This is a genomic window from Paenibacillus sp. WLX2291 (genome assembly GCF_046603665.1).
Classification (GTDB): domain Bacteria; phylum Bacillota; class Bacilli; order Paenibacillales; family Paenibacillaceae; genus Saccharibacillus.
On the sequence record NZ_CP176755.1, the window covers coordinates 1,428,870 to 1,544,212 of the forward strand.

Genomic DNA, 115,343 nt, shown 5'->3' on the forward strand with positions numbered 1-115,343 from the left:
TTGCTGAACAATCTGCTGGCAAATGCGATTGAGGCACTGGATCATTCTGGTGCGATTGAATTGCGAATGGAGCAGGAAGGCAAGTGGACAGTATTTCATGTGTCCGATTCAGGCAAGGGAGTTCCAGAGAAGATTCGGGAAACGATCTTCGAGCCGGGCTTTACGACCAAATTTGGTGAGGGCGGTAGTGCTGCGACTGGCATCGGGCTATCGCATGTGCACGATATCGTAATCTCATTAGGTGGCAGTATTGCGCTACAATCTGGCGAGCAGCAGGATCATTGGAATACGGTATTCGTAGTTAAGCTGCCGACAGAAGCATTGAAAAAGGGGGAGTAGTATGGGTTTGACGTTTTGTATTGTGGACGATGATCCGGCAACACGCGCGATGCTGGAAAATATTATTTTGGACAGTCAGCTCGGTGAAGTGACGGGTACGGCACGCGGTGGTGAGGAAGGGATGCGTATTATTTTGGAGACGCAGCCGGATGTAGTGCTGATCGACTGGCTGATGCCGGATCAGGATGGACTGGAAACGATTGTGCAGCTCAAGCGACAAGGCTTTGGCGGCAAATATGTGATGATTTCGCAGATCGAGAATCAAGAGATGGTCGGTGAAGCGTACCAGTCGGGTATTGAATTTTTCATTCGTAAGCCGATTAATCGGATTGAAGTGGAATCGGTGCTATCGCGGGTGAGCGAACATTCGGAGATTCGTCAGTATTTGCATGAGTTGAAATCGTCGCTGTCCAAACTCGATACTCTCAATCTGCTATCCGCTGATCGTCAGAGTGCGGTTCCGGTCAAGCCACGTAGTGTGAACGAAGTAATTCGACCGATCTATATGAATCTCGGTATTGTCGGTGAAGCAGGCTGCAACGATATTACTGCGATTATGGAAATGCTGCTGCATCGTGGGCAGGCTGGACCATTTCCGCCGCTGAAGCAATTGTATGAAGGTGTAGCGGGAGCGTACAAAACAACATCGCGGGAAGTGGACAAAGAAGCGAAGGCGATTGAGCAGCGTATTCGTCGTACCGTTACGACAGCGCTCACGCATCTTGCTTCCATCGGACTGACCGATTATGGCAATCCCAAGTTTGAGCATTATGCACCGTTGTACTTTGACTTTGAGGACATTCGTGCCAAGATGAAGGAGATCGACGAAGAGCGTGATGATGGCAAAAGCAAAGTCAGCATCAAAAAGTTTTTGCAGGTATTGTATTTGGAAGCACTGGATCAGATGCAGACTGTATAGTGTGTAAAACAAAGCGATATGTACTCTTTTGTTCAATCTGGGCTGAAGTTTGCGCCTATATATCGCTATCTGGAGCAGCTGCACTAGATCAATCCAACAGACCATTCAGAACAACCGACTTTATGGAGAACGCCCATGAACCATTGCAACAGACCGGTAGAGTAGTTGCAATACAAAATAAAGAAGCACCTTGCGGTGAGTATAGGATTATCGGGTATCGATGACAGATACGGATGATCCTATACTCTCTGGCAAGGTGCTTTTTGGTCATTGCATTCGTTCCTTTTGAAGCCTCAGATGTGAACGGTGTACTGCAAACATCAAGCGAGAATTATACCTGTGCTTCTGCATTCAGGATGAATTTCTCAATGACCTGTGTAATGCCTTCTTCGTTGTTGCTGGCTGTGATATAGTCTGCGATGTCTTTGAGCGGTTGGATCGCATTGCCCATCGCTACGCCCAGGCCGGCAGCTTCCAGCATTTCATGGTCGTTCCACGAATCGCCAATTGCAATCGTTTCTTTTAGATCGCAACCGAAGTGGTCGGCGAGGAACGTAAGCGCTGCGCCTTTGGTGCCTTCCTTGTGCATAATTTCCAGAAATTCCGGTTTGGATTTGGTAATATGCACGCCGTCACCAAGCAGCTCGCGCAAAATCGGTTGCAGCTCATCCAGAAATGCTGGATCGTCGATGATCAGCATTTTTGGAGTTGGCAATTCCATCAGCTTGGCAAAATCCGGCTCGACATAGTACTGTGTACGGTTGAGCGTTGTGTAGTCGATCAGATGCTGATTCAGCTCACGCGCATACAGCTTATCATCGATATACGTTTGCAGATGAAGATTGTGCTGGATGCAGTAGTCATAAAGCTTACGAGCGGCTTCGACCGGTACATAACGTTCGTACAATACTTGCTCATCCAGCAAGTTTTTGACCAGTGCGCCTTGATACGTAATGATCGGTACATTCAGACCAGTTTGACGGGCGATTGCTTGTGCGGATGCATACGCGCGACCGGTTGCTAGTGTGACTACCGTGCCTTTGGCTACAGCCTGCTCCAGCGCTTGCTGGGTTGCGGGAGTTACTTCTTTGTCGTCATTGATCAGAGTATCGTCGATATCGATTGCAATCAGTTTATACATATGGTTTCTCTCCTCTGTATTCGGTCAGCCCTGCAAAGGGTGCCGATGATCTCTCTACCTATAGTATTCAATTCTAGTATTTAATTCATCGCGTCATTAATCTTCCAGCAGCACTAGCCCAACAAAGTCATCCAGCTCGATATTACCAAAATAATGCTTGATGTCCACGCCGCTCATCGCTTCGCGTACGCTAATCTCCTCATAGCGCTTGCCACGCAGACGGTCTTCGATATCTGCTACATCGCCGATGCCAAAGAAATCGCCGTAGATTTTGATTTCTTCGATCAGCCCATCTTTGAGATCCATGCGGATATCGATGATACCGACCGGGAATTTGCGCGCATGCTTGATGTTGGATGCCGGAGACTGACCATAGTTCCAATCCCAGTTGCGATAACGCTCGGCGGAGATTTCGTGGATTTTGTTCCAGTCTTCTTCGGTCAGTACATATTGCGGTACGTCAGAAGGCTCCACTCCAAAGATATGGCGCAGAATCTCGGCGCGGAATTGCTCCATGCTGAGCGGTTCTTTGAGAAATTCAGAAATGTTAGCAACGCGACTGCGTACCGACTTGGTGCTCTTGGATTTGAATTTCTCTGGGTTTACCTTGAGCGCCGACTGTACATTGTCCAGCTCCGAGTCCACCATCAGGGTGCCATGACTGAACATACGACCACGAGTGGAGAACTGTGCATTACCGGAAATTTTACGCTCACCGATTTGCAGATCGTTGCGCCCAGACAATTCAGCATCGACGCCAAGCTGTTGTAGCGCTTCAACGACAGGCTGGGTGAATTTGCGGAAATTGTGGAACGATTGACCGTCGTCTTTGGTGAGGAAGCTAAAATTCAGATTGCCGTGATCATGATACACCGCACCGCCGCCGGATAGACGACGTACGACATGAATATGATTCGCTTTTACATATTCACTGTTAATCTCTTCGATCGTATTCTGATGCTTGCCGATAATGATGGATGGTTCGTTAATATAAAACAGCAGATAGCTGTCATCCATCGGCAGATGCTTGAGTACAAATTCTTCAATCGCCAGATTGATGGTCGGGTCGTTAATACCCTGGTTATCAATAAAGAGCATGGGACGTTCCTCCAGTGTCATTTACCTTACCGGTCAGTTCCGCCTGGCTGCTGCCTGTTGTCATCATCTATCGGTATAGGAGAAAAGGGAAGTGCGTTCTTCTCCATGGTATGTCAAACGGAAGCATACAGGGCATACTGCCTGCCTACTTATTGTAAACGAAACGAGCGGTAAAACCAATTGAATGTTGCAAAATGACAGTATTGTTCAACCTGTATCTTATATCGTAATTCCAGTAAAATCCAGAATATACGTTTATGCAAAAGGTGCAGGGGTAATATAATGATAACGCTTGCAATAAGGAGGCACATTCATGATGAATGATCAAGCCAAACAATTGCTAAAAAGTAAACAGGAGAAGGACAGTCACAATCAGGATATGAAAAGGTTCGTCGAAGGCAAGAATCATGCTCCCGATCCGGAGCAAAGCGCATCACATCAAGGTCGTCAGTTGGATCAACAAAACCGGATGAAAGATCAGGAGAATCGACTAGGCTGATTGTTATTGCATAGGGAATAGGTTCGTACTTGGAATGGTACATGTTGAGGACGCTGGATAGATCAATGACAGATCGATCGCCCAATACAAATACAGATCGATCGCCCAATACAAATAATGAAATGGCATGATAATAGCTCTGTCCCGGCAATCAATGGGATAGAGCTTTTTGTATGTGTATGTAGAGCAGCATTTGCATTGTGACAGTAGCGGATTTGCCCTATAATCAGAGGGATTGGTTGTCCAATACAGAACGTAACCAATACAGAACTTGAATAGATTAAAGGAGAATCCATAATGAACCCAACACGTTACAACAAACGCTGGTTGTCCTCTGTCATGATGACGATGGCGCTGGCTTTGCTGCTGGCAGCCTGCGCTCCGACACAGGAAGCGCCTTCCAGTCAGCCAGCGACGGACAGTACAACTCAGCAGCAGACTACAGACTCATCTGCAACGACAAGCGGTGAGCAGACGACTTATCCGCTGACGATCAAGGATGCAACCGGTCAATCGTTTACATTCAAAGAAGCACCGAAACGCATTGTATCCATTTCCCCAGCGGAAACGGAAGCACTGTTCGCGATCGGTCTGGATCAGCAAATTGTCGGTGTATCGGAGTATGACGATTACCCGCAGCAGGTGAGCACCAAAGCCAAAATTGGTGGCATTAGCGAGCCGGATGTGGAAGCGATTGTAGCGCTGAACCCGGATATCGTATTTACCGGCATCTCCTCCAGTGAGGAATTGGTGAAGAAGCTGCGCGCCTCGGGTATTACTATTTTCAAAACAACGCCCAAAACGGTTGACGATGTGATCAGCAATATTCAACTGTACGGTCAAATTACGAATCATCAGGCACAGGCGAAGCAGGTAACTGACCATATGCAGGAGCAGGTGCAAATGGTGAAGAATGCTGTCTCTTCAGTGAAAGCTGCCGACAAGAAAAACGTATATATTGAGTTCTCCCCAGGCTGGACCGTAGGCAAAGGCGAATTCATGGACGAGCTAATCACATTGGCAGGCGGCATCAATATCGCTGGCGACAATGAAGGCTGGTACGAGATCAATGAGGAAAATATCGTCGCTGCCGATCCAGATGTCATTCTGTATTCCAAAGAATCGGTCGATTCCAAAACGAATCAAAGTCTGGATCAGATCATCCGCGCACGTAGCGGTTGGGACAAAATCAAAGCCATCAAAACTGATCAAGTGTTCGGACTGGACGACGATCTGGTTAGCCGCCCCGGTCCGCGTGTAACGGACGGACTCGTAGAGATTGCTCATGCGCTCTACCCTGATCTGGTCAAACAATGAGTCGTCAAGCAGGGTTGCCGCTGCTGCTATTTGTAGTCCTGCTTGTGCTTAGCGTTATTCTGACTGCCGGTATCGGTTCTGTGCATATTCCGGCAGGGCAGATTACACGCATTCTGCTCTATCATGTACCGTGGCTGCATCATTGGATTACGCCGGACTGGAATGAGGCAGCTCAGCAGATCATGTTGAAAATTCGGCTGCCACGCGTGCTGTTGGCATTGCTTGTGGGCGCGGCACTTGGGGTGGCGGGCGCTGCCTTTCAAGGTGTGCTGCGCAATCCGCTTGCCGATCCGTTTACACTGGGCGTATCATCTGGCTCGTCAGTCGGCGCGGCAGTATTAATTTTTACCGGATATCAGTATGCGCTGTTTGGTAATGGGACACTGCCGCTTGTTGCTTTTGTGACCGGATCGGTGACGTTGTATGCGGTGCTGGCGCTGGCAAGAGAAGAAGGACGGATTCCGACAGCCAGTCTTATTTTGGCGGGCGTAGTGATGCAGTCGTTTCTTGGAGCAATTGTATCGTTTCTGGCGTCGATGTCGGAAGGCAGTGTCAACGAGATTATATTCTGGACGATGGGCAGTCTCAGTTTGCGTGGCTGGTCGTATGTGACAGTTATGCTGCCTTATGTGCTGATCGGTATCCTTTTTCTATGGAGTCAGAGCCGAGCCATGAATATACTGGCACTTGGTGAAAAGGAAGCAGCGCATCTCGGGCTTGCCGTAGATCGGACAAAGCTGATCGTGCTGATCGTTGCCACACTGGTGACGGCGGCGGCTGTGTCGGTATCGGGTGTGATTGCGTTTGTTGGGCTGGTTGTGCCGCATATGATTCGTTTGCTGTTTGGCTCGGATTATCGCCTGCTCATTCCGATGTCCGCACTGGGCGGGGGGATTTTCCTAATATGGGCGGATACGGTTGCGCGTACAGTGCTAGCACCGACCGAGATTCCGCTCGGCGTGGTGACCGCGTTCGTAGGTGCGCCGTTTTTTGCTTATTTGCTGCATCGGAACAAAAAGCAGCGTAATATGATCTAAAGTGTAGATGAGACGAAGCGAAGCTGAGAGATAGAGTTCTTGATAAAAGGATATCTTTCAGTGATTGTAAATGATATTGAGATATGTAGTTGCCAAGTCGGGCGATCCATATCAAAATTGCTACGGAACACGGAACACGGAACACGGAACACGGAACACGGAACACGGAACACGGAACACGGAACACGGAACACGCGCAGGAGCGAGGAGGTGAGCGGATGCGGAATATCAAGCATGCACGATGGGCTATGTGGCAGCATGATGACGGAATCAATGGCATATCATCATCTACAGCATCACATGCTTCATTTACAAATGCCGATGCGAATACTGGAGATACAACAGCACCTTCCATAGCTACACCCGTCGTTCAACTTGAGCAGGTCAGCAAGCGTTACGGCAACCGAGAGGTACTACATAGTATCGATTGGTCGATACAATCCGGTGAATGTTGGGGTGTGATCGGACCGAATGGTAGTGGCAAAACGACATTGATGCAGCTGATCGCTGGGACGGAGCATGTTCACACTGGTCAAGTATCGTTACAGGGTCAGGCGTTGTCGAGCTACCGCCGGCGCGATATTGCCCGATTCATGGCGGTGCTGCGTCAGGATGGATTGGCTCCGCTGCATGATCCGGTGCGCGAAGTGGTAGCGATGGGGAGATACCCGTATCAGAACTGGCTCGGTCGTGACGAAGACCCAGATGTAGAGAAATTGCTGCATACCATCATGGAGCGACTTGATTTGCTATCGTTGGCGGACAAGCCACTGGATCAATTGAGTGGTGGGCAGCGGCAGCGGGTAGCTTTTGCCAAAGTAATGGCGCAGCAGCCACAATTGCTGCTGTTGGATGAACCGACGACGTATCTGGATATTGCATACCAGGTGCATTTTATGGAATGGCTGGATCAATGGCGCAAAGAAACTGGTATTACGGTCGTTGCTGTGCTGCACGATCTGAATCTGGCAGCGCGATATTGTGATCGCTTGCTCGCACTGGATAACGGGCAGGTACTTATGAACGGTACGCCACAGCAATTGATGCAGGAAGATGTCATTCGTCAGCTATTTCATATTCAGCCTGCTATCGTGCATCATGATGAGATTGATGTGCCACAGCTGCTGTTAAAACGCGGAAAAGGAATGGAAGCTCGCAAAGCGGCGGAATAGAATGATAGAATCATATGCACGATGAACGACTTTTGCATGATGCCCTTACGTAGATGAACGATAATATTGGTTGGTGTCAGGGTAAATATACAATCTACAATCACACAATGCCATAATCACAAACAGTATGCGCAGCGAATCTACGCGGCATACTGTCTTTTATTTTCAAATGGCTATGCAGTAAGCCATCCTATACGCCAAGTAGCAACAGCTACACAAAGGAGTGATCCAATGGACAAGCAAGCAGCTGTTATTATGTTACAGGGCACAGCCTCGGATGTCGGCAAAAGTATGATCGCTACCGCATTATGCCGATTGTTCAGTCAGGACGGCTGGCGCACCGCGCCGTTCAAGTCGCAAAATATGGCAAACAACTCCTACGTTACGTTGGATGGCAAAGAGATTGGACGCGCGCAAGGGGTACAGGCAGAAGCATGCGGTCTGGCAGCGACCACAGATATGAATCCCATTCTGATCAAACCGACTGGCGATATGCACTCTCAGATCGTTGTGCATGGCAAACCGTATGCACAGATGAGTGCTTGGACATACCGGGAAGACTTTTTGCCACAGGCACAGCAGCTTGTGATGGATGCACTTAACCGACTGCGAGCACAGCAGGATATCGTTGTGATCGAAGGTGCAGGCAGCCCGGCAGAGATCAATTTGAAAAGTCGCGATATCGTCAACATGAATCTCGCAGGCTGGGCAGATGCGCCCGTGCTATTGATTGCGGATATTGATCGCGGCGGTGTATTTGCTTCACTCGTCGGCACCCTACAATTGCTGGAACCACACGAACGAGAGCAAGTCAAAGGGTTGATTATTAACAAATTTCGCGGTGATCCGGCATTGCTACAACCGGGCATCGACTGGCTGGAACAATATACGGGCATTCCTGTGCTGGGCGTACTGCCGCATGATACTGACTTACAGTTGGATGCGGAAGATTCCCTTGCACTGGAAACGCGGCGGTATCACCATGATCCGGCAAAAGAATTGGATATCGCTGTTATTCGCTATCCGCGCATCTCTAATTTTACCGATTTTGACATGCTGGAAGCGGAGCCGGATGTGTCGGTTCGCTATGTCGAGCATGCTGGACAGCTTGGTGTACCGGATGTTGTCATTTTACCGGGGAGCAAGGATACGTTGTCCGATCTGCAATATATGCGCGAACGCGGTCTGGATGTAGCTTTGCAGCAATTACGCGATTATAAACCTGTGCCATTGATCGGCATTTGCGGTGGGTATCAGATGCTCGGTTATACACTGACCGATCCGGGTGGATACGATTCGCCGCATATTCGCACGGAGCCGGGGTTAAACTGGTTGCCGGTGACGACGGTATTTGCTTCGGAAAAGAAAACGGTTGTGGTGGAAGGTCATTTGCGGAGTGAGGCACTGCGTATGTTGGAGCCGATTTCTTCTGAGGAAACAACGCCTGCGCTGATTCCTGTGACTGGCTACGAGATTCATATGGGAGAAACGATATGTGCGGAGATGGAGCATCATCAGCCGCTGTTTACGCTCAATCATGTCGCAGAAGTGGTCAACGATGAGGAAGTCGAAGAGTCAGATACTGCAAGCATCATAACAAGCACATCAGAAAGAAGTACAGTAGAGGACAGCAAAGTCGAAACGGATTGGCAAAATGCAGGCGTTGATGGCTGTATATCACCAGATGGCTCGGTATGGGGGACGTATTTGCATGGAATCTTTGACAATGATCTGTTCCGTCGTCACTGGCTGAATATGTTACGACAGCAGAAGGGGCTGGAACCGTATCCTGTAACGGTACAAACGGAACCGTATCGTCAGCAAGCGTTTGATCATATGGCAGAGCTGGTTCGCGAGCACTTGGATATGGAGCAGATTTGCGAGATTGTCCGAGCTTCTATTGAACGGGATGAATAGTAAAGCATGAGTACGTCGTCATAATACAAAAAAGCAGAAGTCGCTAGATGGACTTCTGCTTTTACATATTCATAATTGATCAGCATCAGCATCAGCATCAGCATCAGCATCAGCATCAGCATCAGCATCAGCATCAGCATCAGCATCAGCATCAGCATCAGCATCAGCATCAGCATCAGCATCAGCATTGCTGGATTACTTCAGTTTAAACTTGCTAACCGCAGCTTGTAACGAGAGGGCTTGTTCATTCAGCTCTTCCATTACCGCAGCATAAGCGAGCATTTCGGACGATTGACGCTGGGTGTTTTTGGCGATGCCTTTGATGTTATCAAGTGCTTTTTGCGTAATCTCGGCGGTTTCATCTACCGATGCGCTCACCTGTTCAGAACCGGCGGAGATTTCTTGCGTAGCCGCGGATGCCGATTGGACAGTCATATTGACCTGTTGCACCAGCTCCACCAACTGATCAAAGGATTGACCTGCTTGCTGCACAAGACGTGTACCAGATTGCACCTCTTCGCTGACACGATTCATCGACTCGGTCGATTTGAGTGATTCTTCGCGAATGGATTGCAATGCGGATTCGATCTGCTGAGCAGCACCGCGCGATTGGTCTGCCAGATTACGAACCTCAGCAGCAACAACGGCAAAGCCGCGTCCATGCTCCCCTGCGCGTGCTGCTTCGATGGAAGCGTTCAGCGATAGCATTTGAATCTGTTTCGTAATCTCGCCAATCGATAGCAAAATCTGACTGATTGCTTCGGAGCGATTAATAAGCATTTGTACAGATTGACGAGTATCGGATACAACCAGCTCGACCGAATTCATTTGATCGACTGCATTTTGTGCCATACCATTACCAGCTACGGCGTGATCGGATGCTTCACCCAGTTGCTCTGAAATGTCGGATGTCGAAGTTGCAATATGCTGAATACCATTGGTGATCTCTTCCATCGCGCGTGCATTTTCGGTAGAGGAGGTAGCAATCGTTGTACTGCCGTCCTTAATCGTATTGATGGACGTTACCGATTGATCGACCATGCCCTGCATTTTGTTAATACGCGTTGTCAGAGCTTCGGTACCAAGCGATACTTTTTCCGAGCTATCCAGCACTTGATTAACCATCGTGCGCAGATTTTCGGTCATCAGACGAAAACCGCGTGCTAGCTGGGCGATCTCATCGCTGCCCGTCATTTTAATATCCTGCTGCAAATTACCTTCGGCAACGAGACGGGTATGACGAACGAGGCGCGCTAGTGGCAACGTAATTTTACGGCTGAATCGGTACGCTACGATCATGCAGACAATCGCCGCCAAAAGCGCAACGACGAGTGTTGTCCAGATCAGGTTGGCGGTAATTCCATCGACAAAGCTTGCGTCCATACTGGCGGCAACAAGCACCGAGCTTCCCGGAATATGATAATAGTACGTAACATGCGAACCGGTGTCTGTGCTGTACAGATCAGTTAGCAGCTTACCTTTGTCCATCGCGGTATTGATGTTTTCATTCAATTCCACTTCTTGCCCTTCTTTGAAGTTCTTCGATTTGCTGGCAAGAGCGGCAACGACTGCTTTATCTTTTTCTACACGCAATACATATAGATTATCTAGCTCATACGTAGTCAATTGATCGCCCAGATAAGATTCCAGCTTCATGATTTCACCGCTGTTACCTTGAGCTGCCTGCATGACCTGTGTATTGTCGAGATCTTTTAAAATACCATCCATCGCGATATTCAGTACCTGACGGAACTGAGGCACCACATTTTTGTCAACAATCCCTCTAGTCATCATATAGAAAAAGATACTCATGACCAGACAAACCGCGATAATCAGCAGGGCAAACGTCACCATGATTTTGCGGCTGATCGATTGATTGATAAAACGAAACATATGAATTCCCCTTCCTCTACTTGACGCATGTACAGTCTAAGATGTTAAAAATCGCGTCTATCCATTCTTATTTCCAGTGCAATTTCTCTCGGCGTAATATTAGCTAACACGAATCATTCCAATATTAGAACGGTACTCGTCTACATGGAGCAGGTTGTAAAGTTTTGATGTATGTAGTAATGAGCATCCAGCACCCAATGAGCGCATCGTCTCCCTTCCAGCTTTCGTCAATTCATAATCTGTTAGTATCAGTATGAACACAAGACCAGGCTACTTATATGCTAAAGGTACTAAGCAAAAAGACACAAATGATTTCTTATTTTATATCAATTGACCGTCGTTTGAATAGTTCTTTTTACATGTAAAATGTCAAAAAAATAAAAAAAACCGCAAAAATAATAAAAATTTGGCAAAAAAATCGAAAAATATATCATATGATTAACACTACTTGTTTACTGGGCATTATGATACAATGGTTCATGCATTCGTTGTTTATACACAAAATGTAGAAGAAAAGGGGAGAATTAACGAATGAACGTAGGATTGGTTATTTTGAATGTGCTTCTGCTCGTTGTATTGATCGGCGTGCTATTCTGGATGCAGCGTAAGCATGTTTCGTTTACGAAGCGCGTATTTACAGGGCTGCTGCTCGGTATTGTGCTAGGGGCATTGATTCAATGGATATATCCGGCAGATTCGAAGATCGTCTCGGATTCAATGGAATGGTATAGTCTGATCGGTAACGGTTATGTCGGGTTGCTGCAAATGGTCGTGATTCCACTTATTATGGTATCGATTATTATGGCAATCCTGAAGCTAAGTGGCGGTCAGAATCTCGGCAAAATCAGTACATCGATTCTGCTCGTATTGCTGCTCACGACAGCGGTAGCTTCGGCGGTCGGCATCGCTGCCGCGCTAGGCTTCGGCTTGTCGGCAGAAGGAATGCCAGTCGGTGAAACCGAGCAGCAGCGTGGTACTGTACTGGAAGAACGATTAGGCGAAGTAGAGGACAAGTCATTACCTGCGCAGTTGCTTGAATTTATTCCGACGAATCCGTTTGAAGATATGACGGGTGCACGTCCATCGTCCACGCTCGCTGTGGTGATCTTTTCCGCATTTGTCGGCGTGGCAGCGCTTGGATTTATGCGTAAACATCCTGAGCAGGGTGAAGTGTTCCGCAATCTGATGGAATCCATCTATGGTGTGGTCATGCGACTCGTCACGATTATTTTGCGCCTGACGCCTTACGGCATTCTGGCACTTATCGCCAAAATGGTCGCGACTACGAGCGGACAGGACATTATGAATCTGTTCAAGTTCGTCATCGCTTCGTATGTAGCGCTCATCGCCATGTTTATCATTCATCTGGTGATTCTGGCATTTAGTGGACTCAACCCGTTCCAATATGTGAAAAAGATTATCCCAACGCTTACCTTTGCCTTTACATCACGTTCCAGTGCGGCAACGATTCCGCTGAATGTGGAAACACAAACGCATAAGCTGGGCGTATCGGAAGGTATTGCCAATCTGTCAGCAAGCTTTGGCGCAACGATTGGGCAAAATGGCTGTGCTGGTATTTATCCATCCATGCTGGCGATTATGATTGCGCCAACTGTAGGCATCAATCCGCTGGACTGGCAGTTTATTTTGACCCTGATCGCCGTTGTGACGATCAGCTCGCTCGGTGTGGCAGGGGTTGGTGGTGGAGCTACGTTTGCCGCATTGATCGTATTGTCGACGATGAATATGCCGGTTGCACTCGCTGGTCTGCTGATCTCGATAGAGCCATTGATCGATATGGGGCGTACAGCGCTTAATGTGAGCGGCTCGCTGACAGCGGGTGTCGTTAGCAGTCGTGTGCTCAAAGAGCATGACCGTGAGAAGTACGATGAACCAGATCGCGGTCTGGATACGGTAGAAGCGTAAACAATCAGTAACAAGAGCAATACACTTGTAGCATAAGAGAAAGCATGCAGAACCGAATTTTTTTCGGGATTTGCATGCTTTTTTGATTGTGTTCATCTATACTATTTCCGAGTAATCATATGATATTGCAGAAATAACGGAAATATATCATAAGTATACGGAAGAAGGTGTCGCTCGTTATTCCGTTAGAATCATACTTATAGAATCCATACCCAATCTAGTATTTGACGCCATATACGATCAGCATCAGTGGAAACGGAGGAGGCTGTGTATGCGCAATTCTGCATCATCCCGTCATCATACGGATTTTCGTGAGCAGTATCGTAGTCAGCATGAGCATCTAGTGATCGGGCAAATGTCCGGTACATCGCTGGATGGGCTGGATACCGCGCTTGTGCACATTACGGAACATGAGCATGGAGTACCTTCGGTGGAGCTGTGTGCCTTTCACTTTATTCCCTATCCACCAGAGCTGCGCGATTGGCTGCAAGCATTATGCTCACCACAAACGGCGCGTATTGATTGGCTAGTTCAGGCACATGCTGGAATTAGCGAATGGCATGCGTATGCAGTGCAGCAATTGCTGACAGAACAGCAGCTAACCAGTGATGATGTGGATCTTATTGCTATGCATGGGCAAACGGTATGGCATGCACCAGAGCCGCAGCCTTTTCCGGGACCGGAAGGATCACCGTTTGCTGTTCGTGCGACATTGCAGATTGGCGAATTGGCAGTTGTGCAGGAGCGTACGGGCATTCCGGTTGTCGGTAATTTTCGGGCAGCGGATATGGCGGCAGGTGGAGAAGGGGCGCCGTTAACGCCTTATGTGGATGGATTGCTGTTTGGCAGTGAGCAGGAAGGTCGGATTATTCAAAATATCGGCGGCATCGGTAATGCTACCGTTCTGCCTGCTGGAGGGCGACAACAGGATATCTGGGCATTCGATACCGGACCGGGCAATATGATTATGGATGAGCTGGTACGATTGGACACGAATGGAAGGCTACACTACGATCCACAGGGAGAAATTGCAAGTTCTGGACAGGTAAATGAGGCACTGTTGTCTTTATATATAGATGATCCGTATTATGACCGCAAGCCACCGAAAAGCACCGGGCGCGAAGTGTACGGCGCTGCCTTTGCGCATCAGTTTTGGGAGCAGGGAAGGCAGCAATCGCTCTCTTTTCCCGATATATTGGCGACGGCAACTGCATTGACCGCGGCTACAATTGCACAGGCGGTAGAACGTTGGATTATTCCGCAGCATGACATACACACTCTGCTGACGTGTGGCGGTGGCTCGTTCAATCTGACCTTGATGCGAATGCTGGAGCAGCGCTTGCCGACAGGCATAACACTAGGGCGTACCGCCGATCTGGGTGTGCCGGATGAAGCGCGCGAAGCGATGGCTTTTGCACTTCTGGGGCATGAGGCATTGATGGGTAGAACGGCTAATTTGCCCGCTGTAACCGGAGCATCGCATCATACGATTCTTGGCATGATGGGGTTGTAGAGACTACATTCCTGTGATAAAGTTAAACAGGTTTTCAGCAAATTTTCACCATTTTCGCGGTTCGTAACCATCCCGCGTTATCAAAACTAGGGGGAAACTGGATTGTTCAACATAGGTTGGGGTATTTTATTCGTGCTTGTGATTTATACATTATTTGTACTCAGTTATCGTTTGTTTGGGATTAAAGGGATGTATGGCTGGATTGCCATCGCCGCTATTCTCGCCAATATTCAAGTGATCAAAACGATTGAACTCGCAGGTGTAGTGACGACGCTTGGCAATACGCTATATGTCAGTATGTATCTGGCAAGCGATTTGCTGAACGAGCGCTTCGGTCCCAAGGTGGCACGTCGCGCCGTCTGGTTTGGCTTTTTTACCTTGATTGTAACGACGATTGTTATGCAGATGGCATTAAAATTTGAAGTTGCACCGGGTGTGGATATTTCCTCGGATGCGCAGGCAGCGCTGGAATTGATTTTTGGAAATATTTCCATTCTGCTGATTGCGAGCCTGACTGCATATCTGGTCAGTCAGCTGTTGGACGTGCGATTGTATCGCTGGCTGCGTCGCTCATTCCCGGCACCGAATCAGTTGTGGATTCGCAACAACGGCAGTACGATGATCAGTTCATTTGTTGATACGCTGATCTTCTGTACTATCGCATTTATGGGGATGTATGAATGGTCGGTCTGGCTGGAAATTCTATTTACGACGTATATTTTAAAATTCATTCTGACTGCTGTCGGTACGCCATTTCTGTATCTGGCACGCAGCTTCAAGGTGCCAGCTGAAGATCAGCCACTGCTGATTCGCCCGGCTGCTGCCAAAGGCGAAGCGGAATAAAGGTTATGCCTAATGCGTAAGCAATACTCGCATATACAAACAAAACACGCCATTCTCTACTTGAGTACGTAAGAGAAATGGCGTGTTTGCTTTTGCATTCATCCAAAATGATGAATGACTGTCGAACAACTCAGTTGCCGATGACGGTTAATTCTTTCGGAAACGAGGATAGTACATCAACACCTGTGTCGGTTACGATCACATCGTCTTCAATGCGCACACCACAATGTCCGGGGATATAAATGCCCGGCTCGACCGTAAACAGAACACCGGATTCCAGCAGCGTTTCGTTGCTGCCGTGTACTGACGGATATTCGTGCGTATCCATTCCAAGCCCATGACCAAGGCGATGGATAAAGCGATCTCCATAGCCCGCTTCGGTAATTACATCGCGTGCCGCTTTGTCAATTGAGGCAAAGGTAACACCCGGTCGCGTAGCTGCAATCGCTGCTTCGTTGGCAGCAAGAACTGTATGATACACGTTTGCCGTCTCATCATCTACATCACCTAGCGCAAAGGTGCGGGTAATGTCGGAAGCATATCCATTGTAAAACAGACCAAGATCGAACATCACCAGCTCGCCGGATTGCAGCTTGCGGCTACCCGGTACGCCGTGCGGCAACGCAGTATTCGGACCGGACAATACCATCGTGTCAAAAGCGGCTTTTTCGGCGCCGACTTTTTTCATTTGGTATTCCAGCTCGGCAACGAGATCAATCTCAGTTATACCGACGCGTACGCTGGACAGACCACGGCGCAGCACTTCTTCGATTTTCTGAATCGAAACGATCATGCGCTGCACTTCGTCCGGCGATTTACGCGAACGCATGCCGTTCAGCAGACTGCCGATATCGCTATAGCTCTCAGCGCCAAGTTCGGCGGACAGCTGTTCAAAGCGCGCTACGGATAGATGCTCTTTTTCCACGCCCAGTTTGCCGATTTTGCCTTTGACGCAATGCTTCAGGCGTACATATGGGTTGTCGGTATCGGTATGCGTTTCGATGCGTTCTACAGTAGACACGCTGCGTGCCTTGTCTTCATCCAGAGCGGGCAGCAGAATAAACGGCTCGTCTCCGTCTGGAATAAATAAGCCGAGAAACCGCTCATGCGGATCGCTCGCGAATCCGGTCAAATAATATACATGCTTCGGATCGGTGATCAGCAGGCTATCCAAACTTGCCTGTTTCATCAATCCGCGCAGAGTAGCAATTCTATCGTCCATCGGTTAGCAGCTCCTTTGATTGCTGGATCGTTATCTAGATTCTGAATCAATATCAACATCTTCTATTGTAGCGTGTTCCCCGAGTGAACGAAAGCAGTCGACTCTGCAATCAGCTGGCAGCTGCCAGTGCGGATTGGATATCTTTGATCTGTTCCAGATGGCGCTGCTCGTGCAGACCGATAAATTCCAACCATTCTTCTAGCGTTAGCGGTCCAAATACTGGATGGTTCATCGTTTTTTGCTTCAATTGCTCTGGATCAGCAGTTTCCACCACTTGCTCCAGACGATTGCGTGAGCGATCCAGACGCGTATGCAGCTCTTGTAAAGTGGCATGCTTATCAGCAGGCACCAGATTGGATGGCGCCGGGATTTTGCGTGAACGATCCAGCGTCAGGTAAAATGTAGGCGTCGCGCCATCTGCACGCGACAATGGCGGCGGAGTCGGTTCGGTTTGCTGTAATGTAGCATTCAAGCGTTCAGTAATCGCTTGTTCCATTAAATACATATGCTCCAATACCTGTGCAATACTCCACTGGTCAGGTTGCGCGTGTTCATTCAGTATCGTCTCATCCAGAGTATCGACAAAGCTCCAGACTTGTTCACGAACAGAAATAGTATGAGGATGGATCATAACAATACCTCCTTGGGTTGGTGTTGCGGATTAGGTGGAACATTCGGTACTGTCTATCTACCTTGAGCAGAACCGATTATAATTGCAGAGTACCCGGTTCAGCGGAGCGTTGAAACGCGAGTCTGCCTTTCCAGCCTGTTATAGAGGATTATACACCATCTGTCACGAATATGACTGTGACCGCTGTTATCGCTGTTATGTACATATTTTATTAAGGATAAGGATATACCCATACCTTTGTCATATCACCTTGTTGCTGAATAATTCAATACTGCCGCAATCAGGGTAATAAAGAGCAGCAGACCCCAATACCCGCAAAACGAAAAGCGAAGGGAGCATCATCATGACATCAATGGACTCCGGTCAGCCGGAACCGCAGCAACAACGAGAAATGGAAGAAGATTACGGCTATGCCGCTATCTATACTGCACAATTGCTTTATAAGGAAAAGCCGGTCATCGACCGGGAAGCATTGTACGCCAAAGTGCTGGAATATACAGGGCCCGTACGTACTGCCGAAGATCTGGCAGAAGATGCGGAAGAGACACTCGCCGTGTGGGAAGCGCGTAGTGAAGCAAGCAATAGTGAAGAAGAGGATCAGGAAGATCATTATCACTTTTTTCATCTGAATCATACGCTGGAATATCAGGAAGGCTCTATGCCGGTACAGACGGCGTTGATGCCAGCAACCACCGCTCCATTGCCATCGATGTATGAGACGGCGATTCAGCAGTCTTGGCATTGGCCAGAAGCAGGCGCTGTGCTGGAACAATGCAGCTATGAACTGTTGCTGACGGATATGATGGCAAGAGGCATGCCGCCGCAAGAGAGATTGTCTTTGTTCAATAAAGTGATGCGTGCCGTCCTAGAGGTCGCTCCATGTGATGCAGTCTATTACAATGCAAGCGACAAACTAGTATCGGCGGAAGCGTTATTACAGGCGCTGGAGCAGGATCAGCAGCTATATGGTGCGCTGAATATTCGCTTGTACAGCATTCCGTCTGATGAAGAACGACGCGAGATGGTGATGGACAGCTGCGGCTTGTCGGCGCTTGGTGTGCCGGATGTGCAGTGTCATTTTTACGATATGGAACCGGCGGAAGTGGCGCAGTTTTTGATGAATGTAGCGGATTATATTTACCATCAGGGAGACATTATTACCGACGGAGAGACAATCGGGATGCAGGAGGATCAGCGCTGGAAGGTAGAGCACCAATATTCGCTTGTTGCTCCGCGCCGAGTAGTACTTGATCTGGACCCGGGGCAAACGTATTATGCCGGTCATCAGCAAACCGGACATTCCGATGGTGGACAGGAACAGGTTTAATTCATGGACTATTATCGATTACGATTTGAAGAAAGTGATGAAAATTATTATTTTGAGGTGGATAGTGAGCGAACCGTATTGCGTCAAGTGATTGAAGACGAAGGACGCTGGATCGTATCCTGCCGCTCAGATGAGGAACTGCATTTCTGCTTATATGATCAGGAGTTTGATCAGAGTATGGATGATGCAGAAGGCGAAGATATTACCCGTGAGCAGTTTGAACAGGTATGGAGCCAAGCGACTGCACCGCACCGCCGGGAATGGGAGCAGACCAAAGCCAAATTCCAGTTTGGCGATGTGGTGAGTGGGATTATCGAAGTCTTTTATCCACAGGGTGTTATTCTCAGTCTGCCTAATGATGCGTATGGTATTATCGACGACGGGGAATGCAATGCAGCCGTGCCGCCAGAAACACGATATCCGGGCTATATGGTCAAAGCGGTCGTGACCGGGCTGGATGAAGTGAATATGTGGCTACGTCTATCGTGTAGTTAATCGTAAATAATGAAACAGGAGATTGATAAAGTGAAAACACTGATCTCAATCATTCAACCCCGTTTGGAGCAAGCACAACTGCTGCCGGACGGATTGTGGGAACTGCTGGATGAACAGGCTTATTTGGACTACCGGGACAGTGCTGATTTTGACGCTGCCTGGATTGCAGCGTATCAGAAGCTACACCGAGATGGGCTGAAGCCAGTAGAGCAAGAACAGATGCAGGAATGGAGTCGGTTGGCTTTTGATCAGGTGATTCGTGCTTCTGGTAGCGGTGATCTGGCTGCCTATATCGCCGATGATATCGATCTGATCTTCTGTGCGCATCTGTTAGGAGTGGAGGACGAATTTGTCCACTGGCTGGCAGAATGTTATGCCGAGCAGCGTCTACCTGCCTGATCATTCCAAAAGAATATAGGAAGAAGACAGTCAACTGCATATGCGCTTCAATTATGAGCGCCTTTATACTTGATACGCCGTGCACCCATTATCGGGCAGCACGGCGTATCATTTGGTTGAACACTTCTGATAGAACGAGACCGAGTGCAATCGACCCGGATAACATGGCAGCCTGAGCAGCCAGTGCAGTAGCTTCAGCATAATTATTTTCCACAAAATGACGCATGGAATTGTACGCCAATCCACCAGGAACGAGCGGAATCACACCGGCAACGCTGAAGATGATCACCGGCGTTTTATAAATGCGTGCGAAGATCTGGCTGATACCGCCTACAATAAAAGTAGCAAACAGCGTCGCTGCAATCGGATCAATATGCTCATACAGCAAAATATACACCATCCACCCCAGCATACCGGAGATTCCACATTGCAGCAGCGAACGTCGCGGCGCGTTGAACAGAATACCGAAACCGGCGGAAGCGATAAAGCTGGTCGCAAGCTGAGCCAGCATGTACATAATAACCTGCCTTTCTGTCCAGACCTGCTGGAGCTACACAAATGTCAAAATAATCGCGACGCCCGCACCGATCGCAAAGGCGGTCAATAGCGCATCCGCGCCTTTGGAGATACCGGAGACGAGATGACCCGCCATCAGATCGCGGATAGCATTCGTAATGAGCAAACCCGGCACCAGCGGCATAACGGAGCCGATGATGATTTTGTCCAATTCGCGTCCGATATGAAACTCGACAAAGATCGAAGCCAGCAGTCCAATCGCAAAGGCAGCAGACAATTCAGCAAAAAACTTCACTTGTACCCATTTATGCAAATACAGTGCTGCTGTATAGCCGACAAATCCGGCAATGACCGACGGGATAAAATCTGCCCAGCCGCCCTGAAACATAATTGTAAAACAGCCACTGGCAATAGCAGCAGCCAGCATTTTCAGCCAGGTCGGATATTCCGGCGGGCCTGCCTCAATCACTTTTAGCAGGGTATATGCATCGACAGCGCTCAATTCGCCGCTGCTGATGCGGCGTGAAATATCGTTGACCTGCGCGATTTTGTGCAAATCGGTGGTGCGTTCATCGATACGTACCAGTCGTGCGCTCTCAGCGCCCGTTGTAGAAAACATGATCGCTGTCGGCGTAACATAGCTGTGCGCGCCGGGCATGCCGGACGCCTCAGCGATTCGGGTCATCGTATCCTCTACCCGATACGTTTCCGCGCCGCTTTGCAGCATAATTTGCCCAGCCAGCATACATGTATCCATAATCTCATTAATCGCCCGGCTGAACGTTGACGGTTGATCCAAGCCCATTCTCCATCCTCTCCTGAACATTCATCTATCACATTATGCGTGATCTTTCACAATCATTCAATCCTTAGCATACACAATCCTGCGCAAACTATTGCAAAAAGAACTGGATTGCTGAAAACGTCTGCAAATCCTTGAGAACCATCATGTGCTACATGGGATGTAAACAATTGCCATGATATTCCCCAACTTTTCTCACATTTCGTGTCTAAATTCAAAAATTTGTATGATTTTTTTGGGAATATCCAATAAAAAATCTTTCTTCTTGGAGCGGGAGGGGTATAATGTTATGTAATCCACATCATCCAGCGAACAAGGGAGGAAAGAAAGATGGACAAGGTGTTACATGAGAGTAAGGTACTGGAGGAAGTGTTCAAAAGAGGGTTTCACCTGGAGCAGGTCAAATTCCGCAGAGGCCAGAGACGCAATCTTGCTTTTTATACCGAGTCTATCGGGGAACTGCGCGTGACCACAGGTAAAATCGTGGCCGATGATCCGTACAGCCTGATACAATCCACTCCATTTGTGCAGGAATTCCCTAAAGGATCTTTCCCGGTAGAGCTGTCGATTGCTTGCATTACCGATCCGGCGGAGCAGCGTGAGAATCGCCAGATTCCTGTGGACGAACGGGTTGCTTTTGCCCGTGTTATATTCAGTGATGCGCCAGTCGCACGCTGGGAAGGTGCAGAGCGCGAATTTAGCCCTGAAGCCGATCCGTACAATTTGTATGAGCAGGCGCGCTGGGGATTTGCTGTCGATTCTGGCACTGGTAGTTATCTGGATGCTCGCGCTTATCGTTGGTTGGCTGAGCAGCAGGAGCTGGACAATCCAGAATTGGCACAGGAATTGATGGATGCTTGGGAGGCGGCAGCGATCGAAACCTTCCGTCCTGTCCGCAGCTGGTTAGTGACTGAACTGGATACCGGCGATAATATGGCGCTATTTTCCAGTGGTTTTGGCAATGGTGTGTATCACAGCTATATTGGCTATGCTGCTGATGGTAGCTGCGCCCAGTTAGTGACTGATTTTAACGTATATCCTGATTAATGACATGTAGAGAGACAACAATATAATAGCACGATCAACAGGCACCGTCGGAGAAGTGATTCATCCGGCGGTGCCTGTTGTAATAACTAGCATAGCCACTTACAATACATTGAGATGTTAGGGAAAGGGGAGTTGGAGATGAGTAATCTGGATAGAGCCATTATCGTTGCAACACGCGCCCATTCTGGTCAAACGGATCGCGCTGGACAGCCGTACATTTTGCATCCATTGCGGGTGATGCTGAAAATGAGTTCCGAGGAGGCTCGAATCGTCGCCGTCCTGCATGATGTGCTGGAAGACACGGACGTAACCGCCCATGACCTTGCTGCCGAAGGCTTTTCCGAGGAGATTGTGGATGCCGTTCAGGCGATGAGCCGTCGTGAGGGAGAGGATTATCACGATTTCGTCCGACGTGCCAAACAGAATTCGATTGCCCGTACGGTCAAGATCGCGGATATTGAAGATAATATGGACCCGTCGCGTAACACCGAGCCGTCTGTAAAAGATATGGAACGACTGAGCAAGTACGGACGTGCACTAGATGAATTGATGACAGAGACGCAAGCGGCGCATTGAGCTGATTGTATCATCATTCGCATTGGATAATAGAGACTACGCAATAACATGCGTGGTCTCTTTATTTTGTCTTTAAAAATATATTTCCAATTCATGTATAATTTTGATGATATTTCGACTTTTTACGACAAAAAACAGCTAATTAAAGTCATTTGTCCGACCGATAAGTAATTAAACAGTTGTTTAGTTAATTATTTATATTTCATCGGTCAAAGGGGCTGCCAGCAGCATGAAGAAAAATAAAGAAAATCTAACAGCCAAAAAGGTTATACACCTCGCCAGCACGTCTATTCTGGCTACCGGTCTCGCAGCTGCGCCAGGCGTAACACAGGCACAGAGTGTAACGACATCGTCTGCAACCTCTACTTCTTCCTACAGCGTCAGTACCGATCAGCCAACCGTCTACACTGGTGATTCCATTGCCTATTTCAAACAGCAGTTTTTTAAAAGTTCTTCCAAGCTGACGCATGGTGAGAGCGGGTCGGTTCCGATTGCTCGTGCAATGAGCTTTGCTGTGAAAAAATCGGCAGTGCTGACGGCTCAATTGCAAGCGAGTGATGAAGATAGCGACGATCAATTGACGTACCATATCGGTAGTCAGCCTGCTTCGGGAACGCTAACACTGAATGCGAATACCGGCAATTTTACTTACAATGGCGCTAGCGCAGGCACGTATACCTTTACCTATTATGTGACCGATTTGCAAAATCATACATCCGATCCGGCAACGGTAACGATTGAAGTGAAAAAGGACAAAGACAAAGATACGACATCGTCCAGCTCTTCATCAACACCATCAACTCAGCCGCAAACGACTACACCATCCAGCCCATCCACAACAACTACGACTTCAACTGCAAGCGGCACGACAACGATTGATGCAGTACATTCTGGCACCAGCACCGATAGCGCACGTACACGAGGAGCAGCGGTTCTGGCTCCACAATCTAGTGAGCAGCAGGCAGTATTACAGGTACTGACCGATCAGATTCGTCAATCGGTCAGCGATTCTCAAGTCAACAAAACCGTAACGATCGACGCCTCCGCTGTCAAAGGTAAACAACAATACCAGATCAACTTTAGCGGTGCTGTTGTGCAAAGTCTGTTATCCAAGCAAAATGGCTTTGCTGTTAAAACGGGCGATGTGAGCATCTATATTCCATCCTCGGCTTTGAACAAGCTAGTACAAAATGAAAAGCTGAACACCTCGGATCAGGCAAACTGGGTGATCAGTGCACAGAAAGTAGCCGCTCCTGCTAACGTGGCTGGCGCAGTAAATGGCACCGCATATCAGGTGAGTGTACAGGTTGCTAGTGGTGACCAACAAACAATGGTAAATGATTATGCTAACCGGTATATCCAGCTCGGCGTAGCCGTACCAGATGCCGCAGGTAGTGGCAATGATTATGTAGGCATGGCGACCGATACCAATGGCAATTCCTACGTTGTGCCCGTTACGTTTGACGAGAATGGGAATGCTTCTGTGCATGCACTGGAAGGCGCAACTTTACAAATTGTCAAAGTAACAGCACCAATTGCTAACAGTAGCGATTCCTCACAACTGCAATTACTGAAACAAAAGCAGATCGTGCCACAGGTACAACAGACTGATGTCAGCGGCAATTCTGCAATGACACGCGGCGAATTGGCGCAATATCTCGCATCGGCGCTGGGCATCAATACAAGTCAATCTACGGGCACATCATCGTTTACCGATCTGGCATCGGATACACCGGAAACGCGCGCGATTCAAGCTCTGTCTACAACGGGTATTCTGAAAGGCATATCCGGCACGGAATTTGCACCGGATCGCGTAATCAGCCGTGAGCAGCTTGCTGTGATTCTGACGCGTGCCGCCAATGTATATGGATTGGGTGAAGGTGCGGCAACAAGTATAACCACACCAACGACGAACTCAGCTGCTAGTCAATGGGCAAAAGCCGAGCTTCAACAGGCGCTGAGCGATGGCAATGCTTCCGGTATTGTATCTTCCGGCGATTCCGCGCTGACAGCCAACCCGGTTGTCACGCAAAATGAAGGAGCCGCTACACTTGTAAAATGGCTGCAAAACAATCAATTGCTGAATTCCTGATCGAACCTTGTACACTGTACATTTCGTACGGATTTGGCAACAGCAATAGACAACACTGAACTGCACAATGTGCATAACCAAAAGAGCCTCTGCTACGTTGAATACTTTCAACAGCAGAGGCTCTTTGTAATGATTGTATTTTGTAATGGTAGTATGTTGTATCGGTGGTATAGAGTAAGCGTACATGTTCCATCTGAATTGAAGATATATCAGATCGTAATATTCAGAATCGCATCTGACTCATACGGCGATTATGACTTCGGAAGTAGCGACAGGGCATACGGCACAGCATACTTTGCAACTTCAAACGAATGGAAGGAGTTACCGATCCGGTTGAAATTTGCTTCAAATAACCAGATGTTGCGTTCGCGATCAATGCCAATATCAATGGCTACTTCGGGGAACCGACGTTTGAGTAGCGGCTCCAGATAGGCGGCAACACCGGTAGCCAGCTCGCGAATGCGTTGATCCATCGTACCGCCTTGCTTCTCGCCATATTCCAGATTGAGAAACCAATCCCATTTGGTCGCTACCCGTAACGTCTGCTCATGATTGGTCACCTTGCGATATGCAGATACCGCGACATAAGGCTGTACAAACGCCACATCCCACTGACCATCCGCTACTTTCATCACATGGGTTCGCAGATGAAACGGATAATACTGCCCGGTCGAACTATCGACAAACCGCTGTAAAATATAACCCTGTCCAATCGTCATCGATACAAATTGCTGTAATTGCTCGGTATCCAGCTGGTGTAAATACGACTGATCATACACTTCGTAGCCATCTTCCAGCTGCCGAATATTGAAAATATGCTGTCCATGCGACCCGGTATCCGGCTTCAGCACGGTATATTGATGCTTCTGGATGAACCGGACGATGCTTTTCGGATGTACAGATTCATGAAACGGGATCAACAGAGATTGCAACGGTTCTGGTGCTTGTTGCAGCAAGCGATAAATATGCATTTTGCTCATGGAGCCACTTTTCAGTTCATGGGTAGCAGGAATATGTGCCAATTCACTGTACATGCGCGAATAAGCGGCAATGCCGCGCTTTTTCAAGCGGTCGAATAATACGTCAGGATACGGACAATCGTATGCCACCCAGCGAGAATGCTCCCATACATAGCCGAGCAATCGTTGTTGTGGATAGAAAATATCACCAGCATATATACGCACCAGTATAGCGTCATGCAATCGGGCAACCGCTGAACAGGCTTCGATAAACAGATATTCTGTATCGTCCGCTTGTTGCAGAGAAAGCAAGCCGATCACCTGAGGATTCGTCGGCAACTTAGGTAGAGCATCCAGCAACAGATGACGCTGAGATAAATGGACAGCATAAGCGACCGCATGTTCAGCACGTTCTGCTTCATGCTCTCGTGTCTGCGGCGCAGTGTTAGCTTCGTAAAACCACCATTTGCCCTGCTGATCCAGCGCTACATCCAGCCCCAGCTCATCCAGCGGATAATCATACAATCCATCGATATCCTGTGCCAGCTGCAAGCCCAGTTCTGGCAAACGGGCGATATAATCGTCGGCATGCTGTGGATAGTGTTGCTTGATCCATGCTGTCCAATCGGCTGTTGCCCCGCCCTGTTCCAGATTGCTTGTTACTGCGCCGGGCTGTCCATAACGTACATATAATCGTGTCAACTGCATCGTACCATCCTGCCCGCGCTGCACATGAATGCGAAAATCAAATGGACGTCCATCCTCAGTGACACTTTGAATATACGGCTGCATCAGATACGTTTGGCGCTCCAATAGCGGCTCGGCAAGTCGGCGCAATCCGTCCATTTCCAATAGCAATGCTGTATTGCCTGTTTTCCAGCTATACTGGTCATTGTCCGTCAATCGTACTCGAACGATATGCTGTCCTTGCCGTCCCTGATCTGGCTTTAAGATCAGATCGCGCTGCTGCTGCAACAATTGCAGCATACTGTCGATGCCCGTGCAGACAGTGGTTGGCACAATCCAGTCTCTCCATTGCGGTAACTCGCTCAGCATGTCCTGCACCTTTTGCTTAGTATGAATAGGATGGGAAGTGAACGTGACTAGTCGATTCAAACGCTGTTCCACTGGAGAACGTTCAGCAGGTAGACGCGCCATTTCGTTCATCACAATCTCCGGCAGTGGACACTCGCGCAGAAGCCAATTGCCAGCTTGCTCTGGATCAGGAATCATCGCTTGCACGGTTCGCTGCTCCAGATCAATTCCATCTTCGTCAAAAAAGAGTAGCTGCACATGTTGCCGCTGCGCTGCTTGTACAAGTGCTTCTACACGCCCGGCAGGTAGTAGATGTAAAGGATGTACCGCATGATAAACCCCGATATCCGTCATAATCATTCTCCTCGATTAAAAATAAAACGTTGTACAGCAGGCAGGTGTTGCCACACAATCAGCAAGCACAGACTGTGAATCATTGAGAGTATCCCATCTATCCTGTCATCCATGATCGTTGGATACAGGAAAGGAGAGCACTATGCTCTCCTTTTTCTTGTGATCCCGTTCATTTGATCCAGTTCGTTGGTGACTACATCGTTGTACCGATGCAGATCAACCGGTTTATTTTACATCTGCTGGATACACAAGCCCCAACTGCTTGCGTGCGTCTTCCATAATCTCTGCTGTAATCAGGGAGCTTTCCCATGAAGCGATCTCTGATTCCTGTCGTCCATCCGCAATCAGATCGAGGAATTCGCGGATTTCGTAATACATGGGCGGCTCGTACTGCGTCACATGCAGATTCTCGGCGAATCCACCGCGATACGTCATCACGATCTGATTCGGCTCACTAATCTTGTCAATGCGAATGCTGCCCAGCTCGCCCTGAATTTCGGATGGCAGGGAGGAGTCGGTGATTTTGGAATACATAATGACCGCATCCATATCGTCGTACGAAGCGATAATACTGCCTTCACCATCTACACCAGATTCCAGCATGACGCCTGTTGCGCGTACCGTATTCGGACGACCGAATAGTACTGCTAGCGGATAGATGCAATAGACGCCAAGATCCATTAACGATCCGTTGGAAAATTCCGGACGGAACGCATTTTGAATATTGCCTTCTTTGTACGCATCATAACGAGACGAATATTGACCATAATTAGCAAAATAACGTCGTACCTGTCCCAGCTTCGGCAAACTATTATGCAGCGCTACGAAATTCGGCATCAGCGCCGACTTGATCGCTTCCATCAGCGCTACACCATTGCGGCGCGCCGCGTTAATCATGTCTTGCACTTCTGCCACATTAGATGCCAGCGGCTTCTCACACAGCACATGTTTGCCATTGTCCATACATTGAATCGCTTGCTCTGCATGCAGCGAGTTGGGGCTGGCAATATAAACCGCATCAATGTTACCGCTATCCAACATCTCCTGCAAATCAGTGTAGTGATGCGGGATGTCATATTTCTGTCCAAATTGCGCAGCCCGTTCACCGGTGCGCGAATACAGTGCAGTCAGTTCAAAATCCTCATTGCGTTTTGCAGCCTCAATAAAACGCTCTGTAATAAAGTTTGTGCCAATGATACCAAAGCGGACCATACCATCGCCCTTTCTGTAGTGTATAGATTGTAGTAGATCGCCAGCAGATCAGGTTGTTGCCATCAGCAGAAAACGATGCTGCCTGACATCCCAGTATCCGTGCGATTGCATGTGCAAATGAATGGAATACAGTCTATCCATGTAAAATGCGGGTTTAAACCCATCGATCTGCCATTCTACTGCTTTTAAATAGTATACGACAGCACCGATATCATAAAAACGCTGAATCGGAAATTGCTCTTCTGTACGAAGAATACGAAAATCATGTTCTTTTAATTGTTTGATAGCATAATCTAGATTCCAGTACTGAAACGCCGAGTTGGCGGGCGCATCCAGAGCTGTATTTATATCTAGACAATCCTGTCCTCCCACCTGCTGAGTAACAAATAATGAACCCGATTGCATGATACGGCGCAGTTCGGCAGGATCGTATGATTCATGGCGGTTGATTACCAGATCAAATTGATGATCGGCAAAAGGCAACTCGTGATCATACTGGAAAGTTTCTACCTGCACACCCAGCGGTTCCAAGCGTTGTCTGGCAAGGATGACGTTAGGAGCATAAGCTTCGGTTGCATACGTATGAGCAGGCAACGGACGTAACATAGATAGCATTTCTCCGCCACCCGTTCCCATATCCAGCATGCAGTTGGAAACAGGTAGATGTTTCAATAGCAGACTTGTATACGACCAGTTTAAAGGTTCGCTGCTTATGCGATCAGTATCACTAATCCAAGCAAAATCCCACCCTGAAAAATGTTGATCGTAATGTTCAATTAATTGTTCAAACTCCAGCAGATTATTCATCGTATATCATCCTCCACAATCTAATTTTATAATCCGTTTTCCATATGTTGAACAAAATAACGGAGAAGTGGAGGTGATCGAGCGAGAGGCAATGCTGTCGTCTTCTGAATAGTACGTTTTTATATCGGATGTGCTGTGGAATGCGTATACAGAATTAGATTCATTATAGCTCTCCTAGATTGTGATGAGATTATAAACCATTGACAGTCTGATTTCGTTATAAAACGAAATGTCTGAATCTACATTAGCTGGCAATGCAAAGTATCTATCCATTATAACTGAGTAAACCGTACGCTGACAAAGTGTTATTTGGTACCGTTTTCGGCAAGTATAGAAACAAATATAGAAAAAGCTGATATATACGCCTATTTCATCATAAATTTCGATAAGGAGGACAGTATAAATCTCTTCTTTTCATATTGAATAAAATGATCAATGCTGATAAAGTTCATTCATAACTTAGTATTTAGGTAGGAATTATAGGTTAACGAATAGTGTAGTAAGAAGTAGGGTAGGACTGGGACAGGCAATCAAATGACAAAGATGGGGTGTTGGGTTTGAAAAAGACAAAAGCATATGCACAAAAAGGCAGATTTTTCCGTATTCAAACTGCTGGCGTATTGTCAGCCATACTTTTGTTCACGTTGGTTTTAAGTGCTTGCGGAAATGGGTCCACCGACAGCAACGCTTCTTCCGGTAGTGACGGCAAAGGTTCGGTCGAGCTGCTGAACGTATCGTACGACCCGACGCGCGAACTGTATGAGGAATACAACAAAGCTTTCCAGACGTACTGGAAAGGTAAAACAGGTCAGGAAGTGACTATTAAGCAATCGCATGGTGGTTCTGGTAAACAAGCACGCGCAGTCATCGACGGATTAAAAGCCGATGTAGTCACACTGGCACTTGGTTACGATATCGACGCCATCGCTGAAAAAGGACTGCTGCCAACCGACTGGCAAAGCAAATTTGAGCACAACAGCTCTCCTTACACATCGACCATCGTCTTCCTCGTACGCAAGGGCAATCCAAAAGGCATCAAAGACTGGAACGATCTGATCAAACCGGATGTACAGGTTATCACTCCGAATCCCAAAACGTCCGGCGGTGCACGCTGGAACTATTTGGCGGCATACGGTTACGCATTAGAGCAGAACAACAATGATGAAACAAAAGCGAAAGCATATCTGTCTGAGCTGTTCAAACACGTACCGGTACTCGACACTGGCGCACGCGGCGCTACAACTACCTTTGTGGAAAAAGGCATTGGCGATGTATTGATCGCTTGGGAAAATGAAGCCCTGCTGTCGCAAAAGGAACTGGGACCAGATCAATTTGAGATTGTGTATCCGTCGATTAGTATTCTGGCAGAACCGCCAGTAGCTGTCGTAGACAAAGTAGCCGAACAGCACGGCACGCAGGAAGTAGCGAAGGCGTATCTGGAATATCTGTTCTCGGATGAAGGGCAGGAGATTGCGGCGAAGAACTTCTATCGTCCGATCAACGAGAAGATCGCTGCCAAATATAAAGATACCTTCAAGGATATGAAGCTGCTGACGATCGACAAAGACTTTGGCGGCTGGAAAAAAGCACAGGAAACACATTTCAGCGACGGTGGTGTATTTGACCAGATTTATACACCGGGTTCTTGATCTGTAATACAAAAGCGCATACGTTCAGTATGAACATGAATAGATGTGAATAACAAGCAATAGCAATGGACAGGAACAATCAGCGAAACACGGCTGCGACATACGTTGCAGCTGTAGCTGTTTACAGGGGGGAAACAGATGAGTACAAAAGCAGCTATACAGCCAGGAGCGTCCTCGCGCCGGGTTCGCAGCATCTTGCCGGGCTTCGGGTTGTCGATGGGATTTACGATTATCTACCTCAGTCTCATCGTGTTGATTCCGCTAGCTGGATTGGTGATCAAAACGACCGAGTTAAGCTGGAGCGGCTTCTGGGAAACGGTCACGGCAGCGCGCGTGCTAGCTTCGTACCGGGTGAGCTTTTTGACAGCATTTGCGGCTGCGCTGGTCAATCTGGTATTCGGTCTGCTGCTGGCATGGGTGTTGGTACGTTATCGGTTTCCCGGCAAACGATTGATCGACAGTCTAATTGATCTGCCATTTGCGTTGCCGACGGCTGTGGCGGGCATTGCACTCAGTACGATCTATGCGCCCAACGGCTGGATCGGTCAACTGGTGGCACCGCTCGGTATTAAGATCGCTTATACACCGCTCGGTATTACGATTGCACTGATCTTTATCGGGGTGCCATTTGTCGTTCGGACGGTACAGCCGGTATTGCAGGATTTGAATAAGGATACTGAAGAAGCAGCGGTGATGCTGGGCGCATATCGGTTGAAGATTTTTTTCAAAGTCATTTTACCCGAATTGTGGCCAGCATTGTTGACCGGATTTGCGCTTGCTTTTGCACGGGGCATTGGAGAATACGGTTCGGTCGTATTCATCTCCGGCAATATGCCGCTCAAGACAGAGATTGCGCCGCTGCTCATTATGACCAAGCTGGAGCAGTACGATTATGCGGGTGCAGCGGCGGTGGCGCTAGTTATGCTTATGATTTCATTTATTTTGCTGCTATTGATCAATGTACTGCAATGGCGAATCAATCGCAGTGCAGTAGAGGGGAGGTAAAGGATGGGGGGAGCACAATTGTCAGCCAAATCGGTATCTTCCCGCAGGCAACCTCGCCATATTACCGAGTCGGCTGGGATTCGCTGGACGTTAATCGGTATTGCGCTGTTATTTCTAGTATTAATCGTCGTTCTGCCATTGGTCTGCATTCTGATCGAAGCGTTCAAAAAGGGCTGGGAAGTGTATGAAGCCGCGGTCATCGATCCCGACGCACTGTCAGCGCTGCGGCTTACGTTGCTCATTACAGCGATTGCGGTTCCGCTCAATACGTTGTTCGGTATTGCAGCAGCATGGGCGATTAGCAAATTCCGTTTTCGCGGTAGAAATGCGCTGATTACATTGATCGATATTCCATTTGCAGTCTCGCCGGTTATTTCTGGTCTGGTGTATATTTTGCTATTCGGGGCGCAGGGATTCCTCGGTCCATGGCTGGATGAACACAATATTCAGATTGTATTCGCATTACCGGGGATGGTGCTGGCGACGATATTCGTGACCTTGCCGTTTGTCGTTCGCGAGTTGGTGCCGCTCATGCAAGCGCAAGGCACACAGGAAGAGGAGGCGGCAGTCAGTCTCGGTGCACGCGGTTGGCAGATTTTCTGGCGGGTGACGTTGCCGAATATCAAATGGGGATTGCTATACGGGATCGTGCTGTGTAGTGCGCGCGCGATGGGTGAATTTGGTGCGGTGTCGGTCGTATCCGGTCATATTCGCGGGGAAACGAATACACTACCGCTGCATATTGAGATTCTATATAACGAGTATCAGTTTGCCGCTGCTTTTGCCGTATCGTCGATTCTGGTGTTGCTGGCATTAATTATTCTCATCTTAAAATCAGTGCTGGAATGGAAAATGGATCGCGCTACGCATCAGTCTTGATTGATCTGCTCTACTCTATAGTAGAAATTGTATAGCAGACACGTTATTCAGATCAGCATACGTATACCACTTGGAAGCGCTTGTAAAATAAATATGCCGACACACGTTTTAACGATAGGCAAGCCTCTGCTAAATGGGTAATAAGTGGATAATGCCTGTTGAAGGAGGGAATTCATGTGAAGGTAGAACAAGCTGAATTGAACACCGTTTCATGGGACGAGCCGCTTCGGCGGATTATGGAACAGCTGGCCCGTTCGGAACCGACGCCGGGCGGAGGCAGTGTTGCTTCCATCGTCGCTGCATTAGGAGCAGCAATGACCTCAATGACGGCAAACTTTTCCCAAGGTGAGGGATATGAACATATACAGCAGCATGTGGCACAGGCTCTACAGGATATGGAGTACATTTCCACAGCATGCGAATGGTTAATGGCAGAGGATATTGAAGCGTTTGGTCAATATATCGAAGCTTTGCAATTGCCCAAATTAACACCAGATCAGCAGGAGGAGCGTCGACAGACGGTGCATGAGACACGTATTCAGTCGATCGACACGCCACTGCGGCTGATGGAATGCTGTTTGTATGGGATGTACAGTGCTGCACCGCTGATCGACGTATGTAATCGTACGGTATTGTCGGATATTGGCATCGGGATTATTCTGTTTGAAGCGGCGGCGCATAGTTCATTGTTGACTGTGAATATCAATCTGGTCACATTGCATGACGATGATCTGAAGCAGGCATATGCTGGTTATGCAACCGTCCTGATGAACAAAATCACTGACCGTAAAATGGAATTGCTAGAACAGGTACAACGCCGCATTCATGAGAATGCCTAATATGAAAAGGCGTGACATCATAGATTGCAGATCGTCCATACAGATCATTCATATGGATGAAAAGACTGGCGAAACATAGCCGAATATCAATGGTGGATCGTACAATCAGACAAGACAATGATAAAAGCCCCTTACTCGTTGCCGCCAATCTTCCATGGCTGTAAACGATAAGGGGCTTTGTATGTTAGCTGTTGTAGCAATGGATCATTTAACATCCAGCATCATCTACCACGTTTCTATATACGCTGTACCGTCAGTCATATTGCTAGTCCAACTTGTTGCCAAACGCATAATTGCCATGATACTCGCGGTAATATTCCTTGTCTCTCCACTCCGACACCATCTCGCAGCTACCTACATACAGAATATCATGTCCACGAATCAACCATTCCAGTCCATGCTCTGGTTCCCATTCACATTCCAGCTCCAAATGCAGGACTGGATCAGCGGTTTCGGCAGTATATTCTTCTGGAAATGCCGGGATTTCCATGCTCATCGGAGCGATATATTGCAAAATATCCTCCGGCTGCTGGATCACTAGCGGCGTCTCGCCAACATACGCGCAGAAGTCGATACAGTAATCATAGCTATACCGATACAACTGCTGCAACAATGCCGGACTCAGCGCCTGAAACGCCTGTGCACAACGCTCGGCATACATTAATGGGATATCCGGCTCAACCGCATTCACCTGAATCGGCTGTCCAAAGAGTGAACTGTCAAACAGAGCGCTCAGGTATCCTTGTGTTTCGGTGATTTCTTTTAGCAACGCAGCTGGCAACTTCGTTCACTCCTTAACCCATATTTTTCCCATAATAAATCTCGTTCATTTCTCGTGTGAGCCTGTCAGTAATATGCTGCTGCTCTTCTGGAGATAATGAGTCGCTGGTATATCCGAACAGATAATTATCCAGATCGAATTCTTTGCGTTTACATTTTGTATGGAAAATATTCTCTTGATAAATATTCACATCAATCATCTGATACAGATCCTGTACCTCAGCTGGAATGAAATTCTGAATCGAGCTAATATCATGATCGATAAACAGCTTGTTGCCTTCGATATCGCGTGTAAATCCGCGCACAAGATAATCGATGGTCATAATATCCGTATCAAAGGAATGAATCATAAAATTAAGCGCCTTGAGTGGGGAAATCTCGCCGCAGGTGGAGACATCAATATCCGCACGGAAGGTGCTAATACCCTCATCAGGATGATATTCAGGATACGTATGCACTGTAATATGGCTTTTGTCGAGATGAATTAGTACATGCTCTGGCAGCGGTCCCGGCGACTCTTCAAAAGAAGCATTCGGCGCTGTCTCGACCGGACCTTCCGAGATCAGCATCGTGACGCTGGCACCTTGCGGTACATAATCCTGCTTGGCGATATTCAGTACGTGCGCACCGATAATATCCGACACATTGGTCAGAATACCGCTAAGTCGATCCGCATTATACTGCTCGTCGATATATTCCAGATACGCTTCGCGCTCCTGCTTGGTGCGAGTATAACAAATGTCGTACATATTGAAACTGAGTGATTTGGTCAGATTGTTAAAGTTATGCAGTTGAATACGCTGCTGTTTGGTCAAGCCCACAATCATTACCTCCCATTCGTAAAATGTACGTGGATACAGATGATGTTATTGTTCATTTACCCAATGAATGATCTATTCCGACTGTGAAGATGGTATCGTAAACGTTCCCGCTGTCTGCGAATGCGAGAGTGCACTATGTAAAAAAGCGCGAATCAATGGATGAACGACATTGCGAAATGCGGATCGCTCAGGTTGAAACAGCGTCCCGACGTAAAACGGATGATTCTCCAACTCGGCAATGCGTGCTTCTCCATTCCAATCCCTGCCAGTGATAGCAAACCCTTGCTCAGCAAATAGGTCTACATACTGCGCATTCAAACCGTAATTGCAGATACCATATTGCTCACTAATCTCTGTCATGCCGTATATCGTAGCAATCTTAGAATGCGGCTTCAGCGTAAAATGGTGGGTCTGTTCATTGACGGAACAGGTGAGCGGAGTCACGATTAACGTATTGGCTTCTGGATTGGATTCGGCATGATCAGCTTCCTGTAAATGCAGTACATGACGGGCAAATTCAATCAGCAGATGCTGATAACCACCGCATGTTCCAAGGGTAGGAATCTGTTGCTCACGCGCATATCGAATCGCTTGCAATGCGCCTTCCATATGAATATAGGGTGTAGCCGGAGCTGCCCAGACTGCATCGTAACCAGATAACAAAGAAATTGTTGTGTTGTTCAATTCTGGCGTGGGCAACCACTGTAATTCTGCTTGACACTGCAAATGTTCTGCTGCCAAAGCGATTGCTTGTGGAATGGCAATATGCGCTTTTGCTTCTGGTTGATAGTCGCCGATAATAGCAATTTTGAGCATAAAAAAGAGACCACCTTTCCATTCAGGAATGCTGCCGTATCGTTCGGGCAGTTAGATTAAAACGTTATTGTAATGGAAGAATGAAAGGCAGTCAAAACTTGCGGATCAATAGTGATACGATCCAGCTGTACTCCAGCGGCTACGGTAGTTACGTTTGCAACGGCTCCCTATTTTATATTCCTGTGTTGAGGTTGCCGTCAGTGATGCTGGCGAGATCGATTCATGACGGTGATCCGATTGTCGTTCAGCAGCAGATACGTATCTTTTCCTGTCTGAATCATGATCCGATCCCTTGTACTATACGGTGTATGCAGCAGGGTAGAGTGGCATTCCGAGCATAGGATGTCTTGATCCAGCGTTACGTAGACGGCTTCATGCAGAGGGATTTCCAGCTTGGACTGCTGCCAGTCAATGGTCAGCTGATTGTCATCGCGGGCAATTTTGATACCGGTCATGGCAATTCCTCCTTCTGGTTCAACAGAATGGTCACGCTGAAAAAGAAAGCTGAAAAAGAAAATAGAGACGATCCAATCCATGCTTATGCGCGTCGCGTCTAAACAGTGATGAATATGTCTCTATACTTTTAGATTACCCATTTGTAGGGACATGTCAAGCACCTTTGTTGCCATTTGCCATCGCTTGTGGATAGTGAATAATGCTGAACCGCGCACCGCCAAGCGTCGAAGGGCTATACACCAGATCAGCATGCAGACGGGTCGCAATTTGCTTGCTGATTGCCAGCCCCAAGCCGGTCACTCCATTCGTCCCGGTGTAGAAGCGGCGAAAGATATGTTCTCGCTCCGATTCCGCCAAGCCAGGTCCATCATCATCAATATGCATGATCCAATCCGCCACACCATCATCTGGGCATTCCAGTATCATCTTGACCTGAGATGCGCTGTGTCGAACTGCATTTTGCAGCAAATTGAGCAAAATCTGAAATAGCTGTTCCGCCGCAATCGGTACGGTATGCGATACACCTTCTGCGTGCAGCTGTATGCCATGCTGACGAGCCGCTGGTAGCAGGAGATAGACGGCTTCTTCTGCCATACTTTTCAGATCGACTTCGGTGATCGGCCATTCCTCATCCACACTTTCCAACCGGGATAGCTGAAGCAGCTTGCTAACCATATCGATCAGTCGCTGCGATTGAGCAGAGATTACATCCAATCCTTGTTCTACCGGCATCACTTGATCCTGAATCGCATACACATAGCCCTGAATCGACATGAGCGGTGTCTTTAACTCATGCGATACATTTTGCAGAAATTCCAGCTGATGCCGATGATGCAGCTGTAGCCGATCCGCCATCACTTGAAAGGTGCTGATCAGCTCACCAATCTCTGTATGATCCGCCTGCAAAAAAGGCTCCCGGTTCATCAGATGTGGCTCATACTGACTGACCGCTTCCTTGAGCCGATTGAGCGGCTGCACGGTACGCCAGACGGCAAACAATCCAATCAGCAAAATGACGATAAAGCTCGCTGCAATCGATAGCATCGTCGTTCGCATTAACGGAATATACAGAGCGCGTAGCGAAGAGAGCGGAGAGTAGAGGATGACTCGAAACGGCTGATGCGACAGCTTGGCTTCGCTGTATAGCACTTTGCTGCCGCTGATCTGCATAATGCCTTCGCGACCTGTTGGAAAGTTGGGCAAGGTTTTGCCAACCTGACCGGAGTTGCTAGACGCAATAATTTTGTCATGCGTATCCAGCACAAAATAATCGGCATAAAACAGCACATCTTTAATAAAAAAGCGAAAGCTATCGCTATCCAGACTGTCCAGATCATCCGCATTGACCATATGCGCAGCTTTCATCGTCTGATCCTGCAACTGCTGCTTGACCTGATTGAGCAAAATGTCGTCCAGCAGTCGAATAAAGAAGAAGCCAGTAATGCCAACCGTCACCAGCATACCCGCCAGCAGAGCAATTAGCATTTTGCCACGGATCGTCTTCATGGATGATGCACCGCCGCTTTGTAGCCAAAGCCCCATACGGTATCAATCGTGAGCGTCGAATGATGCTGGGACAGCTTTTTGCGAATACGTTTGACCAGATCATCGACAACGCGTACCTCGCCGAAAAAATCATAATTCCACACTTGCTGAATCAACTGCTCGCGGCTGAATGGGCGATCCAGATGCTGCGCCAAGAATAACAGCAATTCAAATTCACGCCCGGTTAGCGATAGCTCCTGCTCCTGTACATGCACGCGCCGGAATTCCTCTGACAGCTGCACATTGCCTGCACTCATATACGAAGCATGCTGTGGCATAGCGTTGCCGGGAAGAACAGGGATCGGTGTATCGACCGCATTCAGCTCGTTGCCTACGGCAATTCGCGTGCTACGGATAAGGCGTAGCATGCTTTTCACCCGTGCGACTAGCTCGCGTGGATTAAACGGCTTGCTTAGAAAATCATTACAGCCCAGCTCCAGCCCATTCAGTCGATCCACTTCTTCTCCGCGCGCGGATATGATGATGATCGGCATCTCGGTAAACGTACGCAGCTCGGTTAGCAGGGTCAATCCGTCAATGCCTGGCAGCATAATATCGAGAATAAGGCAATCAGGATGCTCGCTTTTCACCTGCTCGACCAGCTCGCGACCATGAGCGAATGAGGTTACTTCATATTGTTCTTTTTTCAAATAGCCAGTAATCAGCTGCAAAATATAATGATCGTCATCAACGACAAAAATACGGGTCATGGAGTCACCTCGAAATGAAGATTTACATATGTCACTTTTAATGTATCAGATGACAGGGGACAAGATCAAAGCTGTGAAGATGACAAAAAAGTAAAGAAAAAGACGGAACTCCGGGGGAAGTTCCGTCTTTTTATGGCGAGTTTTTCCACCTGTCAATCAGGGCATCGACAGGAGATTGAATCAACATCAAACGCAGGGAGCCTTTGGAGCATGTGGTCAATGGATAGAAAGGAAAGATCCAGGGGTAGGATCAAGCCTCATGTTTATTTGTGGGATGTTGTTTTACCTGTTGTTTTGCTAGTAGTTGTACCTTTTTTAACCGGTGCTGTTTGGTGAGTAGTCACTTTGCCTTTGTGAGCTGCTTTTTTGGTAGTGTGAGCTGCTTTTTTGTGAGCTGCGCTTGCTTTGTGTGCAGCTGCTTTTGTTTTATGCGCGGTTGCTTTTGTTTTGTGCGTCGTTGCAGTTGCTTTGTGAGTCGCTGTTTTACTAGTTTTCTTTTTGCCAGTTGTTGCTTTGTGTGTTGCAGTTGCTTTTTTATGGTCAGCTGTTGTTGTTTTACCCGTGGACTTGGTTGTTGCAGCTGTCGCTTTGTGAGTCGATGCTACAGGTGTTTTGGAAGTTGTTTTCGCTGTTGCAGCTGGTGTTGTTTTGGTCGCTGTTGCGGAAGTGGAAACCACTTTTTTCACTGGCGTTGTTGTGGCAGGAGTTGCTGCGAATACGCTGCTTGCTCCACCGAGTACACTCACTGCTGTCAGTAATGCTGCTACATTTTTTGTCCATTTTTTCATGGGTAGGTCACCTCGTTAATAGATTTGTTTGCCATCGAAGTTGCTTCTGCCGTCAGGTACGCTGTCGTCTTCACGGTTGGTGAAGCGGTGCGCCCTGTCGGCAAAGTGTATTGTCAACTGCTGATGTAAGATCATCTTAACAAGGGATTATGTGAGAACAATGGGAGAGATGTGTGAAAAGTATATGAAATTCAATTATCGCTGTACTGCCCGTTTGCGGGTCATCAGCCAGAACAGGATAGTGATCGCTAACGGGTACAGAATCGCCCAACCGGTAAATGGAAACACAATCAGTGTAAATGCAAACGAGATGCCGCTAATCCAGCGTCCAACCTTTTCCTTCCATAACAAGCGTACGCCGGCAGCACAGCCTGCCAGATACGTCAGAATGAAAGCGGAGTTCGGCAATTGTAATAACAATTCAAGCTTGAGCAGACCTGTCGCATACAGAGATAGAATGATCACAAAGCAGCTTCCGAGAAAAGCGATGCCTACTGTCGGTGTGCGAAAGCGCGGTGACAGGTGGCTGAATGGACGGGCGGCATATCCGCTGCGGGACAGTGCGAAGGCGACGCGAGATGCAGCACCGATATAAGCGACTGTAGTCGCTGTACAGATACAGGCAGCGGTCAGACCGGATAAGACGGCACCCCAGATGCCGAGTCGGCTACCGATCAGATGAACGAGCGAAGCGTCCGCATCGTTGAGATAGCTCTGCGTGCCAATCGTAACGATGGCAGTGAGTAAGTATAGCAGCCCGACGATGGAAGCGGCGATTATGACGCCGCGTACGGCTGCCTTTTGCGGATCTTTGAATTCTTCAGACAGATGCGATACCGCTTCCCAGCCGATAAAGCACCAGAACAACATCGCTGCCGATTGACCGACACTGAACCAGCCATGCGGCATGAATGGTGTGAAGTTAGATACTTTCATATCCGGGATGGCGACGACAATCGCAAGACCAAGCACAAGAATAATTGCGCCGACAACTGCGACTTGAATTTTACCGGCAAGCTGAAAGCCAATCCAATTGATTAATAGACTGAACAGCAGCAGGGCGGCGGCAATCGTGATGCGTATCGGTTCACTCCAGCCGAGCGCTGCGGTCAAATAACCGGCACCAGTTAGTGCAGCGACTGGCGCACCAATCGGCACCGACATCAGGAAAAACCAGCCGATCAGCGCGCCCAGCCGTGGACCAAAGGCAAGCGAGACAAAATGCGATACACCGCCAGCATTAGGATAACGCGCTGATAGCAGTCCCATGGACAAGGCGAGCGGTAAAATGAGCAGTGCCATACATATCCAGGCGATAATCGCGGATGGACCTGCCATACGAGCGGTAATGCCGGGCGTAATCAGAATACCGGAGCCAATAACTGCACCGATATATAGTGCGACTGCTTGCGGCATATTGATCGTTCTACCAAGATGAGCGTTCTGATTCCCGGTTGACGTAGAAGAGGGATGCGATGGGGCGGCTGTAGTGGCACCCGATCCAGAATTGTGCGAAAAGGTCATATATTTCCCTGCTTTCCTTGTTATTTGTTCCAGCGTAGCAGATAATAGACTCATCGGTAAAACGGATATAACGAATGCTGACCATCGGTATTTCCGATGGGAGAGATGATAGATATGGAAAAGGAGAGATGCAGCATGGAATCTCGTCATTTGTTTACATTTCTGACGGTAGTGGAGACGGGAAGTTTTACGGCAGCTGCGCGCAAGCTGGATTATGCGCAGTCCAGTGTTACCGCGCAAATTCAGTCGTTGGAGCAGGAGCTGGGTACGCCGCTATTTGACCGGATTCATAAACGGATTTTGCTGACGGATGCGGGGCGGCGTTTGCAGCCGTATGCGCAGGAGATTTCACGCATGCACAATTTGGCACGCGAAGCGATTGTATCGGGCGATCAGATCGGCGGGGTGCTGCATATCGGTGCGCCCGAATCGCTGGCGGCATTTCGCCTACCGCCCATTATTAAGGAGTTCCGGCAGCAGTATCCGTCGGTGCAAATTATTTTGAAGCCGGGTGCGTGTGAGGAGCTGCATGAGATGCTGCGGCGAGGCGAGCTGGATATTGTCTTTTTGCTGCAACCGCATATGGAAGATTACGAATTAAAAGTCGATATGCTTGTGGAAGAGGAGATGGCACTGGTCGCACCGCCGGATCATCCGCTGGCAATATTGTCCCATGTGGAGCCGCATCATCTGCGGTACGAGACGATTCTATATACCGAAGCAGGTTGCAATTATCGACTGTTGTTTGAGAAGACGCTGAATCGGCACGGCGTTTTCCCAGATCCAAGTATCGAATTTTGGAGCAATGAAGCGATCAAGCAATGTGTGATGGCAGGTCTGGGGCTTGCCTTCCTGCCGCTTATTACGGTAGAACGCGAGTTGCAAGAGGGGAAGATGGTTGCGCTGAACTGGGACGATACCGATCAACGCGTCTGCACCCATATTAGCTATCATACGAAAAAGTGGCAATCGCCTGCGCAGAGCCGCTTCGTCCAGATGACTCATCAGCATGCTGAACGCTGGCGCCAATCTGTAGAATTGGCACATAGCCAACTGTAAGCTGACAATCGTGAGTGGCGATACCTTGACGACTATTTGGTTGCAAGTTGATGATCGTTGGTAGCAAGCATGCACAGGATTGGCTAGTTAATCTACCAAATGATTCATACACAGTGTGACGGAATATCCACTGTTCATGAGACTTCAAAAAGCCAATCCGGCTGCACCTGCTAGCCGGATTGGCTTTTTATCGTTATTCCATACGTTTACTATGCAGGACTAAGCACTCGCTGAAGATCACTTCTTCTCTTCCAGATGATTCTCCGGTCTTCGCAGCTCGGATCGTTCAAAATCAACCGCCGCCAATCCCAATCGAATCAGAATGATCAGCATAACGCCTGTACCTACGACCAGATAGATCATCGTAAAATATTTTGCCAGATCCGATTGCGGACTCAGATTGGTATCTACCCCGGTTGGAATCAGACTGACAAATGAAAAATAAAACGCGTCCAAGATCGACCAGCCTTCCGTACTCCGATAAAATATCGTGCCCGACAGCAGAATAAACAGCAGCGTCGTAATGAGCGAGCGGAACAGTGGTTCTTTGCCTACTTTGAACAATGCTTGAATCAATCGCTTCAATGTTAATAAAAATGAGATCATCGCCCGTTTCCTTTCTATAGATAGATTCCTGTCTAGTTCGATTTTGGTATGGATTGTATTAGAGTATATCGTACCGCAAAAGTCATCGACAGACATACCTCTCCTTATATTCATAACCACTTTCGCTATTGTTTTATTGTAAACGCTTCCAAATATATCTAAAATGAGTGTGAAATCCACCGCGGACGATTTCGATACGATATGAAGGAGGGGTACGATTGTGAGAAAAGGCAATCTATTTTCCCGGTCTAACTGGGCGGCAGGGCTGGCGTTGTTGCTATTGTTCACCGGTTTGAGTCTGGGCGCGCAACAAGCACAGGCAGCAAGTGTGACGATTACGAACGGTACAGACTGGAAGGATACTGCTGGTAATGCTATCCAAGCGAACAGCGGCAATATTCTCAAAGTCGGTTCTACATACTACTGGTATGGCGAGCATGCAACTAACGGCACCTTTGACAAAGTGAATGTGTACAAATCCACCGATCTCAAAAACTGGACGTTTGGCAATAGCATCCTGACCAAAAGCTCTGCTACCGAACTGAACTCCAGCAAAATCGAACGTCCAAAAGTGATCTACAATGCTTCTACCAAAAAATATGTGTTATGGGCGCATTATGAGAATGGCAGCGACTATTCGCTTGCCCGTGTAGCTGTCGCAACTAGCGATACACCGGATGGTAATTTTACGTATCAAGGCAGCTTCCGCCCATTGGATTATGAATCCCGTGATATGACCGTTTTCGTCGATACCGATGGCAAAGCATATCTGATTACTGCTTCCCGTCAAAATAACGGCGGTGCCAACAACTCTATGGCGATCTTCCAATTGAACGCCGCGTATACCAATGTATCTTCCTTTGTCGGCTGGGTGTTTGAAGGCGCGTACCGTGAAGCACCAGCAGTTGTGAAAAAGGGCAGTGCCTACTATCTGTTCACTTCGCAGGCATCCGGCTGGTATCCGAATCAAGGTGCATATGCTACATCCAGCTCCATGACGGGCACATGGTCGGCATTGTCACCATTTGGCGATCCGTCCGCTTATGCAACCCAGATTCATTCCATCGCCACGATTACCGGCAGTGCAGGCACCAGCTACATCTATATGGGTGACCGCTGGAATCCACTAAATCTGAGCGATCACAAATTCATCTGGTTGCCGCTTACGCTTAACGATAGCGCTCGTACCGCTACACTGAACTGGTATAGCAGCTGGAATATTGATGCAGCAGCCGGTACGATCACCACACCAGCGCTGACCAATCACGCGCAAGGCAAAACGGCAACTGCTATCTCATCCGCCAGTGCCAGCCCAGCATCCAATGCCAATGACGGCAATGCACAAACATCATGGGCAGCGTCTTCCGCTACATGGCCTGCATGGTGGCAAGTCGATCTCGGTTCCGCCAAAAAGGTCAGCGAGATCGATATCTCGTGGTTTATGTACAAAGGATCTGAAGGCTATTACAAATACAAAATCGAATACAGTACCGATGGTGTCAACTACACAACCATCGACCGTACGACCAATACAACGTATGGGTTTACAACAGATGCAGTCTCCTTTACCGCCCGTTATGTACGTATTAATATGGTGAACGCCGTATTGCACAACAATCCGAACAACTGGTATACGCCAACCTTGCACGAAGTGCGAGTGTATGGAAACTGATTGATCTTCTACGCAACTGCCTTATCATTAGAGAGCACATACAGAACACAGACAAAAGACCACATTTCGTTGTCATGACGAAGTTTGGTCTTTTGCTATTATCACAATACATATTCAAACTGAATTATTAGTAACTTTTTGTTGCTATTATACTAAAAGTAAGTTATATTCGTATTATCTTAATATCAAAGTATAGATGAAGCGTGCAGGACAAACAACCAAAATCACTTGATACCATCTACATGTGTACCTACAGCACTTCATCTGGCATATGCGTAAACCCACGTTCTTATCCTACATACATCGCACGCATCAGCCAGAACACAAATATTTCATTGCTAAATAAATAACTATTGGACAAGGGGATAAGAATCATGAGTGAACTTACACAGATTATGAAACAAAGACGGTCAGCTAATAAATTTTTGCAGGATGTATCTGTCAGCCAACATGAGCTGGATGAGATTTTTGATCTGGTGAAATACAGTCCGTCCGCCTACAATTTGCAACATGCGCATTATGTTGTAGTGCAGGATGAAGAGAACAAAAACAAACTGTACGACGCTGCTTATAAACAATATAAAGTACTGACTTCTTCGGCAGTTGTGATCGTACTTGGTCATCTGGATGCACATTTGAACGCACCGCAAATCTATGAAGGGCTGCTGCATCTTGGTGTGCTGAACCAACAGGAATTTGATCAAATGGTAACTACAACGCAGGATGCTTACGAGCAGCAGGGCGAACCTTTTAAACGCGATGAAGCAATTCGTAATGCCAGTCTGTCGGCAATGTCGTTTATGCTGGCTGCTAAGGACAAAGGCTGGGATACTTGCCCGATGATCGGTTTCGATGCACAGGCAGTATCACAAGCGCTGAATATTCCAGATCGTTATGTGCCAGTCATGATGATTACGCTGGGCAAAGAAGATACGAGCAGTCAGCGTGTACGTGGCTACCGCAAACCGGTTGGAGAATTTGTTAGTTACGATCATTTTTGATTTTTGTTTTGAGCAGTAGTTTGATTACTATACAATTCATGAATATATAGAAAAAGTAGATTTCTCTAATATACAAAAGAACAAAAGACCTGTATCGCAGTAAAGCACGATTTTCGCATAATGGAGAATCTTTTGCAGCCTTACAGGTCTTTATTGCGCTATATACATAAGCTATTCTCGAAACAACGGTTTACAAATAGCATAATATCATCTAAAATACGTTCACAATAAACTGACATTGACGGGCATTGATACTATGTACAAACATGCCCCAAAGCTTTATGGCTTGAAAGGAGTAAAGCATGAATCAGATTCAACAAATGATCGATCATTACGGAGTGATGATTCTGGACGGCGCGATGGCGACCGAACTGGAAAAGGAAGGTGCACATCTGAACGATGAGCTATGGTCGGCACGACTGCTACTGGATAACCCGGAAGCAATCGCACGCGTACATACGCGGTATTTTGAAGCTGGAGCGGACTGTGCGATTACAGCGAGTTATCAGGCGACGGTAATTGGATTTATGCAGCATGGATTGAGTGAGCATGAAGCGGTGGAGATGATAGATCGTTCGGTGCAACTTGCAGTAGAGGCGCGCGACGAGTTCTGGAATCGATACACCGCGGAGCAGGCGGAAGCGCTATCGACTGGTGCTGCCGCATCGTCAACGTCTCCCGCACGCCCCAAGCCGCTAGTTGCCGCATCGGTTGGTCCATATGGTGCTTATCTCGCAGATGGCTCTGAATATCGCGGTGATTATGGCAAAACAGAGCAGGAGCTGTTCGACTTTCATTATGACCGTATCCGTATTCTGATTGAGGCAGGCGCGGATATTCTAGCATGCGAGACGATTCCATGTCTGGTGGAAGCACAGGCGATTGCGCGTGTGTTGCAGCATTTCCCCGGTGTGTATGCTTGGATTAGCTTTAGCGGTAAGGATGGGCAGCATATTAGTAATGGCGAAACGGTAGCACAATGTGCATCATGGCTAGAATCACAAGAGCAGGTAGCAGCGATTGGTATCAATTGCACAGCGCTGGAGCATATTCCGTCCTTGATTACTCAGTTAAAGCAACATACATCCAAGCCGATCATTGTCTATCCTAATTCCGGCGAGCAATACGATCCGGTAACCAAAACATGGCATGGTCAGGCGTGTGATCATGTATATGGACAGGATGCACAACAATGGTATGAGCTAGGAGCGCGGCTAATTGGTGGCTGCTGCCGAACAACGCCGGACGATATTGCAAGCATACAGGCTGCCTTGCGACCGAATGTGAACTGAGGAGAGACTGAGGAGAGGTAGGAGATCATGTCATTGGAACCGACGCAAACGAAGGCATCAAAGAAACAGAGCAATACTGAACAACAGGAAGGACAATTTCAACGTAAAATGAAAAGCCGACATCTGGTTATGCTATCGCTTGGCGGCGTTATCGGCACCGGGCTGTTTCTCAGCTCCGGCTATACGATCAATCAGGCAGGTCCACTCGGTACGATTATCGCTTATCTGGTCGGCGCATTAGTCGTCTATCTGGTCATGCTCTGTCTGGGTGAGCTATCGGTACATCTGCCAGTGACGGGAGCATTTCATACGTATGCGGCACGGTTTATCGGACCAGGCACTGGCTATATGATCGCCTGGATGTATTGGTTGACGTGGGCGGTGGCGCTCGGTTCGGAATTTACGGCAGCCGGATTGCTAATGCAGCGCTGGTTTCCAGACAGCTCGGTCTGGCTGTGGAGCGGAATGTTTGCAGTGCTGGTATTTTTGCTCAATGCCTTTTCGGTACGGTCGTTTGCCGAAGCAGAATTCTGGTTTTCGGGCATTAAGGTAGCGGTCATTCTTGTCTTTATCGTATTGGGCGGTGCGGCAGTATTCGGGCTGCTGCCGATGAAGGAGTCGGGTGGTGCGCCGTCATTGTCCAATTTTACGAGTGATGGCGGGCTGTTCCCGAATGGCATTTTCCCGATCTTTATGGCGATGCTGTCGGTGAACTTTGCTTTTTCCGGTACAGAGCTGATCGGGATTGCAGCGGGCGAAAGTGTCGATCCGGAGAAACATATCCCGCGTGCGATCAAAGCAACTGTCGGACGTCTGATCATCTTCTTCGTCGGTACGATCTTCGTACTATCGGCGCTTATCCCGTGGCGACAGGCGGGCGTGATTGAAAGTCCGTTTGTGATGGTATTTGACCGGATCGGGATTCCGTATGCGGCGGATCTGATGAACTTTGTCATTATCACCGCACTGCTATCAGCGGCAAACTCTGGCTTGTATGCCTGCTCGCGCATGTTATGGTCGTTATCGTCAGAGCGTCTGTTACCACCGGTATTCGGCAGACTGACACGCGCAGGCATTCCGCTGAATGCGATGATCTTCAGTATGATCGGCGGCGGATTGGCACTGCTGACGAGTGTGATTGCGCCAGATACGGTGTATATTTTCCTCGTATCGGTATCCGGGTTTGCGGTCGTTGTCGTCTGGATGGGCATCTCGGCATCGCATTATATGTTCCGCCGTCAATATGTGCGGGAAGGGAACCGAATCGAGGATCTCAAGTATCGCGCGCCGCTATATCCATTCGTGCCGATTGCAGCATTCGTACTCTGTCTGGCGTCGTGTATCGGCATTGCCTTTGACCCGAATCAAAGTCTGGCATTTTATTGCGGACTAGCGTTTATGGTGCTGTGTTATGCCGCTTATTTTGTACAGAAAAAGTTGCAAAGTCAGAATATGGGCAACCACAATTAAAAAAGCAACGAGTACACATCGTAAAAAAGCACACGCTCTCCGAAGGGTTTCGGAAGGCGTGTGCTTTTTGTTTATCGGTATTACGGATATGAAGGAATGAAATCCCTCTCATCGTGATCGCATCTCGATCAAGTTCAACGCATCATCTGCGTTATACCGAATCCTTTGAAAGGATACATTAGTTAATGCTGTACGCGTAGTGGTATAGAGTACTAATATCTGCATTCAGCAATGTACCGTTACTGCGGAATGTGATTGGAATAATATCATAGTAGTGCGTCGACACCGGTCCACGATACGTAAGCTGACCAGCAGCTGCTCCGATATTCATCGGCACCGAGAAATAACCTAGGCTGTCCGTTGTACCTTCAATCGTAACAGAGTGATTACCGACTTTGGTCGTTACGTTAATCGAAACGAGACCATTGGAAACCGGATTGCCCGTTGCGTCGAATGCACGTCCATTGACTGTAATGTTATAACCAACACGCCATTTCTTACCTTGACCATAATCGATAAAGCCTTGTACACCACGATCGGAAGTGATTCCGCTAACCGCTACGCGTGTAATCGCTGCACTTTGATAATTGACACTTAATGTGTACGGCGTTGTAATATCGAAAGTGGATGGCGCATACACTTGAATGTAATACGTGCCTGCCGGAAGCGTAATCTGTCCATTGTTGTTTTGTTTTAATGAACCGAGATTTTGCAAGTTCGCATTCCATAGTTGAATAATGTATTCACCATTTGCCGAAGTATTGTTCAGGCGCAGATTTACTTTGCTCTGAGCATTGAGGGTGATTTTGCTCCAATCTTCATCCAGTAGATTATCGATATTTTGCTGACTTGTGAATGCAGTTGTTCCGCGATCCTTGGCGAAGAATGGATTATCATCTGGTTCGCTCTTATCATAGCTATCCGACAGCGTTGTGAACAAAGTGAATGGATTGCTTGTATCTGCCCCTTGATAAGAAGTGACGCTGATAAAGTAATATCCCGACGTAGCAAGATGGCTCAACAATTCGTATTGACCTGCACCTTTGGCGGAATACGATACTTGCTCCAGCGTAGAATTGGTGGTGTTCAAACGATACAGTGTCAGATCATAATCTACATTACTTGTTCCGGTCGATAAAAAAGCAGTTAATTTCAACGTACTGGCTACATTCACATAATACCAGCGTGCGCCGCCCTGCTGATCGATATAACCGGAAACAGCAGTGCCAGTATTAATCAATTGTGCAGTATCCGGTGACGTATTGCTGCCGTAGGTATCATCTGTTGCAGTAGCGGCGGCAAAGCTGCGGGCAGATGGAGTATTCGACAGTGGGATGTTTTGCGCCGGTGTGGATTTGCTGTTATGTACGGTGGCGGGTTGAACATTGGTGGATAACGGCTGCACGGTCTGATTTTTTTGAATCGTAGTTCCAGAACTGCTCTGCGCTAGTGCGCTTGGACTCATACCAGCAATACCAATAGATAAGGCAAGAGCTGCTACGCTCATTAACTTCAATTTCATGTAATAATCTCCTTTAATATGGATTTAATGACGATTTCAGTATAAATCGAAAATAGAAGATGTCAACCATTTTTTATACATAAAGTCCTAAAGTATCCAGCAGTAACGAATGAAATCGTGGTTCTTTGGACATGTTTGTGAATACAGCGGAGAGGCAACTTATGAATCTGCGAGACGGGTGTATTATTGATTGCAGGGAGTGAATAATAGCTATCCGCGGCAATATACAGACGTTATTGCATCGCCATTATGAGTGAACAAGCATGACCTGCTTATCCTATATATACAGCCTTTATAGCTTACAACATTGCATATGCAAATCTCGGCAAAAGCTGGGAAAATCCCCCCTCATCGGTTATAATAAAAATAAAGAAAGCAGACCAGGCAGGTACTCCTACTTACTGGGCTGCTTTTTGCCGTCTGTGCCAGCGTCTGGCTGTAAACAAGCATATATGAGGCATATATTTTGACGTCAGCGGCACGGATTAGAGCGTTATGGAGATACATGACAGCATCTGCGAAGATGATTATGGATTTTATATGGACAATGATACTGGTCAGTCAAGTTTAGATAGATAGGAGTTTTGAATATGAGCGTACAGGCGCCTGTGATGCAGCAGGCTCAGGAATTGCTGCAAAAATATTTTGGGTATGAAGATTTTCGGGAAGGTCAGCGCAAGATTGTCGGCAGTTTGCTGGATCGCCACGATACGCTTGGAATTATGCCGACTGGTGGCGGTAAATCGATCTGTTATCAGATTCCTGCACTCGTGAACGATGGCGTCACGCTGGTCATTTCACCATTGATCTCCCTGATGAAAGATCAGGTGGATGCGCTGGAAGCAGCTGGTGTGGCAGCAGCTTATATTAACAGCACACTGAGCGGACGCGAGGTGAATCAACGCATCAATGCCGCGCGACGTGGCGAGTTGAAGCTGTTGTATGTGGCGCCGGAGCGATTGGAGCTGGATTGGTTTCGCGAAGAGATGAACGGTGTGAATATTACTTGCCTTGCAGTCGATGAGGCACACTGTGTATCCCAGTGGGGGCATGATTTTCGGACAAGTTATCTGGAAATTGCACCGTTTGTTGATCAGATGCCGCAGCGTCCGATTGTAGCGGCATTTACAGCGACGGCGACACCGGAAGTACGCAGCGATATTTTGCGTTTGCTGCAATTGAAGCAGCCGGAAGTATTCATTACCGGGCTGGGACGGGATAATCTGTCGATGTCGGTATTACGCGGTACACAGCGTAAGGAATTCGTAATTGATTACGCGCGTACTCATGAGAGTGAATCGGGTATTATTTATGCCGCTACTCGCAAGGATGTGGATGATCTGTACAGCCGCTTGCTGAGCAGTGGTGTACAGGCGGGACGATATCATGCGGGCATGAGCGACGACGAACGGGATAGCAGTCAGGAAGCTTTTTTGTATGACGATATTCGGGTAATCGTGGCAACGAATGCTTTTGGGATGGGGATCGACAAGTCGAACGTGCGGTACGTCATCCACTATAATATGCCCAAAAATATGGAAGCCTACATTCAGGAAGCTGGTCGTGCAGGGCGTGACGGCGATCCGAGTGAATGTATTTTGCTGTTCAGCCCGCAGGACATTATGACCCAGAAGTTTCTGCTGGAGCAGAATATGAATGAAGGCGAGCGCAAGCATAACGATTATCGCAAAATGCAGCAAATGATCGACTATTGCTATACGACCAAATGTCTGCGCAATGCGATGCTGGACTATTTTGGCGAAGAACATGCGGCAGAGCCGTGCGGACAATGTAGCTCCTGCCGCGATAGTCGTGAGCTGGTTGATACGACAATTGAAGCGCAAAAGATCTTTTCATGCATTTATCGTCTGCGTGAGCGCTTTGGTGTATCGGTTGTCGCGCAAGTGCTCAAAGGCTCGCGCAACAAAAAAATTCTGCAATACAAATTCGACGAGCTGCCTACGCATGGTCTGCTATCGCATTTGACGGAGAAGGAAATCTCCGAGCGCATCAATGTACTGGCGGCGGAAGGCTATCTGCTGCTCACCGAAGGTCAGTATCCTGTCGTCAAATTACAGCCGCTAGCAGGCGATGTGCTCAAGGGGCAACACAAAGTGATGCAACGTGCACCAATGCCAGTCGCCGCATCGGCAGATCGCACATCGGGCAGTCGTTCCCGTTCCGGTGGCGACGAGCTGTCTGCGGTAAATGAAACGATCTTCGAGCAATTGCGCCTGATTCGACGTGAATTGGCTTCTCGCGAAGGCGTGCCATCGTATATCATTTTCAACGATGCGACATTGCGCGAGATGAGCGTAGTCGAGCCACAAAGTGAAGGCGAGATGCTCACCGTCAAAGGGGTCGGCGAAGTGAAGTATCGCAAATACGGCGAACCATTCCTTGCCTTTTTCCAAAAGAAGACGATGGAGGAGAACAGCACGTTCGGAGACGAATATTAAGTCAATTGCAACGAGGATCGTATCCGTGAATTGGAGTCTGGCATGGTGAACATAACAGCGAAGCGATATTCCATTTAACGATCTATTGAATCTCAAAACGTACGTGTATACAAACGTAGCAATGCCGACGCATAAGTATCGCTGATAGGTAATGAACTAACAAACCCGCGCTTTACGAAAAGATGCTGCCATCCAAGCAATGAGAAGACATGCCTATTGGGCAGTTTCATTGTAGGGTGCAGCAATCATTTCGTAGAACGCGGGTTTTTGATTGGAGTTTGGCTATTATAGATTCTGCGTATCCGATAGCGATTGCAATCGGTACTCACTTGGACTCATGCCATATTGCTGACGGAACAATCGGCTAAAATGAGCGGCATCGTTAAATCCCCAGCTCAGTGCGATGTCCATCACTGTTCGGTGCAGCTGCCGACGATCCGCCAGCATACGAGCAGACTGCTGCAAGCGCTGATGCCGAATACATGCTGCGACCGACTGCCCTTCCGCTTCAAACAGCCGATGCAAATATCGAAGCGAAATGCCGAGATGGGCAGCAATCGCCGCCGGGCTCAATTGATGATCATTCAGATGTGCCGCGATATACGAATGCGCTGCTGTCCGATGAGCTAGCGCCAATGAATCGGTTTCTATCCTTGGTCGGTCGGCACCTTCAGCGAGATATAGCGCCGTCGATAATAGATCGACAATGCTGTCTGACACCCGTAACCGAGTCGCTGGATCAAAATGATGATACGTAGACGATACCGTCCGCAAAAAGCTCGATACCATCATCGTCACCGGATGCTGTCCTGGCATGCGCAGGGAGGTCAATTGCTCGGCATGCGTATGACGGTTTAATAGCAGCTGACGCGGCAATCGAAACACAATCTGCTGAAAGGGCTGTTCAAAATGAAGCACATACGGACGAGTCGTATCATATAATACAAAGTCACCCGGTTCTAAATTGGCTTCCCGTTTATCCTGCGACGTATAGCCATGCCCCGATACTTGCAAACTAAGTAGAAAATATTCCTCATTTGCCCGTGCAATCTGTTGTCGCGACCGAATCACATGCTGCGGATCGGAGAGAACGTCCGTGATCTGCAATTGCTCCAGCTGCCCAATCTCCAACCGCCCCGCAAAATCCGGTCGTACCGACAGATTATCCGCATCCAGTTGTACAAACACATCGCACAACGTTTCCCGCCAGTACGCGAATTGTTCGCGCTCCTTAACCTGTTCGGTTGATAAAATGGTCGTCATCTCGTTCCCTCCGTTTATCCGTAGATTACATACGATTATAGGAAAAATAAATAGAAAGTCAATGCTATACATTACCTAATGAGTCAACTAATATTACATATAAACATGAAAAATAGGGATAATGAGAAAATAAAATGAAAACAAAACTATGTATTCTCTATTTGTGCACAAAACGGCAAGTATCTGTACACGCATAGTCAAGACCTTAACACGAAGCGGAAATATAATGTTCATAAGCAGCAGATGATCCTCAAGCATCGCAAACGATCATCTGAACCCATACCTATATTGCAGGAGGAATGAATATGACAACTTTTCCGAACTATCGTGTAGCCGCTGTACAGGCATCCCCGGTGATGCTCGATTTGGATGCAACCGTAGACAAAACATGTCGACTGGTCGATGAAGCTGCCGCGGGTGGTGCGAAGCTGATTGCGTTTCCCGAAGCATTTATCCCCGGTTATCCGTGGTGGATCTGGATGGGTGATACGAATTACGGCATGAAATACTATATCGATCTGTACAAAAATGCAGTCGAGATTCCCGGTCTGGCAGTGCAAAAGCTCAGTGCCGCTGCGCGTCGTAACGGTGTCTACTTCTGTGTATCGGTAACGGAAAAGGATGGCGGATCACTCTATCTGACGCAGCTCTGGTTTGATCCAGACGGCAATCTGATTGGCAAACACCGCAAGCTGAAAGCGACCAATGCGGAGAAAACGATCTGGGGCGATGGCGACGGTAGTATGATGCCCGTATTCGAAACCGAGCTGGGCAATCTGGGTGGATTACAATGTTGGGAGCATATGCTGCCGCTTAATATTGCGGCGATGGCCTCGATGAACGAGCAGGTACATGTCGCTTCATGGCCGATTGGCTTACCATACGATGGGCATCTGTTCGGAGTAGAGCCGTGTGTTACTGCAAGTCGTTATTATGCGATGAGCAATCAGGTATTTTGCCTCGTATCTTCGCAAATCTGGACACAGGAGCAATGTGACCGTATTTGTGAAACAGAAGAACAGAAGCAATTTATGCAGCCGGGACATGGGTTTGCACGTATTATCGGTCCGAACGGCAAAGACATCGGCAATTCACTGGAGCATGACGAAGAGGGCATTATTTATGCTGATATCGATCTGGAACAGCTCATCCCGGGCAAATTCCTGATCGATAGTGCAGGGCATTATTCTACACCGGGCTTCTTGTCTCTGTCCTTTGACCGCACGGAGCATAAGCCGATCAAGCATATCGGCAGCGGTGCACAGAAGGTAATTGGTTATGACAGTATTCAATATGATCAGGATGTGCTCGTAAAATAAGATCATCTATAGCCGAACAGCAATAAGGGGAACCTACCTATATGGTGGTTCCCCTCATTGCTGTTTATTGTGCATTCATTCGTGATCAGGCATACGGTACATAGTTACGCTTATACTCGTTACCTTGCCATTGATTCGAAGAAGCTTTATTTTATTTCTCCTGTGCAATTAAGCCGTTTTGCGGCGGAACAGCAGTTGATCCAGCGACCAGCCGGTATTGTTGCTCACTGCCAAATACAGAGCGACCAGAATGAACGACAGATCCAGCTCGTAACCCGCCATTTGACCGTTACCCATCAGACCAGCAGACAGTTTCACCGTGAAGATGGCGCCGAGCAGAACGATAATTAGCAGAATCGATACATAACGTGTGAACAGACCGATGATCAGCAGAATACCGCCAACCAATTCAATCGGGGATACGATATAAGCAAGGAAACCGGGGATGCCAACGCTTTGGAACCAGCCGGATACACCCGCCATCGTCATTTGGAATTTACTTATGCCGTGAGCGAGAAATAGAATACCAAGCACAACACGCATAATAGTCGATACAACTGTTACTTTCATCATTGAACACTCCTTTAATAAATTGATTACTAAAAGTAATTTACAACCTGTTTGCTAGTATGTCAATACAAATATTATCTTTGTGTATATAATATTCGTGTAAGTAATATTTGTTGCGTTAACAAAAACAGTTGTAACCAAGCGGAATACAGGTGTCGGGAAGAGTCATTTTCTGTTCTTTTTGTATTATCTAAATTGTTAGATTTATGACTGTGAGTAAGGTGTTATTTTACTGTAAGGACAATGATTGCCTTCCTATTCCCTCAACGGTATCATTAGAACACACGCGGTTCATCCCGTATATGTAAAGGAGAAACCTGACCATGGATATCGGTTCGACCATTCGTACGATCCGTAAACGGAAAAATATTACGATTGCTGCCATTTGTGAGCAAACCGGGTTGTCTCAAGGCTTTATGAGCCAACTCGAAAACAATAAAACATCGCCTTCTATCGCTACATTAGAAAGTATTGCCCGCGCGTTAAATGTGCCGCTTGCCTATTTGCTGTTAAGCAAAGAAGAACGCATGCATATCGTCCGTCAGGAAGAACGTCGACTGACTTCCGGTGGCGGTCAGCCGATGGAAGTGTATGAGCTAGGTGTGACGCGTAATATGCGTGCCGTACTGGTAGAGCTGCCGCCGGGGCGTTCCAGTTCGGAAGCGGCGATTGCGCATGAAGGCGAGGAGATTCATACAATCGTGGAAGGACGCATCCGAGTCGAATATGGCGTGGATAGCGCGGAGTTGCAAGCTGGCGATTCCTTTAGCTGGAACGCCGTAGTGCCGCACCGAGTGACCAACATCGGGGAAGAAACAGCGCGCGTGTTGATCTCGGTCTATCGGGAAATGGAATGGAAGTGGGATGTATGAGCAGGCTATTTGATGTGTATATCGGCATCGATTACTCCGGTGCCGACAAACCAGATGCGCCTATCAAAGGATTGGCGGTTGCCGTCGCAGATGGAGCAGAGGAATGCCGTCTGCTATCTGCACAGGTCGTCAACAAAGCCAAAGGGCAGGCAGTATCATCTACAGTCCCCAACACTCAAGTTCCCCAAACCGTATCTCTATCAGACGCCAGCAGTCCATCATCGAAACGGGATGGCAAGATGCCGTCATCCAAATCCAGCTTGTGGTCACGCCGCAGCATATATGAGTGGTTACGTCGTGAATTGCTGCATAGCAATAAGCGTATGATCATCGGACTCGATTATGGTTTATCGTATCCGCATAGTCAGTTGGAGCGACTACAGTTGCAGAATTGGGATGAGTTTTTGCAATGGAGTTATACGACGTGGAAGACAGATCGGCTGACGATGAAGCAAAGCAAGGAGCAGGTCGATTATATCAATTCCACTGACAAACGCTTAGTAGAGCGCGAATTCATCCCATCCACCAAAAGCGTCACCGATCTGGATCGCGTCTCCGGCATGCAAGGCGCCGTATCATATTCTACACACACTGGATTACCATGGATCTATCGACTGCGCCGCTGGCAAAAGCGCGGCATGAAGGTACATTTCTGGCCGTACGACGGACTGCACATGCCCGCTGATCATCATGTGATTACCGAAGCGTACCCATCACTGTACCGTCGCCGGATGATGAAGGAGCATTGGAGCGCTGAATGGAGCGAACACGAACGTGACGCAATGTACATCGCCCGCTGGATGCAATCGCGCGATCTGGAGCAGACACTGGCACCTTATCTGGCATTGCCAACATTAAGCGAGCAGGAGAAGCAGTTGATTTTGCGTGAAGGCTGGGTGTTGGGGTGTTTGTGAAAAATATCAATTTGGATTGCTTGGTAAGTATATATAAAGATTTTTGTTTGAAGTTTGTGATATATATGATATGTTGGGTATTATGTATATATTTTCTATTAATAAGCAGAATTGATTAATAACAAAGGAGCGATTTTATTGAAAATTGCATTACTTATTGGAGTAAGTGAATACAATACACAAAAAGCTTTACCTGGATGTAAAAACGATGTACTGGCAATGGAGCAAATAATTGATTCTACCAATAATTATGACGATAAATTGGTGATTTATTCTGACACTAACAGTAATAATATAAAAAAACAAGTTTCAGACTTCTTTGATGAGCACAGAAATTCAGAAGAAAAAGTCCAGGAGGTGTTTTTTTATTTTTCTGGGCATGGATTGTACCAAGAGGAAGAGTTTTATTACATATTATCAGATTATGATAATAAGAGATTAAATCGAACTACGTATAAAAACAGCGAAATCGATGCATTAATAAAATCTCTGAATCCAGAGTTAACAATTAAAGTAGTAGATGCGTGTGAATCAGGAGTAAGATATGTTAAAGACATAGGTAAGCATGAAGTAAGGAAGATGTTAGATAAAACTACTGATAATTTTTGCGATTGTTACTTTATGTTTTCTTCTCAATTTAATGAAAGTTCATATGCCCTAGATACATTGAGTTATTTTACAGAAAGTTTTATTAATTCAATTTTATCTTATGAAGATGATACTATTAGATATAGAGATATTATAGATTTTATTGCTGATGATTTCAGTAATAAAAGTTTGCATCAGACTCCATTTTATATTACTCAAGGGACTAATACTGAAGTTTTTGGTCATTTTTCAATCGATACCAAAGAAAAACTAAAAAAAGAAATAAATTTTAAAAAAATTGAGGAAGTTTTAATAAAACATAAAGAATTATCACTTATTGATAGAGTAATAGAAGATTCTAAGTATTACTGTGAAAATGTAGAAGATATCAAAGTAGTTTTTAATGATATTAAAACACAAATAAACGAAACGAAAATATTGGAAGAATTATCAAAGATTTATAACATTGAAACTAATTTTGAAAATATACATTATAATTCTTTGAAAAAAATAAATAAAGTTGCAGAATTTATAAGCGAAGATAATGAGGATTTTTTCGTTCAAATCAAATATGCCTGGAAAAAATTTAAGGTAAGAATTAATGACCTTTCAAGTCAAATAAGTAGAAGTTTTGGACATTACAAAGAGTTTCAATATAGAGAAGAAAAGCGTAAAGTGATAGATTCTTATGAAATTACCGAAGATTCTTTACCATATAACATCATCGAAATAGATTTAAATCCAATATATTCTAATTTAATAAAATACAACTGTAGTTTAATTTTTGCTTTTTCAAAAAAAGAATTATTAATTTTCTACTCGTACAATTTATATCGCGAAGTAAAGTGGGGAGAATTCGAGATTAAGCAAATGGATTGGAGAAGAGGCTCAAAGGTTCTCTTTAAAGAAAATAATGACATTAAGTCTCAAATCGATGATATTTTAAATGGCTTTAACGAATTTGTAACTAATAACTTAAAAAAACATTTTAATACTTCAAATGATGATACGGGTTCAATTGTTACAATTGACTAATTTATATATTTTCTTTTGTTTGAGTCATGTTGATCGTCAGTTTAAACTGTACGGTCTCTTTTTTTGATTTTATTGTATAAATCAATTTTTGTTATTTAAGATAAGTAAAACTCTAAAAAATACTTTTATGGAAGAATAGTTTGTTTTAGAAGAGTATTATAATTATATTTTGGAAAACCCGTGGCGCTAGTTAAAATTAATCTTGAATTACTCCTATTTTCCAAAGCGTATAGGCTAGTAAAAGTCCATCTACATTCGTTTCGAATCCGGATGGATTCTTTGAAGGGATCGAAGAAAGAGCAAAACGAGACACTAAGATGGAAAATACCGTTTCAATTTGTTTGAGTTTGCGTCGCATCCAGCTTGTAAAGACTGTCGTCCACCGTTCTTTTTTGCTGTCCAAACGAGTGGGCATAAAAAGGAGGGTACCAACGTTTTGTTCCAAACGAACATGTAAAGAGTGACTGAGGCCCCCTTTGTCTCCAAGAACGAGGGCAAAAGGCGTCTGGCGAAGCAACTCTTTTACTATCTGTACATCGTGAACCGAAGCGGCCGACAAGACGTAACTTTGGACGAAACCGAATGAATCGATTTGCAGTCGCCCAGAAACTGGACGTATGGCCCGGACATTTTGAAGATGCTTTGAATGTTGTTGGATCAGCACCACTATATATCAGCATCGTTGCGGCAATTGTTGGCATTCTGTATCTAGTTGCTGCTGAGAAAAGAACGTGATGTACATGTGTGGAACGGAGAAAAGGAACTAAGAGAAAAGGACGAATTTGGAGCTGTGAGAATTTACGAATGAACTCTTATCAGGAAATTCTCGCAGCTCCACCGGAGTCCGTTCCCATATTCCTTTTTGTAGTGTATGTTGTATAACCCACCTTTTGAAAATATGGTAAGCTAACAATATCCTTGGACATTCTGATGTTGCAGGAGGCGTTCGTATGCTAGAAACGGAACGATTGTATTTTCGACCCTATACAGAAGATGATCTGGATTTCTTGTTGTCGATGAGTTCAGATCAGCAGGTAATGAAGTATATTGGCAACGGTTCGGTCTGGACAGAAGAAGAGACGGAGGAACGGCTGCATCGTTTTATCGCACATCTGCATCAGCACGGTTATGCATTGATGATCGCGATGCACAAGCAGGAAGCGCGTCCAATCGGGCATGCCGGATTGATTCAGCAATTAGTAGAAGGTGTACCAGAAACAGAAATCGGCTACTGGATCTCACGCGCCTACTGGGGGCAGGGATTGGCAACCGAAGCGGCAATTGGCTGGAGACAATATGCGCAAACTGAGCTGAACAAGCAGCGACTGATCTCGCTAATTCATCCGCTCAACACTTCATCTGCCGCCGTCGCTCGTAAAAATGGCATGGAGTTGGAACGCGAAGTTATTTTCCGTTCTCGGCAAGTCTTGCTATATTCAACAAGTCCGTTAGTGTAAGTAACGGACTACTATGATGAAAAGATGTATCACTATATGTGCTGTAAATGTTTTGACCATGAATGATCCAACCATCTTGGCATGGAAGCGAAGGGAACGATAGCATTGAACGATAGTAACTGTACGTCTACCGATGTATCTTCACAATCGAAGAGTCCATCGCAACAATATGCGCCGCATGTTGATGATGTTGCTCGTTCATCGGCACCTATGGCGGAAGATCATCGCCAATTGCCTGACGAGCAGCAACGGATTTTGGCGGCAACGTATGTTTTTGTAAAACAGGAACTGGGCGGCGAGACGAGCGGTCATGACTGGTGGCATATTCACCGGGTCGTCCAGATGGCAAGGCGCTTGGCGCTAGTAGAAGGCGCGGATGATTACATTTGTACGATGGCGGCGCTGCTGCACGATATTGCCGACGAGAAGCTCAACCCTTCCAAAGAAGCCGGGATGCAGCGAGTGACCAATTGGCTGAGCGGTCAGCAGGTGGAAGACAAAGCGCAGCAGCATATCGTCTACATCATTGCCAATATGTCCTACAACGGTGGCAACAATCCGCCACTACCGACAATCGAAGGCAAAATAGTGCAGGATGCAGATCGTCTGGACGCGCTAGGGGCTATGGCGATTGCGCGCACATTTGTGTATGCCGGTCATGTCGGCGATATGATCTATGATCCAGATTTGCCGGTGCGTCATGAGATGAGTGCCGAGGAATATCGCAACGGACGCAGCACGGCGATTAACCATTTTCATGAAAAGTTGTTCAAGCTCAAAGACCGCATCAATACATCTACGGCGCGCCAGATTGCGCAGGAGCGACATGAATATATGGTGGAGTATGTAGAGCGCTTTTACCAAGAATGGAATGGGCAATAAAACATTGTCAATGTTCGCAAAGTGACCTACCATTTTCAAGCCGAAGCCGGGAATATAGATATAGCAAAAAGCACCTTGTCCGCTGTAGATGACAAAGGTGCTCTTTGTTATAGTTATATCCCAAACAGTTATAACAGTGCACATATCAATACCAACATAATAAATCCACATAGACTATACATCTGCTCCCAACTATTTCAATTAGCATAATCAGCCTATTCCACAATCAACCTACCAGAATCCAACTATCATACAGTCTCACATCGCCGCCCACCGTATACATCGTAATCTTCTCGCACGTACGATCTGGAAAGATCAGACTCGTAATAGCATACATCCCATCCCCGGCAAACGCTTCAATCGAGCAGCGATCCAGCACAATACGCAGACTGAGATGACTGCTTGGCGGGATATGAACCTGTTGACCGCGCTGGAACAGTGGATGTGGCTCCAGATCGGATGAACTGCTATGATCCCGCTTTACACTGAATAGCTCATTCGCTGCATTGTAGCTAATCACCGTATACTGTTCCGCCGTATGATGAATAATGACACCCATTTCCTGCAATCCATCGTGCTGCATACGGAGTTGAATATCAGCGATGTTCAGCGGCTGTGTGAGTTCATACGGTTGTTGCTCAGTGATCGTACATCCATTCAGCTTGTATTTCTCATGAAAATGACGTTCCAGTTCTGCAACCGGACGCTGGCAAATGAGCATCCGATTTTTGCATGGTCGCAGGGTCAACGTGCGTGGCAGGGTCATGGCGCCATTCCAGCTCGCTACGGGCAGTTCATCTGCATACCGCCAGTTGTTCATCCATCCAATCTGAATTCGCTTTGGATCGCGCTGAGTATGATCAGTCAGGCTGATGCTACCATAATGGTCGCGTCCGTAATCCAGCCACTGAATTCGGTTATCATCTGGCATGAACTGGCGTCCGTCAAAAGAACCGACAAAATACTGTGTCCGCGAGCCATTTCCAAGCGCAGGTTCGTCCGCCATGCTGATCAGCAATACCCATTTACATGATTCCGTGCCTTCGATATTCAGCCGAAACAGATCAGGATACCGCCATTGTCCTTCATGCGATCCATGCTTACTACCAAATCGGCTCGTTCGCTGCCAATTCAGCAAATTAGATGAACTGTAAAAGCATACATCTTGCCCGGTTGCCAGTACCATAATCCAGCAGCCCTTTGGACGATACCAGAATACACGCGGGTCTTGACACACAGTACCATTTTCCCGATCGGTCAGTACCGGATTCCCAGCATAAGGTAGCCACGTTCTCCCCCCATCATGACTGTAAGCAATACCTATGTTCCATGACGGTATCGTCTGGTCAGCGGCATCCGGTGTATCGGTAATCGGTTGCTGACTAGTGGTAGGTTGCTGAGATGTATAGATAGCCACCATGCCAGGACCATCTGGGAACAGACCGGATGTATTACTTGTATCAACGACAACGCAACCTGATTGTGCCCATCCACGTTCATCCCATTGCATCTGCATATCCAGTTCTTGCCATTGGATAAGATCGGTACTGACAGCGTGTCCCCAGCGTATATTTTGTTGTATGGCATGATCCTGTTCATACCTGTAAAATAAATGGTATTCTCCTCCCATATCAACCAGTCCACTAATATCATGTACGCGATGATGGGTAGGGGCAAAATGAAGTCGGGGCTTGTACACTTGCAAATCGGAAGTTTCCATCTTATAACCACCTTTCAGCAAAAGAATACATGCTTATTAATGATAACGCTTACAATAATCACACTAATCTGATTCCAGCTCTAACGTGAACAGGGTAGTGATTCACTCCCTATTACTGTTATTGTATTCCAATTTTCCCATAACAACCATATGTAAAATGAAAAAAGAACCGTTTCGATCAAACAAAACGGTCCAGTGATACTATATGGATAAAGCTGCGCATACATAAAACAGAAGATCGAAGGGAAGACAGGGTGTAACTTAGACGATGCTGGACACTTTGCGTGCCTGACAATCCAATTGCTGGGCAGAGGAAGCAAGCATATTGAACTCAGAAATGGCAACACCGATCTGATCCTGACTTTGCTGCACATCCTGCTGCACATTGTTGGTGCCGCTAGCGATTTTGTTAATTTCACGAGTAATCGAATCGACGCTATCTTTGACTTCAATGATCGATGCTTCGACCATACCAGATAGCTTGCGCACTTCTTTGGCAACAACGTCAAAGCCACGACCGAATTCACCCGCATGGGCAGCTTCAATCGCTGCATTGAGTGCAAGCAGATGGGTTTGGGAAGCGATATCGCGAATCGTCTGCACTACGTTCTGAATCGAACGCGCCTGCTGCTGCAAGTTACTCAATGTGGACGTATTCTCAAAAGCAACGGAAGCGATTTTATCAATGCTATGCAATAGATCGTTATTGCGTTTGATACCGCTTTCGGCACGTTCAGTCAGATCATCTGCCATCTGTTGCATATCGCTCACCAGAGTCGTGATATTGTTTTGGCGATCGGTAATATCGGTAGCGATTTTGCTGACGCTGATGACTTTGCGTCCGTCTTCACTATAGACCGGCATATAGGTGGCTTCGAGCCAGAGTGCTCTGCCATTGGCATCTTTACGTTTGATCTTGTCCTGGAAGCTGCGACCAGCAAATAGACCGCGCCACATCGCTTCGTATTCTGGACTGCTTGTCAATTCGGGAAAACAGAACTCTTTATGGTTCATCCCGTACATTTGTTGTGGGGTATATCCCATGGCAGCGGCGAATTTGTCGTTGACATAAGCCACACGACGATTTTCATCAAAGCGAATAATAGCAAGATTGTTTTCCAGTGCTTTGACGACAAGTTCGTCGCTCACCTGATATTGTTGAGGATTAATTGACATGTTGATTGCCTCCATCATTCGGTTTCCGTCTGTGTATGCTTTCTCTGTGCGCTCGCAATTCCAGTTGAAGTTCATTCACAAAATTTCATATAAGGCCGGTAACTCGCTGAATTAATATTGTGTATACTAATATATCGTATGCAGTCAATTATTTGATTAGGCAATTTGAATCATATTCAATAAAAAATGGCGAAATTATATTGAAATTGAATCAATTGCTAGGATATTAATAGCAAGCAACCTAATTAGCGCTTGAATTGTCTGCATTTGCCTATTATTTTAAAGAGTACAGGTATAGGTAGGAGAAGAGAGGGAAGCAAAAACTGGCAAAAGCGCTCCTTATATATATCGGATGCTTTCGCCAGAACAATAAGTAAAATATGGTGACGTAAAAATGTGGATAGTGAAGAGTTAGATGATGCGAGTAATGCTGCTTGCCTGTACATCCAGTTGACGGGCGGAAGAAGCAAGTTCACTGAATTCACTGAGGGCGCTTTGCACCTGCTGTTGTCCATGTTCCACATTGCGTTGTACATCGTCAGTACCTTTGGAAATGACCTGAATTTCGGTGGTGATGGAGTCAATATTTTGCTTGATTTCGATAATCGAAGATTGCACCATACCCGACAGTTTACGTACTTCTTTAGCCACGACATCAAAGCCGCGACCGAATTCACCAGCATGAGCAGCTTCAATTGCTGCATTCAGAGAGAGTAGATGCGTCTGCGATGCAATATCGCGAATCGTTTGGACAATCCCCTGAATCGATTTGGCTTGCTCCTGTAGTGTTTTCAGATTCTGATTGTTCTCGGCGGCAACGTCTGCGATCGACTCGATACTGACGAGCAGTTCCTGATTACGCTTGGTGCCGACTTCGGCGCGTTCACTCAGATCGTTAGCCATCTGCTTCATCTCTTGCATCAGCTCCGAGATATTGCGTTGTCTTGCTGTAATATCTGTGGCGATTTTGTTAATGCTAATAATCTGGCTACGATCTTCGTTATAGACAGGCATATACGTCGCTTCCAGCCAGATCACATTGCCATGAGCGTCCATGCGCTTGAACTTGTCCTGAAAGCTGCGACCGGACATCAGACCATTCCACATTTGCTCATAATCCGGGCTGTTGACGAATTCTGGGAAGCAGAATTGTTTGTGATACATTCCGAGCATCTCTTCTTTTCGATATCCCATAGCTTGTGCAAAATTATCATTTACATAGGCGACCTGACGATTGAGATCGAAGCTAATAATCGCTAGATGATCCTGCAATGCTTTTATAATCAAATTCTCTCGAACATCCCGACTTGTATTCTGCGTATCAACATTGTTTAACATAATAGGTGGCTCCTTCAATTCTCAAACTGGCGCGGTATTCTCAACCACGTTGTACTCTTCTTCCGACCGCAATTCATAGTACTGCACGTACACGATAAGCCATACCAATCTAATATGTACAAACGCAAAAGGTGTATGCTGGCTTTCAAACCGGACTGCTGTATCCATGGGTTGACAAACTACAAACGACATATAAAAAGACAGGCAGACAGCGGCAGACTTCTAAGCATCATTGATACTTTTGATAACGACAGGGCAAGGGGATAAGTACATATAAACCGACCGACCTACCAAGTAAACATGTAAAAAATATCAGCTTTTAAAAAGAATGTTAATTGTGTAGGAATACTCCTTTCTGTATGGAGGGCGATTGTTGTTCTTTGTACACAGGAACGATATACTAAAAAGTAAGGTTCAGTGACCGACGTCCTGTATGCCATGACTATTATTGCCCTGACCTGTATTGTCTGTCTATGTCAAAGCGATGTTCCCGTTTATTCTTGGGCATCGGTTGTATACGTATTATAAAATAATTGCAGCATACGTAAATCGTAAAAAAGAACTATTGAAACGTAAAGAAGCTATAATCTTAAGTGTTGAGTGTTGTTTGCAGTAAGGGTTACATAGGATTGATTACATGAGCATGGACACAACCTGACCTACATTTGTACCGCAAAGGAGGAATAGATGATGAAGCGTTTTGTCGATCCTTTGTTTGAGCCATACACCGTTTACAATATACTTGTGCATGGAGGCAGTATTCTTGTACGCTGTCCCAAATGTAACGGTCCAGCAGAGATTCGCGAAGATACAGAGATTCTTGAGGACGAAGAACAATGCATCACCCGCCTGCAATGCCAGCATTGTCTGTATGCAGCAGAACCTGCTTCCAGTTATACGTATCGTGTTGCCGCTAACTGCAACTGTTGTGAGCGCTGGTTTAACGAGGAACTGACCGATCAACGCCAATTTACGCAAAAGTACGTTCATTTCCCATGCCCTTATTGCCAGAGCGATAACGTGCTACAAGTGAACAAGCGTGCCAGCGGCGTCTGGCGTATGCCGCGTATTGTCGATGGACGTGATCCGATGTTCGGACTAGAACTGTATTTCAAAGATTCCTATCGCGGCAATCCAGTATGGGCATTGAACCGCGACCATCTGAATTACCTACTAGATTACATCGCCGCGGATCTGCGCGAACGCCCACCGTACGGCTACCCGCGTACCGCATCGTATCGGCTACCGCGTTATATGAAAGAAGCCAAAAACCGCGAAGGTTTAATTCGTCTATTAACGCGCATGCAAAACGCATAATCCGTCCAATAAAGGTCTGATGCAATCTTCAAATACGATAACCGGATAACCGTCGCCAAAGGAGTGAATCCCATGAGCCGCTACGAAGACCGGCTAAACGACTACAACCGTCGCCGTAATGCCGACCGCCTTCAATTCAACACATTACAAGAACTGGTCGCCATTCGTGGACAATTGCATAACCAATGGCTACACACCAACGTCGATCAATGGAACCAAGATCCACTCCATACGCCAGTATATTATTTTAACGAAGACTGGCTCTACGATCAGCAGGATGTTAACCAAGCTACCGAACTTCCAAATGGCGATATCATCCCCAACGACTTGCTGGATGAACATCTGCAAACCTGGTTCGAGCTGGCAACCTTCGAAGACGTCGTCGACGTCCTGCACCAAGCCCAACAACCCGTCACCCTGCCCATGATCATAATCGCCCTAAAATACTATCACGAATACGACGCATTCCTAGACTACGACCAAGTCGAAGCCAAACTGCGTCTACACAACACCCTACAACAAGTCGCCAACAACCAAAACAACCCAGAATAAAAGCGATTATATATGAACGATACTGTATTCATTCGATCTTACAATAATAAAATGCAAAACCAACAAAGCCTAAAGCAATCAACAAACAATCATCAACTATATTCACCCATATTCAATCAAACACCAAAACCATAACAAGCCATTTCACAAATCAAAACTAAACTCAACATCGCAAAAACATTGCAACCAATAATCTAAAAAATCAAAACAAGCCAATAGATCAAATCAAAACCAACAAAGCCCAAAGCCAATTAACAAATAATCATCAACCTTAACAACTAAAACATCATGTCTATCTAACTACTACCCACCCGCGTGCGGGTGAAAAGGGACTGATGCAAGGTGCACGGAACGAAGGGAAAGAAATAAGGGAAATGGGACGACTTCTAGTGTTTGTGATTTTCAAACACGGGGTTCAATCAAAAGTGATTTTTGCGAAAGCAAAATATCTTACTGCTTTGGAGGGGCGGGAATCTTCATTCCTTCCTAATCCAAAAGATTCCCGCGGCTCCACCGGAGTCCCATTCCCTTATTCTTTCCCGGAGTGAATGTTGCCCAAGCAATTTCAGCCCTTTTCCCACCCACATCGCACCATTTGAAAGGATGACACCCCATGACCAACAAAGATACATACCGTTTTCAGGTCAACCTGAGCGGCATGATTAACATTTTGTCCAATCACCTGTACAGCAACCCGCGCGTCTTCCTGCGCGAAGTTATGCAAAATGCGGTCGACGCCGTCACTGCCCGCAATCAACTGGAACCAGAGCATCAAGGGCAGATTCATATCGAACTGGCTGGCGAATCCATCGATCGTACGTTGATCATTGAAGATAACGGCATCGGTCTCACCGAAGAGGATATTCACGAGTTTCTGGCACAGATCGGTCAATCGTCCAAGCGCGGCGAAGCAGCGTTTACTGGCGAAACGTCCTTTATCGGACGCTTTGGTATCGGATTGCTCTCCTGTTTTATGGTCAGCAATGAGATCGTCATGGTCACTCGCTCGGCAAAAGGCGGACCGACATTGGAATGGCGCGGTCAACCGGACGGCACCTACAGCATCCGCAAGCTGGATAGCGAGCTGTCGCCGGGAACGAAAGTCTATCTGCGCTGTAAACCCGGAAGCGAAATGTATTTTGAACCACAATATTTGGCGGAAGGCTTGTACTACTATGGCGCGCTGTTACCGTACCCGATCACGCTTCAAGACGGAACACAATCAAGCATCATCAACGATAACCGTCCAACATGGCTGCATGAGCCAGAGCTGGCGCGCAGTCATCGTGAGGAGGTGCTGGCATTTGGCGAGCGTCTGATGGGTGAGCGGTTCAAGGACTTTATCCCGCTGCGTACATCGTCAGGACGTACTGGTGGTATCGCGTTTGTATTGCCACATGCGGTCAATCTGAATGCCAAGCGCTCGCATCAGGTGTATTTGAAATCGATGCTGGTCTCGGACAAAGCGGAAAATATTTTGCCAGACTGGGCGTTCTTCGTCAAATGTCTGATCTGGACAGACGAGCTTCAGCCAACGGCGTCGCGTGAACATTTTTATGAAGACGAGAAGCTGGAAAAGGTACGCGGCGAGCTAGGCGATTCCATCCGCAGTGAATTGATGCGTATGGCGGATTACGATCCAGATCGGTTGCAGCATATTATTCAACTGCATGTATTATCGATGAAAGCACTGGCGACAGAGGACGAGCAATTTTACCGGATTATTCACCGCTGGCTGCCATTTGAAACGACATACGGACGACGCACACTGGGCGAGATGCTCAAGGAGCATGATCAGCTGTATTTCACTCTGACGCTGGATGAATATCGGCAGATTACTCACGTCGCTGCTGCGCAAGCACTGCTAGTTGTGAACGGTGGTTATATTTACGATGCCGAGTTAATGGCGGCACTGCCACTAGTGAATGAGCAGGTAAATACCGGACGATTGTTACCAGAGGATGTATCGCTATCATTTACCGATCTGACGCCAGATGAACGCAGACAATATTATGAATTGACCCGTACAGCCGATACGGCGCTGCAACGGTTCCGTTGTCAGATTCAATTGAAACGTTTCAAACCGTCTGAATTACCAGCGTTGTTCACGCTGTCCAAGGAATCGTCTGAGCTACGTTCACTGGAAGCGGCAAAAGAAGTGAGCACGGACGCGCTATCTTCGATTCTAGGTAGTCTTGGTTCTTCGATGGAGCAGTCGGCGTATTCGACGCTGTACTTGAATCTGGACAATCCGGTCGTCAACAAAATCTTCATGCCCGGCAATCAGTCGATGATGGTGGTAGCGGTGGAGATGCTGTATGTGAATGCGTTAATGATGGGACATTATCCGATGAATCGGCAGGAGTTGGCGGTATTGAATCAGGGCATTTTGCGATTTCTGGAGCTGGGGTTATCGGCAGGAGGGGCGCAAGGCGGTGAACTGCAATGAGTGATTATTTTGCAGATGCCGAATGTGGCGAATTATACGAGCAAGCCTGTGCATTGCCGGACGGACGTGCCAAAATTGAGCTGTTGGAGCAGTCGGTTCGTATTGCCGATCGTCTCGGTGATATTCGGGGCGCATACATGATACGCACGGAGCTAGTCGAGACGGCAGTGTTCAACGGCTATGCACTCAAAGCAATTACGCATTTTTCATGGCAGTTGGGACAATTCGACCGTGATCCGTCCGCATATTGGGAGCGTTCATTGCTATGGTCTTATAAATGGATTGTTTCCAACTCGCTGCACTTTCCGCAGATTAGCCGTCAACAATTGATGGAGCTGATGGAGGATATGCGGGATCGTTTTGTGCGTGCAGGATATACCAATCGTACGTATTATTCCAATCTGTTTACCTTTTATATCCATACTGGTGAATTTGAGCTGGCGGACGAATATTACAACAAGGTACAGCAGATGGAGCGCGAAGACATTAGCGATTGCCATGCTTGCGACCGGAACGAAATTGTGGACTATCTGGCTGCCAGCGGACGTGACGAGGAAGCGTTAGAAGCGGCTGCCGATATTATAAAAGGCAAGCTGAGCTGTACCGAGATTCCTCATCTTACGTTAGCGACGGTATTGCTACCGCTGTACCGACTCGGGCGGCAGAAAGAAGCTATCCGTTACCAGCGCAAAAATTATCCGATGATTCGCGATAACCGTGACTTCCTGCGCAGTATCGGTGAGCACATCGCCTATCTGACGTATGCTGATCCATTTCAAGGGTTGTCATTGTATGAGCAGCACGCTCAGTGGTCGCTCGATTGTGACAGCCCGCTGGATCGAATGTATTTTCATGCGTATGCAGCTGGATTATTTCGAGTGCTGGCACAGGAGACGGTGTCATTCCAGATCCGTTTACCGGAATCGTATCCGTATGCAGAAGACAGTACGGATGTACAGTCTCTATCTCGTCATTTGCAGGAGATGGCGCTGGAACTGGCGGAGCAATTTGATCGGCGCAATGGCACGCGCTATTACAGCGAGCTGATTGATCAATTGTCCCATCCACAGCCTGTACAAAGATAAGTGATAGAGGAAACTCTCCATACAGAAGTGATATCGCAAAACGGCAGGGCAAGCAGATTCATTGAAATGTATATATGCGATCGTTATCACAGAATCATCGCATCAATCTCGTGTGCAATATACCAAGTATGTAATATATAACTATAGTCTTTACACTTCATACAATATCGAGCACGACTGGAGGAATAATAATGAGTATGGATACAGAGCGCAGCTATGATGATTTGATGATGGAGGCGTACGGATTGCCCAATGGGCGTGCCAAGCTGCAATTGCTGGAAGAAGCGGCACGTCTGGCAGATAGTGCGAACGACGTGGATGCAGGATATGGCATTCGTGAGGAAATCGTGGAAACGGCGACCTTTAGTGGGCATCCACGCACAGCACTTGTTGCTTTTTCATGGCAGCTCGGTCAGTTTGACAAGAACCCAGAAGAATATGATGAATTCACGCTGCTGTGGTCGTACAAATGGATTTTGGATAACCTGACCTGTTTTCCAGAAATCGAATTGGCACAGGTAGATCAGCTGCTTGAGGATATGAGACGCCGCTATCAGGAATACGGATACAGCGATCATATGTATTATTACTATCGGTTTACACTGGCACTACAATGCGGTGAGCTGGATCAGGCAGGGCAATATTTGGAGCAGATGCAACAGATGGAACGGGACGCCATGAGCGATTGCGAAGCCTGTATCCAAAATGAATTTGTAGAGTACTGGGTACGTCAGGGCGACGATGAGAATGTATTGAAACTGGCAGAGCCAATTGTCAAAGGTGAAATGAACTGCGCCGAAATTCCGCATCTGACGTTACCTAAGCTACTACTGCCCTTGTACCGTCAGGGCAAGAAAGCAGAAGCTGATCGTTATCAGAAAAAGGACTATAAGCTGATCAAGGATAATACCGATTTCCTGCGTTCTATCGGCGAGCATATTGGATATCTGACCATCACCGATCCGTTCAAAGGATTGGAGCTATTTCAGCAGCATGCCGCTTGGACGGATGTACACGAAGCTCCGCTGGATGTGATGCTATTCCATAGCTATGCTGCCGGACTGTTCCATCGTCTGCAACAGGAAGATGTTCAGTTTCATGTCAAATTGCCTGCTTCCTATCCAAATCCTGAGCATGCAACGGATGTCGCCCGATTGGCACAGCACTACAGTGAACGTGCGCTGGATGTAGCACGCCGTTTGGATCGTCGTAACGGCAACGATTACTATGTAACGTATACCAATAGCTTGATGAACCCAGTTATCAACTAGATTTACAATAAAACGTAGAGTTATAACTAAAAAGCCATCTGATATCCGCCCAGGACTTGTTTCACAACAAATCTGAACGGATGCAGATGGCTTTTCTTCACCTAAATATTTACAATGCCTATAGTCGCTGTCAGACATAACCTGATAACGGGAAACTTGCATCACATATTTGTAGACTACTAGAAGCGGAGTCGTTCATCACTTATGATGAGCAAGTAATACGACTATTACCTGCCGTCCAGAAAATTACCCAGTCCGCCGAGAATGCTGCCTTCCTCGCGTGTGCGTCCGCTGCCTTTACTGGCGGCGAGAATGCGATCTGCCATCCGGTTAAATGGAAGCGATTGTACCCACACTTTACCCGGACCGCGCAGCGTAGCGAAGAATAGTCCTTCGCCGCCGAACAGCGCCGATTTTACACCACGTACCATTTCGATATTGTAGTCAATGCCTGCTGTCATCGCGACCAGACAGCCAGTATCAAGGCGAAGCACCTCACCAGCATGCAGCGTCTTCTCGACTACATGACCACCAGAATGCACAAAGGCTTTACCGTCACCTTCTAGCTTTTGCATAATAAAGCCTTCACCGCCGAAGAATCCGGCACCTAGACGACGCTGGAATTCGATGCCAATCGATACGCCCTTGGCTGCACAGAGGAAGGCGTCCTTTTGACAGATTACTTTGCCGCCGTACTGCACCAGATCGAGCGGGATAATCTTGCCCGGATAAGGAGCAGCAAACGTTACACGCTGCTTCGGTGCATGACCAGCATGTGTGAACACGGTCATGAATAGACTTTCGCCAGTTAGTACACGCTTGCCTGCACCCATCAATTTACCGAGTAATCCGTTTCCTTGTCCGTTACCGTTGCTGCCATCTCCGAAGATCGTCTCCATCTGAATCTCCTGATCCATCATCATAAAGCTGCCCGCTTCGGCAATTACACTTTCACCCGGATCAAGTTCAATCTCGACACACTGCATTTCCTCGCCCAAAATCTCATAATCAATCTCATGTGCTGCCATGGTAGTGCCTCCCGTTATGGTTAGAATGTAAAGCTGTTATGCACGGTTATACGCAGGATAACGATCTGGCGTTGCAGGTTATAGAGCAAATGATATACCTATTTTAGCATAATGGCACCAAGTGAGCAGGTGGCGGAAGACGCATACGTGATACGAATGATGTGTCATAATAGGATTGTAAAATAGAACACAAGGAGGAATATTATGCTCGAATTGACTCAGCACTGGATACAACGAATCACAGCGGGCGAAAGTGAGAATGATATTGAGCTGGCTTCGATGATGAGTGCGATTATTGATTACGGCGATGATCATGATGCGCGGGCGATGTATCATTTCTGGTCGGCGCAGCGGCAGCAACATGTGCAGGTGCATGCTTGTCTGGAACCTATGATGCGATTAGGCGATACCGAGTTGGGCAGGGAGTTATATCGGCATATTTTCCGTGATGGAATCTTGAAGGATGATATGCCTGCGGAACTGCTGCATGTGATCGGTTATCTCGGTGTGGATGAAGCGCTGGATCGATTGGTACATTATGCACTGGCGCCACAGGCGGATTGGCAGCAGCAACAGGCAGCATGTCTTGGGCTACTGCATTTACCGTTACCGCATCTGGATTTGCCGGAGCCGTATGCTGTACGAATGATAGCGGCATTGGAGCATATCTGGGGACAATCGTTGTTTCATGAATTTTTACCAGCACTTAGCTGTAAGCTGGGCATGTCTGGCGGTGCAGAAGGGTTGGAGCAATGGGGTGAACAGACCGCATCCATAGACTGCAATGCAGGCTTGATTCTTGGCATCGCCATGTACGGTTCATCGCAACAGGACAGGCTACGCCGCATTTTGTGGAATCCGATCTGGGAAGCGGACAGCACGGGTACAGGCACATGTGTATGGACGTATCTCGCACTAGGGCATGTTGGCATATCGTTAACAGTATTGATCGACGATCTGAAGCAGGCATTGTCTCAGGAACAGAACGAGGTCGTTGTACGCCATCAGGCAAGTGCGTTATGCCGTATGCTAAATCTCAAGCTAGACTATCGTCATCAGCCAATCCGCTGGCTCAATCGCAATACCGATTCGCTGACAGAGCTATATCGCTTGCTGTATGGCTGGAGCAGTGCGCATAAGGATGATTCAGTAAGCGGGTTATTGGCTGCGCATCCAGCGCTGGGGTCATTTTATATGGATGAATACGAGACGTTAAGGCAGCGAATGGAGCTGGCTGTACAATACGAGGTGAATGCTGATCTGCTAGCTTCGGGGCTGCGTAAGAAGCATCGCAAGTAAGCATGTCAAAAGCGTCCAACACTCATCTATCGTATAGATCGTGCTGAACGCCGTTGTTCCTATCGTATCATTCGTGCGAATGTCGTTCGTGATTGGTACGTGTTTGTTTATGAGTCTGACTGCCTACGATTCTTGTCCCGCTGTTCACCGGCAACCCGCCAGCGACTGCGGAACGTTTCCATTCGTGGATGTAGATGATCCGGTTGACGGGTCAGCACCAGACTGATTTTGGTAATCCATTCTTCAAATGTGGCAAAGGATGCAAACCGATTTGCCATCTCTGGCGTCATCAGCAGGAAATATGGCGATGAATAATGATCCATACATGTGCGAATCGCGGCTTCGATCGGCGTATATTTTTTGCGTTTGCCATCCCAGCCTTCGATAAGAACCGACTTGCGTCCGCTGTCCAGCTTCCATTCCTGCAATCGCTGCTCTCGCTTGTAAAAAGGAGCCACCTGCTCGTTGGATATGCGGCGGACGGTCTGCTCGTGCAGCGGATACAGCACAAGCTTGGCAAAGCGCATTTGCTCCGCCACGATAGCCGCCTGCTCCAATGCAGCATCCGTAATATCGTTGAAGTCATCGTAATAAATGAGTGTGCCGCGAACATTACTCTGCGGCGGTTCATACCCGTAAGGAACCTGTTGATTGGATGAAGCCATGATCTGATTCTCCTTTCAAAATAAATCCGGATGCTATGAGGTCATTCGTATTCTTATTGTACCTGTTTGCAATTCGCGCTGTATAGCTGTTCAGCGTTTCCTGCAATTCGCCAAGTGATATCCAGTCATATAAGGGAGGTTGTCCATCAGTATGAGTTTAGAAATGCACTATAGTATTCAACCGATTACAGAGTTGCCCAATGACCTATTGTTGGAGCTAGTTCCATTCAGCGAACAGGAAGGTTATCGCCACATCCGACGTCTATATGATGACTATGTATCCGGCAGCAATACGTTTTCGCTGCCGGGTGAAATCTTGTATGGAGCGTACGCCGATCAACGATTAATCGGCATCTGTGGATTGAATCGCGATCCGCATGCCGGGCAGGATGGCGTTGGCAGGGTACGCCGCATGTATGTGCATCCGCAATTTCGCCGCTATGGTATTGGTGGCGCATTGGTGGCGCCTATCATGGAGCACGCAAGGCAACATTATCGGCTATTGGTGTTGTATACGCCGGATGTAGCTGCTGGAACGTTTTACGAATCGCTTGGTTTCCAGCGTACCGAGGATACTACTCAATGGAATTATATGATGTTACTGTAAGGTGGCTTCAATCTGGCATGACTCATAATGAAGCGGCTCGCTGGAATTGCTGGCATCCGCGATAGATCGATCGATAGATCTTGAGCAGGCACGTCATACGTTAACTGAGTTGCCAGAAATTCCAGACTTACACGCATAACATCAATAGTCAGCCATTCCCCAGCACAGCGATGGTCATTGCGGTGATCTCCGCCACCTTGTGGGATAAGATCGAATGGACTGCCATCCCAATCTGCAAAACGAGTGGGATTGAATTGATTCGGCTCTTGCCATAGCTGCGGATCATGAGTCGTGCCGTACACATCCAGGATGACCATCGTTCCCTGTGGGAAATGATAGCCGTTCCATTCAAAATCTCTTTTTACCTGTGCACCGAGAATCGGCGTAAATGGATACAATCGGCGCACTTCCTGTACAAACCACTGGCTGTATGTCCGATCCTCTTCTGTTTGAAACGAAGTAATCAGACGTTCACACGCCTCTGGATAATCGTGTAAAGCCAGTGCGCTGAATACGACATATCGCCCAATCGCAACAATCGGACGAATAATATTGATTAGCTCGACGGCTGCGGTTGAAACGTCAAGTAGCTGATCTTCCGTATCCCGGTGCCACGACATCGCATACGCAGCGGTTTGCTCCGGTACATCTACACGACCTTCGCGAATCAGCCCGATCAATTCGCTAACCCATTGCTCGGTATGTCGACGCGCCTGCTTGCCTTCCTGATAGCGACTACCTAGTCCACCGAATGATTCGACCATCTGTCCCAGCTCATCGGAGATAAGCTTCACATCCTGTTCGCGCAATGGCACACCTGCCCATTGACAGGCAGCACGACACATCACCTGCTGCGCTTCGTCGAATAGCTCCAGCTGGACTGTACTTTCCCAGCGAAGTGCCGCCGCTTGCCATTGTCGTTTAACGATGCCAGCGATTTCACCAAGTCGTTCCGGTGTCATTAGCGACATGAATAGCTGCTTGCGATGCAGATGTGCCTTACCATCCAGCGTCTGTACCCCTTTTTCGCCAAACAATGATTTCTGAATCCGCTTGGGGATAGCCCCGCCGCGTTGGAACAGATCATTATTGTAAAATAACTCCGCGCCTTCACGTCCACCAAGACAGATTGCCGTCTGACCAAGCAGTCGTGTCTGGAAAATATTACTTTGCAACTCCTGTCTACGATGTAGTGCAAATTCATACCCTTCTGTCAGCAACGGAATGCTGCCTTCAATCGTTTTATCCTTAGGAATTTTTAAATGGGTCATCATCAGGTCCCCTTCGCTCATATGATATACTAGTAAAGCCATACTGGAATTCATTACCTCTAATCCCAGTCGGTATAACAGCTTCCATATGATTTATGGAAAAGGAGGGAATTGACGTTGCATTTTCAGATTTTTAATCTATTGATCACCGTGTTGATCGTTCTAGTGCCTAGTGTAATCTTGATCTGGTGTGCGGTGCTATGTATTCAGGTAGCGATTCGAGCTAAAAAGGCACTGGATCTATACATTGTCGATAAAGAGAAGCAGATGAATCAGGATCATTTATAGAAGTACAGGCGATATACATAGTCTTTGCTCATGCACATACCTATTTCCATCATACAATCTCTCCGATCTTCGGTGGATGCCAAATGCCAGACGCAACGATAGAACACCATATGCAGGGGGGAGCAACACGCATGGCGATCACATTCAAATATAGTGCACCGTATAGTCTGGGAGCCGAGCTGCACATCATTAACTCCAATCCATTCTACAACCAGATCACCAAAGGCAAACAACAGCTGGAACAAGCGGAATTGGAGCAGGAGGTGGCAGAAGCTTCTGAGCTAGGTGCCGAGCGTTACGTTATTCTGCTGGATGCAGACATCGTCGGGATTGTGGAATTTCTGCCACTGAATCCATATGATGATTGCTCTTGGCTCGGTCTGTTTATGATGGAATCGTCACGGCAACGCAGTGGTCTTGGTGGTCAGGCATTAGAAGCTTTTGAACAGCAGCTTCGTCAGCGCGGAATCGGTATGCTGCGATTGGCTGTCGTCGTCGACAATGAGCCTGCGCATGCGTTCTGGAAAAAGCATCATTTTCAATACGTGCGATCAACGACAACACCTGCTCAGCTGGATGTCATCATCTATGAAAAGCAACTTCAAGCGCAAGTGCAGTAAGCGTAGTATTCCCTTTTCCAATAGGTAACTATACAGTTCGCTTGTAGGTAGTCATTCACAGTATAGAGACATTCAATACACACTTTACATCCTATTAATAATTACTATATTATTTTACAAACTTAGCGATTGACACCATGTACCTTGCCCCTTAAAATTTGTTTAAACCGTAAGGTGTATTCATTCATTTAAGGGAGGGACCCTCATGCTGCAAACCATTCAAAAAGTGTTCGAATGGCTGTTTGTCCACCGTAACGGCGTTTATCAATTTGGTGACGTGTACTGTGAAGACAGTGGCTTTATCGTCTATGTCCCTAGAGAAGAGCAATGATCCTTACAACCAACGACTAACTCAATCGATGAGCTGCAATGCGGAAGCTTCGTGCTTCACATTGCAGCTTTTGTTTATGCTCACATTCCAGTTATAATGAATAGGATTACATGATTCTGTGCGATAAGTGTGCGTGTACAGAATGACCATGGCAATGCACTATATTTTACTGCTGAAAGGATATATGACTATGGCACAATTGCAAAAAGCAACCTTCGCAGGCGGCTGTTTCTGGTGCATGGTAACTCCGTTCGAGGAGCAGCCCGGCATTCACGGCATCGTCTCCGGCTATACTGCTGGACATGTGAAGAATCCAACGTATGAACAGGTGAAGACTGGCAATACTGGACATTATGAAGTGGTAGAGATTACCTTTGATCCTGAGTTGTTCCCATATGAGCGTCTGTTGGAGCTGTACTGGCCGCAGATCGACCCGACCGATGATGGCGGGCAATTCCACGACCGGGGTACGCAGTATCGGACAGCGATCTTCTACCATAATGAGCAGCAGCAGGAGCAGGCATTGCAGAGCAAAGCCGAAGTGGCAGCCAGCGGACGCTTTGACGGCAAACCAGTAGTGACTGAAATTTTGCCAGCAGACGTCTTTTACCCGGCGGAAGAATATCATCAGGATTATCACAAAAAGAACAAAAAGCATTACAAGGAAGATCGCGAAAAGTCAGGTCGTGACGAGTTCATCGCCGAGCATTGGCAGCAATCCTGATCTCTCTATGAACTTCATATCTCAAGCATGTCCCCCAAGATCCAGGCGGAATTTGTTCTGCCTGGATTATTGTTTGTATGGCATGGAACAGTACATCTTCAATTTTCAGGAAAATATACCGTTAACTATAATGGGGTATCAATACAAGAGAGAAAAGGATGAGGGGTAATGGCTCTACGCAATCCAGTATTATACGGAAATGGATTCAATCGTCCATCGGATCGACATTACGATCAATCGATGACACTCGCAGGAGCGGCGGGCAAAGCGCTTGTACTTACTGTTTTACTTGTAGCATCAGCAATATTTACATGGTACTTATTTAACAAAGGGGAAGACGTGATTACATTTCTGAAAGTTGGCTCTATCGGCTCACTGCTGATCGCTCTGCCGACCATCTTCTTTCCAAAAATCTCGCCAGTCACGGCACCGCTGTATGTCATCTTGAATGGCTTGATGCTGGGTGCAGTGTCAGCGGTGATGGAGTACTTTTATCCGGGTATCGTACTGAATGCGATTCTGATCACGTTATGTCTGCTAATGGTCACACTGTTTCTATATGCAACTCGGATAATCCGCGTTACACCGGGATTAGTGTCAGCGATTGGCATTAGTACACTGGCGATTGCACTGACGTATCTGGTCGATTTTGTACTTAGCTTTTTCGGTATGAGCGTGCCGTATATTCATGATACCGGCTGGGTTGGTATCGGGATTAGCATCTTTGTCGTGATTGTGGCAACAGCGAATCTGCTGATCGACTTTAGTAATATTGAGCAATACGCCAACGAAGGTCGTCCAAAGTATATGGAATGGTACGGTGCGTTTGGACTGATGGTAACGATTATCTGGATGTACATCGAGATTCTGCGCCTGCTGTCCAAGCTGGCGGCGAGCCGGAACTGATCTGTTATATCGTCATATGTTCAGTGTGCGATTATGAGATCGTAAACGAAGCGTCACACAAATTAGATACCCCATAAGAGATAAAAAAAGAAACGTCGCCTTCTGTATATTTGCAGACTGGTGGCGTTTTGTCATTGCACAAAGATCAGGCACCTTTCCGAACGTATCATACAAATGAAACGAAAAGACTGGTTGCTTGCATCATCTTTCGGTATAGTTAGTTTCATGAAAAAAAGGAGGAATACCTATGATACTCGAAGTCGCTATTCTCAACGTCATTCCCGGTCAGAGCGACAGCTTTGAACAAAGCTTCAAACAAGCAGAACTGATTATTTCCAGTATGAACGGCTATGTCTCCCATGAATTGCAGCGCTGTATGGAAGTGGACAATCAGTACATTCTGCTCGTACGCTGGGCAACGCTGGAAGATCATACCGAAGGCTTCCGCGGCTCTGTACAATATCAGGAGTGGAAAAAGCTGCTCCACCACTATTACGATCCGTTCCCGGTTGTTCATCATTATGAATTCGTATAGCCTGCAATACTATAAGTAACATCTCATGCCGAGGAGGAACTACATATGATTACCATTCAACAGGTTACTAGCCGTGATGCGGATCTGCGTCAATTGATCAGCGAGCTGGACGACGATCTGTTCCAGCGTTATCCGGCAGAGCAGGTGCATCGGCTGGATCTGGATCATCCTGATATGGAGCAGGTGACATTCGTCGTTGCGTATCTGGATGCAGCCCCGGTCGGCTGTGGTGCCATTCGCAGGCTGGACGATCAGTATACCGAGCTGAAGCGCTTCTACGTGCAATCGTCTCATCGACGCAAAGGCATTGCTGGACAGCTACTGACAGCGCTGGAACAGCGTGCGGGTGAGCAAGGGCATAGCGGAATTCGGCTGGAAACCGGAGCAGCGCAACCGGAAGCGCTCGCCTTTTATGAGCGCAATGGATATATTGCTATTGAGCGTTTTGGAGAATATGTTTACGATGCAAGCAGTCTTTGTTACGAAAAATCCATTTGATGGACGATAATTAAGCTACCAACAATTCCAGCGATATGCTGGCAAGCTAATCATGTATAATATTTCGATTCATGGAGAGGAAGGTATCAATGCCATTTATTACGATCAAAGTATTGGAAGGCAGATCAGTTGAGCAGAAACGCGAGCTGGTACAGAAGATGTCTGATCTCGTATCCGACGTATTGGAACTGGACAAAGAGAAAATTTTCATCTTTTTTGAAGACCTTCCACAGCACAACTACGGCAGAAACGGTGAATTGTTTTCTGATTCCATTGCTGCCAAACAACAAGACGACTCGCAGGATAAGTAAATAAATAAGATGCAGCAATAAGAGCCGACTGTATGTATATGCAGTCGGTTCTACGTATAGTAGCGTTTACTATCAGAATATGGAGGGATGGATACTATGTGGGGAGTGGAACACTACTGGTTGTTTGTGCTGTCTAGCATTTTGCTTAATATTACGCCGGGCAGCGATACGATCTATATTTTGAGTCGCAGCGTATTTCAGGGACGTCAGGCAGGGTTGATGTCTGTTTATGGCATTATCGCCGGATCGATGGTGCATACTCTGCTGGCAGGTTTGGGATTGTCACTGATTCTGATGCAATCGGCGCTGGCATTCAATCTGGTCAAATGGCTCGGTGCCGCCTATCTGATCTGGCTGGGCATTCGTTCCATCATGACACGTCAGGAAGCTGCCGCCAAGATGGAGCATGCGCCGCGTTTGCCGCTGCGTAATGTCTTTTTTCAGGGGATGCTGACCAATGTGCTGAATCCGAAGGTGGCGCTATTTTATCTGGCGTTTATTCCGCAATTCGTCGATCCGGGTCAGAGCATGGGACCGCTACCGTTTCTGCTGCTGGGTCTGACATTTAGCGCGACCGGATTGAGTTGGTGTCTGCTGCTTGTCTTCTTTTCCAGCAAAATGGCAGGTCGTCTACAATCCAGCAAAGTATCGCGTTATATGAACAAAATTACTGGTAGCATCTTTGTCGTGCTTGGACTGAATCTGCTGCGTACTTCGCGTAGTTTGTAAAGTTGCACTGTAGCGTGAATCACAACAATGATATGAAACGTCAAAGAGGTGCCTGTTTGCAATCTAACAGGCACCTCTTATAATTGATTGTTCTGATTTATTGGGCTTCTGGAAAAGACACTGCCGGTACATGACGCTCCAGCCAGTGGATCAGATCGGCGGTCACTTCATCCCGATTAATATCGTTTAGTGTCTCATGCCGCCCACCCGGATATAACTTCAGCTCTACATCGTTGATATGCAAACGGCGATACTGCTCATACAGTTTCCGTACGCCTTTGCCATATAATCCGACCGGATCACGATCTCCGCTAAAAATGTATACCGGTTTATCCTGTGGAATACAGTTCATACATTCCGGTCGATGAATCTCCATCAGCAGATGAAAGAAATGCACATAAAAGCGCACGCTGACCGGTTTGGCGCAATACGGGTCGTTCACATACAGCGATACCTCGTCCGGGTCGCGAGATAGCCAGTCAAACCGCGTGACCAGTGGTTTGGGGAGTCCCCGATTGTAAGGACCGAATACAAGCGCATGCAGCAGTAGACTGCGATGCAACGGTCCTTTGAACCGTTGTTGCCAAGCAGCAATGCGCATCCCGGCAGACAATAATCCACGCGGACCATTGGAGCCGGACAGCAGAAAGCCGCTGTATAGTTGCGGCTGTTCATACATTAACTTTTGTACGACAAACGATCCCATGCTGTGACCGAACAGAAATAACGGCACACCTGCATGCTGCTCAGCAATATGCTGCGAGAGCTGTGCCATATTTTGCGCCATCCAATAAAAGCCATCCTCACCCGGATCACCTAGCTCATCCAGTGAAGGCGCAGTTAACCCATGCCCGCGATGATCGTTCGCATACACTGCAAACCCACGCTCCGTCAGCGCTTCCGCCAGCCGCACATACCGCCGCGCTGTCTCCGACATGCCATGTGACAGCTGTACAATCCCGTTGAGTGACTGTCCAGCGCTCCAACCATCTGGCAGCCATTCATATACATGCACCGCAATGCCCTGCGGATCGATTATGCGAAATGTCCGTTCTTGCATGTCCGTTTCTTCCTTTCGTTATTTATAAATGTGAAATCAATAATCACTATATCGCCTTATTAAAATGAATTATAAAGCATTTTAAACAAAGTCTGATATCAATTGATAAATTTTAACATAAATACCGATATGACTGAATAATATCGGTATAAAAGAATTCAAATTGACGAACAATCCACGGACTGCTAAATTAGGTATAATCTTGTGATGGAGGCGGTCTGGTTATGAATTTTGTATTTTTCTCTCCACATTTTCCCGGCAGCAGCAGTGAATTTGCCATTCGGCTGCATCAGGAAGGCGCGACAGTGCTTGGCATTGGCGACGCTTCGTATGATAGTCTACACCCGCGGTTGCGGGAAGCACTGACGGAATACTACCGTATCGATAGTATGGAGAATCAGGACGACATCCTGCGGGCAGTTGGATTTTTCACACATAAATACGGCAAAATCCACCGCTTTGAATCGATGAATGAATACTGGCTCGAAAGCGATGCGCAGATGCGTACCGACTTTAATATCGACGGCACCAAAGCCGACTTTGTCGATAACCTTAAACAGAAATCGAAAATGAAAGACTTTTTCCAGAAAAGCGGTGTAGATACAGTACGCTTTCTCAAAAATCCAGACCGCGATAGCGCGGCAGCATTTATCAAGCAAAATGGATTCCCTGTCGTTGTAAAGCCTGATCTCGGTTCAGGAGCGAGCATGACCTACAAGCTCAGTAACCAGGAAGAACTGGATTATTTCTTCCACACTTCCCCGGATGATACTGAATTTATTATGGAAGAATTTGTGGACGGCATCATTCTCACGTATGACGGTCTGATTGACCGTGACGGTATTGTTCGTTTTCAGGCAAGTCACCGATTTGAACAAAGTATTATGAAAGTGGTTAGCGATGACGATCATCTGCGGTATTTCTGCTTACAAACGGTTGACCCGGACGTGGAAGCAGCAGGGCGCAGCATTTTGCAGGCATTTGATATCAAAGAACGGTTTTTCCATATTGAGCTGTTCAAATCTAACAAGGATGGACGGCTGATCGCGCTAGAAGTGAATATGCGTCCACCGGGCGCTTGGATGACCGATGCCATCAACTATTCATATAATGTCGATATTTACTCGCGCTGGGCACAGATGGTTGTGCATGGTGGCAACGGCGAACCGCCGGAAGGGCAATATTATACCGGTTATGCCAGCCGCAAAGATTGGAAGCATTACGTGCATTCGCATGATGATATTGTGTGGGAGTTGGGCGATGCGCTTGTGCGCTACGATGAGATTGAAGAGATTTTCAGCCGGGCAAGTGGCAACCGTGCGTATCAGTTCCGAGCGGATTCACTGGAGCGTATACGCGAGATTGCCGATTATATTCAAGCAGAGCACCGTTAGGACTCCATAGCTGGATCATACACGGACAATACAATACGTACGCAAGAACAGATAAGCAAACAGGGCAATAGCCCATGTTACAGAGCAGCAGAAGGGCGGAAAGCGTGGATATGGTAACTGTACAATACCGAAAAGAATACAGCTCGGCGCTTGGCCGCGAGATGGAATATAAAGTGTATGGCAACCGGGGGAAGCCGATGCTGGTGTTTCCAACGTCGCTTGGACGCTTTTACCAGTACGAAGATTCCGGCATGATTCAGGAGTTATCCCCTTAGATTGATGCTGGTAAATTGCAAGTATGGGCATGTGACAGTATTGATGAGGAGACATTCTTTTCGCTGCATTGGAATGTAGAGGATCGCATCAATCGGCATGAGCAATACAACGCGTATATTATCAATGAATTGATTCCGCACATTTTATGGGAAAGTCAGCACAACAACAACGGACATGAGCAAAAGATTCTGATTAGCGGCTGTTCCATGGGTGCTTATTACAGTGGTAATTTCTTTTTCCGCCATCCGCATTTTTTTGATACATTGCTGGCACAAAGCGGTGTGTATTCGGTTCAACATTTCTTCGGCGATCATCGTCATGGAGCGTCTTATTACAACTCCCCGCTTGATTATTTGCCGGGATTGTACGACGAGCATCTATTGAACCAATACCGTAACAGTCGTATCATTCTCTGCTGTGGACAGGGCGCATGGGAAGACGAGATGCGTTATGAGACGGATCGTTTGCACCAGATACTACAACAGAAGCATATTCCTGCTCGTGTAGAATTTTGGGGACACGATGTAGATCATGATTGGCATTGGTGGAGAAAGCAACTGCGATATTATATGAGCAGTTTGATGTAGACAACTGAACAACAGCTATACACCATTTAAGCGTATAGCGTATAGCGTATAGCGTATAGCGTATAGCGTATAGCGTATAGCGTATAGCGCCACATGAAAAAGCCTGCCTCGTAGGTGTTGCACATCGAGGCAGGCTTTTTGTTATACAGATCATTCATTGCTTTTATTTATATTTGTCGTGGGTCATGCACGATTGGATTGATAATCTGCTCCCATCCATGATCGACCAGAACTGAAACTAGTTCTCAGAACCAAGATGCATCAATCCCAATTCAACATCATCCTATGGCAAATACGAACGGATCACGGTAAAGTTACCATCCAGCGAATACTCACCCAGATTTGCAGGAAGCAGGAAGCATTGACCGCCTTGCAACTCTGTTGTATCGCCATTCCAAGATAATGTGCCTTCACCATCCGCAATGACAAGAATCGTAAAGCTTTCCGGTGTCGTAGACAATGCCCATTCGCCGTCAACTACGCCTTTTTCTACGATAAAATAAGGAGAGGTTGCCAGCGTTAGCCATTCGCCTGCTGCCAGACCATCCGTCTTCATCGTCGTTGCACCAGCACCTTCGTAGGCGATCACATTTAGCGAATCCTCGATATGCAACTCACGCGGCTTGCCGTCCAGACCGGGACGATCGTAATCGTATAAACGGTAGGTCGTATCGGAGTTTTGCTGAATTTCGGCGACAAGTACACCTGCACACAGCGCATGCACTGTACCTGCCGGAATGTAAAAAGTATCACCAGCCTGAACCGGTACTTCTTGCAGATCATCCGTAATGCGATTTTCGGCAATCGAAGCTGCCAGCGATTCGCGGGTAACGCCTTCGTTTAGACCATAGATGATTTTGGCATCCGGTTTGGCATCCAGCACGTACCACATTTCTGTTTTGCCCAGCTCGCCCTGCGGCAGACCTTCATAATCGTCGGTTGGATGCACCTGTACAGACAGATCGTCATTGCAGTCCAGTAGCTTGATCAGCAGCGGGAAGCGACCGTTTGTTTCGGATACGCCTTTGCTGCCGAACCAGTCGCGTCCGAGCTTCTCACGCAATTGATCCAGTCCCCAGCCATCCAGCTCGCCGCCGATAACAGATGTGGTGCCGTTCGGATGATCTGCGATCATCCAGCCTTCACCGATTGCACCTTCTGGGATGTTCCAGCCAAATTGCTCCAGTGCGCGTCCACCCCAGACACGTTCCTTGAATTCCGGTTGAAATTGTAGCGGGTATGGCTTCGTCATAATATCTCTCCTCCACTTGGATAATAGCCGCACTATGTATAACTGTTACTTGCGGACAGCCTGTATCTCTGGCAAATGCGGCAAATGCCTGTACTCATCTTAACGTGCTGACTGGAAAAACTCCAGACGCTCGCCATCCGGTCCACTGAAAAAGAAATAGCGGCTTCCGTTTGGCAATGTCGTAATTTCAGCATCCAACTCACTCACCTGCAACCCTTGGATACGTTCAAATTCCACATCCACATCATCCACCGCAAAAGCGACATGATGCACCTGACCTTCAGCAGGCAATTTGTCTGCGTACCCTTGAATCAACTCTAGCTCGGTATCGGTATGACCTGGAAAAGCGAGAAACGCCAGTTGAATCTGTTCGTTGATATGCCCGGTCGTTTCCAGATGCTTCAGACCGACCACCTGCTCATAAAAGTCGATGGATTGCTGGATCGATGATACCATAATGCCTACATGCTCTATTTTGCGTACTGCCATAAATGAATACACTCCTTTTTCTGCATGGAATGAACAGCAAATCTATATCCATAATGCTGATGGATCACCTGATTAATAGCCAAAAGATGCCGCCTGCACATGCAGCAGCATCTCGATTATAGCAGTAACACAGTTTAAAGCGCAAAAGCAGCATAGACATCATTAGCATGGATTGTCCGTTGTTGGCTACGTATCAGCTTTTTTCTCTATTGCAATCAGATACGGCGCATCCTGCCGTTGTAACTGACGGTAAATGATACATTGTGCCAGTGAAACAGGCAGGGAGGACGCCCATTGCTGTACCATCTCTGCTTCCACAGCGCCGCCATCATGACCCGGATACAGCATAATCGTCAAAATACCACGCGGAGCCAGTAGAGACAGCGACACATCCAGCGCAGGCAGAGTAGAGGAGGGCAGTGTAATAATAGAATGATCTCCAGTTGGCAAATACCCTAGATTGAACATGATTGCCCGTAGCTTACCATGTAGCTCCTGTGGAATATGCTGCTGCATCAGATCATGACTGGACAGCACAGGAATGACCTGTGCCAGCGCTTCGTCTGAATACTTGTCCAGACGCTCCATTGTACGATCCAGCGCTTCCTGTTGAATATCAAAGCTGAATACTTTACCTTTTGCTCCTACAGCACGCGCCAGCATGAGCGTATCTGCACCCGTCCCAGCAGTTGCGTCCACTACGGCAGCGCTTGATACATGTTCCAGTCGTTCAAGGATCAATTTGTGAGCAAAGCTCAATACAGAAACGAATCCCATCTACGTCGCCCTCCAGTATTTGCCCTGCCAAGTGTCACGACGCTTCAGTTCAGCGTCAAACCCATTTAACACTTCCCATTTTTTCATACTCCATAGCGGACCGATCAGGAGATCACGCGGCGCATCGCCGGTCAGCCGATGGACAATCATTTCTGGCGGCAGAAATTCCAGTGTATCGACGATTAACTTGATATACTCATCCTGTTCCAGAAAGCGCAGTAATCCGGCTTCATACTGTTTCACCATTGGCGTTTTGCGCATGAGATGCAGTAGATGAATCTTGATTCCTTGTACATCCATTTGTGCTACAGCACGTCCGGTATCCAGCATCATCTCATGACTTTCCTGCGGCAATCCGTAAATGATATGCGTGCAGACACGAATGCCGCGTGCGCGTAGCTTATGCACGGCTTCTTCATAACAGGCAGTATCATGCGCCCGATTGATCAGCGTAGAGGTGGATTCATGAACACTTTGCAGTCCCATCTCTACCCACAGATATGTACGCTCATTCAGCTCTGCCAAATAATCGACCACATCGTCAGGCAGACAATCCGGTCGTGTAGCAATCGATAACCCGACTACCCCGGGTTGCTGCAAAATCACTTCGTAATATTCGCGCAATTCTTCCACTGGCGCATACGTATTCGTATACGCCTGAAAATAACCGATATATTGAGCATCCGGCCATTTCTGATGCTGCCGATCCCGAATCGTATTGAACTGTGTTACCAGATCGTCGCGTCGTCGTCCGGCAAAATCACCCGATCCGCGTGCACTACAAAATGTGCAGCCACCAGTAGCGATACTGCCGTCACGATTCGGGCATGTGAATCCCGCATCAAGCATAACCTTGAATACTTTCGTGCCGAATTGTTCACGCATTTCTGTATTCCATGTATGAAATCGTTTATCTCCCCATAACAGAGGTTGTTGAACCGTGTGCATACGTTCCATGCTGAAACTCCTTTTCGATGCCCAAACGAGAACACGATACATGTTCGTTCTGCATTTCTTATCCTCGATTGTAGCAAAATCATTGGCCTATGAAAATGAATTACCGCATGGCGATTCAACTTTTACGGGAAAGGGTAATATCATGTTGCTGACTTTTGCAGTCACCATTCATAGGATTTGCTAGATGATTTGCTTTTATGCGCAAAAATGAGTAGACTATGAATGCTCAAAATTTGTTGGACCCCAATTCCAAATATAGAGAAAAGGATTTTTTGCATCATCTTTTCATGATGCCGGAAGTCCTTTTTTCCTTTTTAGGCTTTACAATTACGGATTTCTTCGTCAAAATAATTTCGTACAACATATCTATTGAAAGTAACGTGACAACGTTATTGAAAATCGGAGGAACAAGATGCGTTTAAGAGGCAGAAAAGGGATTCGCGAGGATCTAGAGCAACAACAGGATCTGGTCGTACTGAATCCTGAGGAATTCAAAGGCAAATGGCGTGAGCGTTTTAACAATGATTATCCGATTCATGTCGAATTCGGCATGGGCAAGGGACGTTTTGTGAGCCAGATGAGTGTACGCAACCGCGAGGTTAACTATATCGGATTTGATATGTACGACGAACTGGTACGTCGTGCAGCAGAGAAGACTCGTATTGCTTGGAACGAAGCAGAATTGGGCAATCCGACCAGCATCCAGCTGGCACTGGCGAATATCGAGAATATCGAAGACATTTTTGAGCCTGGTGAGATTGAACGAGTGTACCTGAATTTCAGCGATCCATGGCCTAAGAAAAAGCACGGTCGTCGTCGTTTGACACATCCACGCTTTTTGGAGAAATACTGTCGTTTGCTGAATGCTCAAGGTCAGATTCATTTCAAAACCGATTCGGAGACATTGTTTGAGTTCTCGCTCAATTCATTTGCCGATTACGGTCTGCAAATGACCAATCTGAGTCTGAATCTGCACCGTGACGGAATTAACGAAGAGCATGTGATGACAGAATACGAAGCCAAGTTTATGGGCAAAGGCATGCGCATTCATCGCTGCGAAGTCATCATAGGTGAGCAAGCGCTAGCGCAATACAACAAAACCCGCTTGGATCAATATTAAGATTCATACTGTAATATGAAACGTATATGCACAGCAAAAAGGTCTTAACCGTGATCAGGTTAAGACCTTACTTTGTTCAGCCATATCCATAATGCTACGCGCACATTCCGTTGGATTGTAGCGGTCGATTTGTTCCAGCTTGAGCTGGCGCTGAGTCATAATCGCTTCATAGTCGTGAACGAGCAAATCCATCCACTGAGCAACGACATCGAGCGATGTAATCGGTTCGCCCCAACCTTGTTCTGTAAAGTACTGTGAATTCTGCTCTTCCTGTCCGGGAAGTGGATTGTAAAATAGCATCGGAATCGCTTTGGCAAGTCCTTCTGTACATGTCATGCCACCTGGCTTCGTTACGAGCAGATCAGACACTTCCATTAATTTATCGATTTCTTTCGTATACTGGATTAAATGAATGTTGTCATGATGGAATCGCCTGTCCTGTGCTGCGCGTTCATATGCTTTGGTATTGCTGCCAAAGCAGAAGATCAGTTGCGCATAATCAGCATAACGTGCCAAGTATGTACTGACCACACTATCACTCATTCCCCAGCCGCCGCCCATAACCATCACTGTTGGCATATCCTTCAAACCAAAGCGGCAACGAATTTCCGCTTTACTAGGGTGTTCCCAGAAGTTCGGATGCACCGGAATACCAGTAACCATAATACGTGAACTGGGAATGCCACGCATTTGAAGTTTGGAGCGTACGCCTTCCGTAGAAACCAGATAACGGTCTACTTCGGGATTGACCCATGTGCCATGCGCATCATAGTCTGTAATGACCATACAGAGCGGTACATCCAATCCCAGCCGTTTTAGCCGGGCGATGACTGCACCGGGAATCGGATGAGTACAGACGATGACGTCTGGACGCAGCTGGCGGATCACATTTTGTGTATGGGTATAAAAGATACGGTGAAGCGCCAGTGTCGCCAGACGGTTAATCGAGCGTTTGTACTGCGTTCTGTACATCATCCGTATCAGTTTTGGCTGTGAGACAATTGTTTTTTTGTAAGCGGTGATAATGAGTGGCGCTACTTTGGGATTGAGGAAACTGCCAAGCTCCAGTACACGGGTCTGGATATTGGGCGAGATTTTACGTAAGCTGCTCGACAATGCGTAAGCAGCCTGTGTATGACCTGAACCAAAACCTTCCGACAGAAGCAGCACTCTGTATTTTGTCACGTTCATTTCACCTTTTCTGCAAGGTATTCTCTACATAGATTTGTGCCATGATGTGTAGATATCCCTGATGCCCATTCTGTAATATACCTGTAACATTATTACCGTAATGTTACAATAACCCCTTTACGGCCATAATGCAACTGTACCGAAGGCTACACCCGAACCGATCAATGCACCGACCAGCACATCAGAAGGATAATGCAGACCGAGATACATTCTGGATATCCCAACGAGTAAGGCAATCGGTAATAACCAAGCCATCGTAGTAATATCAGTTAGCATGAACGGAACCGTAACCGAGAAGATAGCTGTCGTATGTCCGGATGGAAAAGAATGATCAGTCAGCGGATTGCGAAAGGTGATCGTTTCCGGTATCGCCAGATAAGGACGTATACGCGGATACAGCTTTTTGGCGATAGCGACAGGTATATGACTGATTGCTAGCGCAATCGCCGCTTGTAGCCCGGCAAGACTCCAAGGTTGCGGAGCAAGTAGCCAGATAGCCAGCGTCGCAATAATCGTAAATGTAGCTCCGCCTAGATTCGTTAAATAATAAAAGAACAGATTCAAAAACTGGTTATGAAGCCGTGTATTGAAAAATCGGAAAATATATTGCTCCATAACTTGTAAGCGGATTAGAAACTGACGCATGAGAGACCCCCGTATACATTGCCATTTTTGGGCTTAAATTAATCATATTTTTATTCTTTAACCATTTCAAGCATTATAACGTTAACATTCGGTTAAATTGATCGTCTATTATTTGCATGTTGTCGTTTTGCATCATATTAGACATTCCAATCGGACAGGTGACTGCCTTTGCTTAAACTTACCCGTTCCGTCTGCAACTCATTCATCGATACACCTAGTATAATGAACGCAGTGTGTAAAAGACATGTCGCAACAAGCGATTATCCTTCCTTCAATGTTCATCAAAATGACTGATTCAATCGAAAATAATGCGTTTATAGATTGGCAGACTAGAGAAAGAACGGATGACATTCTTATTTTAGATCCACATTGTAGGCGATCTGAGAAGATTGAACCCATTTTTCATATGTAAAAATGAGACTAAAGATTTAGAAAGCGAGCAAAATGGAGCAATTTGGAGCTAAAACGATTTTTATTATCATTCTGCAACATTCTCGTAATATATTACGTATATATTACAGAGAATTTCGCGAATTAGTGAAAAATGTCGCTTTGACAAAAAAACAAAAAGTGTGCAAAATCTTAATGTCCGCATCGGAATGAGGTTAAACAGGAACAATTTGCGGAAAGCTGAATCTTTCAGTCATAATGAATCAGGATGTAAAAGGCAGAGAAAATCACAAACACAAACTTAATTATTTAAAAACAAACATGGTATCACGTTTTATCATCGGATACCAGCTAACCATGGATGAAACGTCAATAGTTCAAAGCTTGAAAGGGTTCTACCAATGAAGGGGGTCACACATCGTGATGGGTAATATCATGGACACAATTTTTATAGTACTGCAAGTTATACTGGCATTTATTGCAGTCTATCAATTCGGGTTCTCATTATTCGGTATTTTCAAACGTAAAAAGAGACCAGAACACGCACCGCAAAAATCATTCGCTATTCTGGTTGCTGCACATAACGAGGAACAGGTTATTGGCGCGCTAATGGAAAACTTAAAGCAGATGGACTATCCAAAAGAATTGTACGATGTATTCGTAATCTGCGATAACTGTACAGATAGCACAGCTGATATCGTACGTAGCCATGGCATGAACGCTTGTGTGCGTACCAATGCTGCACAACGCGGTAAAGGATATGCAATCGAGTGGATGCTGCGCGAACTGTGGAGTATGGAACGTCAATACGATGGTATCGTAATGTTTGATGCCGACAACCTGGCTGCTCCAAACTTCCTGACTGAAATGAACAATGACATGTGTGAAGGCGCACGCGTTATTCAAGGTTATATTGATACAAAGAACCCGGAAGATTCTTGGATTACAGCTGCTTACGGCGTATCGTACTGGTACATCAACCGTCTGTGGCAGTTGTCCCGTCACAACCTGAATATGGCCAACTTCCTTGGTGGTACAGGAATGTGCTTTGAAAACGAATTGCTAAAAGAAATCGGCTGGGGCGCAACAAGCCTGGTCGAAGACCTTGAGTTTACTATGCGTTGTGCCGAAAAAGGCATTTATCCAAAATTCAGCTATGATGCTAAAGTATTTGATGAGAAGCCACTGACATTCAAAGCGTCTTCCCGTCAACGTCTGCGCTGGATGCAAGGTCACTTTACCGTAGCACGTCGTTATTTCTTCCCGTTGCTGTGGAAAAGTATCAAGGAAATGAACATCATCAAGTTTGACTTGGCATTGTACAGCGTCAACGTCTACGTGGTGCTGATCACATTCTTGATGACTGCCGCTGTCTGGATCGACACTGCAATTCTGGGTGGACCGCATGTGGCATCGATCTATAACTACCTGCCATTGTGGGTAGCGTATGTAGCGATTGCAGCGAACGTAGTGACGTTCATTCTGGCAATGGCGCTGGAAAAGGTCAAATCGTGGAAAGTTTACATGTACCTGCTGCTGTTCCCAATCTACGGTCTGTCTTGGTGGCCAATTACGTTCTACGCGTTCTTCACGCAGAACAACAAACAATGGAGCCACACTGAGCATACACGCGTTGTACGCATCGAAGATGTACATGGTAGCAAACAAAGCACACTGTAATATTCGTGGATAGCTAGAGTTGTTCCGAATACATGGTGCATAGATATTCGTAACTTAAACAAAGAGGAATGTGCCGATCAACGTCGATGCATTCCTCTTTTTGATGCGAACGACGAATAGACAAGTCCAGCCAAGTCATTACAATTGATACTGTCGGTGTCGGTGTCGGTGTCGGTGTCGGTGTCGGTGTCGGTGTCGGTGTCGGTGTCGGTGTCGGTGTCGGTGTCGGTGTCGGTGTCGGTGTCGGTGTCGGTGTCGGTGTCGGTGTCGGTGTCGGTGTCGGTGTCGGTGTCGGTGTCGGTGTCGGTGTCGGTGTCGGTGTCGGTGTCGTACGTGCATTAAATAAAAATAGTCAAAGTGGTTGACGTGTGTATTTGCGCATGATATACTATTCTAGTGTTTTGTGATACGACTAATGAATAAGTAGAAGCTTGTCTTCTCACCTGACCGATTTACGTCGGCTGGTTCATTGATCTCTATTTGAATGACAGTGCGTCTGTCATGAACAATTTGCTGATCAAGGGATGCAGGTGATGAGACCTGCATCCCTTTTATTTTTCCAAATAGCATTGTCTATCATAATGTGGAGGTGGAAGGTTATTAGTAAGGAACATATGATCAACGAAGAAATCCGGGGCAAAGAAGTGCGCCTGGTAGGTGCTGACGGTGAACAAATCGGAATCAAGCCAACTCGCGAAGCGTTGCAAATGGCGATCGATCTGAATCTGGATCTGGTCAACGTTGCTCCTCAAGCGAAACCACCGGTCTGCCGGATTATGGATTACGGCAAGTTCCGTTACGAGCAACAGAAGAAAGAAAAAGAAGCGCGTAAAAATCAGAAGATTGTTGAACTGAAAGAAATTCGCTTCCATGCCAATACGGAGGAGCATGATTATCAAACCAAACTCCGTAATGTAGTAAAATTTCTTAACAATGGCGACAAGGTGAAATGCTCGGTCCGCTTCCGCGGTCGCGAGATTGCACATGCAAATATTGGTCAAAGAGTCTTGGAACGTGTAAGAGATGAAGTTGCAGATATCTGTACTGTTGAGCGCCAACCGAAACTGGAAGGCCGCAGCATGATTATGATCTTGGCGCCGAAAAATAACTAAGGGGGATATTCAAATGCCTAAAATGAAAACTCATAGCAGTTTGAAAGGTCGCTTCAAAATTACAGGAACAGGTAAAGTAAAACGCCACAAAGCGTTCAAAAACCACCTGCTGTCCCACAAATCCAAACGTCAAAAACGCGTACTGGGTACTAGCCCGTTGATGGCTGCTGGTGACGTAAGACGTTTGAAACAAGGTCTGGCTAATCTTAAATAATTTAATTTTCCGGGAGGGTTTATAATATGGCACGAGTAAAAGGCGGATTCGTCACACGTCGTAAACATAAGAAATATCTGAAACTTGCAAAAGGTTACTTCGGTTCCAAACACCGTATTTTCAAAACTGCAAAAGAACAGGTTAACAAATCCCTGGTCTACGCATACCGTGACCGTCGTCAAACCAAACGTAACTTCCGCAGACTGTGGATCGTACGTATTAACGCAGCAGCACGTCTGAACGGTTTGTCTTACAACAAACTGATGCACGGTCTGAAACTGGCTGGTGTGAACATCAACCGCAAAATGCTGGCTGAACTGGCAGTGAACGATGTAACAGCGTTCAACTCCCTGGCAACCGTAGCAAAAGAAAAAATCAACGCGTAAGTGTTACGTGTTACAAAGAGAGTCTCTGTATATGCAGGGACTCTTTTTTGAGGATTGATTACCCATAGAATTGTGCTAAATATATAGATGTGCAAGCCGATAATAAAGAAAGACAAATCCCTCACAGCTTCATTTAGAAGAAGAATTGTATAATAGGAAATAATGACATGCTTTATATCTATGAAATGTTGTGAATATTACATCGTATTCATGTACTTGCTGAAAACCTTACATATAATATGACGATTTAGCGCGTTAAAACATAATTGCTGTACTCTTATAAGAGGTTTACTGACATACACCTTACATATATTAGTAAAAGTGAACAAAATTAAGCGCTTTCTTAGTATCTTGTATAAATTAATTGACCAATTGTTATTAAAATAGTAGATTTTCCTACCACATGATTGTATAATCGGTTCAGTGACTATTGAATCTGTCCACAAGACGAATATTTTTACGTTGAAAAGGGTAAAATGTTCGGGTTTCAACAGAAAGAAGACAGACGCGTAGTTGATACTTTTAAGGGGGAAAAAGATACATGAAGAAGGTCTATTCACTTTCGCTGATCATGGTACTGGCATTGTCCGTACTTCTGGCAGCATGCGGTAACAAAAGCGATTCCACAAACAATGCAAGCAACGGTACATCCGGAAGCGGCGGTTCTAGCGACGTAAAAATCGGTATGGTTACTGACGTAGGCGGCGTGAATGACAAATCCTTTAACCAATCTGCCTGGGAAGCACTGCAAACAGTACAAACAGGCGGCGGCGCAAGCGTAAAATACCTGCAAAGTAAATCGGATCAGGACTACATTCCAAACCTGAACCAATTTGTGAAAGATGGCTACGCTCTGACATGGGGTATCGGCTTCAACCTGGCGGACGCAATCGACACGGTTGCGAAGCAAAATCCGGATTCCAAACTGGCGATCATCGACAGTGTGGTAGATCAACCGAATGTAAAATCCGTAACATTTGCGGAAAATGAAGGTTCCTTCCTGGTCGGCGTTATTGCCGGCAAAATGACGAAAACAAACAAAATCGGTTTTGTAGGCGGCGAGAAAAGCCCGCTGATCCAGCGTTTCGAAGCTGGCTTCAAAGCTGGTATCCAAGCTGTAAATCCTGATGCAACACTGCAAGTGAACTACGCTGGTGCGTTTGACAAACCAGACGTTGGTAAATCTGCAGCAGCTACACTGTACAACGATGGCGTAGACATTATCTTCCACGCTGCTGGCGCTACAGGTACTGGCGTATTCAACGAAGCAAGCGCTCGTGTGAACGCAGGTCAACAAGTATGGGTTATCGGTGTCGACAAAGACCAATCGCTGGAATTCGGCGACAAAGTAACTCTGACTTCCATGATCAAACGCGTAGATACAGCGGTTGAGAAAGTTTCCCAAGAAGTAATTGATGGTACATTCAAAGGCGGTACAGAAACACTGGGTCTGAAAGATGACGGCGTAGGCGTTGCCGAAACTTCCAGCAAAAACGTTCCAGCTGATGTACTGAAACTGGTTGATGAGTACAAAGCAAAAATCATCAGCGGCGAAGTAAAAGTACCTGATACCGTTCAATAATATAATGCGCATCACATAATAGATATAACAACAAGGCTGGTTAACCACTAGCCTTGTTGTTACGTCTATCGATAAATACAGTAGTTCTCTAACATACATGGATATGAGTGAGATGAAATGATGACAGTGGTTGCAGGATTTAGCTGATCAACAGCCGAACATATACAGATGTGAAGCCATACTATACGGATAATCAATTTGCTTATAAGGGTGATTTAATGAATACAGCAACCCCTGTTGTAGAGTTGAAACAAATTACAAAACGTTTTCCCGGCATTGTTGCCAATGATTCGATTAGCCTGAAGCTGTTCAAAGGCGAGATTCACGCGCTGCTGGGCGAGAATGGTGCAGGTAAGTCCACACTTATGAATATCGTATTCGGGCTGTATCAGCCAGATGAGGGCGGTATTGAAGTGGATGGTAAGCCTGTCCTGATCGACAGCCCGAACAAGGCGATTGAACTAGGCATCGGGATGGTCCATCAGCATTTCAAGCTGGTACAACCATTTACTGTTACCGAGAATATTATTCTGGGCTCGGAACCGAAAAAGGGCGCCAGAATCAATTATAAAAAAGCAACGGAAGAAATCCGCAAGCTATCTGAGCAATACGGTCTGCGTGTAGATCCAAACGCCAAAATCCATGACATTTCCGTCGGGATGCAGCAGCGTGTTGAGATCTTGAAAACACTGTACCGTGGCGCTGATATTCTGATCTTTGATGAGCCGACTGCTGTACTGACACCGCAGGAGATCTCCGAGCTGATGGACATTATGCAGCGTCTGATCAAAGAGGGTAAGTCGATCATTCTGATTACGCATAAGCTCAAAGAGATTATGCAGATCGCTGACACGGTAACGATTATTCGTCGCGGTAAAGTGATTGATACTGTCAAAAAGTCCGAAACCTCGCCACAAGAGCTGGCTGAGAAAATGGTCGGTCGCAATGTCAGCTTCAAAGTGGACAAAGTGCCAGCCAATCCGGGTGAAGTCGTTATGGAAATGCAGCATATCGTTTCCAAAAACAAAGATGGTATGTCTGTACTGAACGAATTGAATCTTCATGTCAAAGCTGGTGAGATTCTCGGTATTGCTGGTGTCGATGGCAACGGTCAAAGTGAATTGATAGAAGCATTGACAGGTCTGCGCCATATCGATGGCGGTAAAATCACGCTGCATGGCAAAGACATCACGAATCTGACGCCGCGCAAAATTACCGAATCTGGCGTTGCCCATATTCCGGAAGACCGTCATAAGCACGGTCTGGTGCTGGACTTCTCCGTCAGCGAGAATATGGTGCTTGAAACGTACTACAAACAGCCATACAACAAAAATGGCTTTATGCAATATGATGAAGTGGATAAAAAATCGCAGCGTCTGGTGGACGCTTTTGATGTGCGTACGCCAAGTATTCATACGATGGCACGCTCATTGTCCGGTGGTAACCAGCAGAAGGCAATCATCGCACGCGAGATCGACAAAAACCCTGATCTGCTCGTAGCGGCACAGCCAACACGCGGTCTGGACGTTGGTGCGATTGAGTTTGTACAAAAGCAACTGATTGCTCAGCGCGATCAAGGCAAAGCGGTATTGCTCATTTCGTTTGAACTGGATGAAATTTTGAACGTTTCCGACCGGATTGCTGTTATTTATGAAGGTCAAATTGTAGGTGAAGTGCTGCCGGAACAAACCAATGATCAGGAATTGGGCTTAATGATGGCGGGAAGCACCGTAAAGAGAGGTGCAGTCCATGAATAATATTTTGAAATTCTTTACCCGAGATTCCTTTACCCTGCCATTCGTGGCAATCGTGATGGGTCTGGTGCTCGGCGCACTGGTTATGCTGATCGGCGGTTACAACCCGATTGATGCGTATAGCGCGCTGCTTGAGCGCGTATACGGCGATTCGTATGACTTTGGTGAGGCGATTCGTGAGATGACGCCGCTAATCATGACAGGTCTGGCATTTGCCTTTGCGGCTCGTACGGGTCTGTTTAATATCGGTGGTGAAGGTCAGTTTTTGATCGGGATGACTGCTGCTTCGATCGTTGGTATCCATCTGCACGGATTACCTGCATTTATCCATGCTCCGCTAGCGATTATCGCGGGTGCAGTATTTGGCGGTTTGTGGGCAGCGCTGGCGGGTTTCCTCAAGGCAACACGCGGCGTGAACGAAGTTATTTCCTGTATCATGCTCAACTGGATTGGTCTGTATCTATCCAATCTGGTTATCAACACATTTGCGCTGCAAGATGGCACGACTCAATCGGTCAATATTGAGCCGTCCGCTTCGATTGCGATCGGCTGGTTGTCCGAAATGATGGGCAACGCTCGTGTACACTGGGGTACGCTGATTGCTCTGCTGGCAGCTGTATTCTTTTATATTTTCATGTGGAAAACCAAACAAGGCTTCGAGCTGCGTGCCGTTGGCTTCAACCAGGATGCTTCCAAGTATGCTGGGATGAACGTGAACCGCAACATCGTCAAAGCGATGTTCATCAGCGGCGCATTTGCTGGTCTGGGCGGCGCATTCACTGTACTCGGTGTATTTGGTTACCAGTCTGTTATGGCAAGTTCGCCGGGAACCGGATTTGACGGTATCGCAGTAGCACTGATCGGTATGAACAATCCATTTGGCGTTATTCTAGGTGCAATTCTGTTCGGAACGCTCACCTACGGTTCTGCGGGTATGAGCTTCAGCGCGGATGTTCCACCGGAAATTGTGCGTATCGTTATCGGTGCCATTATATTCTTTATTGCCGCACAGGGGATTGTGCGCTGGGTGCTTAAACCGTTTTATGCCAAGCGCAAGAAAGAGAAGGTGTCATAATGGATGTATTGACAGTAATCGGGCAGCTTATGAATACGACGCTGGTATTTGCTACAGCGCTCATATTCACTTCTCTCGGCGGTATTTTTTCGGAGAAATCCGGTGTAACGAACCTCGGTCTGGAAGGTCTGATGGTATTCGGCGCGTTTGCTGCTGGTGTATTCGGTCACTATGCGCAGGATGCGGGTATGAACGGCTTTGCAGCGGCTTCGGTCGGTTTGTGTGCTGCTGTTGTGCTCGGTATCATCGTATCGCTCATTCACGCGGTCGCTTCGATCACATTCAAAGCGGATCAGGTTATTAGTGGTATCGTGATCAACTTCTTGGCAGCAGGCAGTACGCTGTACATGGTAAAGCTGTTGTTTGACGGTGCGGGTGAAACCGAACTCATCTCCGGTTACAGCCGTATGCCGATTCCGGGTTTGAGCAAGATTCCACTGTTGGGTGATGCGCTGTTCAATGCATATCCAACGACGTATCTGGCGATCATTCTCGTATTCGTTTCGTTCTATGTATTGTACAAAACACCATTCGGTCTGCGTCTGCGTTCCGTTGGTGAACATCCAAGTGCGGCAGATACCGTTGGTATCAAAGTAAACCGGATGCGCTATACTGGCGTTATGATCAGTGGTGCGCTGGCTGCGATCGGTGGTGCAACGATCACGCTTACGACAACCGGTACATTTGCTCATAATACGATTTCAGGTCAAGGTTATATTGCGATTGCTGCGATGATCTTTGGTAAATGGAATCCCATTGGTGCGTTTGGCGCGGCGGTATTCTTCGGTCTGGCTCAAGCGGTACGTAACTATGTACAGCTGTTTGCCTGGACACAGAGCATTCCACCAGAAATCATCTACATGCTGCCATACTTGCTGACGATCATCGTTCTGGTGGCGGCGGTAGGACGTTCCAGCGCACCGTCTGCGCTCGGACAGCCATATGATCCAAGTAAGCGATGACGTTGATTGTTTGAATGAAGCGGGTTGAATGGGATAGGATTGCAAGGTAGACGCTGCTATTTGAGTCAACTTAGATTGCTGTGTTGTTGATCGAGGGGATCCATTCGATTCGTTTCGATATATCTGCGATTATATCGTATGTCATACCTGCAATCGTATCGTATGCCGAGTGGCTGTTACGATCCACTAGCACAACCAGATATAGATAAACCGAGCCCGGTAGTTCCTTAACGAACTGCCGGGCTTTTTTATACGTCTGTTCATGTTCTTCCGTGTAGGATAAGGCATGTTGAAACAGAAGGATGGCATTGTCCCAATCGTCCTTTCATGTTTATATTTTGGGAATAAAAGGGTAAATCATGCTTTGTATGTATCTACAAAAATGAAAAAGATATGTGTGCTTCAGACAAAAATAAATGTTAGACCAACGTAGATGTTTGTTCTTTGTGCACAAATGCTGAATAGCTTAATGAGTATGTATATACATGATTTTGTTGTAAAAATACAGTATTTAAACCGAATATAGCGTCATGATTACATAAATAATGAATAAAGAGATTGTGACCATTTAAAATCATTGTTCAAAAATGCAAAAAAAATTAGTGTTGACTCTGTCGCAAATGAATCATATAATTGTCCTAAATCAGCGGCTGACACAACATGGTCATATGTTGCAGCCCATTATGTAGAATATGAATGATCGGCTATGAAGAGGACTAAGTTTTAAGGGCTATTTTGTCCAGAGAGTGAAGCGTATGCTGAAAGCTTCATCAAAACCCTTTTATACGAGCTCACCTCGGAGCTGTTTTCCTGAAAGGCATCATCCTAGCATGATGATTATTAGGGAAAATCGTAGCGTCTACGTTACAGACGACAGGTAAGGCGGAGACGTCTTACTTGCTGAGGCATACCTGCTGTGAGGCGGTGTGCGAACCTGGGTGGTACCACGGAAGCTAAACCTTTCGTCCCTCGAACAGAATGTTTTTCTGTTGGAGGCGGCGAAAGGTTTTTTTGATATTTAAATCCTGAACTGCGCTTCTTAAATACAGAGAAACCAAGCAAGCATCTACTATAGATGCGTCGGACTGTCACAAGCTTCTAATGTAAGATTGATGTGAATTTTTGGGAGGAGGAACACAAATGAGCGCGCAAATACCTAATGTGCAATCGACAGAACAATTACGTGAGAAATGGATGAAGCCGGAAGTCATTACCGGTTCCGAAATGCTGCTTCGCAGCCTGCTGTTGGAGGATGTAGAATGCGTCTTCGGTTATCCGGGTGGTGCAGTATTGTACATCTATGATGCGATGCACGGCTTTGATGATTTCAAGCATTTGCTGACCCGCCATGAGCAAGGAGCAATTCATGCGGCAGATGGATATGCAAGAGCAAGTGGAAAAGTAGGCGTCTGTATCGCCACATCCGGACCGGGAGCAACGAATCTGGTAACCGGCATTGCCACCGCCTATATGGACTCGGTGCCGCTGGTCGTCATTACCGGTAACGTAGCAACGACTTTGATCGGAACGGATGCTTTCCAAGAAGCAGACATTACAGGTATCACAATGCCGATCACGAAGCACAGCTATCTGGTGCGCGATGTGGAAGACCTGCCAAGAGTGATTCACGAAGCGTTCCATATTGCCAATACTGGTCGCAAAGGTCCGGTACTGATCGATATTCCAAAAGATGTATCGGCAGCCAAAGCATTGTTCAAACCACATACAGAACCAGTTGTCATGAGAGGCTATAACCCACGGGTAATGCCGAATAAGCTGCAACTAGACAAGCTGCATCAGGCGGTTGCCGAAGCAAAACGTCCGCTCATTCTTGCAGGCGGTGGCGTCGTATATTCCGGTGGTCACGAAGAGCTGCTGAAGTTCGTTGAAACGACAGGTATTCCGATCACGACAACCTTGCTCGGTCTGGGTGGATTCCCAAGTGGTAACGATCTGTGGATCGGTATGCCGGGTATGCACGGAACATACGCAGCGAACAATGCGATTCAACAGTCGGATTTGCTGATCAGCATCGGTGCACGTTTCGATGACCGGGTAACTGGGAAACTGGATGGTTTTGCACCGCATGCGAAGATCGTCCACATTGATATCGATCCTGCCGAAATTGGCAAAAATGTAAAAACCGATATTCCAATCGTCGGCGATGTGAAGACAGTATTGGAGCTGCTGAATACGGACGCTGCACACGCACAATATGCCGATGAATGGCGTGCCAAGATTGCCGACTGGAAAAAGGAAAAACCTTTCCGGTATGAAGATTCCGATACCGTGCTGAAACCGCAATGGGTTGTGGAGATGCTGAATGATACTACCAATGGCGAAGCGATCGTAACGACAGACGTAGGTCAGCACCAGATGTGGGCAGCACAGTATTATCGTTTTAACCAACCACGCTCATGGGTGACTTCCGGTGGTCTGGGTACGATGGGCTTCGGTTTCCCGTCCGCAATCGGTGCACAGATGGCAAATCCAGATCGTCTCGTTATCTCGATCAACGGTGACGGCGGTATGCAGATGTGTGCGCAAGAACTGGCGATCTGCGCGATCAACAATATTCCGGTGAAGATCGTTATTTTGAACAATCAGGTGCTTGGTATGGTTCGTCAATGGCAAGAGCTGATCTATGATAACCGTTACAGCCATATCGATCTGTCTGGTAGCCCGGACTTCGTCAAACTGGCTGAAGCTTATGGAGTAAAAGGATTACGTGCTACGAACAAAGACGAAGCGAAAGCCGCATGGCAAGAAGCGATGGACACACCAGGTCCAGTCGTCGTCGAGTTCGTAGTTAACAAACACGAAAATGTATATCCGATGGTTCCACAAGGAGCCACCATTGATCAAATGTTAATGGGGGATCACGAATGATAGCGACAACGTTCAAACACACCATCGCCGTATTAGTCAACGACCAACCAGGCGTGCTGCAAAGAGTCTCCGGACTCTTTGGTCGCCGTGGTTTTAATATCGAAAGCATTACTGTCGGTCAGTCCGAAGAATCCGGTCTGTCTCGTATGGTTATCGTCACGTCCGGCAACGAGAACACGCTGGAACAAGTCGAAAAACAGCTGTACAAAATCATTGATGTAATCAAAGTAATCGATCTGAGTTCCCGTCCGATGGTTGCACGTGAACTGGCTTTGATCAAAGTGAAATCAGAACCGTCTGAGCGTCCAGAAATTATGGGTGTCATTGAAACGTTCCGTGCTGCGGTAGTCGATATCGGACCGAACAGCCTGATGGTTCAGGTCGTTGGCGATACCGACAAAATCGATGCCATGATCGAGCTGCTGAAGCCTTATGGCATTCGCGAGCTTTCCCGCACAGGCGCGACAGCGATGATTCGCGGTAATGTGTAATACTGCTGGATTTGCATGATCAGCATGCAAGCCGCCACATACATGGCATGCAGTAAGTAAAACTTGAAGCATGCCATGAACATGTCAAAGTACACAATCAACAACGCCCACTTTGCTAAAAGAGCGGGGAGTTGAGAGGAACGATAATGATCGATGTAAGCAAATGGATGTGAAAATATACAGCGATTATGTACCATCAGGTGACTTGTACAACGTTCCTTTGAACTACCCGCTCTTTTCAGGAGGGTTGGCAAACATCGGCATTGCCGGTAATTACGCTTCATATATTAAAGGAGGAAGAAAAAATGGCAGTAACAACTTACTATGAAAACGATGCAGAATTGAACGTATTGAAAGGTAAAACAATCGCAATTATCGGATATGGTAGTCAGGGACATGCTCATGCACAAAACCTGCGTGATAGCGGTCTGTCCGTAGTTATCGGTCTGCGTGAAGGTAAATCGTTCGACAAAGCGAAAAACGATGGTTTTGAAGTACTGTCCGTTGCAGAAGCAACGAAAAAAGCAGACATCGTACAAATCCTGATGCCGGACGAAACACAAGCGAGCGTATACAACAGCGAAATCGCGCCAAACCTGAAAGATACTGCTGCTCTGCTGTTCGCACACGGTTTCAACGTTCACTTCGGTCAAATCGTTGCTCCGAAAAGCAATGATGTGCTGCTGGTTGCTCCAAAATCCCCAGGTCATATGGTACGTCGTACGTATGAAGAAGGATTTGGCGTACCGGGTCTGATCGCGATTCATCAAGATGCTACTGGCAATGCCAAAGAAATCGGTCTGGCATACGCAAAAGGTATCGGTTGTACGCGTGCCGGCGTTATCGAAACTTCCTTCCGTGAAGAAACAGAAACCGATCTGTTCGGTGAGCAAGCGGTTCTGTGTGGTGGCGTAAGTGCACTGGTGAAAGCTGGTTTCGAAACGCTGACTGAAGCGGGCTATGCTCCTGAAATGGCATACTTCGAGTGTCTGCATGAACTGAAACTGATCGTTGACCTGATGTATGAAGGTGGTCTGGCAACGATGCGCGATTCCATCAGTAACACTGCGGAATATGGTGACTATGTAACTGGCCCTCGTATCGTTACAGAAGAAACGAAAAAAGCGATGAAAGAAGTACTGTCCGATATCCAACAGGGTAAATTCGCACGCGACTTCATTCTGGAAAACCAATCCGGTCGTGCATTCCTGACAGCGACACGCCGCAACGAGTCCGAGCACCAACTGGAAGTTGTGGGCGGTCAACTGCGTGAAATGATGCATTGGATTAAAAAATAATAGTTTAGATTTTAGTTGTGGTGAGGTGGGATGAAGGGACGGCTGCTGCGGGAAAAGATGGTTCTTTTGATCGCTGTTAAGATTAGATTTTTTGAACGACTCCCTTTCAGCAGTCAAAATCCAATCTTAAAGGCGAGCGCTACGCTTCTGCAGAACCGTTTCTTTCCCTCCGCTGGTGCGTGTTCATCCTGCCTGCCGCAAATGAAATATAAACTTCTTTTACGGAGTAGAAAAGTAGGGAGTTGCTTTGAGCTTTATGCTTGGAGTGGCTTCTATGCTTCTTTTGACTGTTTTGGGTAATTGTTAATATATGAGATTTGGTTGTATGTTTTATGAATACGTTTTACCTAAACTATAAGGAGGTGCGATGATGCGTAAAATTTATATTTTTGATACGACGTTGAGAGATGGGGAGCAGTCGCCGGGGGTTAATTTGAATACTCGGGAGAAAGTGGAGATTGCTCATCAGCTTGAGCGGTTGGGTGTCGATCGTATTGAGGCTGGATTTCCGGCGGCTTCGCCTGGGGATTTGGCAGCGGTCAATGCTGTGGCGAACGCTGTGAAGAATGCTAGTGTAATTGGTTTGTCGCGTTCGCGTGAGCAGGATATCGATGCGGTACGCGAGGCGCTGAAGGGGGCGCAAGATCCATGCCTGCATCTGTTCCTGGCGACTTCACCGATTCACCGTCAGTACAAATTGCGTATGGAGAAGGAGCAAGTCAAAGATACAGCGCGTTCAGCGATTCGATATGCGCGTAAGTATTTTGACAAGGTGGAATTCTCACTGGAGGATGCGGGTCGCACGGAGCTGGACTTTATCGCGGAAATGACGAAGATGGCGATTGAGGAAGGCGCGTATGTAGTCAATCTGCCGGATACGGTTGGTTATTTGACGCCATATGAGTACGGTAACATTTTTAAATATGTAAAAGACAATGTACCGGGTGTGGAAAAGGTACAGTTGAGCGCACATTGTCATGACGATCTGGGTATGGCAACTGCGAACGCACTGGCAGCCATTTTGAACGGTGCGGATCAGATTGAAGGTACGATTAACGGAATTGGTGAGCGTGCTGGTAATACCGCGCTGGAAGAAGTGGCAATGGCGCTGGAAACGCGTCAGGACTTTTATGGTGCGAAGACGTCATTTACACTGTCCGAAATCGCGCGTACGAGCCGTCTTGTTAGCAAACTGACGGGTATGGTCGTGCCGGGCAACAAAGCGATTGTCGGTGCGAATGCGTTTGCCCATGAATCAGGGATTCACCAGGATGGCATGCTAAAAGAGAAATCGACGTATGAGATCATGACGCCGGAAACGATTGGCTTCAAGGAAAGCAAGCTCGTGATGGGCAAGCACTCCGGTCGCCACGCGTTCCGCGAGCATCTGATCGAGCTGGGCTATGAATTGGATGAGGAAGCAGTGAATGCTGCATTTGCCAAATTCAAAGTACTAGCTGACAAGAAAAAGGAAATTACCGATGACGATCTGTTTGCGCTGCTGGAAGAGCGCCTGACCGATGCTCCAGAATTCTTCCAATTGGATTCGCTGTTTGTATCGTTTGACAGTGAAGCAGAGCCGCTGGCGAAGGTGCGCCTGAGCACAGCTGATGGCGAAGTACGTGAGGAGCAGTCCAGTGGTAACGGTGGCGTCGATTCTATTTACAATGCGATCGACAAAGCATCGCAGGAGGATGTAACGCTAGCCGATTATTCGATCAAAGCGGTTACACAAGGGAAAGACGCGCTTGGTGAAGTGCATGTGGCATTGACACAGGACGGCATCACTGCACAAGGTCGCGGCGTAAGCACGGATATTCTGGAAGCTAGCGCACGTGCATATGTAGATTCTCTGAATCGTCTGGTCGAAAAACGCAAAACATACGGTCGTCGTGACAATATTACGATGAGCTAATTTCATTCACACCAGTGAATCTGTTCTACAAATGCTAGTATCATCTATACAAACATGTGAATTTGATTTTCGAGTGTGTGCAATTGCACGTAGCAGTTCATGTTCATCCCAGTTCGTACCTAAACCCCGTCCGATCCAAAGGACGGGGTTTTTGCATGTCTGCTATGCAAGCGCGATGATGCTGTGAACTTGCATATGGATCGGTTTTGGTTTGTATAATGGAGAAAGGATACTTTCATACAGATGAAGGTAGCGCTAGTGGTATATCGTTTACACATATCCTCGTCATTCTCTTAAATATGTGTGTATCCTCTTAAATATGTGTGTATTCTTTTACATACCTGCACATTTTTTTGAAAAAAATAAAAACAATGGTTGTAAAGAGCGCTATCTTTTTTCCTTTATAGATGAACCCGGCTTGATCGCGAGCAGGGAATTTTAGAACATAGGGAGGAAATGAATATGACTTGTAGTGGACGTGATTTGACGATTGAAGCGGTAAATACGACAGGTGTGGTACAGTATGATATTGCTTCGGCAACCCGTGGCGGTACACGCCGCCTGATGGTAAGTGACAACCCGGAGACGTTGAGCGAAGCGAATTTCCCGGTACGGCAAGGTGTACTGTGGCATGATGTGGTACGCAGCAATAATGGAACGGTGCAGCATCGGATTTTTGCATGGCATTACAATGTGCTGGCTGATCCGGTCAAGGTAGGCATTACGCTGGAAAACCGGGCGAACCATGGCGCGCTCAAAATCGAAGATGTGAAGCGTGAATACCGGATCGGCGGCGATGAAGTGAACTGGATTACTGATATTGGCGGTTGTATCTCGCGTGCTGTGTTGAGCAATACGATGGATGCACGCACCGCCGATCAGACGCTGATCAAGCAGCAGCAATCCGGTCAGATTGAGAGCTTTATCGTGCCACCGGGCAAGCTGCTCGGGATGGTGTATGATTTTACAGTGAAAAGCACAGATAGCGGTGAAATCCAGTATACGGTACGCACCGTCGCTTCGCGCGATACGGCGTATGATCTGACACTGGTGAAGTCCGCTCCACTGCCGCTCGCACCACAAGCCCATCCACGCGGCAACTGGACGTTCTCGGAAACGAATGCGGTAACGCCGGTATATACTGCCGGAACAGAGCGCGTCATTTACCCGACCTGTGCCAAAACGAAAAAAGACGGCTCGCTACCAGCAGATCAACTGTTTACTGCTGCTGCCAGCGAACAGCCGCAAGATTCGCTTGATAATCGTGCGCAATTCGGTGTTATTTACAATGTGACTGTGCCAGTGACTAATCCCGGTACACAAAATCGTACCGTACAAATCTCGCTGAATCCACGCGGCGGTAGCTATGGCGGAGCGGTGAAAATTGGCGATCGTGTATACGGTGTGCCACTGATGCGTACCAATCAGCAAAAAGCGCCAGTATACGTAGCAAGTGTACCACCAGGCACTAGCAAATATTCGTTTAGCCTGATGATCGCTGGTGCATCGTCCACGCCACTTGGACTGCTAGTAGAGACGTTGTAAAGCAGAATCATGCTGCTAACCAAAACATCCCTGCCGACAATATCGTCGATGCAGGGATGTTTGAATATCACGGTATACAAGATTGTTTTCATAAAGCCATAAAGCCATAAAGCCATAAAGCCATAAAGCCATAAAGCCATAAAGCCATAAAGCCAAAATGCCACCTGACGGCTTCACCACAGTGAACTAAGTCGAATGCAGCTTACCAAGCGTACGCTTTTGGCGCAGCACCGCCCGGACCTGGGAAAATCTCGTCCAGACGCTTCAATGCGGCTTCATCCAATTTTACATCCAGTATGCGCAGCGAATTCTCGAACTGCTCAGATGTACGTGGTCCGATGATTGGTGCAGTCACTGCTGGATTCGCCAGAACCCATGCCAGTGCTACTACATCCTGCGGCTCGCCCAGATCGTTACAGAGAGAAGCGAATTGCTCCAGCTGCTCTTTGTGCTTGTCGACCTGCTCGGCGATTTTCTCACTGCGGGAGCCTTCCAGCTTCTTGAGCGCGTTGCGACCGAGCAGACCGCCGCCCAGTGGACTCCACGGAATCACACCCAGACCAAGCTCATGCGAAGCAGGCAATACTTCCAGTTCCGGCTCACGACAGAGCAGGCTATATTTATGCTGTTCGGAGATCAGACCGAGGAAGTTGCGCTTTTGGGCTTCTTTTTGCGCGACGGCGATATGCCAACCGGCAAAGTTACTGGAGCCGACGTAGCTGATTTTGCCCTGATTGATGGCGACTTCAAAAGCGCCCCACAGCTCGTCCCAGCTCACTGCGGTATCAATATGGTGCATCTGGTACAGATCGATATGATCGGTTTGCAGACGCTGTAACGAGCCTTCCAGATGACGGCGAATTTTGTGAGCGGACAGACCGCCTTCATTGTTCGGACCATCTGGCTCAATATTCATTTTGCCATACACTTTAGTAGCGAGTACGACTTTCTCACGGCGACTGCCGCCCTGCTTGAACCAGCGTCCAATCAATTCCTCGGTATCGCCGGATTTCCCGCCACCACCAAGACCGCCATACACATTAGCTGTATCAAAAAAGTTAACGCCTGCATCCAACGCGGCGTCCATAATGCGGAACGATTCCTTTTCATCCGTGACTGGTCCAAAATTCATCGTACCGAGACAGATGCGGCTAACCTTCAAGCCTGACTTGCCGAGATAAGTATAATCCATTATTGAACACTCCCTTTGATGATAAGTATTTGCAGTGAACTGCTTGTGCCAATATGTGCAGAAAACGCCGGGTATACGTGCTTGAACAAATAACAGATTAAGGGGTCTGAAACGGTTACATTTGTACACCTGTGTACTATTGTAGTCCTTAGCTGGATGGACTTCAAACCCCAATACCCAGTATATGGAATTAATGACTATGACTATACAACGTATAATAATAAGGAATATATAAATAATGTATCACCCTATACATATGCTAAGTAGATAGGTTGTATATGAGTAAATAGAAAAGGAAAGTCTAGCGACTAGGATGAATGATAGAGAATAGTTGGAATATGAATTGCATAAAAGAAGATGAATTACATAAAAGATAATGTTACATCTCATCATAAAAGAAGATGAATTACATAAAAGATAATGTTACATCTCATCATAAAAGAGTAGCTGAACATGTATTCATAGAATTTACTCACAGACTCAATATCGCAAGATTCAGCAAGCGATAATAGTTGGACGATAGTGGATATAGAGAAGTTGTATCAATTCAGCTCCTTTATAGGCAGTACCTATAGAGATCATAGTTTGTATATCTTGGATTAAAAGCTGACAATTATGTTACAACTAACTATAAGGTTTTAGAGCGAAACAGATACTAGTGTGTCACCATTATTCAATATCGCATATCGCATATCGCATATCGCATATCGCATATCGCATATCGCATCAAGCGTCTGGCGCAATTTGCGAGAATAGCGCACACCAACCAACATACACATACAACTACTCACCACAGCCAGCCTTTTGAGCGGCTGTACAAAGGAGAATACCCTAATGACTGAAACGAAAAAGATTGCTGTAATCGCCGGAGACGGTATTGGACCGGAAGTTGTTGCAGAAGCGGAAAAAGTACTGCGTAAAACGGAAGAGCTGTACGGCTATTCGTTTGAAACGGAACATGCTCTGTTCGGCGGAATCGCTATTGACGAGAAAGGAACTCCGCTGCCAGAAGAAACACTGACTGTCTGTAAAAGCGCGGATGCTGTACTGCTCGGTGCCGTCGGTGGTCCGAAATGGGATAGCAATCCAAAAGACCTGCGTCCAGAAACAGGCTTGCTCGGTATTCGCAAAGAGCTGGGGTTGTTCTCCAACCTGCGTCCGGCAGTTGTATTTGATTGCCTAAAAGAAGCGTCTACGCTGAAACCGGAAGTGCTGGAAGGCACCGATCTGATGGTCGTGCGCGAACTGACTGGCGGTATTTATTTTGGTGAGAAATTCAGACGTCAAAGTGAGCAGGGCGAAGAAGCGGTTGATACTTGTGCTTACAATGTAACCGAAGTAGAGCGCATTGTGCGTCAGGCATTCCAAATCGCTCAAGGTCGCCGCAAAAAGCTCGCTTCCGTCGACAAAGCTAACGTACTGGAAACGTCCCGTCTGTGGCGCGAAACGGTAAACGGCATCGCTCCAGACTATCCAGATGTAGAGCTGGAGCACGTACTGGTTGACAACTGTGCGATGCAGCTGCTACGTCGTCCGGCAAGCTTTGACGTGATCGTTACCGAGAATATGTTTGGCGATATTCTGAGTGACGAAGCCGCAATGCTGACCGGCTCCATCGGTATGCTTGCATCCGCTTCTTTGGGCGAAGGTAGCTTTGGTCTGTACGAGCCGGTACATGGTTCTGCACCGGATATTGCTGGTCAAGGTCTGGCGAATCCGATTGCAACGATCCTGTCGCTGGCACTGATGTTCCGTACTACGTTTGGGTACAGTGAAGCTGCCGATGCAATCGAAGCGGCAGTAGCCAAAGTGCTGGATGAAGGTCACCGTACAGCTGATATCGCAGTCGACAAGAGCAAAGCATTGTCTACGACCGAAATGGGCGATCTGATCGTCGCTGCCATCCAAAAAGTATAAATCCTAGCTGTTTACCCTCTTATTCTCCATTTTGGACAATAAGGGGGTTTTGTCTTCCTCTAAAAAGGTGTAAAATGAAGATAAGCTGGTTAATAGTCTTTCACAAACATGGATGTAATGATGATGCAAAGTCACTTTTACGATTATAGAATCATGTCTGGAGGGAGAACACATGAGCTTTTGCTGTGGCGGCAGTATGATTGGAACGAAAGGGACACTAAAACATTTTAGAACCCAGGTTCATAATGTTCCCCTGCTGGTGTGTCCTGTATGTGAGCGTATCGAAGTTCATTACAAGGTAGAGAACGAATATGAGATTCTCGCCGAGTACGCGCATGACGATGGCACGCCGGAAATCGACTTCCAGGATTACGTGATGGAAGACGAGAATACCATGTTTGAGAATTGTGTCAATGTAGAGGAAGATGATCCCATGGATATGGTACAGCGACAGATTGATATGAGTCTGGACCTGCTAGCTGTAGCCAAAAAGATTCACGATGAAAAATGGGAGCGCGATCTGAAAAGACGCCTTGCGGTGATGAGCTTGCGCCGTGTTCGTCTTCAGCATAAATAATAACAATCCGGTGTTATACAACCGGATGCCATTTGAACGGCAGGGACTCGGTTCCCTGCCGTTTGCTGTATATACGTCGCTTTTTCATTTTTGCATGGATTCTTGTTATGATAATAAAAGCGATTACATACTACAAGACATAACGAAAGGATGCTGCATGTTGAACATACAGGACGTACAAGAACTGGCAAGCCGTCTGCAAACGGAAATTGGACGCAAGATCGTCGGCAAACCACAGGAGGTCAAGCTACTGCTGACCGCGCTACTGGCTTCGGGTCATATTTTGATGGAGGATGTACCGGGCACAGGCAAAACGCTGCTGGCACGCACGCTAGCAGCTTCAGTACAGTGCCGATTTCAGCGGATTCAGTTTACCCCGGATCTGCTGCCATCTGATCTGACAGGTGGTCATTTTTATAACCAGAAAGAATCGGAATTTGTCTTTCGTCCGGGTCCGCTATTTGCACATATCGTACTGGCGGACGAGATCAATCGGGCAACACCGCGTACTCAATCCAGCTTGCTAGAGTGTATGGAGGAGCAGCAGATTAGTATCGATGGTGAAAGTCATTCATTGGACGATCCCTTTATGGTGATCGCTACCCAGAATCCAGTTGATAATCAAGGGACATTTCCACTACCGGAAGCGCAAATGGATCGCTTTATGTTGAAAATGTCGCTTGGTTATCCTTCTGCGGGAGAGGGCGTGGAGATCCTGCGGCGCACATTGCAGCAGATGTTGCAGCCTGTTCGACAGTCATCCTCTGTAGATCCCGAATTGATCGCCCAAGCACAGCCTGCCGATCTTACAAAATCATCCGTACATGGATCGTCCGCAGACGATACCGGAGCAGGCAACATCCAAAACACAGTGACCCGAGACGAATTGATCGCCGCGCGACGGTATTGCCGTACTGTGAACGTACATGATGATCTGCTGGATTATATGGTACGTATCGCCGAGGCAACGCGTGTACATGCCGATACGGCGCTAGGGGCGAGTCCGCGTGCGACACAGGCATTGTTACGCGCCTCACAGGCGTATGCGGCGATGCATGGGCGGGATTATGTACTGCCGGACGATATTCAAACGCTGGCTGTACCTGTACTGGCGCACCGGATTATTTTCCGCAGTCGTCATCAGAATGCACAGGAGCAGGCAAAGCAGCTACTGAATACTATTATTCAGACAGAATCTGTGCCGACCGAACAGCATTCTCCGCACGGAGAACGCTAAGATGGAGCTATTCTGGCTTGTCGTTGTCGCGGTACTGGTAGTGATCGGACAGGCATTTGTGTTTGGTAGACGTTCGTTGTCAAGGCTGCATTACCGTCGTCGTTTATCGACGGAGCGTTGCCATGTCGGTGAGCGGATTGAAATGATCGAAGAATTGGAAAATCGTAGCCGTTTGCCGTTGCCATGGCTGCGATTAGAAGCGATGCTGCCAGTAGCTTTTCAGTTTGCCGGTTCTGCCGATACCGTCATCAGCGAAGGTACGGTGTATCAGAACCACAACAGTTTGTTTAGTCTGGCACGACACGTACGCATCGTTCGCTGTCATCATATGGTTTGTCGTCAGCGCGGCTGTTATCGGCTGGATAGCGCGTCGATGAGCGTGGGTGATTTGTTCGGGCTTGTACGTGTGAATCGACCAGTGCAGTTGAATTTGTCGATGTGCATTTATCCAGCATATTTGCCGTTGGAGCATATGCCGGAAGCATACCGTAGCTGGCAGGGAGAATTAGAGATGCGGCGCTGGATCAATGAAGATCCATTTCTAATTACCGGTGTGCGACCGTATCGCTCTGGCGATCCAATGAATCAGGTGCATTGGGGAGCGACCGCACGCACTGGCGAAATGCAAGTATTTCAGCATGGATACAGCGCTGATCCAGAAGTGATGATTTTGCTCAATATTGAACTGAATGAGCAGATGTGGAGCACTGTGACGGAACCGGTAGCTGCCGAATATGGCATCAGCTGTGCGGCAACGGTGGCAGCGAATTTGATTGATCGTGGGATGAAGGCGGGGTTTGGTCACAATGCGATCATACCGAGTCAACATGAACACGATGCGGTCATTGCCCCCGCATATGGTAGTGAACAACTGACTTCCATGCTGCAAATAATGGCAGAGCTACAATTGAAAATTCGGCGTCCCTTTGTGCAGTTTCTGAGCAGCTTTTTGCCGGATAAGGCTTATGAAGGGTATACAGCGGCAACTGCGCAACCGGATCTGTTGATCATTACACCATATGTATCGACTGCAATGCAGGATATGCTGAATCAGCTGGAAGCGTCCGGTAGTCGGATTAGTTTGCTGCCGCTGCCCGATCTGGATCAGATCAAGCAGCAGTATAACGAGCTTGTGCAACAAGCATAAGATGTCGTTTGTGTAGATGGGCTTGTCGTTTGATGAGGATAGTATTCATTTGAGTATGCTGTATAAAATATGAACGGAAAGGAGGATGTATATGTCCAATCAGGTTTCGCATACTCATCAGGTTTCGCATACTCATCAGCTTGTTCACTTCATGCGTATTCTGGTTGAAGCCATTGCTGTTTATCCAGTTTTTGTCCTGCTGGATGGATACTGGCTTCATACCGAACAGCCGTGGATGTGGTCGCTGCTGCTATTGAGCTGTATTGGTATTGGAAGTGGCTGGCACAGCATTGCCAATGACAATCGCAAAGCGCAGACAGGTTCTGTCGTTATCTGGATCGTATATGTGTTGCTTGCAGTGATGTCGCTGTATGTGCTGTTACAACATAGCCAGACGAGCGCCAGTTGGATAGTGGCGAGTGTGCTAGCGTTAGGCGGCTTGTTGCGTGGTCGAATGCTGTTACGGGGATCATGGGATACGCTGTTTCCTGTTCGCATTCAGCTCATTGCACTGGGCGTAACGTGGGTAGTATACATAGCTGCCGGTCGCAGCGACGGGCTGCATGACGTACGAGGCAGCTTGTATGCAGCAGGTGCATGGATGCTATTTTCGCTGTTATTCCGATTCGGA

General features: G+C 47.0%; 109 protein-coding genes (2 of these 109 cut by a window edge). 72 read left to right on the plus strand and 37 right to left on the minus strand.

Annotated elements, in window-relative coordinates; genetic code table 11:
• Positions 1 to 339, plus strand: partial view of an ATP-binding protein gene (locus ACDE64_RS06165; protein WP_411349358.1) — the 3' portion only. 1,053 nt of this gene lie to the left of the window's left edge; the window shows 339 of its 1,392 coding nt (coding positions 1,054-1,392); its start codon lies beyond the left edge, outside the window; it ends in the stop codon at positions 337 to 339.
• A 1-nt stretch (position 340) separates the two neighbouring features.
• Positions 341 to 1,258, plus strand: a complete 918-nt coding sequence (locus ACDE64_RS06170) for a response regulator (RefSeq protein WP_411349359.1) — start codon at positions 341 to 343, stop codon at positions 1,256 to 1,258.
• A 331-nt stretch (positions 1,259 to 1,589) separates the two neighbouring features.
• Here ACDE64_RS06170 and ACDE64_RS06175 read toward each other — a convergent pair whose 3' ends face one another.
• Complete coding sequence (locus ACDE64_RS06175) at positions 1,590 to 2,399, minus strand: Cof-type HAD-IIB family hydrolase (RefSeq protein ID WP_411349360.1); 810 nt, start codon at positions 2,397 to 2,399, stop codon at positions 1,590 to 1,592.
• Positions 2,400 to 2,495: 96 nt separating this feature from the next.
• A complete protein-coding gene (locus ACDE64_RS06180) occupies positions 2,496 to 3,497 on the minus strand; it encodes a lipoate--protein ligase (RefSeq protein WP_411345608.1) in 1,002 nt (333 codons plus the stop codon).
• Between the two features lie 313 nt (positions 3,498 to 3,810).
• Here ACDE64_RS06180 and ACDE64_RS06185 point away from each other — a divergent pair, with 313 nt between their 5' ends.
• The 5 genes from ACDE64_RS06185 to ACDE64_RS06205 all read left to right on the plus strand — a co-directional run bounded on the left by ACDE64_RS06185 (position 3,811) and on the right by ACDE64_RS06205 (position 9,439).
• Positions 3,811 to 3,996, plus strand: coding sequence for a hypothetical protein (locus ACDE64_RS06185; protein WP_411349361.1), 186 nt, complete (start codon positions 3,811 to 3,813; stop codon positions 3,994 to 3,996).
• 297 nt (positions 3,997 to 4,293) lie between these two features.
• Entirely contained in the window at positions 4,294 to 5,313 is a 1,020-nt protein-coding gene (locus tag ACDE64_RS06190; protein WP_411349362.1) for an ABC transporter substrate-binding protein, read from the plus strand.
• Positions 5,310 to 6,350, plus strand: a complete 1,041-nt coding sequence (locus tag ACDE64_RS06195; protein WP_411349363.1) for a FecCD family ABC transporter permease — start codon at positions 5,310 to 5,312, stop codon at positions 6,348 to 6,350. The genes ACDE64_RS06190 and ACDE64_RS06195 overlap by 4 nt, the downstream gene beginning before the upstream one ends.
• Positions 6,351 to 6,568: 218 nt before the next feature.
• Positions 6,569 to 7,522, plus strand: coding sequence for an ABC transporter ATP-binding protein (locus ACDE64_RS06200; RefSeq protein ID WP_411349364.1), 954 nt, complete (start codon positions 6,569 to 6,571; stop codon positions 7,520 to 7,522).
• Between the two features lie 231 nt (positions 7,523 to 7,753).
• Positions 7,754 to 9,439 carry a cobyric acid synthase gene (locus ACDE64_RS06205; protein WP_411349365.1) on the plus strand — a complete coding sequence of 562 codons (1,686 nt, stop codon included), beginning with the start codon at positions 7,754 to 7,756 and terminating at the stop codon, positions 9,437 to 9,439.
• 195 nt (positions 9,440 to 9,634) lie between these two features.
• Here the strand turns inward: ACDE64_RS06205 and ACDE64_RS06210 are convergent, their stop codons facing one another.
• On the minus strand, positions 9,635 to 11,332 hold the full coding sequence (locus ACDE64_RS06210; RefSeq protein ID WP_411349366.1) for a methyl-accepting chemotaxis protein: 1,698 nt from the start codon (positions 11,330 to 11,332) through the stop codon (positions 9,635 to 9,637).
• A gap of 531 nt (positions 11,333 to 11,863) precedes the next feature.
• Here ACDE64_RS06210 and ACDE64_RS06215 point away from each other — a divergent pair.
• From ACDE64_RS06215 to ACDE64_RS06225, 3 genes are all read left to right on the plus strand, one after another.
• Positions 11,864 to 13,258 carry an L-cystine transporter gene (locus ACDE64_RS06215; RefSeq protein WP_411349367.1) on the plus strand — a complete coding sequence of 465 codons (1,395 nt, stop codon included), beginning with the start codon at positions 11,864 to 11,866 and terminating at the stop codon, positions 13,256 to 13,258.
• A 271-nt stretch (positions 13,259 to 13,529) separates the two neighbouring features.
• Positions 13,530 to 14,771, plus strand: coding sequence for an anhydro-N-acetylmuramic acid kinase (locus tag ACDE64_RS06220; protein WP_411349368.1), 1,242 nt, complete (start codon positions 13,530 to 13,532; stop codon positions 14,769 to 14,771).
• A 102-nt stretch (positions 14,772 to 14,873) separates the two neighbouring features.
• Positions 14,874 to 15,614 carry a queuosine precursor transporter gene (locus ACDE64_RS06225; protein ID WP_411345617.1) on the plus strand — a complete coding sequence of 247 codons (741 nt, stop codon included), beginning with the start codon at positions 14,874 to 14,876 and terminating at the stop codon, positions 15,612 to 15,614.
• 130 nt (positions 15,615 to 15,744) lie between these two features.
• On the opposite strand, the gene ACDE64_RS06230 is transcribed toward ACDE64_RS06225, so the two are convergent.
• Both ACDE64_RS06230 and ACDE64_RS06235 read right to left on the minus strand, forming a co-directional pair.
• Complete coding sequence (locus tag ACDE64_RS06230) at positions 15,745 to 16,836, minus strand: M24 family metallopeptidase (RefSeq protein WP_411349369.1); 1,092 nt, start codon at positions 16,834 to 16,836, stop codon at positions 15,745 to 15,747.
• 109 nt (positions 16,837 to 16,945) lie between these two features.
• Positions 16,946 to 17,467 carry a DinB family protein gene (locus ACDE64_RS06235; protein ID WP_411349370.1) on the minus strand — a complete coding sequence of 174 codons (522 nt, stop codon included), beginning with the start codon at positions 17,465 to 17,467 and terminating at the stop codon, positions 16,946 to 16,948.
• A gap of 343 nt (positions 17,468 to 17,810) precedes the next feature.
• On the opposite strand from ACDE64_RS06235, the gene ACDE64_RS06240 reads away from it, so the two are divergent.
• The 3 genes from ACDE64_RS06240 to ACDE64_RS06250 are packed head-to-tail and all read left to right on the plus strand — an operon-like array spanning position 17,811 to position 19,688.
• Positions 17,811 to 18,794: a DUF4261 domain-containing protein gene (locus tag ACDE64_RS06240; RefSeq protein WP_411345620.1), complete on the plus strand. Its 984-nt coding sequence runs from the start codon at positions 17,811 to 17,813 to the stop codon at positions 18,792 to 18,794.
• A 3-nt stretch (positions 18,795 to 18,797) separates the two neighbouring features.
• Positions 18,798 to 19,289, plus strand: a complete 492-nt coding sequence (locus tag ACDE64_RS06245) for a hypothetical protein (protein ID WP_411345621.1) — start codon at positions 18,798 to 18,800, stop codon at positions 19,287 to 19,289.
• Between the two features lie 30 nt (positions 19,290 to 19,319).
• Complete coding sequence (locus tag ACDE64_RS06250; protein WP_411349371.1) at positions 19,320 to 19,688, plus strand: hypothetical protein; 369 nt, start codon at positions 19,320 to 19,322, stop codon at positions 19,686 to 19,688.
• A gap of 88 nt (positions 19,689 to 19,776) precedes the next feature.
• Here the strand turns inward: ACDE64_RS06250 and ACDE64_RS06255 are convergent, their stop codons facing one another.
• Entirely contained in the window at positions 19,777 to 20,199 is a 423-nt protein-coding gene (locus ACDE64_RS06255) for a threonine/serine exporter family protein (protein ID WP_411349372.1), read from the minus strand.
• A 39-nt stretch (positions 20,200 to 20,238) separates the two neighbouring features.
• Positions 20,239 to 21,009, minus strand: a complete 771-nt coding sequence (locus tag ACDE64_RS06260) for a threonine/serine exporter family protein (protein WP_411349373.1) — start codon at positions 21,007 to 21,009, stop codon at positions 20,239 to 20,241.
• A gap of 327 nt (positions 21,010 to 21,336) precedes the next feature.
• Between ACDE64_RS06260 and ACDE64_RS06265 the strand changes: the two genes are divergently transcribed.
• The 3 genes from ACDE64_RS06265 (at position 21,337) to ACDE64_RS06275 (ending at position 24,721) form a co-directional block, all read left to right on the plus strand.
• A complete protein-coding gene (locus ACDE64_RS06265; protein WP_411345625.1) occupies positions 21,337 to 22,053 on the plus strand; it encodes a DUF4241 domain-containing protein in 717 nt (238 codons plus the stop codon).
• A 138-nt stretch (positions 22,054 to 22,191) separates the two neighbouring features.
• Positions 22,192 to 22,629 carry an HD domain-containing protein gene (locus ACDE64_RS06270; protein ID WP_411349374.1) on the plus strand — a complete coding sequence of 146 codons (438 nt, stop codon included), beginning with the start codon at positions 22,192 to 22,194 and terminating at the stop codon, positions 22,627 to 22,629.
• A gap of 229 nt (positions 22,630 to 22,858) precedes the next feature.
• A complete protein-coding gene (locus ACDE64_RS06275) occupies positions 22,859 to 24,721 on the plus strand; it encodes an S-layer homology domain-containing protein (protein ID WP_411349375.1) in 1,863 nt (620 codons plus the stop codon).
• 251 nt (positions 24,722 to 24,972) lie between these two features.
• Here ACDE64_RS06275 and ACDE64_RS06280 read toward each other — a convergent pair whose 3' ends face one another.
• The 3 genes from ACDE64_RS06280 to ACDE64_RS06290 all read right to left on the minus strand — a co-directional run bounded on the left by ACDE64_RS06280 (position 24,973) and on the right by ACDE64_RS06290 (position 29,088).
• Positions 24,973 to 27,069, minus strand: a complete 2,097-nt coding sequence (locus tag ACDE64_RS06280) for a YheC/YheD family protein (protein WP_411349376.1) — start codon at positions 27,067 to 27,069, stop codon at positions 24,973 to 24,975.
• Between the two features lie 225 nt (positions 27,070 to 27,294).
• Positions 27,295 to 28,281, minus strand: coding sequence for a Gfo/Idh/MocA family protein (locus tag ACDE64_RS06285; protein WP_411349377.1), 987 nt, complete (start codon positions 28,279 to 28,281; stop codon positions 27,295 to 27,297).
• Positions 28,282 to 28,329: 48 nt separating this feature from the next.
• Positions 28,330 to 29,088, minus strand: a complete 759-nt coding sequence (locus tag ACDE64_RS06290) for a class I SAM-dependent methyltransferase (protein ID WP_411349378.1) — start codon at positions 29,086 to 29,088, stop codon at positions 28,330 to 28,332.
• A gap of 557 nt (positions 29,089 to 29,645) precedes the next feature.
• Between ACDE64_RS06290 and ACDE64_RS06295 the strand changes: the two genes are divergently transcribed.
• From ACDE64_RS06295 to ACDE64_RS06310, 4 genes are all read left to right on the plus strand, one after another.
• Positions 29,646 to 30,737, plus strand: coding sequence for a sulfate ABC transporter substrate-binding protein (locus tag ACDE64_RS06295; protein ID WP_411345630.1), 1,092 nt, complete (start codon positions 29,646 to 29,648; stop codon positions 30,735 to 30,737).
• A gap of 138 nt (positions 30,738 to 30,875) precedes the next feature.
• The gene (gene cysT / locus ACDE64_RS06300) at positions 30,876 to 31,742 is read left to right on the plus strand and encodes a sulfate ABC transporter permease subunit CysT (RefSeq protein WP_411349379.1); all 867 of its coding nucleotides are present in this window, start codon (positions 30,876 to 30,878) and stop codon (positions 31,740 to 31,742) included.
• 3 nt (positions 31,743 to 31,745) lie between these two features.
• On the plus strand, positions 31,746 to 32,621 hold the full coding sequence (cysW, locus tag ACDE64_RS06305; protein WP_411349380.1) for a sulfate ABC transporter permease subunit CysW: 876 nt from the start codon (positions 31,746 to 31,748) through the stop codon (positions 32,619 to 32,621).
• 176 nt (positions 32,622 to 32,797) lie between these two features.
• Positions 32,798 to 33,460: a cyclodeaminase/cyclohydrolase family protein gene (locus ACDE64_RS06310; RefSeq protein ID WP_411349381.1), complete on the plus strand. Its 663-nt coding sequence runs from the start codon at positions 32,798 to 32,800 to the stop codon at positions 33,458 to 33,460.
• Between the two features lie 265 nt (positions 33,461 to 33,725).
• Here ACDE64_RS06310 and ACDE64_RS06315 read toward each other — a convergent pair whose 3' ends face one another.
• From ACDE64_RS06315 to ACDE64_RS06350, 8 genes are all read right to left on the minus strand, one after another.
• Positions 33,726 to 34,241: a DUF6985 domain-containing protein gene (locus ACDE64_RS06315; RefSeq protein WP_411349382.1), complete on the minus strand. Its 516-nt coding sequence runs from the start codon at positions 34,239 to 34,241 to the stop codon at positions 33,726 to 33,728.
• 13 nt (positions 34,242 to 34,254) lie between these two features.
• Positions 34,255 to 35,067 (minus strand): adenosylmethionine decarboxylase, encoded by an 813-nt coding sequence (gene speD, locus ACDE64_RS06320; protein ID WP_411349383.1) that lies wholly within the window; start codon positions 35,065 to 35,067, stop codon positions 34,255 to 34,257.
• Positions 35,068 to 35,133: 66 nt separating this feature from the next.
• The gene (locus tag ACDE64_RS06325; protein WP_411349384.1) at positions 35,134 to 35,877 is read right to left on the minus strand and encodes a glutamine amidotransferase-related protein; all 744 of its coding nucleotides are present in this window, start codon (positions 35,875 to 35,877) and stop codon (positions 35,134 to 35,136) included.
• 197 nt (positions 35,878 to 36,074) lie between these two features.
• Positions 36,075 to 36,332: a hypothetical protein gene (locus ACDE64_RS06330; RefSeq protein WP_411349385.1), complete on the minus strand. Its 258-nt coding sequence runs from the start codon at positions 36,330 to 36,332 to the stop codon at positions 36,075 to 36,077.
• A gap of 154 nt (positions 36,333 to 36,486) precedes the next feature.
• On the minus strand, positions 36,487 to 37,839 hold the full coding sequence (locus tag ACDE64_RS06335; protein ID WP_411349386.1) for a sensor histidine kinase: 1,353 nt from the start codon (positions 37,837 to 37,839) through the stop codon (positions 36,487 to 36,489).
• Positions 37,836 to 38,588 carry a response regulator transcription factor gene (locus ACDE64_RS06340; protein ID WP_411349387.1) on the minus strand — a complete coding sequence of 251 codons (753 nt, stop codon included), beginning with the start codon at positions 38,586 to 38,588 and terminating at the stop codon, positions 37,836 to 37,838. Before ACDE64_RS06340 ends, ACDE64_RS06335 begins: the two co-directional genes overlap by 4 nt.
• Positions 38,589 to 38,851: 263 nt before the next feature.
• Positions 38,852 to 39,376: a hypothetical protein gene (locus tag ACDE64_RS06345; protein ID WP_411349388.1), complete on the minus strand. Its 525-nt coding sequence runs from the start codon at positions 39,374 to 39,376 to the stop codon at positions 38,852 to 38,854.
• Positions 39,377 to 39,571: 195 nt separating this feature from the next.
• Positions 39,572 to 40,792: an APC family permease gene (locus tag ACDE64_RS06350; protein WP_411350241.1), complete on the minus strand. Its 1,221-nt coding sequence runs from the start codon at positions 40,790 to 40,792 to the stop codon at positions 39,572 to 39,574.
• Positions 40,793 to 41,035: 243 nt separating this feature from the next.
• Between ACDE64_RS06350 and ACDE64_RS06355 the strand changes: the two genes are divergently transcribed.
• Positions 41,036 to 41,959: a LysR family transcriptional regulator gene (locus ACDE64_RS06355; protein WP_411349389.1), complete on the plus strand. Its 924-nt coding sequence runs from the start codon at positions 41,036 to 41,038 to the stop codon at positions 41,957 to 41,959.
• A gap of 237 nt (positions 41,960 to 42,196) precedes the next feature.
• Here the strand turns inward: ACDE64_RS06355 and ACDE64_RS06360 are convergent, their stop codons facing one another.
• Positions 42,197 to 42,565: a potassium channel family protein gene (locus ACDE64_RS06360; RefSeq protein ID WP_411349390.1), complete on the minus strand. Its 369-nt coding sequence runs from the start codon at positions 42,563 to 42,565 to the stop codon at positions 42,197 to 42,199.
• Positions 42,566 to 42,830: 265 nt separating this feature from the next.
• On the opposite strand from ACDE64_RS06360, the gene ACDE64_RS06365 reads away from it, so the two are divergent.
• From ACDE64_RS06365 to mmuP, 4 genes are all read left to right on the plus strand, one after another.
• Positions 42,831 to 44,237: a family 43 glycosylhydrolase gene (locus tag ACDE64_RS06365; RefSeq protein ID WP_411350242.1), complete on the plus strand. Its 1,407-nt coding sequence runs from the start codon at positions 42,831 to 42,833 to the stop codon at positions 44,235 to 44,237.
• 374 nt (positions 44,238 to 44,611) lie between these two features.
• The gene (locus ACDE64_RS06370) at positions 44,612 to 45,238 is read left to right on the plus strand and encodes a nitroreductase family protein (RefSeq protein WP_411349391.1); all 627 of its coding nucleotides are present in this window, start codon (positions 44,612 to 44,614) and stop codon (positions 45,236 to 45,238) included.
• Between the two features lie 302 nt (positions 45,239 to 45,540).
• Positions 45,541 to 46,530: a homocysteine S-methyltransferase gene (gene mmuM / locus ACDE64_RS06375; RefSeq protein WP_411349392.1), complete on the plus strand. Its 990-nt coding sequence runs from the start codon at positions 45,541 to 45,543 to the stop codon at positions 46,528 to 46,530.
• 27 nt (positions 46,531 to 46,557) lie between these two features.
• Positions 46,558 to 48,000, plus strand: a complete 1,443-nt coding sequence (mmuP, locus tag ACDE64_RS06380) for an S-methylmethionine permease (protein WP_411349393.1) — start codon at positions 46,558 to 46,560, stop codon at positions 47,998 to 48,000.
• Positions 48,001 to 48,178: 178 nt separating this feature from the next.
• Here mmuP and ACDE64_RS06385 read toward each other — a convergent pair whose 3' ends face one another.
• Positions 48,179 to 49,522 (minus strand): carboxypeptidase regulatory-like domain-containing protein, encoded by a 1,344-nt coding sequence (locus ACDE64_RS06385; protein WP_411349394.1) that lies wholly within the window; start codon positions 49,520 to 49,522, stop codon positions 48,179 to 48,181.
• A 590-nt stretch (positions 49,523 to 50,112) separates the two neighbouring features.
• Between ACDE64_RS06385 and recQ the strand changes: the two genes are divergently transcribed.
• Positions 50,113 to 51,981 carry a DNA helicase RecQ gene (recQ, locus tag ACDE64_RS06390; protein WP_411349395.1) on the plus strand — a complete coding sequence of 623 codons (1,869 nt, stop codon included), beginning with the start codon at positions 50,113 to 50,115 and terminating at the stop codon, positions 51,979 to 51,981.
• Between the two features lie 285 nt (positions 51,982 to 52,266).
• On the opposite strand, the gene ACDE64_RS06395 is transcribed toward recQ, so the two are convergent.
• Positions 52,267 to 53,244, minus strand: coding sequence for a helix-turn-helix domain-containing protein (locus ACDE64_RS06395; protein ID WP_411349396.1), 978 nt, complete (start codon positions 53,242 to 53,244; stop codon positions 52,267 to 52,269).
• A 305-nt stretch (positions 53,245 to 53,549) separates the two neighbouring features.
• On the opposite strand from ACDE64_RS06395, the gene ACDE64_RS06400 reads away from it, so the two are divergent.
• The gene (locus tag ACDE64_RS06400; protein ID WP_411349397.1) at positions 53,550 to 54,563 is read left to right on the plus strand and encodes a carbon-nitrogen hydrolase family protein; all 1,014 of its coding nucleotides are present in this window, start codon (positions 53,550 to 53,552) and stop codon (positions 54,561 to 54,563) included.
• 168 nt (positions 54,564 to 54,731) lie between these two features.
• On the opposite strand, the gene ACDE64_RS06405 is transcribed toward ACDE64_RS06400, so the two are convergent.
• Positions 54,732 to 55,136, minus strand: coding sequence for a DoxX family protein (locus tag ACDE64_RS06405; protein ID WP_411349398.1), 405 nt, complete (start codon positions 55,134 to 55,136; stop codon positions 54,732 to 54,734).
• A 320-nt stretch (positions 55,137 to 55,456) separates the two neighbouring features.
• On the opposite strand from ACDE64_RS06405, the gene ACDE64_RS06410 reads away from it, so the two are divergent.
• The 3 genes from ACDE64_RS06410 to ACDE64_RS06420 all read left to right on the plus strand — a co-directional run bounded on the left by ACDE64_RS06410 (position 55,457) and on the right by ACDE64_RS06420 (position 58,542).
• Complete coding sequence (locus ACDE64_RS06410) at positions 55,457 to 56,005, plus strand: helix-turn-helix domain-containing protein (RefSeq protein ID WP_411345654.1); 549 nt, start codon at positions 55,457 to 55,459, stop codon at positions 56,003 to 56,005.
• The gene (locus ACDE64_RS06415; RefSeq protein ID WP_411349399.1) at positions 56,002 to 56,919 is read left to right on the plus strand and encodes a hypothetical protein; all 918 of its coding nucleotides are present in this window, start codon (positions 56,002 to 56,004) and stop codon (positions 56,917 to 56,919) included. Before ACDE64_RS06410 ends, ACDE64_RS06415 begins: the two co-directional genes overlap by 4 nt.
• Positions 56,920 to 57,057: 138 nt before the next feature.
• Positions 57,058 to 58,542 (plus strand): caspase domain-containing protein, encoded by a 1,485-nt coding sequence (locus ACDE64_RS06420; RefSeq protein ID WP_411349400.1) that lies wholly within the window; start codon positions 57,058 to 57,060, stop codon positions 58,540 to 58,542.
• Between the two features lie 196 nt (positions 58,543 to 58,738).
• Here ACDE64_RS06420 and ACDE64_RS06425 read toward each other — a convergent pair whose 3' ends face one another.
• The gene (locus ACDE64_RS06425; protein WP_411350243.1) at positions 58,739 to 59,101 is read right to left on the minus strand and encodes a transposase; all 363 of its coding nucleotides are present in this window, start codon (positions 59,099 to 59,101) and stop codon (positions 58,739 to 58,741) included.
• 23 nt (positions 59,102 to 59,124) lie between these two features.
• Here ACDE64_RS06425 and ACDE64_RS06430 point away from each other — a divergent pair, with 23 nt between their 5' ends.
• The 3 genes from ACDE64_RS06430 (at position 59,125) to ACDE64_RS06440 (ending at position 60,881) form a co-directional block, all read left to right on the plus strand.
• Positions 59,125 to 59,277, plus strand: a complete 153-nt coding sequence (locus ACDE64_RS06430; RefSeq protein WP_411350383.1) for a hypothetical protein — start codon at positions 59,125 to 59,127, stop codon at positions 59,275 to 59,277.
• 215 nt (positions 59,278 to 59,492) lie between these two features.
• Complete coding sequence (locus tag ACDE64_RS06435; RefSeq protein WP_411349401.1) at positions 59,493 to 59,999, plus strand: GNAT family N-acetyltransferase; 507 nt, start codon at positions 59,493 to 59,495, stop codon at positions 59,997 to 59,999.
• A gap of 105 nt (positions 60,000 to 60,104) precedes the next feature.
• Positions 60,105 to 60,881 (plus strand): HD domain-containing protein, encoded by a 777-nt coding sequence (locus ACDE64_RS06440; RefSeq protein WP_411349402.1) that lies wholly within the window; start codon positions 60,105 to 60,107, stop codon positions 60,879 to 60,881.
• A 226-nt stretch (positions 60,882 to 61,107) separates the two neighbouring features.
• Here ACDE64_RS06440 and ACDE64_RS06445 read toward each other — a convergent pair whose 3' ends face one another.
• The 3 genes from ACDE64_RS06445 to ACDE64_RS06455 form a co-directional block, all read right to left on the minus strand.
• A complete protein-coding gene (locus ACDE64_RS06445; protein ID WP_411349403.1) occupies positions 61,108 to 62,601 on the minus strand; it encodes a glycoside hydrolase family 32 protein in 1,494 nt (497 codons plus the stop codon).
• Positions 62,602 to 62,862: 261 nt separating this feature from the next.
• The gene (locus ACDE64_RS06450) at positions 62,863 to 63,777 is read right to left on the minus strand and encodes a methyl-accepting chemotaxis protein (protein WP_411349404.1); all 915 of its coding nucleotides are present in this window, start codon (positions 63,775 to 63,777) and stop codon (positions 62,863 to 62,865) included.
• Positions 63,778 to 64,188: 411 nt separating this feature from the next.
• Positions 64,189 to 65,115, minus strand: a complete 927-nt coding sequence (locus ACDE64_RS06455; RefSeq protein ID WP_411345661.1) for a methyl-accepting chemotaxis protein — start codon at positions 65,113 to 65,115, stop codon at positions 64,189 to 64,191.
• 687 nt (positions 65,116 to 65,802) lie between these two features.
• On the opposite strand from ACDE64_RS06455, the gene ACDE64_RS06460 reads away from it, so the two are divergent.
• The 5 genes from ACDE64_RS06460 to ACDE64_RS06480 all read left to right on the plus strand — a co-directional run bounded on the left by ACDE64_RS06460 (position 65,803) and on the right by ACDE64_RS06480 (position 71,789).
• The gene (locus tag ACDE64_RS06460; protein ID WP_411345662.1) at positions 65,803 to 66,432 is read left to right on the plus strand and encodes a hypothetical protein; all 630 of its coding nucleotides are present in this window, start codon (positions 65,803 to 65,805) and stop codon (positions 66,430 to 66,432) included.
• 72 nt (positions 66,433 to 66,504) lie between these two features.
• Positions 66,505 to 66,984 carry a hypothetical protein gene (locus ACDE64_RS06465; protein WP_411345663.1) on the plus strand — a complete coding sequence of 160 codons (480 nt, stop codon included), beginning with the start codon at positions 66,505 to 66,507 and terminating at the stop codon, positions 66,982 to 66,984.
• A 613-nt stretch (positions 66,985 to 67,597) separates the two neighbouring features.
• Complete coding sequence (locus ACDE64_RS06470) at positions 67,598 to 69,433, plus strand: HSP90 family protein (RefSeq protein ID WP_411349405.1); 1,836 nt, start codon at positions 67,598 to 67,600, stop codon at positions 69,431 to 69,433.
• Positions 69,430 to 70,518 carry a hypothetical protein gene (locus tag ACDE64_RS06475; protein WP_411349406.1) on the plus strand — a complete coding sequence of 363 codons (1,089 nt, stop codon included), beginning with the start codon at positions 69,430 to 69,432 and terminating at the stop codon, positions 70,516 to 70,518. The genes ACDE64_RS06470 and ACDE64_RS06475 overlap by 4 nt, the downstream gene beginning before the upstream one ends.
• Before the next feature lie 191 nt (positions 70,519 to 70,709).
• Positions 70,710 to 71,789: a hypothetical protein gene (locus ACDE64_RS06480; RefSeq protein ID WP_411349408.1), complete on the plus strand. Its 1,080-nt coding sequence runs from the start codon at positions 70,710 to 70,712 to the stop codon at positions 71,787 to 71,789.
• A gap of 227 nt (positions 71,790 to 72,016) precedes the next feature.
• Here ACDE64_RS06480 and ACDE64_RS06485 read toward each other — a convergent pair whose 3' ends face one another.
• Complete coding sequence (locus ACDE64_RS06485; RefSeq protein WP_411349409.1) at positions 72,017 to 72,817, minus strand: TIGR00266 family protein; 801 nt, start codon at positions 72,815 to 72,817, stop codon at positions 72,017 to 72,019.
• 204 nt (positions 72,818 to 73,021) lie between these two features.
• Here ACDE64_RS06485 and ACDE64_RS06490 point away from each other — a divergent pair, with 204 nt between their 5' ends.
• Positions 73,022 to 74,116 carry a hypothetical protein gene (locus ACDE64_RS06490; protein WP_411349410.1) on the plus strand — a complete coding sequence of 365 codons (1,095 nt, stop codon included), beginning with the start codon at positions 73,022 to 73,024 and terminating at the stop codon, positions 74,114 to 74,116.
• A 107-nt stretch (positions 74,117 to 74,223) separates the two neighbouring features.
• Here ACDE64_RS06490 and ACDE64_RS06495 read toward each other — a convergent pair whose 3' ends face one another.
• Positions 74,224 to 74,781: a hypothetical protein gene (locus tag ACDE64_RS06495; RefSeq protein ID WP_411349411.1), complete on the minus strand. Its 558-nt coding sequence runs from the start codon at positions 74,779 to 74,781 to the stop codon at positions 74,224 to 74,226.
• Between the two features lie 151 nt (positions 74,782 to 74,932).
• Between ACDE64_RS06495 and ACDE64_RS06500 the strand changes: the two genes are divergently transcribed.
• A complete protein-coding gene (locus tag ACDE64_RS06500) occupies positions 74,933 to 75,388 on the plus strand; it encodes a GNAT family N-acetyltransferase (RefSeq protein WP_411349412.1) in 456 nt (151 codons plus the stop codon).
• Here the strand turns inward: ACDE64_RS06500 and ACDE64_RS06505 are convergent.
• Positions 75,370 to 76,662, minus strand: coding sequence for a cytochrome P450 (locus ACDE64_RS06505; protein WP_411349413.1), 1,293 nt, complete (start codon positions 76,660 to 76,662; stop codon positions 75,370 to 75,372). The genes ACDE64_RS06500 and ACDE64_RS06505 overlap by 19 nt on opposite strands.
• A 114-nt stretch (positions 76,663 to 76,776) precedes the next feature.
• Here ACDE64_RS06505 and ACDE64_RS06510 point away from each other — a divergent pair, with 114 nt between their 5' ends.
• The 9 genes from ACDE64_RS06510 to ACDE64_RS06550 all read left to right on the plus strand — a co-directional run bounded on the left by ACDE64_RS06510 (position 76,777) and on the right by ACDE64_RS06550 (position 81,601).
• Positions 76,777 to 76,947 (plus strand): hypothetical protein, encoded by a 171-nt coding sequence (locus ACDE64_RS06510; RefSeq protein WP_411349414.1) that lies wholly within the window; start codon positions 76,777 to 76,779, stop codon positions 76,945 to 76,947.
• Positions 76,948 to 77,078: 131 nt separating this feature from the next.
• Positions 77,079 to 77,567: a GNAT family N-acetyltransferase gene (locus tag ACDE64_RS06515; RefSeq protein ID WP_411349415.1), complete on the plus strand. Its 489-nt coding sequence runs from the start codon at positions 77,079 to 77,081 to the stop codon at positions 77,565 to 77,567.
• A 205-nt stretch (positions 77,568 to 77,772) separates the two neighbouring features.
• Positions 77,773 to 77,898: a hypothetical protein gene (locus ACDE64_RS06520; RefSeq protein ID WP_367055096.1), complete on the plus strand. Its 126-nt coding sequence runs from the start codon at positions 77,773 to 77,775 to the stop codon at positions 77,896 to 77,898.
• Positions 77,899 to 78,097: 199 nt separating this feature from the next.
• Positions 78,098 to 78,622 carry a peptide-methionine (S)-S-oxide reductase MsrA gene (gene msrA, locus ACDE64_RS06525; protein WP_411346719.1) on the plus strand — a complete coding sequence of 175 codons (525 nt, stop codon included), beginning with the start codon at positions 78,098 to 78,100 and terminating at the stop codon, positions 78,620 to 78,622.
• Positions 78,623 to 78,790: 168 nt separating this feature from the next.
• A complete protein-coding gene (locus tag ACDE64_RS06530; RefSeq protein ID WP_411345675.1) occupies positions 78,791 to 79,528 on the plus strand; it encodes a Bax inhibitor-1/YccA family protein in 738 nt (245 codons plus the stop codon).
• Between the two features lie 247 nt (positions 79,529 to 79,775).
• A complete protein-coding gene (locus ACDE64_RS06535) occupies positions 79,776 to 80,063 on the plus strand; it encodes an antibiotic biosynthesis monooxygenase family protein (RefSeq protein ID WP_411349416.1) in 288 nt (95 codons plus the stop codon).
• A gap of 45 nt (positions 80,064 to 80,108) precedes the next feature.
• Positions 80,109 to 80,561: a GNAT family N-acetyltransferase gene (locus ACDE64_RS06540; RefSeq protein WP_411349417.1), complete on the plus strand. Its 453-nt coding sequence runs from the start codon at positions 80,109 to 80,111 to the stop codon at positions 80,559 to 80,561.
• A gap of 71 nt (positions 80,562 to 80,632) precedes the next feature.
• Positions 80,633 to 80,872, plus strand: a complete 240-nt coding sequence (locus tag ACDE64_RS06545; protein WP_411345678.1) for a tautomerase family protein — start codon at positions 80,633 to 80,635, stop codon at positions 80,870 to 80,872.
• 96 nt (positions 80,873 to 80,968) lie between these two features.
• Positions 80,969 to 81,601: a LysE family translocator gene (locus tag ACDE64_RS06550; RefSeq protein WP_411349418.1), complete on the plus strand. Its 633-nt coding sequence runs from the start codon at positions 80,969 to 80,971 to the stop codon at positions 81,599 to 81,601.
• Positions 81,602 to 81,698: 97 nt separating this feature from the next.
• Here the strand turns inward: ACDE64_RS06550 and ACDE64_RS06555 are convergent, their stop codons facing one another.
• Positions 81,699 to 82,661, minus strand: coding sequence for an alpha/beta hydrolase (locus tag ACDE64_RS06555; protein WP_411349420.1), 963 nt, complete (start codon positions 82,659 to 82,661; stop codon positions 81,699 to 81,701).
• A 224-nt stretch (positions 82,662 to 82,885) separates the two neighbouring features.
• On the opposite strand from ACDE64_RS06555, the gene ACDE64_RS06560 reads away from it, so the two are divergent.
• From ACDE64_RS06560 to ACDE64_RS06570, 3 genes are all read left to right on the plus strand, one after another.
• A complete protein-coding gene (locus ACDE64_RS06560; RefSeq protein ID WP_411349421.1) occupies positions 82,886 to 84,055 on the plus strand; it encodes an acetyl-CoA carboxylase biotin carboxylase subunit family protein in 1,170 nt (389 codons plus the stop codon).
• 104 nt (positions 84,056 to 84,159) lie between these two features.
• Positions 84,160 to 84,330: a hypothetical protein gene (locus tag ACDE64_RS06565; RefSeq protein ID WP_411349422.1), complete on the plus strand. Its 171-nt coding sequence runs from the start codon at positions 84,160 to 84,162 to the stop codon at positions 84,328 to 84,330.
• A 15-nt stretch (positions 84,331 to 84,345) separates the two neighbouring features.
• Positions 84,346 to 84,918 carry an alpha/beta hydrolase-fold protein gene (locus tag ACDE64_RS06570; RefSeq protein ID WP_411349423.1) on the plus strand — a complete coding sequence of 191 codons (573 nt, stop codon included), beginning with the start codon at positions 84,346 to 84,348 and terminating at the stop codon, positions 84,916 to 84,918.
• A 283-nt stretch (positions 84,919 to 85,201) separates the two neighbouring features.
• On the opposite strand, the gene ACDE64_RS06575 is transcribed toward ACDE64_RS06570, so the two are convergent.
• The 4 genes from ACDE64_RS06575 to ACDE64_RS06590 all read right to left on the minus strand — a co-directional run bounded on the left by ACDE64_RS06575 (position 85,202) and on the right by ACDE64_RS06590 (position 88,384).
• Positions 85,202 to 86,170 (minus strand): type I phosphomannose isomerase catalytic subunit, encoded by a 969-nt coding sequence (locus ACDE64_RS06575; RefSeq protein WP_411345684.1) that lies wholly within the window; start codon positions 86,168 to 86,170, stop codon positions 85,202 to 85,204.
• A gap of 99 nt (positions 86,171 to 86,269) precedes the next feature.
• A complete protein-coding gene (locus ACDE64_RS06580) occupies positions 86,270 to 86,659 on the minus strand; it encodes a VOC family protein (protein ID WP_411349424.1) in 390 nt (129 codons plus the stop codon).
• Positions 86,660 to 86,845: 186 nt separating this feature from the next.
• Complete coding sequence (locus ACDE64_RS06585; RefSeq protein ID WP_411345686.1) at positions 86,846 to 87,436, minus strand: class I SAM-dependent methyltransferase; 591 nt, start codon at positions 87,434 to 87,436, stop codon at positions 86,846 to 86,848.
• Positions 87,437 to 88,384 carry a TIGR01212 family radical SAM protein gene (locus tag ACDE64_RS06590; protein WP_411350244.1) on the minus strand — a complete coding sequence of 316 codons (948 nt, stop codon included), beginning with the start codon at positions 88,382 to 88,384 and terminating at the stop codon, positions 87,437 to 87,439.
• A gap of 421 nt (positions 88,385 to 88,805) precedes the next feature.
• Here ACDE64_RS06590 and trmB point away from each other — a divergent pair, with 421 nt between their 5' ends.
• Entirely contained in the window at positions 88,806 to 89,513 is a 708-nt protein-coding gene (gene trmB, locus ACDE64_RS06595) for a tRNA (guanosine(46)-N7)-methyltransferase TrmB (protein ID WP_411349425.1), read from the plus strand.
• Between the two features lie 54 nt (positions 89,514 to 89,567).
• Here trmB and ACDE64_RS06600 read toward each other — a convergent pair whose 3' ends face one another.
• Positions 89,568 to 90,698 (minus strand): MGDG synthase family glycosyltransferase, encoded by a 1,131-nt coding sequence (locus tag ACDE64_RS06600; RefSeq protein ID WP_411345688.1) that lies wholly within the window; start codon positions 90,696 to 90,698, stop codon positions 89,568 to 89,570.
• 123 nt (positions 90,699 to 90,821) lie between these two features.
• A complete protein-coding gene (locus tag ACDE64_RS06605; protein ID WP_411345689.1) occupies positions 90,822 to 91,349 on the minus strand; it encodes a phosphatase PAP2 family protein in 528 nt (175 codons plus the stop codon).
• 822 nt (positions 91,350 to 92,171) lie between these two features.
• On the opposite strand from ACDE64_RS06605, the gene ACDE64_RS06610 reads away from it, so the two are divergent.
• The 14 genes from ACDE64_RS06610 to ACDE64_RS06675 all read left to right on the plus strand — a co-directional run bounded on the left by ACDE64_RS06610 (position 92,172) and on the right by ACDE64_RS06675 (position 108,642).
• Positions 92,172 to 93,419: a glycosyltransferase family 2 protein gene (locus tag ACDE64_RS06610; protein WP_411350245.1), complete on the plus strand. Its 1,248-nt coding sequence runs from the start codon at positions 92,172 to 92,174 to the stop codon at positions 93,417 to 93,419.
• Between the two features lie 168 nt (positions 93,420 to 93,587).
• On the plus strand, positions 93,588 to 93,761 hold the full coding sequence (locus ACDE64_RS06615; protein ID WP_411349426.1) for a hypothetical protein: 174 nt from the start codon (positions 93,588 to 93,590) through the stop codon (positions 93,759 to 93,761).
• 272 nt (positions 93,762 to 94,033) lie between these two features.
• The gene (gene infC / locus ACDE64_RS06620) at positions 94,034 to 94,531 is read left to right on the plus strand and encodes a translation initiation factor IF-3 (protein WP_411345691.1); all 498 of its coding nucleotides are present in this window, start codon (positions 94,034 to 94,036) and stop codon (positions 94,529 to 94,531) included.
• 13 nt (positions 94,532 to 94,544) lie between these two features.
• The gene (gene rpmI / locus ACDE64_RS06625) at positions 94,545 to 94,745 is read left to right on the plus strand and encodes a 50S ribosomal protein L35 (RefSeq protein ID WP_322903223.1); all 201 of its coding nucleotides are present in this window, start codon (positions 94,545 to 94,547) and stop codon (positions 94,743 to 94,745) included.
• A gap of 26 nt (positions 94,746 to 94,771) precedes the next feature.
• On the plus strand, positions 94,772 to 95,131 hold the full coding sequence (gene rplT / locus ACDE64_RS06630; protein ID WP_367055172.1) for a 50S ribosomal protein L20: 360 nt from the start codon (positions 94,772 to 94,774) through the stop codon (positions 95,129 to 95,131).
• A gap of 541 nt (positions 95,132 to 95,672) precedes the next feature.
• A complete protein-coding gene (locus tag ACDE64_RS06635; RefSeq protein WP_411349427.1) occupies positions 95,673 to 96,713 on the plus strand; it encodes a BMP family lipoprotein in 1,041 nt (346 codons plus the stop codon).
• Positions 96,714 to 96,931: 218 nt separating this feature from the next.
• A complete protein-coding gene (locus ACDE64_RS06640; RefSeq protein ID WP_411345693.1) occupies positions 96,932 to 98,470 on the plus strand; it encodes an ABC transporter ATP-binding protein in 1,539 nt (512 codons plus the stop codon).
• The gene (locus ACDE64_RS06645; protein WP_411349428.1) at positions 98,463 to 99,542 is read left to right on the plus strand and encodes an ABC transporter permease; all 1,080 of its coding nucleotides are present in this window, start codon (positions 98,463 to 98,465) and stop codon (positions 99,540 to 99,542) included. Before ACDE64_RS06640 ends, ACDE64_RS06645 begins: the two co-directional genes overlap by 8 nt.
• Positions 99,542 to 100,504, plus strand: coding sequence for an ABC transporter permease (locus ACDE64_RS06650; RefSeq protein ID WP_411345695.1), 963 nt, complete (start codon positions 99,542 to 99,544; stop codon positions 100,502 to 100,504). Before ACDE64_RS06645 ends, ACDE64_RS06650 begins: the two co-directional genes overlap by 1 nt.
• Before the next feature lie 1,140 nt (positions 100,505 to 101,644).
• On the plus strand, positions 101,645 to 103,393 hold the full coding sequence (gene ilvB, locus ACDE64_RS06655) for a biosynthetic-type acetolactate synthase large subunit (protein ID WP_411349430.1): 1,749 nt from the start codon (positions 101,645 to 101,647) through the stop codon (positions 103,391 to 103,393).
• Positions 103,390 to 103,884, plus strand: a complete 495-nt coding sequence (gene ilvN, locus ACDE64_RS06660; RefSeq protein ID WP_411345697.1) for an acetolactate synthase small subunit — start codon at positions 103,390 to 103,392, stop codon at positions 103,882 to 103,884. The genes ilvB and ilvN overlap by 4 nt, the downstream gene beginning before the upstream one ends.
• A gap of 305 nt (positions 103,885 to 104,189) precedes the next feature.
• Complete coding sequence (gene ilvC, locus ACDE64_RS06665) at positions 104,190 to 105,182, plus strand: ketol-acid reductoisomerase (protein WP_188773825.1); 993 nt, start codon at positions 104,190 to 104,192, stop codon at positions 105,180 to 105,182.
• Between the two features lie 370 nt (positions 105,183 to 105,552).
• Positions 105,553 to 107,097, plus strand: a complete 1,545-nt coding sequence (locus ACDE64_RS06670) for a 2-isopropylmalate synthase (RefSeq protein ID WP_411346723.1) — start codon at positions 105,553 to 105,555, stop codon at positions 107,095 to 107,097.
• Positions 107,098 to 107,559: 462 nt separating this feature from the next.
• Positions 107,560 to 108,642, plus strand: a complete 1,083-nt coding sequence (locus ACDE64_RS06675) for a hypothetical protein (RefSeq protein ID WP_411349431.1) — start codon at positions 107,560 to 107,562, stop codon at positions 108,640 to 108,642.
• Between the two features lie 202 nt (positions 108,643 to 108,844).
• Here the strand turns inward: ACDE64_RS06675 and ACDE64_RS06680 are convergent, their stop codons facing one another.
• On the minus strand, positions 108,845 to 109,834 hold the full coding sequence (locus ACDE64_RS06680; RefSeq protein WP_411349433.1) for an aldo/keto reductase: 990 nt from the start codon (positions 109,832 to 109,834) through the stop codon (positions 108,845 to 108,847).
• Between the two features lie 834 nt (positions 109,835 to 110,668).
• On the opposite strand from ACDE64_RS06680, the gene leuB reads away from it, so the two are divergent.
• From leuB to ACDE64_RS06705, 5 genes are all read left to right on the plus strand, one after another.
• Positions 110,669 to 111,751: a 3-isopropylmalate dehydrogenase gene (gene leuB / locus ACDE64_RS06685; RefSeq protein WP_411349434.1), complete on the plus strand. Its 1,083-nt coding sequence runs from the start codon at positions 110,669 to 110,671 to the stop codon at positions 111,749 to 111,751.
• A 172-nt stretch (positions 111,752 to 111,923) separates the two neighbouring features.
• Entirely contained in the window at positions 111,924 to 112,328 is a 405-nt protein-coding gene (locus tag ACDE64_RS06690) for a hypothetical protein (protein ID WP_411345701.1), read from the plus strand.
• Between the two features lie 157 nt (positions 112,329 to 112,485).
• Positions 112,486 to 113,565: an AAA family ATPase gene (locus tag ACDE64_RS06695; protein ID WP_411349435.1), complete on the plus strand. Its 1,080-nt coding sequence runs from the start codon at positions 112,486 to 112,488 to the stop codon at positions 113,563 to 113,565.
• A gap of 1 nt (position 113,566) precedes the next feature.
• Positions 113,567 to 114,712 (plus strand): DUF58 domain-containing protein, encoded by a 1,146-nt coding sequence (locus ACDE64_RS06700; protein ID WP_411349436.1) that lies wholly within the window; start codon positions 113,567 to 113,569, stop codon positions 114,710 to 114,712.
• A gap of 91 nt (positions 114,713 to 114,803) precedes the next feature.
• Positions 114,804 to 115,343 carry the beginning of a hypothetical protein gene (locus ACDE64_RS06705; protein WP_411349437.1) on the plus strand. 954 nt of this gene lie beyond the right edge of the window, so only the first 540 of its 1,494 coding nucleotides appear in the window; it begins with the start codon at positions 114,804 to 114,806; the stop codon falls past the right edge of the window.

What these genes read in the sequence shown, in the direction of transcription:
- ACDE64_RS06240 (WP_411345620.1), top strand. Translation starts at nt 17,811, where the DNA reads ATGACATCAATGGACTCCGGTCAGCCGGAACCGCAGCAACAACGAGAA.
- ACDE64_RS06400 (WP_411349397.1), top strand. Translation starts at nt 53,550, where the DNA reads ATGACAACTTTTCCGAACTATCGTGTAGCCGCTGTACAGGCATCCCCG.
- ACDE64_RS06195 (WP_411349363.1), top strand. Translation starts at nt 5,310, where the DNA reads ATGAGTCGTCAAGCAGGGTTGCCGCTGCTGCTATTTGTAGTCCTGCTT.
- ACDE64_RS06190 (WP_411349362.1), top strand. Translation starts at nt 4,294, where the DNA reads ATGAACCCAACACGTTACAACAAACGCTGGTTGTCCTCTGTCATGATG.
- leuB (WP_411349434.1), top strand. Translation starts at nt 110,669, where the DNA reads ATGACTGAAACGAAAAAGATTGCTGTAATCGCCGGAGACGGTATTGGA.
- ACDE64_RS06475 (WP_411349406.1), top strand. Translation starts at nt 69,430, where the DNA reads ATGAGTGATTATTTTGCAGATGCCGAATGTGGCGAATTATACGAGCAA.
- ACDE64_RS06545 (WP_411345678.1), top strand. Translation starts at nt 80,633, where the DNA reads ATGGAGAGGAAGGTATCAATGCCATTTATTACGATCAAAGTATTGGAA.
- ACDE64_RS06640 (WP_411345693.1), top strand. Translation starts at nt 96,932, where the DNA reads ATGAATACAGCAACCCCTGTTGTAGAGTTGAAACAAATTACAAAACGT.
- ACDE64_RS06585 (WP_411345686.1), bottom strand. Translation starts at nt 87,436, where the DNA reads ATGGGATTCGTTTCTGTATTGAGCTTTGCTCACAAATTGATCCTTGAA.
- cysT (WP_411349379.1), top strand. Translation starts at nt 30,876, where the DNA reads ATGAGTACAAAAGCAGCTATACAGCCAGGAGCGTCCTCGCGCCGGGTT.
- ACDE64_RS06255 (WP_411349372.1), bottom strand. Translation starts at nt 20,199, where the DNA reads ATGCTGGCTCAGCTTGCGACCAGCTTTATCGCTTCCGCCGGTTTCGGT.
- ACDE64_RS06680 (WP_411349433.1), bottom strand. Translation starts at nt 109,834, where the DNA reads ATGGATTATACTTATCTCGGCAAGTCAGGCTTGAAGGTTAGCCGCATC.
- trmB (WP_411349425.1), top strand. Translation starts at nt 88,806, where the DNA reads ATGCGTTTAAGAGGCAGAAAAGGGATTCGCGAGGATCTAGAGCAACAA.
- ACDE64_RS06455 (WP_411345661.1), bottom strand. Translation starts at nt 65,115, where the DNA reads ATGTTAAACAATGTTGATACGCAGAATACAAGTCGGGATGTTCGAGAG.
- ACDE64_RS06580 (WP_411349424.1), bottom strand. Translation starts at nt 86,659, where the DNA reads ATGGCAGTACGCAAAATAGAGCATGTAGGCATTATGGTATCATCGATC.
- ACDE64_RS06245 (WP_411345621.1), top strand. Translation starts at nt 18,798, where the DNA reads ATGGACTATTATCGATTACGATTTGAAGAAAGTGATGAAAATTATTAT.
- ACDE64_RS06695 (WP_411349435.1), top strand. Translation starts at nt 112,486, where the DNA reads ATGTTGAACATACAGGACGTACAAGAACTGGCAAGCCGTCTGCAAACG.
- ACDE64_RS06205 (WP_411349365.1), top strand. Translation starts at nt 7,754, where the DNA reads ATGGACAAGCAAGCAGCTGTTATTATGTTACAGGGCACAGCCTCGGAT.
- ACDE64_RS06540 (WP_411349417.1), top strand. Translation starts at nt 80,109, where the DNA reads ATGATTACCATTCAACAGGTTACTAGCCGTGATGCGGATCTGCGTCAA.
- ACDE64_RS06285 (WP_411349377.1), bottom strand. Translation starts at nt 28,281, where the DNA reads ATGGTCCGCTTTGGTATCATTGGCACAAACTTTATTACAGAGCGTTTT.
- ACDE64_RS06480 (WP_411349408.1), top strand. Translation starts at nt 70,710, where the DNA reads ATGAGTATGGATACAGAGCGCAGCTATGATGATTTGATGATGGAGGCG.
- ACDE64_RS06605 (WP_411345689.1), bottom strand. Translation starts at nt 91,349, where the DNA reads ATGCGTCAGTTTCTAATCCGCTTACAAGTTATGGAGCAATATATTTTC.
- ACDE64_RS06405 (WP_411349398.1), bottom strand. Translation starts at nt 55,136, where the DNA reads ATGATGAAAGTAACAGTTGTATCGACTATTATGCGTGTTGTGCTTGGT.
- ACDE64_RS06490 (WP_411349410.1), top strand. Translation starts at nt 73,022, where the DNA reads ATGCTCGAATTGACTCAGCACTGGATACAACGAATCACAGCGGGCGAA.
- ACDE64_RS06260 (WP_411349373.1), bottom strand. Translation starts at nt 21,009, where the DNA reads ATGGGCTTGGATCAACCGTCAACGTTCAGCCGGGCGATTAATGAGATT.
- ACDE64_RS06185 (WP_411349361.1), top strand. Translation starts at nt 3,811, where the DNA reads ATGATGAATGATCAAGCCAAACAATTGCTAAAAAGTAAACAGGAGAAG.
- ACDE64_RS06280 (WP_411349376.1), bottom strand. Translation starts at nt 27,069, where the DNA reads ATGACGGATATCGGGGTTTATCATGCGGTACATCCTTTACATCTACTA.
- ACDE64_RS06690 (WP_411345701.1), top strand. Translation starts at nt 111,924, where the DNA reads ATGAGCTTTTGCTGTGGCGGCAGTATGATTGGAACGAAAGGGACACTA.
- ACDE64_RS06435 (WP_411349401.1), top strand. Translation starts at nt 59,493, where the DNA reads ATGCTAGAAACGGAACGATTGTATTTTCGACCCTATACAGAAGATGAT.
- ACDE64_RS06325 (WP_411349384.1), bottom strand. Translation starts at nt 35,877, where the DNA reads ATGCTCAAAATTGCTATTATCGGCGACTATCAACCAGAAGCAAAAGCG.
- ACDE64_RS06430 (WP_411350383.1), top strand. Translation starts at nt 59,125, where the DNA reads ATGAATCGATTTGCAGTCGCCCAGAAACTGGACGTATGGCCCGGACAT.
- ACDE64_RS06170 (WP_411349359.1), top strand. Translation starts at nt 341, where the DNA reads ATGGGTTTGACGTTTTGTATTGTGGACGATGATCCGGCAACACGCGCG.
- ACDE64_RS06335 (WP_411349386.1), bottom strand. Translation starts at nt 37,839, where the DNA reads ATGAAGACGATCCGTGGCAAAATGCTAATTGCTCTGCTGGCGGGTATG.
- ACDE64_RS06520 (WP_367055096.1), top strand. Translation starts at nt 77,773, where the DNA reads ATGCTGCAAACCATTCAAAAAGTGTTCGAATGGCTGTTTGTCCACCGT.
- ACDE64_RS06340 (WP_411349387.1), bottom strand. Translation starts at nt 38,588, where the DNA reads ATGACCCGTATTTTTGTCGTTGATGACGATCATTATATTTTGCAGCTG.
- ACDE64_RS06290 (WP_411349378.1), bottom strand. Translation starts at nt 29,088, where the DNA reads ATGAATAATCTGCTGGAGTTTGAACAATTAATTGAACATTACGATCAA.
- ACDE64_RS06385 (WP_411349394.1), bottom strand. Translation starts at nt 49,522, where the DNA reads ATGAAATTGAAGTTAATGAGCGTAGCAGCTCTTGCCTTATCTATTGGT.
- ilvN (WP_411345697.1), top strand. Translation starts at nt 103,390, where the DNA reads ATGATAGCGACAACGTTCAAACACACCATCGCCGTATTAGTCAACGAC.
- ACDE64_RS06650 (WP_411345695.1), top strand. Translation starts at nt 99,542, where the DNA reads ATGGATGTATTGACAGTAATCGGGCAGCTTATGAATACGACGCTGGTA.
- ACDE64_RS06200 (WP_411349364.1), top strand. Translation starts at nt 6,569, where the DNA reads ATGCGGAATATCAAGCATGCACGATGGGCTATGTGGCAGCATGATGAC.
- ACDE64_RS06645 (WP_411349428.1), top strand. Translation starts at nt 98,463, where the DNA reads ATGAATAATATTTTGAAATTCTTTACCCGAGATTCCTTTACCCTGCCA.
- ACDE64_RS06670 (WP_411346723.1), top strand. Translation starts at nt 105,553, where the DNA reads ATGCGTAAAATTTATATTTTTGATACGACGTTGAGAGATGGGGAGCAG.
- ACDE64_RS06445 (WP_411349403.1), bottom strand. Translation starts at nt 62,601, where the DNA reads ATGGAAACTTCCGATTTGCAAGTGTACAAGCCCCGACTTCATTTTGCC.
- ACDE64_RS06460 (WP_411345662.1), top strand. Translation starts at nt 65,803, where the DNA reads ATGATGAAGCGTTTTGTCGATCCTTTGTTTGAGCCATACACCGTTTAC.
- ACDE64_RS06530 (WP_411345675.1), top strand. Translation starts at nt 78,791, where the DNA reads ATGGCTCTACGCAATCCAGTATTATACGGAAATGGATTCAATCGTCCA.
- ACDE64_RS06635 (WP_411349427.1), top strand. Translation starts at nt 95,673, where the DNA reads ATGAAGAAGGTCTATTCACTTTCGCTGATCATGGTACTGGCATTGTCC.
- ACDE64_RS06535 (WP_411349416.1), top strand. Translation starts at nt 79,776, where the DNA reads ATGATACTCGAAGTCGCTATTCTCAACGTCATTCCCGGTCAGAGCGAC.
- ACDE64_RS06485 (WP_411349409.1), bottom strand. Translation starts at nt 72,817, where the DNA reads ATGGCAGCACATGAGATTGATTATGAGATTTTGGGCGAGGAAATGCAG.
- ACDE64_RS06560 (WP_411349421.1), top strand. Translation starts at nt 82,886, where the DNA reads ATGAATTTTGTATTTTTCTCTCCACATTTTCCCGGCAGCAGCAGTGAA.
- ACDE64_RS06470 (WP_411349405.1), top strand. Translation starts at nt 67,598, where the DNA reads ATGACCAACAAAGATACATACCGTTTTCAGGTCAACCTGAGCGGCATG.
- ACDE64_RS06465 (WP_411345663.1), top strand. Translation starts at nt 66,505, where the DNA reads ATGAGCCGCTACGAAGACCGGCTAAACGACTACAACCGTCGCCGTAAT.
- ACDE64_RS06450 (WP_411349404.1), bottom strand. Translation starts at nt 63,777, where the DNA reads ATGTCAATTAATCCTCAACAATATCAGGTGAGCGACGAACTTGTCGTC.
- speD (WP_411349383.1), bottom strand. Translation starts at nt 35,067, where the DNA reads ATGATTGTGGGCTTGACCAAACAGCAGCGTATTCAACTGCATAACTTT.
- ACDE64_RS06330 (WP_411349385.1), bottom strand. Translation starts at nt 36,332, where the DNA reads ATGACCGGTATCAAAATTGCCCGCGATGACAATCAGCTGACCATTGAC.
- ACDE64_RS06700 (WP_411349436.1), top strand. Translation starts at nt 113,567, where the DNA reads ATGGAGCTATTCTGGCTTGTCGTTGTCGCGGTACTGGTAGTGATCGGA.
- ACDE64_RS06350 (WP_411350241.1), bottom strand. Translation starts at nt 40,792, where the DNA reads ATGCCGCAAGCAGTCGCACTATATATCGGTGCAGTTATTGGCTCCGGT.
- mmuM (WP_411349392.1), top strand. Translation starts at nt 45,541, where the DNA reads ATGAATCAGATTCAACAAATGATCGATCATTACGGAGTGATGATTCTG.
- ACDE64_RS06395 (WP_411349396.1), bottom strand. Translation starts at nt 53,244, where the DNA reads ATGACGACCATTTTATCAACCGAACAGGTTAAGGAGCGCGAACAATTC.
- ACDE64_RS06345 (WP_411349388.1), bottom strand. Translation starts at nt 39,376, where the DNA reads ATGAAAAAATGGACAAAAAATGTAGCAGCATTACTGACAGCAGTGAGT.
- ACDE64_RS06360 (WP_411349390.1), bottom strand. Translation starts at nt 42,565, where the DNA reads ATGATCTCATTTTTATTAACATTGAAGCGATTGATTCAAGCATTGTTC.
- cysW (WP_411349380.1), top strand. Translation starts at nt 31,746, where the DNA reads ATGGGGGGAGCACAATTGTCAGCCAAATCGGTATCTTCCCGCAGGCAA.
- ACDE64_RS06215 (WP_411349367.1), top strand. Translation starts at nt 11,864, where the DNA reads ATGAACGTAGGATTGGTTATTTTGAATGTGCTTCTGCTCGTTGTATTG.
- ACDE64_RS06415 (WP_411349399.1), top strand. Translation starts at nt 56,002, where the DNA reads ATGAGCAGGCTATTTGATGTGTATATCGGCATCGATTACTCCGGTGCC.
- ACDE64_RS06230 (WP_411349369.1), bottom strand. Translation starts at nt 16,836, where the DNA reads ATGGACGATAGAATTGCTACTCTGCGCGGATTGATGAAACAGGCAAGT.
- ACDE64_RS06180 (WP_411345608.1), bottom strand. Translation starts at nt 3,497, where the DNA reads ATGCTCTTTATTGATAACCAGGGTATTAACGACCCGACCATCAATCTG.
- ACDE64_RS06175 (WP_411349360.1), bottom strand. Translation starts at nt 2,399, where the DNA reads ATGTATAAACTGATTGCAATCGATATCGACGATACTCTGATCAATGAC.
- ACDE64_RS06370 (WP_411349391.1), top strand. Translation starts at nt 44,612, where the DNA reads ATGAGTGAACTTACACAGATTATGAAACAAAGACGGTCAGCTAATAAA.
- ilvC (WP_188773825.1), top strand. Translation starts at nt 104,190, where the DNA reads ATGGCAGTAACAACTTACTATGAAAACGATGCAGAATTGAACGTATTG.
- mmuP (WP_411349393.1), top strand. Translation starts at nt 46,558, where the DNA reads ATGTCATTGGAACCGACGCAAACGAAGGCATCAAAGAAACAGAGCAAT.
- ACDE64_RS06220 (WP_411349368.1), top strand. Translation starts at nt 13,530, where the DNA reads ATGCGCAATTCTGCATCATCCCGTCATCATACGGATTTTCGTGAGCAG.
- recQ (WP_411349395.1), top strand. Translation starts at nt 50,113, where the DNA reads ATGAGCGTACAGGCGCCTGTGATGCAGCAGGCTCAGGAATTGCTGCAA.
- ilvB (WP_411349430.1), top strand. Translation starts at nt 101,645, where the DNA reads ATGAGCGCGCAAATACCTAATGTGCAATCGACAGAACAATTACGTGAG.
- ACDE64_RS06575 (WP_411345684.1), bottom strand. Translation starts at nt 86,170, where the DNA reads ATGACGAAGCCATACCCGCTACAATTTCAACCGGAATTCAAGGAACGT.
- ACDE64_RS06410 (WP_411345654.1), top strand. Translation starts at nt 55,457, where the DNA reads ATGGATATCGGTTCGACCATTCGTACGATCCGTAAACGGAAAAATATT.
- ACDE64_RS06270 (WP_411349374.1), top strand. Translation starts at nt 22,192, where the DNA reads ATGAGTAATCTGGATAGAGCCATTATCGTTGCAACACGCGCCCATTCT.
- ACDE64_RS06505 (WP_411349413.1), bottom strand. Translation starts at nt 76,662, where the DNA reads ATGATGACCCATTTAAAAATTCCTAAGGATAAAACGATTGAAGGCAGC.
- ACDE64_RS06550 (WP_411349418.1), top strand. Translation starts at nt 80,969, where the DNA reads ATGTGGGGAGTGGAACACTACTGGTTGTTTGTGCTGTCTAGCATTTTG.
- ACDE64_RS06355 (WP_411349389.1), top strand. Translation starts at nt 41,036, where the DNA reads ATGGAATCTCGTCATTTGTTTACATTTCTGACGGTAGTGGAGACGGGA.
- ACDE64_RS06495 (WP_411349411.1), bottom strand. Translation starts at nt 74,781, where the DNA reads ATGGCTTCATCCAATCAACAGGTTCCTTACGGGTATGAACCGCCGCAG.
- ACDE64_RS06590 (WP_411350244.1), bottom strand. Translation starts at nt 88,384, where the DNA reads ATGCACACGGTTCAACAACCTCTGTTATGGGGAGATAAACGATTTCAT.
- ACDE64_RS06555 (WP_411349420.1), bottom strand. Translation starts at nt 82,661, where the DNA reads ATGCAAGAACGGACATTTCGCATAATCGATCCGCAGGGCATTGCGGTG.
- ACDE64_RS06500 (WP_411349412.1), top strand. Translation starts at nt 74,933, where the DNA reads ATGAGTTTAGAAATGCACTATAGTATTCAACCGATTACAGAGTTGCCC.
- ACDE64_RS06265 (WP_411345625.1), top strand. Translation starts at nt 21,337, where the DNA reads ATGGACAAGGTGTTACATGAGAGTAAGGTACTGGAGGAAGTGTTCAAA.
- ACDE64_RS06515 (WP_411349415.1), top strand. Translation starts at nt 77,079, where the DNA reads ATGGCGATCACATTCAAATATAGTGCACCGTATAGTCTGGGAGCCGAG.
- ACDE64_RS06275 (WP_411349375.1), top strand. Translation starts at nt 22,859, where the DNA reads ATGAAGAAAAATAAAGAAAATCTAACAGCCAAAAAGGTTATACACCTC.
- infC (WP_411345691.1), top strand. Translation starts at nt 94,034, where the DNA reads ATGATCAACGAAGAAATCCGGGGCAAAGAAGTGCGCCTGGTAGGTGCT.
- rpmI (WP_322903223.1), top strand. Translation starts at nt 94,545, where the DNA reads ATGCCTAAAATGAAAACTCATAGCAGTTTGAAAGGTCGCTTCAAAATT.
- ACDE64_RS06210 (WP_411349366.1), bottom strand. Translation starts at nt 11,332, where the DNA reads ATGTTTCGTTTTATCAATCAATCGATCAGCCGCAAAATCATGGTGACG.
- rplT (WP_367055172.1), top strand. Translation starts at nt 94,772, where the DNA reads ATGGCACGAGTAAAAGGCGGATTCGTCACACGTCGTAAACATAAGAAA.
- ACDE64_RS06235 (WP_411349370.1), bottom strand. Translation starts at nt 17,467, where the DNA reads ATGATCCATCCTCATACTATTTCTGTTCGTGAACAAGTCTGGAGCTTT.
- ACDE64_RS06675 (WP_411349431.1), top strand. Translation starts at nt 107,560, where the DNA reads ATGACTTGTAGTGGACGTGATTTGACGATTGAAGCGGTAAATACGACA.